This is a genomic window from Pseudomonas sp. NFIX10, assembly GCF_900111955.1.
Lineage (GTDB): Bacteria > Pseudomonadota > Gammaproteobacteria > Pseudomonadales > Pseudomonadaceae > Aquipseudomonas > Aquipseudomonas fluorescens_AA.
This window is the reverse complement of sequence record NZ_FOKH01000002.1, coordinates 227,562-325,502: the sequence shown is the minus strand read 5'-3', so window position 1 is coordinate 325,502 and position 97,941 is coordinate 227,562. Positions and strand designations below refer to the sequence as shown.

Annotated in this window: 100 protein-coding genes, 2 tRNA genes, 1 rRNA gene, 2 pseudogenes and 1 riboswitch (1 of these 106 cut by a window edge); of the genes and pseudogenes, 40 read left to right on the top strand and 65 right to left on the bottom strand. The window is 60.5% G+C overall.

The genetic code is table 11. The annotated features are described in order from the left end of the window. The first annotated feature begins 170 nt into the window (after nucleotides 1-170). The 4 genes from rrf (at nucleotide 171) to BM321_RS03420 (ending at nucleotide 3,999) form a co-directional block, all read left to right on the top strand. Nucleotides 171-286: ribosomal RNA gene (rrf, locus tag BM321_RS03435) — 5S ribosomal RNA — on the top strand. A gap of 147 nt (nucleotides 287-433) precedes the next feature. Further along, a complete protein-coding gene (locus tag BM321_RS03430; RefSeq protein ID WP_092441514.1) occupies nucleotides 434-1,093 on the top strand; it encodes a paraquat-inducible protein A in 660 nt (219 codons plus the stop codon). Then, nucleotides 1,080-1,703, top strand: a complete 624-nt coding sequence (locus tag BM321_RS03425) for a paraquat-inducible protein A (RefSeq protein WP_092441513.1) — start codon at nucleotides 1,080-1,082, stop codon at nucleotides 1,701-1,703. Before BM321_RS03430 ends, BM321_RS03425 begins: the two co-directional genes overlap by 14 nt. Next, nucleotides 1,696-3,999: a PqiB family protein gene (locus BM321_RS03420; RefSeq protein ID WP_092441512.1), complete on the top strand. Its 2,304-nt coding sequence runs from the start codon at nucleotides 1,696-1,698 to the stop codon at nucleotides 3,997-3,999. Before BM321_RS03425 ends, BM321_RS03420 begins: the two co-directional genes overlap by 8 nt. A gap of 187 nt (nucleotides 4,000-4,186) precedes the next feature. On the opposite strand, the gene mksF is transcribed toward BM321_RS03420, so the two are convergent. The 3 genes from mksF to mksB are packed head-to-tail and all read right to left on the bottom strand — an operon-like array spanning nucleotide 4,187 to nucleotide 8,995. Then, nucleotides 4,187-7,027: an Mks condensin complex protein MksF gene (gene mksF, locus BM321_RS03415; RefSeq protein WP_092329279.1), complete on the bottom strand. Its 2,841-nt coding sequence runs from the start codon at nucleotides 7,025-7,027 to the stop codon at nucleotides 4,187-4,189. Then, a complete protein-coding gene (gene mksE / locus BM321_RS03410; protein ID WP_092329281.1) occupies nucleotides 7,024-7,725 on the bottom strand; it encodes an Mks condensin complex protein MksE in 702 nt (233 codons plus the stop codon). Before mksE ends, mksF begins: the two co-directional genes overlap by 4 nt. After that, the gene (mksB, locus tag BM321_RS03405; RefSeq protein ID WP_060743131.1) at nucleotides 7,715-8,995 is read right to left on the bottom strand and encodes an Mks condensin complex protein MksB; all 1,281 of its coding nucleotides are present in this window, start codon (nucleotides 8,993-8,995) and stop codon (nucleotides 7,715-7,717) included. The genes mksE and mksB overlap by 11 nt, the downstream gene beginning before the upstream one ends. A gap of 181 nt (nucleotides 8,996-9,176) precedes the next feature. On the opposite strand from mksB, the gene BM321_RS03400 reads away from it, so the two are divergent. Beyond that, nucleotides 9,177-9,956: an energy transducer TonB gene (locus tag BM321_RS03400; protein ID WP_092441511.1), complete on the top strand. Its 780-nt coding sequence runs from the start codon at nucleotides 9,177-9,179 to the stop codon at nucleotides 9,954-9,956. Beyond that, nucleotides 9,949-10,401, top strand: a complete 453-nt coding sequence (gene rimI, locus BM321_RS03395; RefSeq protein WP_047229376.1) for a ribosomal protein S18-alanine N-acetyltransferase — start codon at nucleotides 9,949-9,951, stop codon at nucleotides 10,399-10,401. Before BM321_RS03400 ends, rimI begins: the two co-directional genes overlap by 8 nt. A 186-nt stretch (nucleotides 10,402-10,587) precedes the next feature. Here rimI and BM321_RS03390 read toward each other — a convergent pair whose 3' ends face one another. Beyond that, entirely contained in the window at nucleotides 10,588-10,992 is a 405-nt protein-coding gene (locus BM321_RS03390; protein ID WP_092441510.1) for a serine kinase/phosphatase, read from the bottom strand. Between the two features lie 132 nt (nucleotides 10,993-11,124). Here BM321_RS03390 and can point away from each other — a divergent pair, with 132 nt between their 5' ends. Then, nucleotides 11,125-11,769, top strand: coding sequence for a carbonate dehydratase (can, locus tag BM321_RS03385; RefSeq protein WP_003185433.1), 645 nt, complete (start codon nucleotides 11,125-11,127; stop codon nucleotides 11,767-11,769). A gap of 98 nt (nucleotides 11,770-11,867) precedes the next feature. Here the strand turns inward: can and BM321_RS03380 are convergent, their stop codons facing one another. Together BM321_RS03380 and BM321_RS03375 are read right to left on the bottom strand one after the other, a co-directional pair. Continuing rightward, a complete protein-coding gene (locus BM321_RS03380) occupies nucleotides 11,868-13,037 on the bottom strand; it encodes a hypothetical protein (protein WP_092329291.1) in 1,170 nt (389 codons plus the stop codon). Between the two features lie 113 nt (nucleotides 13,038-13,150). Then, nucleotides 13,151-14,569, bottom strand: a complete 1,419-nt coding sequence (locus tag BM321_RS03375; protein WP_092329294.1) for a short-chain fatty acid transporter — start codon at nucleotides 14,567-14,569, stop codon at nucleotides 13,151-13,153. A gap of 87 nt (nucleotides 14,570-14,656) precedes the next feature. Here BM321_RS03375 and BM321_RS31165 point away from each other — a divergent pair. From BM321_RS31165 to BM321_RS03360, 4 genes and pseudogenes are all read left to right on the top strand, one after another. Continuing rightward, a pseudogene (locus BM321_RS31165) lies at nucleotides 14,657-15,565 on the top strand (PAS domain-containing protein); the annotation flags it as partial. A gap of 108 nt (nucleotides 15,566-15,673) precedes the next feature. Beyond that, nucleotides 15,674-16,105 (top strand): methyl-accepting chemotaxis protein, encoded by a 432-nt coding sequence (locus BM321_RS31160; protein ID WP_371856606.1) that lies wholly within the window; start codon nucleotides 15,674-15,676, stop codon nucleotides 16,103-16,105. An 89-nt stretch (nucleotides 16,106-16,194) separates the two neighbouring features. Beyond that, nucleotides 16,195-16,749, top strand: coding sequence for a DUF2975 domain-containing protein (locus BM321_RS03365; RefSeq protein ID WP_092441508.1), 555 nt, complete (start codon nucleotides 16,195-16,197; stop codon nucleotides 16,747-16,749). A 7-nt stretch (nucleotides 16,750-16,756) separates the two neighbouring features. After that, a complete protein-coding gene (locus tag BM321_RS03360; protein ID WP_092441507.1) occupies nucleotides 16,757-16,990 on the top strand; it encodes a helix-turn-helix domain-containing protein in 234 nt (77 codons plus the stop codon). On the opposite strand, the gene ggt is transcribed toward BM321_RS03360, so the two are convergent. Continuing rightward, entirely contained in the window at nucleotides 16,972-18,813 is a 1,842-nt protein-coding gene (gene ggt, locus BM321_RS03355) for a gamma-glutamyltransferase (RefSeq protein WP_092441506.1), read from the bottom strand. The two genes, BM321_RS03360 and ggt, sit on opposite strands and share 19 nt — an antisense overlap. A gap of 1,201 nt (nucleotides 18,814-20,014) precedes the next feature. On the opposite strand from ggt, the gene BM321_RS30740 reads away from it, so the two are divergent. Beyond that, nucleotides 20,015-20,719 carry a hypothetical protein gene (locus tag BM321_RS30740; protein ID WP_256573360.1) on the top strand — a complete coding sequence of 235 codons (705 nt, stop codon included), beginning with the start codon at nucleotides 20,015-20,017 and terminating at the stop codon, nucleotides 20,717-20,719. A gap of 84 nt (nucleotides 20,720-20,803) precedes the next feature. Here BM321_RS30740 and BM321_RS03345 read toward each other — a convergent pair whose 3' ends face one another. The 29 genes from BM321_RS03345 to BM321_RS03215 form a co-directional block, all read right to left on the bottom strand. After that, a complete protein-coding gene (locus BM321_RS03345) occupies nucleotides 20,804-21,004 on the bottom strand; it encodes a hypothetical protein (RefSeq protein ID WP_092441504.1) in 201 nt (66 codons plus the stop codon). 546 nt (nucleotides 21,005-21,550) lie between these two features. Continuing rightward, entirely contained in the window at nucleotides 21,551-21,778 is a 228-nt protein-coding gene (locus BM321_RS03340) for a hypothetical protein (RefSeq protein WP_092441503.1), read from the bottom strand. Between the two features lie 188 nt (nucleotides 21,779-21,966). Then, nucleotides 21,967-22,404, bottom strand: a complete 438-nt coding sequence (locus BM321_RS03335; RefSeq protein WP_092441502.1) for a hypothetical protein — start codon at nucleotides 22,402-22,404, stop codon at nucleotides 21,967-21,969. Further along, nucleotides 22,397-22,927, bottom strand: a complete 531-nt coding sequence (locus BM321_RS29415) for a hypothetical protein (RefSeq protein ID WP_139230444.1) — start codon at nucleotides 22,925-22,927, stop codon at nucleotides 22,397-22,399. Before BM321_RS29415 ends, BM321_RS03335 begins: the two co-directional genes overlap by 8 nt. Nucleotide 22,928: 1 nt before the next feature. Next, nucleotides 22,929-23,738, bottom strand: a complete 810-nt coding sequence (locus BM321_RS03330) for a TIGR04255 family protein (protein ID WP_092441501.1) — start codon at nucleotides 23,736-23,738, stop codon at nucleotides 22,929-22,931. Between the two features lie 877 nt (nucleotides 23,739-24,615). Continuing rightward, nucleotides 24,616-25,326, bottom strand: coding sequence for a hypothetical protein (locus BM321_RS03325; protein WP_092441500.1), 711 nt, complete (start codon nucleotides 25,324-25,326; stop codon nucleotides 24,616-24,618). A 1,081-nt stretch (nucleotides 25,327-26,407) separates the two neighbouring features. Beyond that, nucleotides 26,408-26,761: a hypothetical protein gene (locus BM321_RS03320; protein WP_139230443.1), complete on the bottom strand. Its 354-nt coding sequence runs from the start codon at nucleotides 26,759-26,761 to the stop codon at nucleotides 26,408-26,410. A gap of 39 nt (nucleotides 26,762-26,800) precedes the next feature. After that, nucleotides 26,801-27,409, bottom strand: a complete 609-nt coding sequence (locus BM321_RS03315; protein ID WP_092441498.1) for a tail assembly protein — start codon at nucleotides 27,407-27,409, stop codon at nucleotides 26,801-26,803. After that, complete coding sequence (locus BM321_RS03310) at nucleotides 27,406-28,026, bottom strand: tail assembly protein (protein WP_092202439.1); 621 nt, start codon at nucleotides 28,024-28,026, stop codon at nucleotides 27,406-27,408. Before BM321_RS03310 ends, BM321_RS03315 begins: the two co-directional genes overlap by 4 nt. Nucleotides 28,027-28,029: 3 nt before the next feature. Continuing rightward, the gene (locus BM321_RS03305; protein ID WP_092441497.1) at nucleotides 28,030-28,380 is read right to left on the bottom strand and encodes a hypothetical protein; all 351 of its coding nucleotides are present in this window, start codon (nucleotides 28,378-28,380) and stop codon (nucleotides 28,030-28,032) included. Nucleotides 28,381-28,489: 109 nt separating this feature from the next. Further along, nucleotides 28,490-29,095: a hypothetical protein gene (locus tag BM321_RS03300; protein WP_092441496.1), complete on the bottom strand. Its 606-nt coding sequence runs from the start codon at nucleotides 29,093-29,095 to the stop codon at nucleotides 28,490-28,492. Next, the gene (locus BM321_RS03295; RefSeq protein WP_092441495.1) at nucleotides 29,092-29,403 is read right to left on the bottom strand and encodes a hypothetical protein; all 312 of its coding nucleotides are present in this window, start codon (nucleotides 29,401-29,403) and stop codon (nucleotides 29,092-29,094) included. The genes BM321_RS03300 and BM321_RS03295 overlap by 4 nt, the downstream gene beginning before the upstream one ends. Nucleotides 29,404-29,742: 339 nt before the next feature. Next, nucleotides 29,743-31,545, bottom strand: a complete 1,803-nt coding sequence (locus tag BM321_RS03290; protein ID WP_092441494.1) for a DUF927 domain-containing protein — start codon at nucleotides 31,543-31,545, stop codon at nucleotides 29,743-29,745. Then, nucleotides 31,532-32,413, bottom strand: a complete 882-nt coding sequence (locus tag BM321_RS03285) for a toprim domain-containing protein (RefSeq protein ID WP_092441493.1) — start codon at nucleotides 32,411-32,413, stop codon at nucleotides 31,532-31,534. The genes BM321_RS03290 and BM321_RS03285 overlap by 14 nt, the downstream gene beginning before the upstream one ends. Then, a complete protein-coding gene (locus tag BM321_RS03280; protein WP_092441492.1) occupies nucleotides 32,410-32,637 on the bottom strand; it encodes a hypothetical protein in 228 nt (75 codons plus the stop codon). Before BM321_RS03280 ends, BM321_RS03285 begins: the two co-directional genes overlap by 4 nt. Next, on the bottom strand, nucleotides 32,630-32,917 hold the full coding sequence (locus BM321_RS03275) for a hypothetical protein (protein WP_092441491.1): 288 nt from the start codon (nucleotides 32,915-32,917) through the stop codon (nucleotides 32,630-32,632). The genes BM321_RS03280 and BM321_RS03275 overlap by 8 nt, the downstream gene beginning before the upstream one ends. 4 nt (nucleotides 32,918-32,921) lie before the next feature. Next, the gene (locus tag BM321_RS03270) at nucleotides 32,922-33,410 is read right to left on the bottom strand and encodes a hypothetical protein (protein ID WP_092441490.1); all 489 of its coding nucleotides are present in this window, start codon (nucleotides 33,408-33,410) and stop codon (nucleotides 32,922-32,924) included. After that, nucleotides 33,407-33,622, bottom strand: a complete 216-nt coding sequence (locus BM321_RS03265) for a hypothetical protein (protein WP_092441489.1) — start codon at nucleotides 33,620-33,622, stop codon at nucleotides 33,407-33,409. Before BM321_RS03265 ends, BM321_RS03270 begins: the two co-directional genes overlap by 4 nt. After that, nucleotides 33,619-33,879, bottom strand: a complete 261-nt coding sequence (locus tag BM321_RS03260; RefSeq protein ID WP_092441488.1) for a hypothetical protein — start codon at nucleotides 33,877-33,879, stop codon at nucleotides 33,619-33,621. The genes BM321_RS03265 and BM321_RS03260 overlap by 4 nt, the downstream gene beginning before the upstream one ends. Beyond that, a complete protein-coding gene (locus BM321_RS03255) occupies nucleotides 33,876-34,190 on the bottom strand; it encodes a hypothetical protein (RefSeq protein ID WP_092441487.1) in 315 nt (104 codons plus the stop codon). The genes BM321_RS03260 and BM321_RS03255 overlap by 4 nt, the downstream gene beginning before the upstream one ends. Continuing rightward, complete coding sequence (locus BM321_RS03250; RefSeq protein ID WP_092441486.1) at nucleotides 34,187-34,477, bottom strand: DUF3077 domain-containing protein; 291 nt, start codon at nucleotides 34,475-34,477, stop codon at nucleotides 34,187-34,189. Before BM321_RS03250 ends, BM321_RS03255 begins: the two co-directional genes overlap by 4 nt. After that, nucleotides 34,474-34,635, bottom strand: a complete 162-nt coding sequence (locus tag BM321_RS30385; RefSeq protein WP_175534888.1) for a hypothetical protein — start codon at nucleotides 34,633-34,635, stop codon at nucleotides 34,474-34,476. Before BM321_RS30385 ends, BM321_RS03250 begins: the two co-directional genes overlap by 4 nt. 317 nt (nucleotides 34,636-34,952) lie before the next feature. Next, on the bottom strand, nucleotides 34,953-35,633 hold the full coding sequence (locus tag BM321_RS03245) for a KilA-N domain-containing protein (RefSeq protein ID WP_092441485.1): 681 nt from the start codon (nucleotides 35,631-35,633) through the stop codon (nucleotides 34,953-34,955). Continuing rightward, on the bottom strand, nucleotides 35,630-35,929 hold the full coding sequence (locus tag BM321_RS03240; RefSeq protein ID WP_092202467.1) for a helix-turn-helix domain-containing protein: 300 nt from the start codon (nucleotides 35,927-35,929) through the stop codon (nucleotides 35,630-35,632). Before BM321_RS03240 ends, BM321_RS03245 begins: the two co-directional genes overlap by 4 nt. Continuing rightward, complete coding sequence (locus tag BM321_RS03235; protein ID WP_092441484.1) at nucleotides 35,929-36,198, bottom strand: helix-turn-helix transcriptional regulator; 270 nt, start codon at nucleotides 36,196-36,198, stop codon at nucleotides 35,929-35,931. The genes BM321_RS03240 and BM321_RS03235 overlap by 1 nt, the downstream gene beginning before the upstream one ends. 131 nt (nucleotides 36,199-36,329) lie before the next feature. Continuing rightward, nucleotides 36,330-37,211, bottom strand: coding sequence for a hypothetical protein (locus tag BM321_RS03230; protein WP_092441483.1), 882 nt, complete (start codon nucleotides 37,209-37,211; stop codon nucleotides 36,330-36,332). 174 nt (nucleotides 37,212-37,385) lie between these two features. After that, a complete protein-coding gene (locus BM321_RS03225) occupies nucleotides 37,386-38,627 on the bottom strand; it encodes a tyrosine-type recombinase/integrase (RefSeq protein WP_092441482.1) in 1,242 nt (413 codons plus the stop codon). 170 nt (nucleotides 38,628-38,797) lie between these two features. Beyond that, nucleotides 38,798-38,874: transfer RNA gene (locus BM321_RS03220), tRNA-Met, on the bottom strand. A gap of 103 nt (nucleotides 38,875-38,977) precedes the next feature. Further along, the gene (locus tag BM321_RS03215) at nucleotides 38,978-41,035 is read right to left on the bottom strand and encodes a methyl-accepting chemotaxis protein (protein ID WP_092441481.1); all 2,058 of its coding nucleotides are present in this window, start codon (nucleotides 41,033-41,035) and stop codon (nucleotides 38,978-38,980) included. A 331-nt stretch (nucleotides 41,036-41,366) separates the two neighbouring features. Here BM321_RS03215 and BM321_RS03210 point away from each other — a divergent pair, with 331 nt between their 5' ends. The 5 genes and pseudogenes from BM321_RS03210 (at nucleotide 41,367) to BM321_RS03195 (ending at nucleotide 48,675) form a co-directional block, all read left to right on the top strand. Next, entirely contained in the window at nucleotides 41,367-42,584 is a 1,218-nt protein-coding gene (locus BM321_RS03210; protein WP_092441480.1) for an MFS transporter, read from the top strand. A 79-nt stretch (nucleotides 42,585-42,663) separates the two neighbouring features. Further along, a complete protein-coding gene (locus BM321_RS03205; RefSeq protein ID WP_092441522.1) occupies nucleotides 42,664-43,725 on the top strand; it encodes an ankyrin repeat domain-containing protein in 1,062 nt (353 codons plus the stop codon). Nucleotides 43,726-44,211: 486 nt separating this feature from the next. Then, a pseudogene (locus tag BM321_RS31155) lies at nucleotides 44,212-45,474 on the top strand (HAMP domain-containing protein); the annotation flags it as partial. After that, nucleotides 45,469-46,398 carry a methyl-accepting chemotaxis protein gene (locus BM321_RS31150; RefSeq protein WP_371856605.1) on the top strand — a complete coding sequence of 310 codons (930 nt, stop codon included), beginning with the start codon at nucleotides 45,469-45,471 and terminating at the stop codon, nucleotides 46,396-46,398. The pseudogene BM321_RS31155 and the gene BM321_RS31150, both read left to right, overlap by 6 nt. Before the next feature lie 51 nt (nucleotides 46,399-46,449). Further along, on the top strand, nucleotides 46,450-48,675 hold the full coding sequence (locus BM321_RS03195; protein ID WP_092441478.1) for an OsmC domain/YcaO domain-containing protein: 2,226 nt from the start codon (nucleotides 46,450-46,452) through the stop codon (nucleotides 48,673-48,675). A 49-nt stretch (nucleotides 48,676-48,724) separates the two neighbouring features. Here the strand turns inward: BM321_RS03195 and BM321_RS03190 are convergent, their stop codons facing one another. Genes BM321_RS03190 through BM321_RS03180 form a run of 3 tightly spaced genes read right to left on the bottom strand, consistent with a single transcriptional unit; the run spans nucleotide 48,725 to nucleotide 51,539 of the window. Continuing rightward, on the bottom strand, nucleotides 48,725-49,516 hold the full coding sequence (locus tag BM321_RS03190) for an ABC transporter ATP-binding protein (protein ID WP_092441477.1): 792 nt from the start codon (nucleotides 49,514-49,516) through the stop codon (nucleotides 48,725-48,727). Beyond that, nucleotides 49,513-50,529, bottom strand: coding sequence for a FecCD family ABC transporter permease (locus tag BM321_RS03185; protein ID WP_092441476.1), 1,017 nt, complete (start codon nucleotides 50,527-50,529; stop codon nucleotides 49,513-49,515). The genes BM321_RS03190 and BM321_RS03185 overlap by 4 nt, the downstream gene beginning before the upstream one ends. After that, complete coding sequence (locus BM321_RS03180; protein ID WP_092441475.1) at nucleotides 50,526-51,539, bottom strand: ABC transporter substrate-binding protein; 1,014 nt, start codon at nucleotides 51,537-51,539, stop codon at nucleotides 50,526-50,528. The genes BM321_RS03185 and BM321_RS03180 overlap by 4 nt, the downstream gene beginning before the upstream one ends. Nucleotides 51,540-51,679: 140 nt before the next feature. Continuing rightward, nucleotides 51,680-51,875: riboswitch (cobalamin riboswitch) on the bottom strand. 145 nt (nucleotides 51,876-52,020) lie between these two features. Between BM321_RS03180 and BM321_RS03175 the strand changes: the two genes are divergently transcribed. Together BM321_RS03175 and BM321_RS03170 are read left to right on the top strand one after the other, a co-directional pair. Then, nucleotides 52,021-52,464 carry a DUF3592 domain-containing protein gene (locus tag BM321_RS03175; protein ID WP_092441474.1) on the top strand — a complete coding sequence of 148 codons (444 nt, stop codon included), beginning with the start codon at nucleotides 52,021-52,023 and terminating at the stop codon, nucleotides 52,462-52,464. 3 nt (nucleotides 52,465-52,467) lie between these two features. Continuing rightward, on the top strand, nucleotides 52,468-53,055 hold the full coding sequence (locus BM321_RS03170; RefSeq protein ID WP_092441473.1) for a hypothetical protein: 588 nt from the start codon (nucleotides 52,468-52,470) through the stop codon (nucleotides 53,053-53,055). A gap of 409 nt (nucleotides 53,056-53,464) precedes the next feature. Here BM321_RS03170 and BM321_RS03165 read toward each other — a convergent pair whose 3' ends face one another. From BM321_RS03165 to BM321_RS03125, 9 genes are all read right to left on the bottom strand, one after another. Continuing rightward, the gene (locus tag BM321_RS03165) at nucleotides 53,465-54,673 is read right to left on the bottom strand and encodes an MFS transporter (protein ID WP_092441472.1); all 1,209 of its coding nucleotides are present in this window, start codon (nucleotides 54,671-54,673) and stop codon (nucleotides 53,465-53,467) included. A gap of 281 nt (nucleotides 54,674-54,954) precedes the next feature. Next, nucleotides 54,955-56,055, bottom strand: a complete 1,101-nt coding sequence (gene ychF / locus BM321_RS03160; RefSeq protein ID WP_060740647.1) for a redox-regulated ATPase YchF — start codon at nucleotides 56,053-56,055, stop codon at nucleotides 54,955-54,957. A gap of 22 nt (nucleotides 56,056-56,077) precedes the next feature. Next, complete coding sequence (gene pth / locus BM321_RS03155) at nucleotides 56,078-56,662, bottom strand: aminoacyl-tRNA hydrolase (RefSeq protein ID WP_003185374.1); 585 nt, start codon at nucleotides 56,660-56,662, stop codon at nucleotides 56,078-56,080. Between the two features lie 166 nt (nucleotides 56,663-56,828). Continuing rightward, on the bottom strand, nucleotides 56,829-57,431 hold the full coding sequence (locus BM321_RS03150; protein WP_092329337.1) for a 50S ribosomal protein L25/general stress protein Ctc: 603 nt from the start codon (nucleotides 57,429-57,431) through the stop codon (nucleotides 56,829-56,831). Between the two features lie 142 nt (nucleotides 57,432-57,573). Further along, nucleotides 57,574-58,515 carry a ribose-phosphate pyrophosphokinase gene (locus BM321_RS03145; protein ID WP_003171603.1) on the bottom strand — a complete coding sequence of 314 codons (942 nt, stop codon included), beginning with the start codon at nucleotides 58,513-58,515 and terminating at the stop codon, nucleotides 57,574-57,576. A 47-nt stretch (nucleotides 58,516-58,562) separates the two neighbouring features. Next, nucleotides 58,563-58,637: transfer RNA gene (locus BM321_RS03140), tRNA-Gln, on the bottom strand. A 37-nt stretch (nucleotides 58,638-58,674) separates the two neighbouring features. Then, nucleotides 58,675-59,526: a 4-(cytidine 5'-diphospho)-2-C-methyl-D-erythritol kinase gene (ispE, locus tag BM321_RS03135; RefSeq protein WP_092441471.1), complete on the bottom strand. Its 852-nt coding sequence runs from the start codon at nucleotides 59,524-59,526 to the stop codon at nucleotides 58,675-58,677. Between the two features lies 1 nt (nucleotide 59,527). Beyond that, nucleotides 59,528-60,145, bottom strand: coding sequence for a lipoprotein insertase outer membrane protein LolB (lolB, locus tag BM321_RS03130; RefSeq protein ID WP_092202497.1), 618 nt, complete (start codon nucleotides 60,143-60,145; stop codon nucleotides 59,528-59,530). Between the two features lie 4 nt (nucleotides 60,146-60,149). Continuing rightward, complete coding sequence (locus tag BM321_RS03125; protein WP_092441470.1) at nucleotides 60,150-61,874, bottom strand: tetratricopeptide repeat protein; 1,725 nt, start codon at nucleotides 61,872-61,874, stop codon at nucleotides 60,150-60,152. 172 nt (nucleotides 61,875-62,046) lie between these two features. Here BM321_RS03125 and hemA point away from each other — a divergent pair, with 172 nt between their 5' ends. From hemA to BM321_RS03095, 6 genes are all read left to right on the top strand, one after another. After that, nucleotides 62,047-63,336, top strand: coding sequence for a glutamyl-tRNA reductase (gene hemA / locus BM321_RS03120; RefSeq protein ID WP_092441469.1), 1,290 nt, complete (start codon nucleotides 62,047-62,049; stop codon nucleotides 63,334-63,336). Beyond that, complete coding sequence (gene prfA, locus BM321_RS03115) at nucleotides 63,333-64,415, top strand: peptide chain release factor 1 (RefSeq protein WP_092202503.1); 1,083 nt, start codon at nucleotides 63,333-63,335, stop codon at nucleotides 64,413-64,415. Before hemA ends, prfA begins: the two co-directional genes overlap by 4 nt. Nucleotides 64,416-64,429: 14 nt before the next feature. Next, a complete protein-coding gene (prmC, locus tag BM321_RS03110) occupies nucleotides 64,430-65,260 on the top strand; it encodes a peptide chain release factor N(5)-glutamine methyltransferase (RefSeq protein WP_092441468.1) in 831 nt (276 codons plus the stop codon). Next, nucleotides 65,254-66,009, top strand: coding sequence for a molybdopterin-synthase adenylyltransferase MoeB (locus BM321_RS03105; RefSeq protein ID WP_092441521.1), 756 nt, complete (start codon nucleotides 65,254-65,256; stop codon nucleotides 66,007-66,009). The genes prmC and BM321_RS03105 overlap by 7 nt, the downstream gene beginning before the upstream one ends. Then, nucleotides 66,002-66,793 (top strand): glutamate racemase, encoded by a 792-nt coding sequence (gene murI / locus BM321_RS03100; protein WP_092441467.1) that lies wholly within the window; start codon nucleotides 66,002-66,004, stop codon nucleotides 66,791-66,793. The genes BM321_RS03105 and murI overlap by 8 nt, the downstream gene beginning before the upstream one ends. A 112-nt stretch (nucleotides 66,794-66,905) precedes the next feature. Continuing rightward, a complete protein-coding gene (locus BM321_RS03095) occupies nucleotides 66,906-67,424 on the top strand; it encodes an acyloxyacyl hydrolase (RefSeq protein WP_092329351.1) in 519 nt (172 codons plus the stop codon). Between the two features lie 112 nt (nucleotides 67,425-67,536). Here the strand turns inward: BM321_RS03095 and BM321_RS03090 are convergent, their stop codons facing one another. From BM321_RS03090 to BM321_RS03065, 6 genes are all read right to left on the bottom strand, one after another. Continuing rightward, the gene (locus tag BM321_RS03090; RefSeq protein ID WP_092441466.1) at nucleotides 67,537-67,842 is read right to left on the bottom strand and encodes a YkgJ family cysteine cluster protein; all 306 of its coding nucleotides are present in this window, start codon (nucleotides 67,840-67,842) and stop codon (nucleotides 67,537-67,539) included. A gap of 27 nt (nucleotides 67,843-67,869) precedes the next feature. Next, a complete protein-coding gene (locus tag BM321_RS03085) occupies nucleotides 67,870-68,643 on the bottom strand; it encodes an SDR family NAD(P)-dependent oxidoreductase (RefSeq protein ID WP_092441465.1) in 774 nt (257 codons plus the stop codon). A 122-nt stretch (nucleotides 68,644-68,765) separates the two neighbouring features. Beyond that, on the bottom strand, nucleotides 68,766-70,217 hold the full coding sequence (phrB, locus tag BM321_RS03080) for a deoxyribodipyrimidine photo-lyase (protein ID WP_092441520.1): 1,452 nt from the start codon (nucleotides 70,215-70,217) through the stop codon (nucleotides 68,766-68,768). A 12-nt stretch (nucleotides 70,218-70,229) separates the two neighbouring features. Next, on the bottom strand, nucleotides 70,230-71,177 hold the full coding sequence (locus BM321_RS03075; RefSeq protein WP_092441464.1) for a MerR family transcriptional regulator: 948 nt from the start codon (nucleotides 71,175-71,177) through the stop codon (nucleotides 70,230-70,232). Next, nucleotides 71,177-72,139, bottom strand: a complete 963-nt coding sequence (locus BM321_RS03070) for a YbgA family protein (protein ID WP_092441463.1) — start codon at nucleotides 72,137-72,139, stop codon at nucleotides 71,177-71,179. Before BM321_RS03070 ends, BM321_RS03075 begins: the two co-directional genes overlap by 1 nt. Before the next feature lie 182 nt (nucleotides 72,140-72,321). Beyond that, nucleotides 72,322-73,308 (bottom strand): NAD(P)/FAD-dependent oxidoreductase, encoded by a 987-nt coding sequence (locus BM321_RS03065; protein WP_092441462.1) that lies wholly within the window; start codon nucleotides 73,306-73,308, stop codon nucleotides 72,322-72,324. Nucleotides 73,309-73,504: 196 nt separating this feature from the next. On the opposite strand from BM321_RS03065, the gene BM321_RS03060 reads away from it, so the two are divergent. Next, a complete protein-coding gene (locus BM321_RS03060; protein ID WP_092441461.1) occupies nucleotides 73,505-74,404 on the top strand; it encodes a TIGR01777 family oxidoreductase in 900 nt (299 codons plus the stop codon). Nucleotides 74,405-74,417: 13 nt separating this feature from the next. After that, entirely contained in the window at nucleotides 74,418-75,443 is a 1,026-nt protein-coding gene (hemH, locus tag BM321_RS03055; protein ID WP_092441460.1) for a ferrochelatase, read from the top strand. A gap of 142 nt (nucleotides 75,444-75,585) precedes the next feature. Here the strand turns inward: hemH and BM321_RS03050 are convergent, their stop codons facing one another. Beyond that, nucleotides 75,586-76,857, bottom strand: coding sequence for a uracil-xanthine permease family protein (locus BM321_RS03050; protein WP_092441459.1), 1,272 nt, complete (start codon nucleotides 76,855-76,857; stop codon nucleotides 75,586-75,588). 2 nt (nucleotides 76,858-76,859) lie between these two features. Next, nucleotides 76,860-77,498, bottom strand: coding sequence for a uracil phosphoribosyltransferase (upp, locus tag BM321_RS03045; RefSeq protein WP_003185330.1), 639 nt, complete (start codon nucleotides 77,496-77,498; stop codon nucleotides 76,860-76,862). A 164-nt stretch (nucleotides 77,499-77,662) separates the two neighbouring features. Between upp and BM321_RS03040 the strand changes: the two genes are divergently transcribed. Both BM321_RS03040 and BM321_RS03035 read left to right on the top strand, forming a co-directional pair. Further along, on the top strand, nucleotides 77,663-78,220 hold the full coding sequence (locus tag BM321_RS03040; protein ID WP_053125250.1) for a hypoxanthine-guanine phosphoribosyltransferase: 558 nt from the start codon (nucleotides 77,663-77,665) through the stop codon (nucleotides 78,218-78,220). Between the two features lie 3 nt (nucleotides 78,221-78,223). Continuing rightward, entirely contained in the window at nucleotides 78,224-78,697 is a 474-nt protein-coding gene (locus tag BM321_RS03035; RefSeq protein ID WP_092441458.1) for a WbuC family cupin fold metalloprotein, read from the top strand. Nucleotides 78,698-78,791: 94 nt separating this feature from the next. On the opposite strand, the gene dauA is transcribed toward BM321_RS03035, so the two are convergent. Further along, a complete protein-coding gene (gene dauA, locus BM321_RS03030; RefSeq protein WP_092441457.1) occupies nucleotides 78,792-80,534 on the bottom strand; it encodes a C4-dicarboxylic acid transporter DauA in 1,743 nt (580 codons plus the stop codon). A gap of 265 nt (nucleotides 80,535-80,799) precedes the next feature. On the opposite strand from dauA, the gene BM321_RS03025 reads away from it, so the two are divergent. From BM321_RS03025 to BM321_RS03015, 3 genes are all read left to right on the top strand, one after another. Next, nucleotides 80,800-81,285 carry a hypothetical protein gene (locus BM321_RS03025; RefSeq protein ID WP_092441456.1) on the top strand — a complete coding sequence of 162 codons (486 nt, stop codon included), beginning with the start codon at nucleotides 80,800-80,802 and terminating at the stop codon, nucleotides 81,283-81,285. Nucleotides 81,286-81,346: 61 nt separating this feature from the next. Beyond that, nucleotides 81,347-81,634: a PA4642 family protein gene (locus tag BM321_RS03020; RefSeq protein WP_060740669.1), complete on the top strand. Its 288-nt coding sequence runs from the start codon at nucleotides 81,347-81,349 to the stop codon at nucleotides 81,632-81,634. A gap of 188 nt (nucleotides 81,635-81,822) precedes the next feature. Further along, on the top strand, nucleotides 81,823-82,284 hold the full coding sequence (locus tag BM321_RS03015) for a hypothetical protein (protein ID WP_092441455.1): 462 nt from the start codon (nucleotides 81,823-81,825) through the stop codon (nucleotides 82,282-82,284). A gap of 63 nt (nucleotides 82,285-82,347) precedes the next feature. Here the strand turns inward: BM321_RS03015 and mqo are convergent, their stop codons facing one another. Further along, the gene (gene mqo, locus BM321_RS03010; RefSeq protein WP_092441454.1) at nucleotides 82,348-83,853 is read right to left on the bottom strand and encodes a malate dehydrogenase (quinone); all 1,506 of its coding nucleotides are present in this window, start codon (nucleotides 83,851-83,853) and stop codon (nucleotides 82,348-82,350) included. A 737-nt stretch (nucleotides 83,854-84,590) separates the two neighbouring features. Continuing rightward, nucleotides 84,591-84,824: a hypothetical protein gene (locus BM321_RS03005; RefSeq protein WP_014340171.1), complete on the bottom strand. Its 234-nt coding sequence runs from the start codon at nucleotides 84,822-84,824 to the stop codon at nucleotides 84,591-84,593. Nucleotides 84,825-85,029: 205 nt separating this feature from the next. Here BM321_RS03005 and BM321_RS03000 point away from each other — a divergent pair, with 205 nt between their 5' ends. Continuing rightward, on the top strand, nucleotides 85,030-85,614 hold the full coding sequence (locus tag BM321_RS03000; protein ID WP_003205489.1) for a YajG family lipoprotein: 585 nt from the start codon (nucleotides 85,030-85,032) through the stop codon (nucleotides 85,612-85,614). A gap of 114 nt (nucleotides 85,615-85,728) precedes the next feature. On the opposite strand, the gene BM321_RS02995 is transcribed toward BM321_RS03000, so the two are convergent. Beyond that, the gene (locus BM321_RS02995; protein ID WP_046063543.1) at nucleotides 85,729-85,935 is read right to left on the bottom strand and encodes a hypothetical protein; all 207 of its coding nucleotides are present in this window, start codon (nucleotides 85,933-85,935) and stop codon (nucleotides 85,729-85,731) included. A 356-nt stretch (nucleotides 85,936-86,291) separates the two neighbouring features. On the opposite strand from BM321_RS02995, the gene BM321_RS02990 reads away from it, so the two are divergent. Then, the gene (locus BM321_RS02990) at nucleotides 86,292-86,573 is read left to right on the top strand and encodes a hypothetical protein (protein WP_092441453.1); all 282 of its coding nucleotides are present in this window, start codon (nucleotides 86,292-86,294) and stop codon (nucleotides 86,571-86,573) included. A gap of 202 nt (nucleotides 86,574-86,775) precedes the next feature. Here the strand turns inward: BM321_RS02990 and BM321_RS02985 are convergent, their stop codons facing one another. Further along, nucleotides 86,776-87,942 (bottom strand): 1-acyl-sn-glycerol-3-phosphate acyltransferase, encoded by a 1,167-nt coding sequence (locus BM321_RS02985; protein WP_092441452.1) that lies wholly within the window; start codon nucleotides 87,940-87,942, stop codon nucleotides 86,776-86,778. A gap of 139 nt (nucleotides 87,943-88,081) precedes the next feature. Between BM321_RS02985 and BM321_RS02980 the strand changes: the two genes are divergently transcribed. From BM321_RS02980 to BM321_RS02970, 3 genes are read left to right on the top strand one after another with little or no spacing between them, the layout of a single operon-like run. Beyond that, nucleotides 88,082-88,264, top strand: coding sequence for a CPXCG motif-containing cysteine-rich protein (locus BM321_RS02980; RefSeq protein WP_072409377.1), 183 nt, complete (start codon nucleotides 88,082-88,084; stop codon nucleotides 88,262-88,264). A 10-nt stretch (nucleotides 88,265-88,274) separates the two neighbouring features. Beyond that, complete coding sequence (locus tag BM321_RS02975) at nucleotides 88,275-88,535, top strand: putative signal transducing protein (protein ID WP_092441451.1); 261 nt, start codon at nucleotides 88,275-88,277, stop codon at nucleotides 88,533-88,535. A 39-nt stretch (nucleotides 88,536-88,574) separates the two neighbouring features. Next, nucleotides 88,575-89,198: an SOS response-associated peptidase gene (locus BM321_RS02970; RefSeq protein WP_092441450.1), complete on the top strand. Its 624-nt coding sequence runs from the start codon at nucleotides 88,575-88,577 to the stop codon at nucleotides 89,196-89,198. 132 nt (nucleotides 89,199-89,330) lie between these two features. Here the strand turns inward: BM321_RS02970 and BM321_RS02965 are convergent, their stop codons facing one another. From BM321_RS02965 to algW, 3 genes are all read right to left on the bottom strand, one after another. Then, nucleotides 89,331-90,050 carry a DUF4198 domain-containing protein gene (locus tag BM321_RS02965; RefSeq protein WP_092329393.1) on the bottom strand — a complete coding sequence of 240 codons (720 nt, stop codon included), beginning with the start codon at nucleotides 90,048-90,050 and terminating at the stop codon, nucleotides 89,331-89,333. A 13-nt stretch (nucleotides 90,051-90,063) separates the two neighbouring features. Continuing rightward, nucleotides 90,064-92,169, bottom strand: a complete 2,106-nt coding sequence (locus BM321_RS02960) for a TonB-dependent siderophore receptor (protein WP_092441449.1) — start codon at nucleotides 92,167-92,169, stop codon at nucleotides 90,064-90,066. A gap of 298 nt (nucleotides 92,170-92,467) precedes the next feature. After that, the gene (gene algW, locus BM321_RS02955) at nucleotides 92,468-93,628 is read right to left on the bottom strand and encodes a Do family serine endopeptidase AlgW (RefSeq protein ID WP_092202547.1); all 1,161 of its coding nucleotides are present in this window, start codon (nucleotides 93,626-93,628) and stop codon (nucleotides 92,468-92,470) included. A 103-nt stretch (nucleotides 93,629-93,731) separates the two neighbouring features. On the opposite strand from algW, the gene BM321_RS02950 reads away from it, so the two are divergent. From BM321_RS02950 to cysN, 3 genes are all read left to right on the top strand, one after another. Then, a complete protein-coding gene (locus BM321_RS02950) occupies nucleotides 93,732-94,490 on the top strand; it encodes a Nif3-like dinuclear metal center hexameric protein (RefSeq protein ID WP_092202549.1) in 759 nt (252 codons plus the stop codon). 252 nt (nucleotides 94,491-94,742) lie between these two features. Further along, the gene (cysD, locus tag BM321_RS02945) at nucleotides 94,743-95,660 is read left to right on the top strand and encodes a sulfate adenylyltransferase subunit CysD (RefSeq protein WP_092441448.1); all 918 of its coding nucleotides are present in this window, start codon (nucleotides 94,743-94,745) and stop codon (nucleotides 95,658-95,660) included. Between the two features lie 9 nt (nucleotides 95,661-95,669). Continuing rightward, a complete protein-coding gene (gene cysN / locus BM321_RS02940) occupies nucleotides 95,670-97,568 on the top strand; it encodes a sulfate adenylyltransferase subunit CysN (protein WP_092441447.1) in 1,899 nt (632 codons plus the stop codon). Between the two features lie 175 nt (nucleotides 97,569-97,743). Here the strand turns inward: cysN and BM321_RS02935 are convergent, their stop codons facing one another. Continuing rightward, nucleotides 97,744-97,941, bottom strand: the 3' portion of a protein-coding gene (locus BM321_RS02935; protein WP_092329403.1) for an acyltransferase. Its footprint extends 711 nt past the window's final position; only the last 198 of its 909 coding nucleotides appear in the window; the start codon falls outside the window, past its right edge; the stop codon is at nucleotides 97,744-97,746.

The following is a 97,941-nucleotide window of genomic DNA, read 5'->3' as shown; positions in this document are numbered from 1 at the left end:
TAACACCCAAGCAATTTGAATGCTCCAAGCCTAAGGGCGAGCGAGAACCAGATTGCGGTGTGTGAAGACGAAACGAACCGAAAGTTCGAGACGCTCGACTGCAACGCACAAACTATCGCATACCCATTCGCTGGAACGTGACCGCAAGGCACGCGCTGGCTACCGAATTTCTTGACGACCATAGAGCATTGGAACCACCTGATCCCATCCCGAACTCAGAAGTGAAACGATGCATCGCCGATGGTAGTGTGGGGTTTCCCCATGTGAGAGTAGGTCATCGTCAAGATTAAATTCCGAAACCCCTATCTGCTGATGCAGGTAGGGGTTTTGTTTTGCCCGCAGGAAAGTCTGAGAGCGCTCGTAATAAATTTGCACAGTTATTTTCGAGCTGGAGCACTAGAATAGCCCCACCTTCGCTGAGCCAGAGCTGTTTATGCCCGATCCGTCAGACACTGATAGGTTGCCAGATCTACCCCTGGGCGATTTGGTTGCGTGTCATGAGTGCGACTTGTTGATGCGCAAGCCCCAACTGGCCCATGGCGAAAAAGCCGAGTGCCCCCGCTGCGGTTATGAGCTTTATGCTCACCGGCACAATGTAGTCGAATGCAGTCTTGCGTTGGTGATCGCCGCCCTGCTGTTATATGTGCCGGCCAACTTCTTACCCATCATGCAACTCAATCTGCTTGGGCAGTCCTCCCAGGACACCGTCTGGAGTGGGGTAGTGGCACTGTTCGATACCGGCATGCAAGGCGTCTCGGTAGTCGTGTTCCTGTGCAGCATGGGCATTCCATTACTCAAGTTGCTTTGTCAGTTGGCTGTGCTGCTGACCATTCGCCTGGACGTTGGCCGTAGCTACGGTTTGTTGCTGTACCGCATTTATCACCATCTCCGCGATTGGGGAATGCTCGAGGTTTACCTCATGGGCGTGCTGGTGGCCATCGTCAAGTTGGCAGACATGGCAGCTATCACCGTAGGCCTTGGCTTGGTGTGTTTCATCAGTTTGTTGCTGGTCCAGGTCTGGCTGGAGGTGGTGATGTCACCGCATCAGATCTGGCAGGCGTTATCAGGAGAAGATGCCCATGCGGGCGATTGATGCCGGCATTCTGGTTTGTACGGAATGCCATGAATTGAATCGGCAGGACACTGAAGCCGACAAACAAACCTGTACTCGCTGCGGCGCGCTGATCCATCCCCGTCGCCCGAACAGCTTGATGCGAACCTGGGCACTGCTGATCACGGCCGCAATTCTTTATATCCCGGCCAATATGCTGCCGATCATGACCATCAACTCGCTGGGCCAAGACGCCCCGAGCACCATCATGGCCGGCGTCATCGAGTTGGTTCACCACGGTATGATTCCTATCGCCGCCGTGGTGTTCATCGCCAGTATCCTTGTGCCGACCTTCAAGCTGGTGGGTATCGCGTTGTTATTGTTTTCCGTGCAGCGGCACCAGCCCATGTCGGCACGACAACGCATTCTTATGTACCGTTTCATCGAGTTCATTGGTCGTTGGTCGATGCTGGATATTTTCGTGATCGCCATTCTGGTGGCGGTGGTGAATTTTGGGCGACTTGCCAGTGTCGAAGCCGGTCTTGGCGCGATTGCTTTCGCCAGCGTAGTGATTTTGACAATGATTGCCGCAGTAACCTTCGATCCCCGACTGATTTGGGATAACACGGAGTCGGATAACGACCATGACTGATTTGCCTACCGCTAAAACCCGACCGGCTTCGAACTGGTCAGCCATCTGGGTCTTGCCGCTGATCGCATTGATCATCGGTGGCTGGCTCGGCTGGCGGGCTTATAACGAGACCGGAATCGAGATCACTGTGCGCTTTGAGAGTGGCGAAGGCATCCAGGTCAACAAAACCGAAGTCGTCTACAAAGGGATGACGGTCGGTAAAGTGACGGCGCTCAAACTCGATGACGAAGGCAGTTCCAAGGGCGTGGTCGCGACGGTCGAGATGAACAAGGACGTCGAGCAGTATCTCAAGACCGGCACACGTTTCTGGCTGGTCAAACCGAGCGTGAGCCTGGCCGGGATCACAGGCCTGGAGACCCTGGTTTCGGGTAACTACGTGGCGATCAGTCCGGGTGACGGCGAGTCGGCGCGCAAGTTCAAGGCCCTGGCCGAAGAGCCGCCGCTGTCGGACGCCAAGCCGGGTTTGCACCTGACTCTCAAGGCTGACCGGCTGGGGTCGCTGAACCGCGGCAGCCCGGTGTTCTATAAACAGATCCAGGTCGGCCAGGTGAAAAGTTACCTGCTGTCCGAGGATCAGAGCAAAGTCGAGGTCAAAGTCTTCATCGAGCCGACCTATGCCAGCCTGGTTCGTAAACACACGCGTTTCTGGAACGCCAGCGGCATCAGCATCGATGCCAACCTGTCGGGTGTGAAAGTGCGCAGCGAGTCCCTGGCGAGCATCGTGGCCGGCGGTATTGCATTCGCCACACCGGAAAGCCGCAAGGACAGTCCTCCAACGGATCCGAGCCTGCCGTTTCGTCTCTACGAAGACTTTGATGCGGCCGCTGCGGGAATCCGGGTGAAAGTCAAACTCAGCGACTTCGAGGGATTGCAGGCCGGGCGTACGCCGGTGATGTACAAAGGCATCCAGGTCGGCAGCCTGAAGAACCTCAAGGTCGATCCGGACCTGGCCAGCGCGACGGCTGAACTGACCCTGGACCCCTTGGCCGAAGATTACCTAGTCACCGGCACACAGTTCTGGGTCGTCAAGCCATCGATCTCCCTGGCAGGTATCACCGGCCTGGAAGCGCTGGTCAAGGGTAATTACATTGCCATACGTCCAGGCGATAAAGGCGGAGCGCCGCAGCGCGAGTTCGAAGCCAGGGCGAAGGCGCCGCCGTTGGACCTGCGTTCACCGGGACTGCATTTGGTCCTGTTGACGGAGAACCTCGGATCGCTGGAGGTCGGTAGCCCGATTCTCTATAAGCAGGTCAAGGTCGGATCGGTGCAGAGCTACCAGTTTTCCCGCAAGAAAAAACAACTGATCATCGGCGTGCATATCGAGAAGGAATATGAAGGCCTGGTCAACGGTTCGACGCGATTCTGGAACGCCAGCGGCGTTACCCTCACGGGCGGCTTGACCGGCGGGATACAGGTCAAGAGCGAGTCCCTGCAAAGCCTGATGGCCGGCGGGATCGCCTTCGAAACGCCGGAACCGAACGTGCCGTTGAAAAGGCGCATCCCGCGTTTTCGTTTGCATGCAGATCGCGAAGCCGCACAGCAGAAGGGCACGGTCGTGACGATCAAGGTCGACCGCGCCGATGGCTTGCGCAGCGGTACGCCGATCCGTTTCAAAGGGCTGGATGTGGGCAAGATCGAAGAGGTCGACCTCAGCGCCGACATGCAATCGGTGTTGCTCACTGCGCGTATTACCGAGGTGCCGGAGCGTATCGCCCGGGTCGGGTCTCAGTTCTGGGTGGTCAAGCCTGAGTTGGGGTTGATAAAGACCTCCAACCTGGAGACGCTGGTCACAGGCCAATACATTGAAGTGCAGCCTTCGGCGAAAAACCTCGGGCCACAAAAAAGCTTCGTGGCCTTGGCCAATCCACCGGAAAGCGCTGTACCCGAAGCGGGTCTGAGCCTGGTGCTGAGTGCGGCCCGCCGTGGTTCGCTGAAGATCGGCGTGCCGGTCACCTATCGCGAGATCACGGTAGGCAAGGTCACCGGTTATGAACTGGGCCAGACGGCGGACCGGGTGTTGATCCATATCCTGATCGAGCCCAAATATGCGCCACTGGTGCGCAGCGGCACACGCTTCTGGAACAGCAGTGGCTTCGGTTTGGACTTCGGTCTGTTCAAGGGCGCGACGGTGCGAACCGAGTCGCTTGAAACGCTGCTCCAGGGCGGTATTGCGTTCGCAACGCCGGACGGTGAACGAATGGGCAATCCGGCCCGAGCGGAGCAGACCTTCCCGTTGTTCGATAAGTTTGAAGACGAATGGCTGACCTGGGCGCCGAAGATCAGTCTTGGCAAGTAGTTGTGGCGCTATCGCGAGCAAGCTCGCGCCCACAGGGATGCAGGATGGTTCATCCAGAAGCAGTCCAATGTGGGAGCGAGCTTGCTCGCGATGAGGCCATCCGTTGCACTGAAGACTCAAAACCGGCGCAATGAAAAAGGCCGCGGTCCATTTGGATCGCGGCCTTTTTCATGCCCGGCTATTCACTTCACACCGGATCCAGCTCCGGCTCATCGGCCTGCACATTCATCGTGGCTTTCACCGCATCGTGACGACGGATGTATTTCCAGTCCGCTTCGTCGATGTAGATGCCGTTCGGACCGCTGCCGCCTTCCAGGTCGATGGCGACACTGGCGCAGACTTGCGGTTTCACACTGGCGAGGATCGGCACGAAGCCCAGTTGCAGGCTGGTTTCCAGCAGTGCCGCCTGGTTTTTCTCGTCGATGTCCGCCGCTTCGTCCAGGTAGTAAGGCAGGCGCACGCGACCGGCCTGTTCGCGGTCCATCAGGTGCAGCAACAAGTACATGTTGGTCAGCGCCTTGATGGTCATGGTGGTGCCGTTGGATGCCGCGCCGTCGATGTCGGTGTGGATCACGGGCTGGCCGTTGACCTTGGTGATCTCGAACGCCAGTTCGAACAGGTCCTTGAGGCCGAGCTGGTTGTGATTCGCCGCCACCAGCCGCGCCAGGTATTCCTTGGCTTCTTCGTTCTTGTTGTCCTGCTCGGCGCTCTGGCTGAGGTCGAACACCGACAGCGTCTCGCCTTCCTCGTACTGACCGGCGCTGTGGATGATCTGGTCGATGTGCTTGAGCGCTTCCTTGTTCGGCGCCAGGACGATGCGGAAGCTCTGCAGGTTGGACACCTGACGCTTGTTGATCTCGCGGTTGAACAGCGCCAGTTGGTGCTCGAGGCTGTCGTAGTCGCTGCGGATGTTGCGCAGGGTCCGGGCGATGTCGGTCACGGCGGCACGGCGCGCCTTGCCCAGGGTCAGGGCTTCGTCGGTGCGGTGGGCATAGGCGTTGATGAGCAGTTGCAGGCGCCGCTCCATGTCATCTTCGCTGTCGAACTTGGCCACGCCCTTGAGGCGCACCTGGGCATACAACGCTTCGATCTGGCCATCGACGCGCAACAGGCCTTGCCAGCTGTCCTGGTAGTCGTTGAGCAGCGGCAGCAGGTTGTCCATGGAATCGTCGACCGGGTCCATGAACGGCGTGCCGAACGGCAGGTCCGCCGGCAGCAATTGACGACGGCGCAGGGCGTCGTCGAGGGTGCGTTGCTTGGCTTCCATGTCGGCGATCTGCCGGCCCACCAGTTGCAACTTGGCGGACAATTGCTGGACGCGTTCGGTGAAGGCATCGCTGGAGCGCTTGAGTTCGTCCTGGGCGGCTTCCATCTGCGCCAGTTGCTCGAGCTTCTCGCCTTCCTCGGCGCTCAGGGTCTGGCTGCGGCGGAAGTCTTCCAGGGCTTTTTGCGCATCCAGTACCTGCTGGTACAGGGCCTCGGTCTGGGTCTTGCTCGCGGCGCGGTCGGCGGCCACGGCTTGTTGGGTCTTGAGCTGCTTGAGTTCTTTTTCCAGGCGCTCTTTCTGGTCCCGCAGCGCGGCACGGTCGGCCAGGGCTTGCAGGGCGGGCGGCTCGATGTGGGACAGGTCGATGGACAGCCCCGGCACTTCGAAACGCTCACCCTTGAAGCCGTCGAGGATCAGCTCCATGGATTTGACCCACTCGCCGTTCTCGTCCAGCGCGATGCCGTGTTCGCCCAGGGGCAGGCTGAACAGGGCGCTGTTGAACAAGCGCATCAGGCGTTCGACATCCTGTTGCGAGAATTCTTCCCGCAGGCGGGCGTAGCTGTTGTTGTCGGCGTGATCGAGTTGCTGCTTGACCGACTTCAGACGTTTTTCCAGGTCCCGCAGGCGCTCTTCCAGGTCTTCGGCGCTGAACTGCCGGGACTGGGCCAGGGCGCCGGCCAGTTCGTCGTGGGCGTCCTTGGCCGCGAGTAGTTGCTGTTCCAGGACCTTGACGTCATCCACCAGGGCAAAGCGATGCTTGAGCACCGACAGCTCGCCGAGCCAGCGCTGGATGCCGCTGATTTCCCGCTCCAGGCGCATCAGCTCCTGGGTGCCACCGCGCTGGTCGTTCTGCAGCGAGTCCTGCTCGTTGCGGTAGTGTTCGGCCTGGATGGTCAGCTCTTCCTTGCGCGCACTGGCGTAGTCCGACCAGGTGCCCAGCAACGAGTCGAGCAGTGGCGAGAGGCGATGCAGTTTGCCGCGCAGGATATCGCGCTGCTTCACGCCATTGGCCAGGGCCTCCACCAACGGGCCGGCCGCCACCAGGGAGTTGTAGTCCTGCTCCATGCGGCGTACGTCGCGGAAGGCTTCTTCGCATGCGGCGATGTAGTCCACGCTGCCGGAACGCAGGCTGTGCTCGAACGCATCGAGGAACAATTGCTTGAGCTTGGCCGCGGTGATTTCACGCATGTGCAGCAGGTTGATGAACAGTGCGCGGAAGGTCTTGAGGCTTTGCTCGCTGGTGGAACGCAGCGGGATCAGCGTCAGGTCCAGCGGGATCGAGGTGTGACCACCCACCAGCAGGCGTCGCAGTTCATCCGGCTTGAGTTCGTAGGCTTTGAGGCCTTCGCGCTCCAGGTTGGTGAACAGCTCTTTCTGCCGCAGGCAGGTGTCATTTTTCTGATAGTGGGCCAGGTCCAGTTTGCCGGCGTAGGCAAAGAACTGGTGTCCGAAACCGCCGCCGGGGCCGCGACCGACCACGCCAATCACGTGCGGGCCGTGGGGCAGGGCGACTTCCACCAGGATGTAGCTGGTGTCCGAGGCAAAGTAGAAGCGCCGGGATTGCTCCAGGCTGTACTTGCCGAAGCTCATGTCCGACATGCGGGCCAGGATCGGGAACTGCAAGGCGTTGATCGAGGCGGATTTACCCAGGTTGTTCGCGCCGTACACCGACAGCGGTTCTTCCAGCGGGAACAAGCCAAGGCTGTAGCCAGCGGTGTTCAAAAGGGCAAAGCGGCGGATGCCGTAGCGTTCCTTGCTCATGCGTCGGTCTCCTGTTCTTCGGCAATGGCGCGGGCCAGGGCCTCTTCTTCGCTTTCACCTTCGAATTCGCTGAGGTCCAGCGGATCATCGGTCTGCAGCAGTTTTTCGTCGCTGTCTTCGTCGATCAGCACCGGTGCCGGCAGCGGCAGCACGCTGTGCAGGCTGGCGGCCAGGTCGCGGTCCTGCTGGACCGACAGGCAGACGTCGAGGAAGCGGTGCATCGGCGGCAGGAAGCGATACACGCCGTTTTCTTCGCTGGCAAAACCCAGTTGAGTCATGCGACGCATGATTTTTTCTTCCAGCTCTTCCTGGGTCTGCACTTCGGCCTGGATGAACAGGTCGCGGTATTTCTCCAGCAGCGAAGGCAGCTCGTCGCGACCCAGGCTGCCGCCATCGAGCACGGCGATCGGGTCGCGGCCCTGGTCGGCCAGGTGCTCGACCAGGATGAAGGTGAACAGGGCCAGGCGCTGGGCGGTCTTGTTCACCGCCGCGGCGGCCAGGTCCGGCACGAAGTAGTAGAAGCCACGGGTGTCGCACACCAGTTCGAAGCCCAGGGCCTTGAACAGCGTGCGGTACTGGTCCTGGAAGTTCGACAGTTGGGCGTACAGCTCCGGGTCGCGGCGGCTGACGTGGTAACCCTTGAACAGCTCGCGGAAGATCGGCGCCAGCTGGGACAGTTCGGATAGATCAAGATGCATGGGGGATGCTCGCAGAATCCTCGGCGGCGGTGTCGCCGGCCGAGAGCAGGGCGAAGGAGCGCAGGCTGACCTGATGCTCGTGAGTGTGGTAGTCGCGGCGCTCCAGGCGCTCGCGCTTGAAGCGTTTTTCCCGCGACAGGCGCGAGAACCAGTACAGCAATTCGTCGGTGGCGCCGTCCGGTTCCTGTTCCAGCAGCCAGGTCATCAGGTCCGGCATCGGCAGGGCGTCTTCGCAACGCTCGACCATCTCGCGCACGGTGCGTGGGGCGCGCGGTGCTTCGCCACCCTTGTGGGTCTTGTGGGACTTGGGGAAACGCGCCGGTTTCGGTTCGAAACGGGCCAGGGCATAGACATAGGCTTCGACCTGGCTGGCACTGCCCAGGAAGGTGCTTTGCGGCCGGGTGAACAACGGCATGGCGGCTTGCGGCACGGCGTCGATGCCTTTGCGGCGAATGGCGGCCAGGGCCAGTGCGGCGCCACGGGTCACGGCGTTGTGGCGGCGGGCTTCTTCGCGCAATGGCAGGAGCAGCTCGCGGGCATGGCGCAGGGTCAACTGGGCGCTGGTCTGCATCTCGAGGATGCGCGCGTGGGTGCGCAGCAGCATGTCGTCGTCCACCAGATGCCCGAGGCGCTGCTGTTCGGTGAGCATGCGCAACAGCACGTTCTCGACCTTGCGCACGCCTTGCTCGAAGGCGCCGTCGGCATTCACCAATTGGATCATCGGCTCGACGTATTCGTCCCAGGTCGCCAACACTTCGGCGTAGCGTTGACGCAGCGGGATCTGCCGATCGCTGGTCTTGGCCCGTTCGGCCACGGCCACCAGGGCCTGTTCGTCGTTGGCGAGTTTCTTGAGGACGTCGCGCACGCGCATGTCCAGCAGGCGCAACTGGCGGGCCAGGTCGTTGCCGTCGCGAATGTCGAAGGCGTCCTGGATGTAACCGGCCAGGCGCTCAAGGTGGCGCAGGTAGGCTTCGATTTCCAGGCATAGGCCCAGGCGGTGTTCGCGGCGCAGGTAGGCGAGAAAATCATGGATCTGGGCGTTGAGCTCGAAACGGTTCGGGCTTTTCGCCACCGGTACGAGGATGTCCAGGCGGATCCACACGTCCAGCAGGTTGGTGATGTCCTGGGGCGTGCTGTCCAATTGTTGGGCGGCCAGCTGTGAACGCAATTCGTTGAGGCTCAGGGTGCCCTGGTCGAAGTGCTCGCACAAAGGTTCCAGCAATGCCCAGTGTTCAGCGAGGGCGCGCAAGACGCGCTTGGGTTCGATCATCGCAATGGCCGTCGGGTTGGCAATTAAAAGCGGCGATTGTACTGCATCGAGCCGGTTGCGATTCACCCCTTGGACGGACTGTCGTTCTCGATCGATCAACAATTGCTCCAACAGGGAAGCGATCCGCGTCGAAGGGCGGTAGAATCGCTCCCACTTTCAGTTATCCACAAGTGGCCGACCCTTGCTTATCGAGTCCCGTCGCCGCGCCTATCTGACCGCCATGCAGGTGGTCAACTGGCTGCCGCGTACCGAATTGCCGTTCGCCGCCCCGTCGCGGCCCGAGCTGTTGGAAGCGCCCGAGCCTGAGTACATCGCGCCGGCCGTGACGGCGCCTGTGGCCAAGACGGTCGCCGAGCCGCCAGCGCCGGCTCCCGAGCGGCCAAAAATCGAAGTGCCGCGCCCGAGCCTGGCCTCGACCCGCACCAATGCCAAGCCGGTGGAGGAGGTGGTCGAGGCGCCGCCCAAGGCTGCCTACGTCGCCCCGCCGCGTTTCGCCCTGCAACTGCTGCGGGCAGGGCGTTGCCTGCTGTTGGTGGAGTTGCCCACGGGCGAGCCGTTCCAAAGCCGCGATCCGGCCTACTTGCTGCTCAAGGACATGCTGCGCGCCGCCGGTCTGCCGGACAGCCCGCAAATCATCGGCGAGCCGGTGCGTTGGCCGTTGTTGTCACGCGGCACCCTGGACCAGGGGCCGGAAGCGGCACGGGATTTCGTCCAGGGCTTCGTTTCGGCGCGGCTCGAAGACGAGCCCTGCGTGTGCCTGTGGTTGATCGGCCTGCCGGCGGTGAAATTTGCCGGCGAGGCGGATGCCGAAGCGTTCAATCGCGAACTGCAGGTCGAAGGCCTGGGCTCGGCCTGGGCGTTGCCCGGGCTGGAACTGTTAATGGAAACGCCACAGCGCAAGGCTGATGTCTGGCAAGCCATGCGCCGGCTGATGGCGCGCTGGAAAGAATCGAATGAGTGACGCTGTATCGTTCCGCCCGATGACCGAGGCGGACCTCGACGCTGTACTGAAAATCGAATACGCGGCCTACAGCCACCCCTGGACCCGCGGGATATTTCTCGACGGGCTGGGCAAATACCAGATCTGGCTGATGTTCGAAGGCCAGCAGCAAGTGGGCCATGGCGTGGTGCAGATCATCCTGGATGAGGCGCACCTGCTCAACATTACCGTCAAGCCGGAAAACCAGGGCCGTGGCCTGGGGTTGCGCCTGTTGGAACACCTGATGTCGATTGCCTACAAGGCCGAGGCCCGGGAATGCTTCCTGGAAGTGCGCGACAGCAACCGCACGGCGTTCCGCTTGTATGAGCGCTATGGCTTCAACGAAGTGGGCCGACGCCGGGATTACTACCCGGCGGTGGGTGGGCGCGAGGATGCGGTGGTCATGGCGTGTACCTTGGTGGACTGAAGCGCCGTGACCCCCTGTGGGAGCGAGCTTGCTCGCGAAGACGGCGGTACATTCGACATCGATGCAAACTGATCCACCGCTATCGCGAGCAAGCTCGCTCCCACAGGGGCTTGGCGGTATGCATCAAGTTTGTGATCAACACAAAACCATGTGGGAGCGAGCTTGCTCGCGATGGCGATTGCCGGGTCAACGCTTGCCATCCAACGGATCGATATCGGCCATCTCCGCTTCGTCCAGCCCGTCGCCGCCACCAATGTCATTTTCGTTCACGATGCTCAGGTCCCAATCGGCCTGTTCGTCGTCGCCGGTCTCAAAGGCATCCCGGGCGCCGTCTTCGTGAATGAGGGTTTCCGGGCTCATGTCGTCGTCGGTCGGTTGGTGATCATCCGTCGAGGCGCCTGTCATGCCTGCTTCACGCACGCGTTCACGAGGCATCAGCTGTTCGCGTTCGTCTTGCGGCAATTCGTCGCCGATTTTCGCGCTGGGCTGCTCGTCGTCGAACTCCAACTCATGCATCGAGCCCATGCGATCTTCATTGTCGTCGATGGGTTCCGGTTGCGTCGCATCGAAAGGGCGTCGTGAATCATTCATGGCAATTCCTCCTACTGTGGGCCTTACTGGTGTCGACCGACAGCGCAGCCAGGAATTCCAATGCATCGCCGACGTGACCTCGACCGGCGGTCGTCTGTCACAGTTGCGCACTCTCTATCGAGGCTAGACAGCATGAACGAATTACAAGATCTGATTGATAACAACGCGCGCTGGGCCGATGCGATCAAGCAGGAGGATCCTGACTTTTTCGCCAAGCTGGCTCGTCAGCAGACCCCGGAGTATCTGTGGATCGGTTGTTCCGATGCGCGGGTGCCGGCCAACGAGATCGTCGGCATGCTGCCGGGCGATCTGTTCGTGCACCGCAACGTGGCCAACGTGGTGCTGCACACCGACCTCAACTGCCTGTCGGTGATCCAGTACGCGGTGGACGTGCTCAAGGTCAAGCACATCCTGGTCACTGGCCATTATGGCTGTGGCGGCGTGCGTGCCTCGATGCAGGACCGCCAACTGGGCTTGATCGACGGCTGGCTGCGCTCGATTCGCGACCTGTATTACGAGCATCGCGAGGCGTTGGGCCAGTTGCCGACCGAAGAAGAACGGGTCGACCGCCTGTGCGAACTCAACGTGATCCAGCAGGTGGCCAACGTCGGCCATACCAGTATCGTGCAGAACGCCTGGCACCGTGGGCAGAAACTGTCGATTCATGGCTGCATCTACGGCATCAAGGACGGACGCTGGAAGAGCCTGGACACCACGATCAGCGGCTTCGAGCAATTGCCGCCGCAGTATCGGCTGCGTCCGGTGGGCGCGCCCTGACGCCAGTGCCGTAGAAATGTATCGACTGTCGAGTCTGACAGGAGCCAAAGGCGCTTTCCCGTGTCAGCGCAAGCTTACGCGGGAAGGCGCCTCAAGGTTTACACCGCCTCGGCAGGCAGCGGCATGGGCACTTTAAGTTGCGGAAGTTGCGACTTGATCGCGGGCGTTTCGCATTTTTTCGCTGCATCTGCCTCGCTCAGTTTACGCACCGAGGTATAGAACAACTCGCAGGTCTTTTCCTTTTGCGTGACCTGCCAGGTCTGCGTGCACTGGTTCAGCTGGGTGCTCGGGTCGGTGCCCGGCTTGCTGCCCATGCCGGCTTGCCAGCAGGCGGCGCTCAGGTCCTGGCCCATGACTTTCAAGCCGGCGGCATCGGCCTTGGCTTCGTCACCGTCGTAGTTTTCCTTGTCAGCGGCATACCAGATATAGCTCGGGTGGTTGGAGCCCAGGACCGGGACCTTGACCCCCGCGGTCGGCGTGATGGTCGCCAGGCCGAGCACGCCCACAGTCTGGCCGTACTGAGTCTTGATCCAGTTCCGAACGGGCGCTCCGAAGGCCACCATCGGCAATGCGGAGCCGCTGGCGGTTTGGGTGATCTGTGTGACCATGGTGGTCTGGTAATCGTTGAAGTAGCTGTAGAGCCCCTCCAATGTGCTGCCAGCATTGGACGGCGCTGCGATGGGCGCGATGTCGATGATGGTCTGGTAGGCCGGTGTCTGTTCAGCGGCAATGCCGTTGACAGTCAGCAGCGTGGCCCAGCGATCAGTGGTCGCCGACTCCAGGTAATCCTGGGCCTGGGTCAGGGAGTAGTCCGGCGGGAAGTGCAGCAATTCGACACTCTTGCGGTTTTCCAGGGCCATGCCCAGCGGCAGGAACAGGTACCAGTTGTAGGACCATTTCTTGTCGCTGTTGAGTTTCGAGGCACCGTTGTACGCCAGGTCCCCGGCGTCGAGCAGCGCCTTCAGCGGTTGGCCGTAGCTCTTGGGCACGCCGTCGATGCTGGCATAGACCTTATCGTTGTCGATGTTGACCTGGACCTTGGCGGTGTCGTAGCCGTCGCGCTGCACACTTTGGGTCAGGTAATGCTCGACGGTCTGCTCCAGGGTCCAGTCGCGAAAACAAATGACGTTGCAGTTGTTGGGGTAGGCGAAGAGGCGGGTGACGCGCTCGGTGCTGCCTAGCTGTACGTCGATCTTGGTAACGTCGGCGGCGTGGACGGTGGCGCTCAGGGTAAGGGCGGCAAGAGGAAGTGCTGCGAGTTTGAACATGCTCAGATCCTTTTCAGCGTGAGGGACCCTCAAAAGCAGGGCGTATCCATACTGAAACAGACCGAGCCGAAGAAGAAGTGGGCCGATGGAAATATCGGCCCTTTTTTATGGCTTTATGGCATCACTGGCGGCAAATAACTCAATGTCGTCCCCAGCGCCCACAGCAGCGCCAGCACCAGGGGTGTATGCACCAGCAACTGCACGAAGGAAAAGCCGATCAAGTCCCTCGCCTTCAGCCCCAACACCCCCAACAACGGCAGCATGTAGAACGGGTTGATGAGGTTGGGCAGCGCTTCGGCGGCGTTGTAGATCTGCACGGCCCAGCCCAGGTGATAGTTCAGGTCGTTGGCCACTTGCATGACGTAGGGCGCTTCGATGATCCACTTGCCGCCGCCGGAAGGAATGAAAAAGCCCAGCACCGCCGAATAGACGCCCATCAGCAAGGCGTAGGTGTCATGGGAGGCGATCTGGACGAAAAAGGTCGAGATATGGTGGGCCAGGGTCTGGGTATCGCTGCCCTTGACCGTGGTCAACAGCGCGGCGATCGAGCCGTACAACGGGAACTGGATCAACACGCCCGTGGTGGTCGGCACCGCGCGGGCCACGGCGTCGAGGAAGCTGCGCGGCCGCCAGTGCAGCAAGGCGCCCAGCATGATGAACAGGAAGTTGTAAGTGTTGAGGCCGGAAATGGCACTGATCGCAGGCTTGGTCGAAAACTCATGGAACAGCCAGCCGGCGGCCAGCAGTACCAGGGCGATGGTCAGCAGCGGACTGTGCTCCAGCCATTCTCCCGGCCGGGTACGGGGCTGCAACGCTGGCATGCTGAAACTCGGGTCGATCCCGCAAGCGGCGGCGTCACGGGCGCTGTTGGGGCCGGGAGCGGTGGCGTAGGCGACCATCAATGAGATCACGATCAGCGCCAGCAACATCACGCCCGACTGCCAGAGGAAAATCGTCTGGGTGAACGGAATGACGCCGGTAATCGACAGGATCGAAGGCGGCAGGCTGGCCGGGTTGGCCTGCAGCTGCGCCGCCGACGAAGACAAGCCCAGCGCCCACACCGCGCCCAGGCCCAGGTAGGCGGCGGCACCGGCGGCGCGGTAATCCATCTTCAGGTCGGTGCGGCGGGCGAGGGCGCGCACCAGCAAGCCGCCAAACACCAACGACAGGCCCCAGTTGAGCAACGACGCGACCATGGAAATCAGTGCCACCCACGCCACCGCGGAGCGGCCGTTGGTCGGAATACGCGCCAGGCGATCGATCAACTTGACGGCGGGCGGCGAGCTGGCGACCACGTAACCGCCAATTACCACGAAGGCCATTTGCATCGTAAACGGAATCAGGCTCCAGAAGCCGTCGCCAAATGCCATGGCCGCCGCCGTGGGCGTGGCGCCGATGAATTGCGTCGCCACGGCGACCACCAGCACCGCCAGTGCGGCGAAGACCCAGGAGTCGGGGAACCAGCGCTCGGCGAAACTGGAACAGCGCAAGGCGAAGCGGGCGGAACGGCTGTCTTCGATATCAGTGGTCACGGACAATTACCTCGTTTTTATGGTTATGGGTTATTGATGGCGGCAAGGCTTCAAAGGTCAGGGCAACAGTAGAACAATCCAGTGACCATGGGAGGTTTATCGGGTTCGAGGTCACCGGGGAATATTTTCAATGGGCTTGCGGCGCTCTTTAGAAAAAAAATGCCGGGCCGATGGCAAGGGAACAGCCTATTAATTCTTCTGCTGTTCCTGGAGCTGCCCATGTTCAACAACCGCCTGAAGCAGGAGCTACTGGCTCTTCGCCAAGAACTGTCCAGCCTTGTGCAAGTCAAGGAAAGCCTGGACCGTGAAATGCTTGGTCTCACCCTGGATGCCGATGGAAGGATTCAATCGGTCAATCAGAATTTCCTCGACGAGATGCGCTACAAGGGCCAGGACCTGATCGGCCGGCCTGTGGATGAGTTGGTGCCCGCGTATTTGAAATCCAATGAATTCCAGATTCGCTTCAAGTCGGCGCTGACCCGCGGCGAACACTTCTCCGGTGCCGTGCGCCTGCTGCGGGGCAATGGCCAGGAAGCCTGGCTGCGTTCGATCCTCCAGCCTGTCCGGAATGCCGACGGGCGGATCCGCTTTTTTTCGATGTATGCCAATGACCTGACCCGCACCATCGAGGGTTCCCGTGAGCATGAAAACCTCATCGGTGCGCTGGTGCGTTCGACGGCGGTGATCGAGTTCGATCTGGGCGGTCACGTGCTGACGGCCAACGATCGCTTCCTCAATGCCATGGGCTATAACCTGGCGCAGATCAAGGGCAAGCATCACCGCATATTTTGTGAACCCGAAGAGTACAACAGCGCGGACTACCAACAATTCTGGAAGCGCCTGAACAGTGGCGAGTTCGTGGCCGGGCGCTTCAAACGCATCGACAGCAACGGCCGCGAGGTCTGGCTGGAAGCCTCCTACAATCCGGTGCTCGATGCCAACGAGCGACTGTACAAAGTGGTCAAGTTCGCCACTAACATCACGGACCAGGTCAACCAGGAAAAAGCCGTCGCCGAAGCGGCCAGCATTGCTTACAGCACCTCGTTGCAGACCGACAACAGCGCCCAGCGCGGCACGACTGTGGTGACCCAGGCCGTGGACGTGATGCGCGACCTGGCCCGGCACATGCAAACCGCTGGCGAAGGCATCGAGGCGTTGAACGAGCAATCCCAGGTGATCGGGACCATCGTCAAGACCATCAGCGGCATCGCCGAACAGACCAACCTGCTGGCGCTCAACGCCGCCATCGAAGCGGCCCGGGCCGGCGAGCAAGGACGGGGCTTTGCGGTGGTGGCCGATGAGGTGCGCCAACTGGCATCGCGTACCAGCCAGGCGACCGAGGAAATCGTCGGCGTGGTCCGCCAGAACCAGGACATGGCCCGCAACGCGGTGGCGCTGATGACCGACGGCCAGCACCAGGCCGAACATGGCCTGGCCCTGGCCGCCGAGGCGGGGACGGTGATCGTCGAGATCCAGGACGGGGCGAAGAAGGTGGTCGATGCCGTGAGCCAGTTTGCCAATCAGCTGTCCACGTAGAGATTATTATTGTTTTTTACATATTAATTATTGTTTTGCGATAATTTCATGGCTATGTTTTGGGCTCCCTTATTCTATTGGAGCCTCACATGCACTCGAATCGTCTTGCCCTGTACAGCCAGCGGATGGCAGCCGTCACCCTTGTTTTCATGGTCGCGATGATGGTCGTCAACGCCGTGGCCTGGCTGTACCCTGAAGCGGCCTCCCGATACGGCCTGGGCTTTGCCCTGACCGAGCGGCAGCTGTCGAGCTTGCCTGAAGAGGCGATGCGCTTGACGGGGTGGCAACGCCTGGGTGGGGGACTGTTGACGAGCATTCCCTTGCTGGCCCTGGCGGTCGGGCTCACCCACTTGCGCAGGCTCTTCAAGCACTACGCCCAAGGGCAATACTTTTCCACCGCGGCAGCGGTTTACCTGGGCAATGCGGGGCGCGCGGTGGCGTTGTGGGTGCTGCTGGACTTCATCTGCGAGCCGTTTCTCAGCCTGCTGGTGACGATCAATGCGCCGGTCGGCCAGCGATTGCTGACCTTCAGTATTACCGCGCCGTCTTTCGTCGCTTTATTTCTTGCCGCCTGTATTGCGATCATTGCCCGGATACTGTCCCAGGCCAGTGAAGTCGATTCAGAAAACAGAACATTCGTTTGAGATTCCCATGCCCATCGTTATCCAACTCGATGTGATGCTGGCCCTGCGCAAGGTCAAATCCAAGGACCTCGCTGCTGCAATCGGCATTACTGAAGCCAACCTTTCCTTGTTGAAGCAAGGAAAGGTCAAGGGCATACGCCTGGCGACCCTCGAAGCCATTTGCAGCTATCTGCACTGTCAGCCTGCGGATCTGCTGGTCTATCAACCCCAGGGCGAGCACGATCAATCGCCCAGTGCTTGACCCTCGCGCCTTGGGTCCGCACCGCCGGCCAACGAGGTTTTTCCTTGGGCATCGCGTACCCGGACAATGGCCTGGGTGCCGCTGTTCATGTCGATCTCGCTCACCTCATGGCCTTTGTCTTTCAGCGCCTGGATCAGTGCCGGGCTGAATTGGCCCTGCTCCAGTTCGGTAGGGCCGTTGCGGCTGCCGAAGTTGGGGAGGTTGATGGCGGTTTGCGGGTCGAGGTCCCAATCCAACAGGCCAATCATTGACTTGGCGACGTATTCGATGATCTGAGAGCCGCCGGGGGAGCCGACAGCGGCCACCAACTCCCCCCGACGATCGAAGATCAGCGTCGGAGCCATGGACGAGCGTGGGCGCTTGCCCGGTTCGACGCGGTTGGCGACTTTTTGCCCATTTTCTTCGGGGATGAACGAGAAATCGGTCATCTGGTTATTGAGCATGAAGCCCTGGACCATCAAGTGTGAGCCGAACGCCGACTCCACGGTCGTGGTCATGGACACGGCGCCCCCCTGGTCATCCACGGCCACCACTTGCGAGGTGGAAATACGCAGGGGTGAACGGTCCGGGGCGTAGGCCACCTGGATGCCCGGTGGTGTGCCGGGCTTGGCGACGCCCATGCTACGAGGGCCGATCAGGCTGGCGCGGCTGGCCAGGTACCCGGCATCGACCAGGCCTTTGAGCGGCACGGCGACAAAATTCGGGTCGGCAATGTATTGGGCGCGGTCAGCATAGGCCAGGCGCTCGGCTTCGGCGATCAGGTGCACCGCTTCGGGGGTGGGTTCAATGCCGGCGGGCTTGGCGGTCTTGACCGGTTTCAAGGGTGCGAGGGCTGTGTGGCTGTCGCGCTGTTCCAGGGCCTGCAACGTCCCGAGGATCTGCGCCACGGCAACCCCGCCCGAAGACGGTGGTGGCATGCCGCAGACTTGCCAGCGCTTGTAGTCGGTGCACAACGCTGGCCGCTCCCGTGCGGTGTAGCCTTGGAGATCATTGAGGGAAAGACTGCCGGGGTTGGCGTGGTTTTGTACCTTGGCGACGATTTCCTCGGCGATCGGGCCTTTGTACAGCGCATCGGGGCCTTCGTTGGCGATGCGCTTGAGCACGCCGGCCAAGGCTGGATTCTTCAGCACCGTGCCAACCGCCTTCGGGCTGCCATCGGCGTTGAGAAAGTAGGCGGCCATGTCTGGCGAGCCCGGCAAGGACGGATCGGTAGCGATCAACGTGTGCAGGCGGGGTGAAATCGCAAAGCCTTGTTCCGCCAGCGTGATGGCTGGCTCGAACAGCGTCGCCCATTTGAGACGGCCATGTGTGCGATGGGCCAATTCCAGCCCGCGCAATACCCCCGGTGTCCCCACGGAGCGACCGCCGATTTGCGCCGCCGTGAAGGACATGGGTTTGCCGTCGGCTTGCAGGAAAAGTCTTTCGGTGGCACCCGCCGGTGCCGTTTCGCGGCCGTCATAGGTGCGCACGGCCTTGCCATCCCACAGCACAATGAACGCACCGCCACCGATGCCCGAGGATTGCGGCTCCACCAGGGTCAGCACTGCTTGCATCGCGATGGCCGCGTCGATGGCCGAGCCGCCGCGCCGCAACATCTCCCGCCCGGCCTCGGCCGCCAAAGGATTGGCCGCAGCGGCCATGTGCTTGTCGGCGTAGCGGGTCTGCAGATCGGTACGGAAACCGGAGGCGACCTCCGGTGGGGCGGGCAAGGCCGGTGTCTCTGTGGAGGAGGGGGGCGCCTTACAGGCCGCGAGTGTTAGAGCGACAGCCAGCAACGAAAAGGCTGACAGGCGATGGAGGTTCGGTTTCATATCTGTAAGCATGTGTCGCTCCATCCGTGGGCTCGGGGTATGGAGATCGACTGTAGCGATGCGAGGCGTGTGGTGCAAATCCACCATGGGCTCGGCACAAAAGGGGAAATCCCTGAAGGCGCTGGTATGGCAGCTGCTTTTCCCGAGGCATAAAAAACGGCCTATCTTTCGATAGGCCGTTTTTAGTACTTGGTGGTACACAGACAATTGAACCGGCGTCGTAACATGCTGTATCTATAGAGGAAAGTTAGTTGTTGTTTTTTTAGGGATACACGCTGGGATACAAGGTGCGTGCTGCTGTCTTCATTTTGCCGTCCAATTCATCAGCTCAAGACTGTAGGAAACGCTCAGTTTTCTCAGCGCTGAATCGACGAACGGTGTCGCCTGAAACCGGAATTATTCAAACCTTCGCCGCCGATCCGCCAGCCTGAGGCAATATCTTGGGGAGGCAACGGCCAGCCTGGCGCAGCGAGCGCCATGGTCAATGGATACCAGGCCGGCCGGCCGGACACTAGGTCGCGGCTGTAAAACTTTAGCGCAGGGCCGAGCCGGGCACGGGCCGAAGTGATAAAAGGCGGTGTCACAATCGCGTCTTGGTGACCGCTTTGACGATTTCGGGAAAACTGTCAGCGTGACCAATTTAACCTCCAAGCCAATTCAGAGGTAGGAGATGGATCAGGATCGCGTCCAAAGGGAGACCCTTTACTCCGAGGTATGGGCAACGCCTATGCTTTCCCTGGCTCCAAAATATGGAGTTTCCTCGGTATTCCTGGCTCGGGTTTGTGCCCGCCTGAACATACCCCGTCCACCGCGAGGCTATTGGGCCAGAAAGCAATCGGGGCAGAAACCGAAAATTCCGCCCTTGCCCAAGCCCCAACCGGGTGATCCTACCGAATGGAGAAAGGGCGATCAGTTGCCGCGTAGAGCGGAGGTTGAACTGACTGAAGCTGCTCCGAAGAAAGCCAGTGCCCGGGGCACGATGGTGATGGGCTCTTTGGCCTCATTCACGAGTGGCCGAGTCGCTGGCGACGGGTACCTTAAACCCGCAAAGCGAAATCTACCCGACCTGGTAGTTACTGAGCCCACACTTCAGAGGGCGGCGTCAGTTCTGCTGAAGCTCGCTACTTGTTTCCGTGACATTAACCATCGAGTGTCGATCGCATGCGGCGAAATCAGGTTCACCCGTAAGGCGCTCGGGGATGAGGAGGGGCGGATGAAACGATCGGTTTTCGAGACCAACATGTGGGCGCCTGCTCGGCCAACATTGGTCTTCATCGACGAGGTAGCGATAGGACTGACTGTCTACGAGGCTACGATCGAAAAAGAGATGGTCTACATAGATGGCCAGTATGTGCCCGTTAAAGAGGCCAAAGTGCTCAAGCCTAGTCTGTGGGACAGGAAGACGAAGACATTTTACCGGCGGAGTGCTCAGCGCGTCGCTTCCAAGCGACTATGCCTCAGGGCATACAGTCCCTATGGACGGGTGGACTGGGCTCATACTTGGACAGAGGACAAAGTTAGCCTCCTGAAGCAACTCGACAAGATCGTATTGGCTTTAGTCGATAGGGCGAAAACCTTGGCGCCCCAGATCGCTGAGGCTGATCGCCAAGCGGCTGAAGAGCGAAAGAGGTGGGAGGCTGAACGCGCAATAGCAATAGCGGAATACGAACGCTCCCTGATCATCCGGGCCCGGGAAGACTCGCTAAACCACCTCTTGAAGATCATCGACAAGTGGAGTTCCGATAGGAAGCTCCAGGATTTTTTTGACGACATCGCCAGCCGTTCTGTTGATATGAATGGCGATGCTCGATCAGAGCTTTTAGCAAAGGTTCAGGAGGCGAAGAGTCTGCTAGCTAGCTCTGACAGCATCGATGCGTTGATGTCATGGGGGCCGCCACCACCGAAACCGCCCGAGTGAATAACGCTACTGCTCGCCTGGGCTCCCATTTCGGTAGGTCAGGTGCTGGAAACTGCTACGCAAATAGCAGTTTGATCGACCCTACTAAAGCCGCATTTCCCGGATGAGCTTTCGCGGGGCTGTGCCTCGCCTTAGTGCTCGCTGCGCGTCCCTGGTCAGTTGGTCGAGCGCCTGCTCCTCGAATGTAGCTGCCATGGCGCTGGCCTTTCTGATGATCAGCAGCGCCAGCTCGGCGGGTATCTTCACTTTTTCGGTTGGCAGGTAGTCGCAATCGATTACAGACACGGCGCTGTCCTCTGGCTCGCGGGATGCGGGTGCTGGAGCGGGATCGGCGCCAGCGGTGATCTGTAGATGCTATCAGCGTGCAATCGAAACTACCCAAAATCCAGGTAGTTTCCTGCCACCGGCTCCGGCCCGCTGTCAGGCGCAAGGAACCCATAAAATATTAGACGGGGCATCGGCCGATCGGCACCCTATTTTCGCTGAAGGCCAAACGCCACAAGGCCGCCAGACTACTGAACGGCATTCCTCCAACTGGAATCCGTCTAGTGCCTGTCTAGAATTGGTTGGTGCGCTAAGGAGTTATCTGGCCCGGCATTTCACCACTCGATTCCTTCAGCTTGGACCGGGATATTGATCGAGCAGTTGCCTTGACAGCCACCTCTGGGATTCTTGACGAGGCTGGTGGTGGCCAAGCTGCGCGAATGCCCGGAAAGCTTTGTTCTGTGTGGCTTCCAGGATGTCTGGTGGCAATGGCAAGCAGTGAATCCGTCAAGACCTGTCAAAAGTTTCGTCAAGGCCCCGTCAAGGGTGGTCAAGGATTGGGGGTGGTCACTCTTGGCCCAGGCTGCCGGCGACGGTCAGCTCAGCAATGCCCTGGCGAATGAACACCACATTGTCGTCGTCGAGCGTTTCGAGTGCGGCCCGCACATTGGCAGCGATGTCTTCAGATCCGCGTTGCTCCACCCAGTTGGAAAGCTCCTCCACCGCGGCGCCCAAGGCGAGCTGGTTCTGATTGAGGCGGTCAAATAGGCTGGCTATCAGATTGGTGTCCGTCATACTGGTCCTCCATGTCTAGAAACAGCGTGGCGCTGGGGAGCGGATGATTGCCCCCATCACTGTTTCCTGAATCAACCTCAGGCTCCGTTCCTGACAGAGTGGCTGCGCGTATAAACAGGGAAACGGGGACCTATTGATAGAGGTCATGAATCAAGCCTGCCGACGAAAGGCCTGTCAGCAGGGATAGGTCAGGCGAGAGCAGGACCAGTCCATTTCTCAATATCTGGATCTGGATCAATGCGAAGTCGCGCTGTCTTGGCCAACGCTTTGCATCGTGCGTTCAGAGCCTTGTTAAGCTCCGGAGATAGGGGATTGCTTGAGGGCACCGGGGGGTCAATATGATCAATGTGCAGATGACCCTCAAAATCTTCCGGCGCATCTACCACATCTGCCTCGAGGGCACGTATTTCCCCCGCCCTGATCGCAGCCATGCCGACATAATCTGCCTTGCAAATATGTTTGGATTTGGCTTTGCAGAAATCGTCTCCCATGAGCCCGGATAGAACCGAAACAACCGTGACTTCTGGTGGGGGGCGAAACGCTCCGTACAGGAGTTCGCCTTTCTTCACCCATCCCTTTCTCACGCCTCTAACAATCAGTTCCTCATCCGTGATGGCTCTAGGCATATGCCAGCGCCATCGAACAATGCTCATCCGAGTAGCTTACTGGTCGTGTGCGCTGTACTGGCGCAGCGGGTGCGAAAAAGTGAGAAACCATTTCTGCAATCTCTAGCGCGGGAATCATTCTGCTTGATCCAGACAGGGGGAGAAATGCCCCTTCTAAATCCAGATAAAACGAAAAATCGTCTGCACCAATTTCAAGATTTGCTGAGCCCGAGTCGGCTTCCCAGTCAAAAGCTATGGTTCCATTGGGCATAGCTGAAATGTCTGGAAACAGAGCAAGAAATCCAGGCGCGGATGCAACAGCCTTTGCGATCTCCAAAATATTCCGATTCGGGGCCAAGGAGCCTGGCCCGGCCCAGCCGTCTTCTAGATCGGAAAGCTCATCAATAAGACTCAGTGCGTGCTGAGTCTCAAAATATCCTTGCGCTGACGTCGAATTCGAGTGACGTGCAATGTTGGTGGCAGCCACCACAAACGATGACAATGAAATGGCTGACTGAACTAGCCTTCCTGAGCTTTCAAACATTTCATACCTCCCTGGGTTTCATCTGTTGGTGGATCGGAGCGGTCATGTCCATGAATATCTTCTCAATTAAGTCATGAGAAGCGTTGATCACCTTCCGCAACTCCTCTTGCGATGAGTCAACATTTTCATATGTCGAGCCAAGCTCTACAACCTGGATAGGCATTCCATCCTTCGCGCCCTCACCGAGACTCACTTGTAGTTTGGCACCGGTTTGCAGGCTCGTCACATAATTCATGTTGAAAAACGTGGTCTGGTCTTCCTTGGAGACTTTTTCGAGCTCGTTAGGAACCTGGAGCACGAAACCCAAGCTTCGAAGGAATGCCATTCTGGATGTACCTTCGAAATACTCAGTACCGAAACCATTAATGAATCGGATGTTAACGGAAAGAAATTTCGATTTTTGTTCCGCCGCAGGGCGGGATGCCAACAAAGCATCAATTCCAGAGGCTACGAGCGTTTCAAAGCTCGGCCACCCTTTATATGGCGGTAACGCGTTGACCGTAAATACACCAGGACCGATCTGCAGCAGGTTCTGATTAGAGCGGTCGTTGGACCTGAATCGGTAAACAACCTGCCCAGGGAGAACTGGGAAACCATGAGGGACGATCCGTTCAGCCCTCTGCAACCCCCGAGAACCGCATTCCGTACCGAAGTTCATGAAGAACTCCTCGTGCTGAGATGTCTCAAGATTCACGTGGAATTGCTGGCCAGGTGCCCCGGACAAGCCTTGCTGAGGGAACGAAAAACCGGCACCCCATCGCAACTCGACGATGACCTCAATCAGCGGAGCGTTTTCAAAGGTAATTGCCATAGGCTCACATGAGAATGCTGTTGCATTGGAAATGCTTGTTGAAAAACTCGGGTAACGCTCGAAGCCCTCGCTTCAGTATTGGACACGCCAATGCAAACGAATGCTTCGCAGCTGTTGCAGATACGTATTCAGCATTGCGTACTGGCTCATGGCGGCTTCCTACCTGATATGGGCGCTGGGTTCGGGATTGCAATCACGTTTCGGGAAGGTCTCAAGCGATTGCTGAATCACCGTGCCTACGTGCGTCATTACTGAATGCGCATAGCAGGCGTTAACAGCAGACTACATCTGGTGGGGGCCCAATGCAATCGGCCCGGCGACCCGCCTATAAGCAGTTACGACCGTAGGGAGCTTTACCTTTGCGGCCCAGGTTGTCCAAAGCGCTCAGCTGCCGCGTTGTCAGTAGATTTCTCTTCATTCGCAGGCCAGGCCGCTACAAAGCGATAGCTGCGCTGGCATTTAAATACCGCCAATTCGATATCGCGCAGCTGCCGATGCGATCTACACCTATGCTGGTCGAGATGGCGCATGCATCGGGCTAAGTCAGCAGATTAGTGCCCGAAGCTGTCGATAGTCCGCCTTGGGTTTGTCGGTCTGTGAGACAGACACAGATTCTACTTTACGCCCGTCGTGTGGAATACGCCTCGGACGGCCACCCCGGGTGGATTCCGTCTCATACCTGTCTCACATTTCCCGGCGATTCGGTAAAGGCCGGGTAAAAGTAGGCGGGCCGAAAGCGCCGAATCCGTCAGGGGCCTGTCAGGGGTATCAGCGGCCACGGTGCGCTTGTTTGACGGGCTGGCCACGCGATAAGCCTTAGACGCCCACCCGGCGTGGATTTGGTCTGATGCCTGTATCGCATTCCGTCAAAGCGTGGTCAAAGAGACGCAGGCTCCATCCAGTCCGTATATGGAACAGGGAGCGCGACCTTTGCCGAGAGCACGGGCTCCTTACCGTCCAGAAGCGACTGAATCAATGCGCTTTTTGATACGCGTCGAAGGCAAAACAGTTTATCGACACCGTAATGGCATGCTGCCCACATGGTTTCGCCTCCGAAGTCGAATATCACCAAGCGTTTTGCCCTTTTCCAGACCTCGCGTGGCTTGAGCCAAATACAGAGATGATGGCCTATATAATTTTTCACCACCATGTCGCCCAGGCTCGAACCGGAGTGAAGCTGATAGGTCGGTGAGCCATCGGACATAATGTCGGACCTGCGGAAAAACATTAGGCTGCGTCCGTCCCCGCGGATGATCACGTTATTCGTTCTAGGGCCAGGGATGGGTTGGACGAATATCAGGTCCGCGACGAAGTCCGCCTCGGGATTTGGTAGAGCTTCGTGGATTGTTATTTGGCTGCGAAATTTCTCAGCATTTACGATCCACACCATCCGCTCGCCGTAAAAGACCTCCCTGCTTTCCATCTCATCAATGCTCATCGGCGAGTTCTGCAGTTCTATCACCGTTCCGTCTGGCCGCCTCACGTCCGCAATATGTTTCTCGCCCGTGGAGTCATGGGCGACGACCTCCTGCCACTCGAATGGAAACAGTGATTTCCAGGCGCGATGCCATGGGCCTTCATTCTCCATCCATGGGTCGCAATGCCGCCGGCCAGCATGAGCCCAGTGCCAGCGTATAATCGGGCCACATTTCGCCTGTGCGGGCTTCCCGCATAGCGGACACTCGCCTTTGAGGCCTGGCGCCGGCGCAGCGCGCGCTCCACCCACAAGCGCTACTTCCATTGATGGCATACCCGTATCCCTCCACATGATGCAAATCAATGTAGCTGAATATGAGAACCCTTCCTCAGTCATGGGGTGTTTCCCCAGTGGGGGAGAGCGATCGCGCCGTCCCGAAGGGCAATATGCCGATCGATGTGCCGGTTTCCAGCAAAAAACGCTGTTTATGGTGGAAACCTCAGTGGAAACCCTTGCCAGCCATAACTCTTGATAGCGGGGATAGCTGGGTTCCCGCCCGGGTTTTACGATTTTGTCGCGAAAGGTCGGCATGGGGACGACGGTTCGCGCGCAATGGTGGTTGCGAACCAGGTGCGAACCACCCGTGCGAACTTGCTGGCGGCTTCCAGTGCCAGGTGCGTATCTGGCTGCGTACCAGTGTTGGGAATCTCGCTCCCACAGGGATTTCGCGCGCCTTTGGGGGGCGTGAGGATCGTGCGTGAAGGCGTGCGCGAAGGCTCATTCATGGGGTTGGTTTTCACAATCAGCGTTGAATGCGCCGGTGACCGGTGGGAGTGGTCACTACTGATGGTCACCGCGAATGGTCACTGGCTGGATGCGTGGCGCGAACTTGCCCTGTGGCTGATGCCGCGCCGACTAACTTTTGCTAACAAATGGTGGATACCAAAGTGGATACCGGACGACTCGAGAACCTAACAAAACCCAACATCGATTTGAGTGCGGGGCATGGTTCGATGTTGACAAATGTTGACATGGAACCGCGTCTGTTTCCGAGATGACCCCAAATCTGGGGAGATGAGTGTGGCCTGGGGCCAGCGTCACCCTGTTAACAATTGTCAAGGTTGGCCAGGCCGGCGAGGTGCTGCGGGGATGGTTACCAATGGTGGTTACCCCGCTTGGTTACCACTACCACCGAACCAGACCATATGACCTCATTGGGACCGTATGGCCTGTCGCTCATTTGGTCCGCCAGTTACAAACAGGTCTTTATGCTCGCCACCCGCCGGTCAGATATCCAACCCATGCTGCCGCTGGAATAGAACTGGACTTTGGTCGACCCGTTGCCGCCGACTACATCAGCCATTTCTCTGTTGCCAGCGTTCACCACGGACTTGCCACCGCCCGGCCGAGGCTGAAGGCTCACCGCATAGTGAACCCCTGCCAATGATTCGTTTTGCCAGGCATACAGGATGCATTCTGCTACCTGCTGCTCAGGCTTTCGGGTTGTGAACGATTGCTCTGGTCCCTCCGCCCGCATGTCCTGGAGTGATGTGGTACAGCCGCCCAGAGCAACAACACAACAAACTGCTGCGGTAATCCTTTGCATCGACTTCCCTCCGAAATTGGGGACTGTACCACTGGATCGCTACATCTGGTCTTCGGCGTAGATCGCGGCGCTGATTACTGCTCCGCCCCACCGCCGGCGGCCCGCGCATAGCGGCGCTGGGTTACCGGAGGCAGTCGTGTTTCGGGCGCTGCCGAAGGCGTAGCCGGGTGTGTTCTCGGGCGCTGCGCTGGTCTTAAGCCCGGCGGCTTGAGGGCTCAGCATTTGAATCACGCCGCCGATGGACATCGAAACGCCTGCCGCACCAACGGCGCCCCAGGCCCCTCCAGCGGCAAACCCGCCGAAGCCCCCAGTGGCGATTGTGGCAATAACAATCAGTGCGGCGCCGATGATCGTTTGCATCAACCCGGCGCGCTTACTTCCCTCGATCACCGGAGCAATGATGATATCCCCGACCCCCTGATACTGGAGTTCGGCTTCACCAATGTTCTTCTTGCCAAGAAAGACGGCGAACACAAGGCCCCGTGATTTTGCGTTTGAGATGAACCGCTCGAAGCCTGGAATCTGTACGCATAGCGCCTTGATTGCCTCTGCTGGGGTGCGCACAGCCAGCGGATAGGACTTCCCAAACTGCCGTAGCTGCCCATAGAGCTTTACGGTTCTGATCGGCTGGTAATCAATGGCGCTCATGCTTTGTCCTCTGCGTAGATCGATGCGGAAATGATCATCCCGCCCCACCGGCGCTCGCCGATGCAGATCGGAACCGGATTGCCGCTGGCGGTGGTGTTTCGTGCTGATCCAAACGCATAACTCGGTGCGTTTTCGGGAGATGAACTGGAGCTGAGCCTGCCTTGCTGGGGGCTGATCATTTGAATTACACCGCCTATGGCCATCGAAGCACCAGCTGCGCCAACGGCCCCCCACGCGCCGCCCGCCGCAAATCCCCCGAATCCCCCAGTCGCAATCGTCGCCACTGCGATGAGCGCGACGCCGATAATGGTTTGTAGAGTTCCCGCCCGCTTGCCGCCAGCGATCACGGGAACGATGCGGATTTCCCGCGCGCCACCCAGGCCAAGCTCATTTTCTCCTATGTTGCGGCGGTTCCGGAAAACCGCGAATTCCATGCCGCGCGCCTTTGAGTCGGCAAGGTATTTTGCGAATCCCGGATGGTTTACATCAACGGCCTTCACTGCTTCGCGAACGTCCCCAGTGGAAAGCTTGTACAGATGCTTTCGTCCGAACATCTTGCCGGCGAGCCCGCCCAGCAGAATAAGCGTTTTGTTGCCGTAGTCCGTTGCCATTGCCATGTCTTACTCCTGGGCGCCTTGGGCGCTGTGTTTGGGGGTTTCCATGCCGAGCTGGCCGGCAAGTATCATTCGAGAGGCTATCGCGTCGTTTCGAATCGCGATCTCGCGTTTCACGTCGGGATTCCAGGCGGAACAGTGAGTCGACTGATAAGCCCGGGCTCCGCGGTACTCGATGCGCATCAGTTCGGCGGATATCCTGGCTTCCTCCTCGGTGAAGAAAGGCCCCTCGATTTCAACTCGCTGGCCGTCGCGCACATGCTGTACGGTCCAGACGATGTATCCGCCGATGGTGCCGGGGTCAGTTGTGAAGTCTGTGGCCTTGCACGCTTCGGCGAAGCGTATGTGGTGTGACATGTGTTCCTCCTGCGACGCCTGGGCGCCATTGATGGGCTGATGCCCGGTTGTGTTGCTCCGTGTCGCGACACGATTTAGTAATTCGCAAATCGTGTCGCGGAATGGGTTGCTACTTGCCAACGATGCTCAGGGTGGGCGGGAGCTTCGGTCCGAACGGTGCGCCAGGCGCGAACGGATCGGGGAGCAGGTGCTCGGGGCACTCCCTGATGAAATTGTTGAATGCGACCTGACAGGCGTTGAACAAAGGCGCGTCGTTCCATTCCTGTCCTCGACGTGCGGCGCTGTCCTCCAGGGAATGGGCGAACACCAGCTCCGCCAGACCGTTCACGCCGTCCTTCCTCGCCGCCTCACGCTCCACGGTGTTCACCGCCAGCAGATCGCACACCCGGTCGAATCCCAGGCCATCCATCAGGCCTTCGGTGTCCAGCATCAGCGATCTGCCAAAGGCGCCGAGCACCTTGCGTAAGTCGTCCCACTCGGCCCGCCGATGCTCCGCGGCCTGCTGCTGGAGTTCGTCGATCCTGCTGGTGGTGAAGGGTAGGAAGGCGCGAAGTTTCCCGGCCTCCCGCCGGATATCCCGGCGCTCACTTCGGATGGTGTCCGCCCTCTGTCCGAAGATTCGGCAGATCCGGCGGGTGGTGATCAGACTCGTACTCATGCTGGCGTCTGGCTTCTGTGCAATATCCAGCAGGGCGATAACGACATTGGTCTTCATGGCTGTATCTCCATGGGCGTGCGGTCATAGCTGGCGCGCAGGCCGGCGCCGACGCTGCAATAGCGGGCGGTGGGCGCGTAGCAGGACCGGCAGGCCATAATGTGGTTGAGGTATGCGTCGCGGGCCAGCAGCCACTCGGGCGTCGCTGTGGCGGCGCTTGCATGAGGCGCAGTCACAAACTGCGGCCGGCGCTCTGCTTGGGTGGCCAGCGCCAGCGATGGACGAGGCGCAGGTCGGCGGGAGCTCTCCGCGTTAATGCCAGCGATGATCGGCGCTATGTGATCGAGCAGGCCGGAAAGGAGGCTCATTGCATCACCTCGCCCGAATTGCACCACTGCCCAAATGTGTCTGTGAAAAAAAAACGGGGGAACGGGGGAACAGTGGGAACACCCAATGATTCCGGGGCTTTCAGAGGGGGATTCTGTACCCCACGTTTTTTTGTGGGGAGCAGTGATAACCAAACGTCAGGAAAACGGCATTCGCTTATATTCAAAAACATGTTTGTGTTCCCCCTGTTCCCCAACCACTCAATAAGGGGGAACGGCTACGAGCCGCGTATTTACTGGCTGTTCCCCCGTTCCCCCTGTTCCCCACGTTTGTAGGTTCCTGTGAACTCGGGCAATCATTTCTGTTGGTGGTAGTGGTGGTCATGCGGCACCGCCTTCGCTGTCCAGGGCTTCCGGGTCGATGACGTACAGCCGCGCCGATCCGCCGGCGGGGATGCGGTACTTTTTGGTTTTCCGGCTTTCTCGGTCGGTGTCGCGCTTGGCCAGGGCTCCGCCAACCTCCAGCGCCTTGATGACGCGGGTGAGACCGAACCCATGGGCGGCTTCGATGAGGGCGGACTTGTTGAACAGGAACAGTCGCTTGTTGGCGACCACCTCCCAGTACCCGGCGCGGTTGAACACCTTGGCGTCCGCCTCGGGTGCGTCCACGTCCGAGAAACGGCTGCTGCCGTGCTTGTCGATAAAGTCGATGATGCCGGCCAGGATCTGGCGGTCTTCGGCATTCCCTCCGCCGACACGGGAGAGCCATTCGCCATAGAGCAGACGGCAGTCGGCGAGGGCGGTACCGGGTTCCCACGGGAGCAGTCCGTAGGCGATAGCCATCTCGCCCGCCAGCGCAATCACGGCGAACCGGTCAGCCACACGGCCGGCCTGGGCGTTATCCTCGACGAACTGAGCGCGGATGCCGTCGAAGTCACTGAGCAAGCCGGGCTTGTCGTCGGCCGCGACCAGGCGTTCGACAAAGGCCGGTCCCAGGTGGCCGTGGTGGGCGCCTACCGCGACGGTAAGCTGCCGGTGAAAGTCCGCACCTTCCAGGCCGTGCAATTCGTCAAAGGCCCGATGAGTGCGGGTACCGGCGTTCACATCGACCATGCGGAGTTCGGCGCCAGCGTGGGCGGCGTTACCGGATATGGCGGCGTGCTCGGAGAGGGAGCGCTCGCCGCTGGAGAGCGTGAGAAGACGCCAGCTCAGCTTGCCCCGGGCCTCGCGCTCGCGAGTCATGGTGCCTTTGCCCTGGCCGTTGGCGAGGGAGTAGGCCATTTCCTGTACCCGCTTGGGGTCGGCGCGTTTGATTTCGTCCAGCGGCAGGATGGTGTCGTTACGGCTCGACGCCTCGATCTCAAGGCCGCCCTTGGTCATGTCCCAACTGGCGGCGAACACTCCAGGATCGCCCCACACTGACGAGCCGATCAGTTGCGCCAGTGACTTGCCGCTCGAGCTGTCGCCCACCAGGTGGACACCGCCGCCCAGCACGCCGACCAGACTCAGCAGTGGCCCGGCGAGGGAACAGCCGATCGCTAACGTCAGCACCGGATTACCCGCGCACTTGGCTGCCACCTCGGCCTGCCACCGCGCCAGCTCGCCGCGCTGACTGAACAGGACTTGCGCCTTGTTGCTGGCTTGATACCGCACGTTGGCCGCGCCGATCGTTCGCCCGGGCAGCACGAACGCTCCCGACTCATGCCAGCCCGGCCGGCTGGTGGTGGCGAATACCTCGGCGGGGTGCTGGTCGAGCAGATACTCCATGAACGTGCCGCGCTTCTTGAGCGCGATGATGACGCCCATGCCAAACAGTGCCCGCCGGGCATCTTCACCGCTGCCACCGAACACCTCCATGGCGATGATCCACTCCTTGATGCCACCCTCGGTGACCAGGCGGAGCAGCCGCCCCTCGCTGCCGTCGTCGCTGTTGGTGGTGCGTGCTACGACCGTCACTGGGCTGGAGATCCATTCGTCGGTGATTGGACGGTCGGCGGCATCGTTCTCCGCGTCGTCCTGATCGGCTGCGGTGCGCTTGAAGCTGTGCCAGTACACGCCCGGGCGCAGCTTTCGACCGTTCTCGTTGGTAACCCAATGCTCGTACACCGCCCAGCATGGCCGGGCGGGGGTGATGGTCGCGGCTTCTGGCCGAAGTTCGATCACGTTGGTGTCAGGCTTGGCCATGGGCGAGTTTCCAGTTGGCAAGGTCGTTGAAGTCGGTGAGGTCGTTGGGCGCGCCTTCTGGCCAGTCAGGGAAAGCCACCTGGCCACCTACTGCCGCCGCGGCTGCGTTCGCCGCTGCGCGCCCCGGGTTGCCGTCGGTGAGCCGATCGTCGTCACCGGCGATGACGATTGGCTGGCCCGGGTAGCGAGCGCGAAGGGCCATCGCCGCGGGGATCAAGTTGCCCGCGTTCATGGCTGCCGCAACGACATAGCCGCCATGCTGGTGGAGGCTGGCGGCCGTCGCCCATCCTTCGCAGATGCACAGCACGGAGCCGGGCTCGATGATGCCCAGCGGCGAATACGTGCCCTTCACGCGGCCACCGGGTAGGAAGCGCTTGGCCCCGTCCGGGCCGATTCTCTGCAGGTTGACCAGGCGACCATCGAGATAGAGGGGGACGAGCAGATCAGCGCCACGCTGACGCAAGCTGTGGGAGCGAACGCCCTTGGCTGTGAGGTAGGGATGATCAGGCGCGGCGCGGCGCGCATTGCGCCACCAACGGTTGGCCTGCTCGGCCGCCTGCTGCTGGCGTTTGAGCTGCTCGGCCTCGCGCTGGCGCCGGGCGTGGTCGACGCGCTCACGGATCTGCGCAGCTTCGCGGGCGTCCACCGGTTCACGGCTACACCAGGTGTTGGCACCGCCGGCCTTCCAACTGCCGAACGCTCCGGACGCGATGCCATCCAGATACAGCACATACCAGCCGTTGAGGGTGCCGGGTTTGTCCTCCGGCACGCGGAACCGGTGGATGTAGCCATCGGCTTCTGGCATCCAATCGAGCGAGCCATAGACGGCTTGGAGCGCGTCACGGAAAAGGACCGTAGCGTCATTCATGCGGCCCCCTTCGGCGGGGTAAACCGCTTGGCCAAGTTATCCAAGTTCTGAGTCAGGCGCTCCAGCTCATCGCAGTGGCGGCCTTGGTCGCCTTCCGAGATGCGCAGTTCTAGGAAGCCGACCAGTGTTTCCACCAGCAGCACATAGCTGGTGCTGTCGATATGAGCTCCAGCAGCGGGTGGGCCGCCACTGCTCTTGCGATTGATTGGGGTCACGTCACCCATGGTTGACCTCCCGTCGATCAGCGCCAGCAAAGGCCCGGCAAGCTTGACCATTGTTCACCGCGTGCCAGTGCGTGAAGTCGTCGATGGAATCGACCAGGCAGGCCGTGACCTGGGCGTCGGCGCTACGCATTACTACGCGCCCACACTCGGCATCGGCTTCGCTCAGGAACTGGCCAAGCAGCGCTTTGGGCGCCTTCGGATGGGTGACGTAAAACAGCTCGTTGGCTTTCTTCGGGCAAGCCGATCCCGTCGACGCGAATGCGCCGTTTTGAAATTCCATGGTCTTATCCCTTCAGCGGATAAATAGTTTCGGTCGGCGCCGGTGTTGCCGAGTGGCGAACCCTGCGCCTGCCGAATAGCGCCAGATTCGTTTCGGCGGCCTTTTCGGTCCACCTGTCGTGATCCGGACCATTACCCAACGATTGCGCCGACACCCATCCGGGCAACTGCTTGCGGGCTCGCATTTCGTTCAGAAGCGTCCACCAATCCAGATATCGCTCTCGTTCTACCTCGAACAGGTCCACAAGGCTTGATTGGTCTGGGGAGCTGGGAAAGGCGCCGTCGCCCGCTTGCAAATCATCTGTACCAAACAGCGCCTGGTTAACGGCTCGGCGCTCGATCATCGACTGATCATGGTCAGCACCGCTTCCAGCACCTTTTGCCCGCACCCATTCCGGCATCTCTCCGCCTATGCGCATGTGATTGAGAACCCCCCACCATAGCGAGGCGTGTTCACGCTCATCGAGGATCAGATCGACCACTTCAGCGCTCACAGACCACCCCCATGCGCGGCAATCGCGTCGTCCAGAAGTTCGACCCAGGCCATGGCGGTGTGCTGTGCGAGCACCGCTGTCACACGGGCCACAAGAGTGTGGGTAGAGGGCGAGGCGATCAGCGCCAGCGACATCGCCAGCAACACCAGGATCTCTTGCGCGTCGCGCAGATCGTCGACGATGCCTGTATTACTCAGCAGTGCGTCAGTCATGCCGCACCTCCCAGGCTCGACAGGTTGCCATTAATCATTTCCAACGCTTGCTCTGCATCCGCAAAGTGCGTTTCCGCAAGATAGACGCCGAGGGCTGCCAGGCCAGCCGCGTTGAGCCCGCCGCAATGCTTGTGGTCGTCACGGATGGCCGTCATCAGCGAAAACATCCAACTGCCGAACTCTTTTCCGCACTCCAGTTGGAACACGGCCTCGTCGGCGATTTCTTTGTAATTTGAGGCTTGTGGCTTGGTGTTCATCGCGCGTCCCCTTCGCCCATTTCGGCGCGATTACCCACAACGCCGTGCGAGGCGCCAAGGTGCCGATGGCGCCAGCAAAAGTTGCCGCTGAAAATTCGGATCAGCTCAAGGTGGCGAGCGATATCGCTGGCCGGCCCGGTCTCCTGTTTGCACAGCAGCGGCTCGATCAGCGGCCACAGAACCCGCTCAAGCTTGTCGAACTCCTCGCGAGCGAAGTTCATAGAGCACATATCCCTGGCATTGATAACTGCCTCGCCCAGGATTTGCCCCTCGATTGCATCGGCGTCGATGACGCGAAGGCCGCGGCTCATTGCTCACCCCCATCCTGACCAATCTGGATCGTGGCCCATAGGGCATCAATGATTGCCTTTGCGCTTTCGGTTGCGTGAAGCGTCAGCCAGGCGTGATGGCCTTCCAGCTTGGTTTGCCCCATTGCTGCGTCGTCGAGAATGCAGAGGATGGATTCCAACAGGTTCGACGCCTTCTCTAGTGCGTCCCCGGCGCTGATGCCTTCGGACACATGGAACATATTCAGTTCGTCGGAAGCGAGCCCCACAGGGGAGAACGCGGTAACTGATGTGATCAATTGGGCAGTCATTGCGCACCCCCTGCGGCTTCCAGGGTGCGGACGATTGCCATGTGGGCGTTGTAACGGGCGAGGCGAACGGAAAGGGACGATTTTGCGCGAAGGGCGCTCAACGCCATGCGGCGGTGAGCAAATGCGCGAATTACGGACGGATTGAGGGCGTGCTTCATGGGTGTAGCTCCTTTTGCTGAGGAACCACCACGGTCTGCCGCCAAGCAGGAAAGGGTGGCGAATTGCACAGGATTGGCGGATCGGGGCAAAAGGAACCCGACGCACCCGAGGGTGCTCCTGCGCAACCCGCCATAACACGAGATTGCGGGCACAAAAAAAGCGCCTGCAATCGTAATGGGGGCGCTGTTGCGCCTTTTGCTGATCGACCCGCCAAGGTCGGCCACTGAATTTGCAGTGACGGGCAAACCATACCGGCGGGCGTGACTGCTGGCAAGAAGACTTATCGACCGTTCATCGCTGAACATGAGGGTGGCTGTCATGCGGCGTCACTCCGAAGGTGCTTGGCCGTCAGGCTTTGGACGTAGCGGAGTAGGGACGCCTTCCGGGCTGTGAAGTCTTTGCCCTGACCGATCAGCAACACGTCGCGGATCTCGATCAGCGTGACCAACAACAACTCATGCGCGTTGAGTTCATCACGATTGCGGCCGGCAAACTGACCAGTGATTACTTGGTTGATTAGCTTGGCTTCGTTGATGAAGTGGTGGCGCTGAGGAGCCGTGCCGCGCTCCTCGTGGGCGATCGCCAGCGCTTCACACAAGCCGCGGTAGCCGATAGCCGATTGGTGACGGGCCTGCTGCCAGTCCTGGCTCCCGTGAATGAGCGCCTCGATCTGCATGTCACACCAGACAGAGAATTTCGCATCACACCAACGGGCAAACGTTACTGCCAATTTAGGATGGAGCCAGGTGCCCCCAGCGTTACCGCGGCGGGATTTCAAATACCCGGATTTCCGGGTATTCACGATTTTGGATGGCCCCGCTGTGGGATGCTGAATCTCATCCAGCGCGCGGATGTACTCGAGGGTCTCTGCGTTATCGAGCCAATGGTCCAGTCGCTTGCCGAAGCGTTCGGCGATCACTGTGGCGTGGAGCCAACCTTCGGCATTAAAGCTGACAACCTGGCCCTGGTAGTCGAAGGGGATGATGCGGGCGCTCATGCCTTCACCTCCGCTGGTGGGTTGGTGCTGAGGTAGTAGAGCGCCATGCCTTGGTGAGTGCGGCCTTGATCGTCGGTCAAGGTAAGGCGATGGGTAAGGATCTTATGGCCCAGGCTGCGCAGTTCATTGATGCGGGCGCCAGGGCGGACGATGTTCAGTTCGCGGATCGCGGTGAAGGTATCAATCGGGCCAGCGTGCAGGCGCTCCAAAAGGCGAGCGCGTTGTGCCGTTCCGCTGGTATTCTCGACGCGAGTATTTTCGTGGCTGGCCTGTTGGTCGGCCTTTTTTTTGTTCATTAGGCGGCCACCTCGCGAAGGGCGATGCGCTGACGAACCCAGGCATGTACCTCAGCCAAAACAAAGCCAACCGGCGAACCACGCGACTTGCTGTTGCTCAGCGGCACGGGGCGCGGAAAGGTCGGATCGTCTTTGAGGCGTTTGTACACAGTGGGGCGGGCAAGGCCGGTGATGGCTTCGAGATCCGGCATACGGATCAGAGTGATCGCCGGATCAAAATTTTGCGACGTGCCTGACGAAAGTTGGTGTGAAGTATGGATAGTGTGCATTTTGCGTTTCCCGATACTGATGTAGACGGGAAACAGGATGATTGCGCAACGGTGCTCTCAACAGACCAGCATGCGCGGAGACTGTACCGTTAGCGCGTATACCGTACTGTATGCGCGCAGATGGTAGTCAGTCAGGCCTTTGAACGCACGTGTGCCGTGACCCATCCATAAAGCGTTCTCTCGGTAACTCCGTATTCTCTGTGTTTATTCCGAGCGAAGGCTGTGCGGCTGCTGAAGTTTGACCCGGTATTATCCCAACACAGCAGAGCTGCTGACCTACTCTCGCTTGTTTCTTTATGTCGAGCATTGGCTGCGAGACTGGCTGCAAGCGAAACCTTTTTCCTCACCAGATCCTCTACCTGCTCGGGGATTCTTTTTTCATTGTCGTGCAAGAAAGCCTCGATTCTTTTGCGCATTTCGTATTCGTCCTGACGCTGCTCTGCTCTACAAATAACCTCCATGATGTCTACCGCGTTGTTGGCAATGGAGCGAAGGCACACCATAGGTAGGTCTGCTTTCAGGACGGGTGGCCACCACTCATCTTCCTGGTATGAAAGGATCGCTTCCCCAATGAGCACCAATGCTAAAACTGCGAAGTATTCATAGGGTTTTGCGTCAGGGAAATTCTCATCATCAAGGTCGACTCCTTTTAAACTATCCTCCAGTGCCTCTAGGCGGGTAGTGTTCTCTTCATTCGGAAAATCGAACTCGTCAGAAATGGTGTCAGGGTTTTGATCGACCAGCGTTCCCAGTCCATATTCCGTCCGGTCCTCCTCGGGGAGATGACGGAGTATCGAGCCATTGGTTTTCACTTGGTGGGTGATCCAAGATTCTTTCTCTTTTTCAAAATATTCGTTGGTGAGCCACTCGATAGTTGAGGCGGCTACTCTGATCTCATGTTCTGATCGGTTCGCAAGTACCAGCCTGGCGCGTGCTTGCATGGCGGGCAGCCGATATATGGGATCGAACGGCACTTCATCCGTAAAGGCATCAAACTCTTTATCAGTGTCCAAGATCTACGCCTCCTACGGCACCCTGTAATGAGGAGTCGGCCAGCCGAGCGGATGGGTGTCCGCTTTTCAGCTCGTCGACCTAGGCTCACAAAAATATTGTCTATACGAATACTGGTTATCCGAACAGCTACTGCTTTCAGTCTATATCTGTCTACGCAGTAGATGGAAGCGGAGTCAGGCGCGCTTGCCGAAATGACCCTGAATCACAATGCCGCCGGCCAGCCCGTCCAGGTAGTTCGCATACCATTGCATCATCGCCGTGCGCTGCGGCATGTACTTCGCCTTGTTGTACACGCCAGCGACGCCAGGTTTCTTGTGCGATAGCTGGGCCTCAATGTGGTTCTCGTCGAACCCATTTTCGTTGAGCACCGTCGACGCGATGTGTCGGAATCCATGCCCGGTTTGGCGCCCCTCATACCCCATCCGGCGCAGCGCCATCAGAAATACGGTGTCGCTACGTGGCTTCGTGCGGTCACTGCGCCCAGGGAAGAGCAGGGGATTGCCACCGGTGTACTGGCGCAACTCTTCCAGCGCCTGGATCGCCTGAGTGGAGAGGGGCACCAGGTGTTCCAGCCCTTTTTTCCGGCCCTTGCGATCAACCGGCACCGTCCAGATTTTCTTATCGAAGTCGAACTCTGACCACTGGGCCTCGCGCAGCTCACTGGGGCGCACGGCGAACAGGCTCAGCAGGCGCAGGCCGAGGCGAACATCGTGGGCGTGAGGGTATGTCGCGATGGCGCGGATCAGGCCGGGGAGTTCTTCCTGGGAGACATGGGCATAGTTCTCTGCCTTTCCTGACTTGAGATACTTTTGCAGGCCTTCCAGCGGATTGTGCGTCGCCCGGCCGGTAACCCGGGCCAAGTCGTACACGTCGCGGCAGTAGGAGCGCACCCGGCTCATCTGCTCGAGGATTCCCTGCTGCTCCATGCTGCGGAGGAACTCCATCCATTCAAGTGGAGTGATGTCGACGAACTGGCGCTTGCCGAACACCGGGAAAACATGACGCTCCAGGGCGCCGATGATCCGTTTCGCTGTGCCTGCGTCCCAGTTGGCCAGGCGTGACGCGTACCACTCCCGGGCCAACGGTTCGAATGTCTCTCCGGCGATGTCCCGCTCCGCCTTCTTGCGCGCCTGCTTCGTCACGATCGGATTTTTGCCATCGGCCGCATCGTTTCGCAGTTCGGCGGCTTTTTGCCTGGCCATTGATCCGCTGACTTCGGGGTAGCCACCAAGTCCAAGCCAGGACCATTTGCCGTCCGGCTTCTTGTAGCGGTACTGCCACGACTTTTGGCCATCAGGCTTCACGCGGAAATAAAGGCCGCTTCCATCCAGTTCGCGATACTCCTTGGCATCAGGCTCAAGGCCGGCCAATGCGGTATCGGAAAGAGGGCGGCGCTTTATCTCGGATCGCTTCATTTGGGCTTGTATCCCCTCGGTTCAATTATTTGTCGAGGATACACAGCGGGATACACGAAGGGAAGGTATAGGGGGATACAAAGAGATATAGCCAGAAACAAGAAAGCCCGCACTAGGCGGGCTTCTTGAGGTTGTTTAGAGACTCATGGAGACATCTGTAAACAGGTACTTGGTGGCTACACAGGGACTTGAACCCCGGACCCCAGCATTATGAATGCTATGCTCTAACCAACTGAGCTATGTAGCCAAGTGGCGCGCATTATTCGCCGGTAACGAAGATGTGTCAAGCGTAAATCTGAAATATTTCTCTGCGCTTTCAACCGCTTAACAATCCCCGCCGCAAATCCCTGTCAACCGAGCTGAAATCTCCCTGTGTTGGCACTCAAGGCCTTGCTTCCCTGGCTCAGGGTGTCCGCCGCCACGTTCACGGCCCGTGCGCCTTCGAGCAAGCGCATGGCTGCCTGGTCGACCTGCTGGATGTTGCCGCTGACCTCGTCGGCGGTGCTGGCTTGTTCATCCACGGCGGTGGCGATTTGCGCCAGGGTGTCGGTGACGCTTTGCACGGCGCTGGCAATTTCGCCCAGCCGTTCGCCCAGGCCGGTGACGGCTTCGGCATCGGTCTGGGCCTGGCCGCAGGCGGCTTCCATCAGGCTGACGGCTTCGTTGACCGTGGCACGCAGGCTGTCGACGGTGCCGGCAATCTGTTGCGTGGAGGACTGGGTGCGTTGCGACAGGCTGCGCACTTCATCGGCCACCACGGCGAAACCACGTCCCTGTTCCCCGGCGCGAGCCGCTTCGATGGCGGCATTGAGGGCCAGAAGATTAGTCTGCTCGGCCACGCCACGAATGGTATCGACCACCAGTTGGATCTGCTGCCCTTGTTCGCTGACTCGCCCCAGTGCGGCGGCGGTTTCGTTGAGTCGCTGGTTGAGCTGCTGGATGCTCGCCGTGGTGCGCTGGCTGTCACGGCTGCTGTCGGTGGCGATGCGGCGGGTCTGCTGGGCACTGTCGGAAGCCTGTTCACAACTCTTGGCCACGCCTTGGGAGGTGGCGGCCAGTTGCGTCGCGGCGGCGGCGATCTGGCTGATCTGCATCTGCTGGGCCTCGACTTCTCCCAGGGCGCCGCTGGAGTGGGTATTGAGGGTGCGCACGGCATTGCTCAACTGCAACGTTTCGTGGTCCACCCCCAGCAGGCTGTTGCGCAACTGCACCACGGCGACGTTGAGGGCGGTGCTGATGGCCGCCAGTTCATCGCGCCCTTGCACCGGCACTTGCAGGCTGAGATTGCCGTCGCGCAGGGCCTCGGCCAGCAGGGTGATGCCGCTGGCGCTACGCCGGATCGACGCTTGCAGGCACACAAAAAGATAGAGCGCCGCCAGCAGCAGGCAGCCCAGCACCGTCGCTACCAGGGTGAACTGGCGAATCGCCGAACCTTGGTAGTGATCCAGCCGCGTATCCAATGCCACCAGTGATTCTTGCCGCAGGGTCGCCAGGTCGGTGAGGAGGGCGTCCATGTGTTTTTCGAAGTCTTCCGGCTTCAAGTTGATGGAGCCGCCGAACACGCCGTCATCCAGCACTTTCAGGCCGGTGTCCAAGTGTTTGAGGCTGCCTTGGAATTGTCCGGCCCAGGTTTGCAAATCACCGGGCAGGCGGGTTTCCAGCAATGATCCGGTCTTGACCAGTTGATCCCGGGCGTCACCGATACGGCTGCGCAGGTCCCGCAGTTGCAGGCGGCTCTGCAGCGTGAACTGGCCCGACACCACGGAGGCCTGGCCAACGCTGGCCAGGCGGCCGACCCGTTCGATCAGGTCCGGTGTCTGCTGGGTCGAAATCTGGGTCAGCAGGTAGGTTTCCAGCCAGGAGGCGAGGGTCAGACGGTTATCCATGACCATTTGTTCGCGCAAGGCTTGCAGGGCGCTGAGGGCCGCGGTGAAACGGTCGTAGCCGTCCGGCCACCAACCCACGCTGCCCAGGCTCTTGGAGTCCAGACCGTTGAGGCTGGTTTGCAGGGCCTGATAGCGGGCAAGCGTGTCGGCTTCGGCACCTTCGCTTTGCAAGGTGGTGCCCAGGTCACTGGCGGCCTGGTTGAGGGCCGGCTGCACTGCATCGAAGGCCGCCATGGCGGCGATGGTCGCCGGGGTCGGTTGGCGATTGGTTTCCGTGGCGCGCCAGCGGGCGGCGCGGTTGCGCTGGGCGGTGAGCAGGTTGTCGAGATTATCCAGGGCCAGCAATTGGCGAACCCCGGCGCGTTCTCCAGAAATCAGGCTGAGCTTGTCGCGATAGTCCTGGCCGATGAGCCACAGGCTGCCCATGAGCGGCAGGATAAAAAGCAGGAACAGCAATTGGAATTTGCGGGCGAAGCCGAAATGCCCCAATAACCTGATTCCTGGTGAAAGAAACGCCTGCATGCCCATACTCCCCTGAACACCCATGCACTGTTTTTGTGCGCTTTTACACAGTGCAAAAACGGGTGCCCTTTTAAAAAGCCTCGAAAGTTCGTCCAAATCGGCTTGGTAGGCCAGCTTTGTAGCGAAACTTCCCATTCTCGGTCTCCTTTGTAAGGAGCCGCGTTGTAGCTCATTAACAAGGCAAGATTCAGACCATGGCGTTGAGCTATCACCTTGGAATGGGACAATTTTTTCAAGGTCGATAGCAAGCTAAGGGGATAGCCTTGTTGCACCGAAAAATGGCACATTGACGCACCTGCCCATGTGCACCCTCTGTCCTATGGAAACTCCCATGGCTATCGGCAATACCCAAGCTGCCACCCCATCCGTTGCCGCCCCGGCGCAAAGCAGCCCGTTGGTCATGCGCATCATCGGCGCCGTGGCGCTGGCGCACCTGATCAACGATTTGATCCAGGCCGTGCTGCCCTCGATCTACCCGATGCTCAAGGACAGCTATGGCCTGACCTTCACCCAGGTTGGCCTGATCACCCTGACGTTCCAGTTGACCGCATCTTTGTTACAGCCCTGGGTCGGCTATCACACGGATCGCCATCCCAAGCCCTGGCTGCTGCCGGCCGGGACGGTGTGCACGTTGATCGGCATTGTGATGATGTCCATGGTCGGCAGTTTTGCCTTGATCCTATTGGCGGCGGCATTGATCGGTATCGGCTCGTCGACCTTCCACCCGGAAGCATCGCGGGTGGCACGACTGGCTTCGGGTGGGCGCTACGGGCTGGCGCAATCGACGTTCCAGGTGGGCGGTAACGCCGGCTCGGCCTTCGGCCCGCTGCTGGCGGCGGCGATCATCATTCCCTATGGGCAGGGCAATGTGGCCTGGTTCGGGTTGTTCGCCCTGTTTGCGCTGTTCGTGCTGTACCGCATCAGCCGCTGGTACGCCAACCACTTGAACCTGTTCAAGCTCAAGCAAGGCCAGGCGGCCACCCATGGCCTATCCAAGGGCCGGGTCTTGAGTGCGCTGGTGGTGCTGGGGCTGCTGGTGTTTTCCAAGTACTTCTACATGGCCAGTTTTACCAGCTACTTCACGTTCTATCTGATCGAGAAGTTCGACCTGTCGGTGGCCTCTTCGCAGTTGTACCTGTTCCTGTTCCTCGGCGCAGTGGCGGCGGGGACCTTTTTTGGCGGACCGATTGGCGACAGGATCGGGCGCAAGGCGGTGATCTGGTTCTCGATCCTCGGCGTGGCACCGTTCACCCTGATTCTGCCTCACGTCGATCTGCTGTGGACCAGCATTCTCAGCGTGGTCATCGGCTTCATCCTCGCTTCGGCGTTCTCGGCCATCGTCGTGTACGCCCAGGAGCTGGTGCCGGGCAATGTCGGGATGATCGCCGGCGTGTTCTTCGGGCTGATGTTCGGCTTCGGCGGGATTGGCGCCGCGCTGCTGGGGCACCTGGCGGACATTCGTGGCATTGAGTACGTGTATTGGTTGTGCTCGTTCTTGCCGTTGCTCGGGGTGCTGGCGATTTTCTTGCCGAGGACTAAAAAAGTCTGATCCGCCTCCAGATGGCCGTTACCAATGAATATCGAGTTTTATGCTGAAAAATCTTTTGATCAGAACGGTGACCGCCGCCATGGCTAAGCGTAAACGCAAGACACTGCCGAAGGATTTCGGTCAGTTGCTGGAGCAGGCCTCGTTTGCCGAGCTGGTCGCCGTGTTCGATGCGTGCGAGCTTGAAGCCACTGGCGGTTACAGCAAGAGCACCGCGCTGGGTTTCTACAACTGTCCCGACGAACTGGCCCGCTGGCTGGTGGAGCAGGGCGCCGATATCAATGCCCGTGACACTTACCAGCGAACGCCCCTGCATCATCGCAGTTCGAGTTGGATCGGGGGTATCGATCTGCTGCTGGATTTGGGCGCCGATATCGAGGCGCAGGATTACCAGGGCTACACGCCGTTGCATGCCGCGGCCAACAGCCACAAAGCCGAGGCCATCGCGGCCCTGATCCGCCGTGGCGCCAATGTCGATGCCAAGAGCCGGCAGGGGCACGGTGTCCTGCATATTGCCTTGGCCACTACCCGCAACGCCGATATCGAGGCCACCGCGAAAATCGCCCAGACCCTGTTGGCGGCAGGGCTGCAGCGCGACGAGGGCATGCTCGTTGAAGTGCAACGCATCGGCCGTGAATTCGAATTTCACCGGGCCTCTTTCAACCCGGACTACCTCGAGGCAACGGACGCGGCCCTGACCCGTCTTTATCGCCTTTTCGACGTCGTGCCCGTTGCCTCTCGCAAGGTTCACGACGGTCAGGCCGCCATCGTCGTGACGGCCAGTGGCTGGCCAGACCAGCATCAGCAATTGTGGGAGCTGCTGGTGCCATCCTCGGGTGCCGCAGCGACGGCGCAGGGGGAGGTGATCCGCATCAGTGGCCGTATCTCCCGAGAGATTCACCACAACGGATCGGCCAACTGGGACGCCGATTTCAAAGCGATGTTGGTGGCTCTGGTCGATCATCTGGGCAGCGCCGTGCCCTTGCCTGAGGCCGACCTCGCTGAAGCGAGGGCACTGGCTGCCGTTCTACGGGGTGGCAACGATAACGGCGAGCAGACTGATCGTCTCTGTGAATTGGCGGTGCGTTGGGTCATCGCCAACCCGCAGCCGGTGCCATTGGCGGCGCCTTCCTACGGTAGGTGACGCCCACCTCTTCAGGATCGAATAGCCCGGCGCGACACTTCGTGCGTCGGTGTTGGATTACGACCAAAGTACTGTTTTGTATAACGCCTAAGTCCGATTTTGTATAAAAGTCGACCGTGTTAATTTGCCGTTGTGGTTATTGGTCTGAATGGATTCTGCGAGATTATTCAAGAGTGACCCCAGGGTTACTGGAAAAGCAGGGATCGCGCATTCTTTCCACCTATCGCCCTTATTTGCCCTGGCACCTAAGGCCTTCGGTTCTTGATTGAATACCTCTAGCTGCTTTATCAGGCGGATAGAGCGGATTTACGCCCCAACCTGCCACGTTTCAAATATTTAAAAGCGCTGTATCGCCGTGCCCTTTCAAGGCGATTGCCTTGTGGGCAGCGTAAACAGCCGTGATTGATTGTTATTTGCCGCGTCGTGCACAAGTTAGAGACCGTCGTCTCTAGCGTTGGCAATAAATAGAATCAGGCAGGGGATGATATGAAGTTCAAGTCATTGCAGGCGCGCATTTGTGTCACGGCAGGCATTTGCCTGTTTGTTTCATCCATCAGCCTGGTGGTCTACGGGCTCTTTACCGCTCGAACCAATGAGCAATACGTCGCTTCCGAAGTCTCGGCGCTGGTTGAAACGTCAACGATCCGGGAAATCCAGAACCTGGCCGAGTCCCGTGCCAATGCCATCCAGGCCAAGCTGCAGAATGCCCTGGATGCCGCTCGCACCATGGCCAATACCTTTGCCGCCAGCAAGGCCGCGCAAAGTCCCTTGGCGTTAGGACGTGAGCAGATCAACAGCGTATTGCTCAGCATCCTCAAGGATAATCCGGACTTCAACGGCACCTACTCCTGCTGGGAACCCAATGCGTTGGACGGCCAGGATCCGGCGTTCCGTAATGCTACCGATGGCAATAATCCCTTGACGGGACGCTTCACGCCTTACTGGACTCGCAGCGCCGACGGTCATGTCGCGGTGCAGCCATTGGTCGAGTATGACTCCCCGGATCGTCATCCCAACGGCGTGCCCAAGGGCGGCTGGTACAGCGGCCCGCGCGACACCCTGAAGGAGAGCGTGCTCGATCCCATTCCCTATGTGGTCCAGGGCAAGAACGTCTGGCTGACCACCCTGTCGGTGCCGATCGTGGCCAACGGCAAGTTCTACGGTGTGGTCGGGGCTGACTTCGATATCGCCTTTATCCAGAAACTCAGTGAGCAGATGTCTGCCGAGCTCTACGGCGGCAAAGGCACGGTTTCGATCCTGAGTAACCAGGGCCTGGTGGTCGCGGACAGCCAGCGCACCGACCTGATCGGGCAATCCATCAAGGCTTTGTTGCCTGAGTCTTGGGAAAAAGTGCTCAGCGATATCCAGGGCGGTCGGGGTGACGGCTTGCTCAATCCGCAAACCCAGAATATCGAAGTGTTGATGCCCATTGCCCTCGGTCGCACGGGCAAGCCCTGGGCGGTGCTGATTCGCTTGCCCAAGGCCGTGGTCATGGCCCAGGCCATCACCCTGGAGCAGGAGTTGCAAGCGCGCAGTATCAGCAACAGCATCTGGCAAGTGTCGGTAGGGCTGGGCATTTCCCTGTTGGCGTTGGTTGCCCTCTGGTTCGCCACGGCGAAAATCGTCGGGCCGATCCGCGAGGCCGCGGCGTTGGCCGCCAACATCAGCCTGGGCGACTTCTCGCGCCGCCTGGTGCAGCAATCCGAGGATGAAGTCGGGCAACTGTCTGCCGCACTCAATGACATGTCCGAAAGCCTGCAACGGCAGGTCAGGGTGGCCGAGCGTATTTCCGAAGGGGATCTGGACCTGGAGGTCCGCTTGTCGTCGCCCCACGATACCCTCGGCAAGTCGCTGGAGAAGATGGTCAGCAACCTGAACCAGCTGATTTCCGAGGTGCAGACCAGCGCCACCCAGATTACCGGCAGCTCGGCGCAGGTCACCGATCTGAGCCAGTCGTTGTCCGATGGTGCGTCCAACTCCGCGTCGTCCATTACCGAAATCAGTGCGGTGATGACGCAAATGGCTGCGCAGACCCGGGACAACGCCGCCAACGCCAAGAAAGCCGATGAGCAATCCCAGGCCTCGCGCGCCGATGCGGGGGAGAGCGATAAATTGATGAGCGAGTTGATTGCCGCGATGGCTGAAATCGACAACTCGGGCAAGGACATCACCGCGATCATCACCACCATCGACAACATTGCCGCCCAAACCAATCTGCTCGCCCTGAACGCGGCCATCGAAGCGGCCCGGGCGGGTGAGCTTGGGCGTGGTTTTGCCGTCGTCGCCGACGAAGTCCGCAGCCTGGCCGCCCGCAGCGCCGAGGCCGCCCAGCAGACGGCGGCATTGATCGCCGATTCATCGAGCAAGACCCAGCGCGGCATGATCATCGCCGGCCGGACCGCCGAATCGCTGAAAAACATCGTCACCGGCACCAGCGCGGTTTCCAACCTGGTTTCGCTGATCTACCAGGCCTCCAGCGAGCAGGCTTCGGGCTTGCAGCAGGCCAGCATCGGCTTGGAGCAGATCGATGAGGTGACGCAGAAAAACCAGTCCAACTCCCAAGAGTGCGCGGTGGCGGCCAAGGACCTTTCGGAGCGGGCCTCGCTGATGCAAGGTGTGTTGGGACGTTTCAAGGTCAAAAGGGGTGGGCTAAAGCACAAGACTTCCGATTGAAAAAGCGGATAATGGCCGCCTATTTTTTGCTCGTTATGCTGGTAATCCCGTATGGAAATCAAGGTCAACTTTCTCGACAACCTTCGACTTGAAGCCAAGTTTGATGACTTTACGGTGGTGGCCGATCAACCTATCCGTTACAAGGGCGATGGCTCGGCCCCCGGGCCGTTCGATTATTTTCTGGCTTCGTCGGCGTTGTGCGCGGCTTACTTTGTGAAGCTGTACTGCCAAACGCGCAATATTCCCACCGATAACATTCGTCTGTCGCAGAACAATATTGTCGATCCGGAAAATCGCTACAACCAGATCTTCAAGATCCAGGTCGAGCTCCCGGCGGATATCAGCGACAAGGACCGCCAAGGTATTTTGCGTTCCATCGACCGTTGCACGGTGAAGAAGGTCGTGCAAGCCGGGCCTGAGTTTGTCATTGAAGAGGTGGACAACCTCGACGCCGATGCCCGGGCGTTGCTGATGCCCAATTCGGTTTCCCACGCGGGCACCTACATCGCCGGCAAGGACCTGCCGCTGGAGCAGACCATCGCCAATATGTCGGGTATTTTGGCGGCCCTGGGCATGAAGATCGAGATCGCTTCGTGGCGCAATATCGTGCCCAATGTGTGGTCGCTGCATATTCGCGATGCTCACTCGCCGATGTGTTTTACCAATGGCAAGGGCGCGACCAAAGAGGCCGCCCTGGCGTCGGCGTTGGGCGAGTTCATCGAGCGACTGAACTGCAATTTTTTCTACAACGATCAGTTCTGGGGTGAAGACATCGCCAACGCGGCGTTTGTGCATTACCCGGACGAGCGCTGGTTCAAGCCTGGCCGTAAAGATGCGCTGCCAGCGGAAATCCTCGACGAGTATTGCCTGAACATCTACAACCGCGACGGCGAGCTGCGTGGCTCCCACCTGATCGACACCAACTCGGGTAATGAAGAACGCGGCATCTGCGCGCTGCCGTACGTGCGCCAGTCGGACGGCGAGGTGGTGTATTTTCCGTCCAACCTGATTGAAAACCTGTTCCTGAGCAACGGCATGAGCGCCGGTAACACCCTGGCCGAAGCTCAGGTGCAGTGCCTGTCGGAGATTTTCGAGCGCGCGGTCAAACGCGAGATCATCGAAGGTGAATTCGCACTGCCGGATGTACCGGCCAACGTGCTGGCGAAGTACCCGGGCATCATGGCCGGTATCCAGGCGTTGGAAGAGCAGGGGTTCCCCGTCCTGGTGAAGGATGCTTCCCTGGGGGGCGAATTCCCGGTGATGTGCGTCACGTTGATGAACCCGCGCACCGGCGGTGTGTTTGCCTCGTTCGGTGCACATCCGAGCCTGGAAGTGGCGCTGGAACGCAGCCTGACCGAATTGTTGCAGGGCCGCAGTTTCGAAGGCCTCAACGACTTGCCCCAACCGACGTTCGAGGGGCATGCGGTGACCGAGCCGAATAACTTCGTCGAGCACTTCATCGACTCCAGCGGCGTGGTGTCGTGGCGCTTTTTCAGTGCCAAGTCAGATTACGAATTCGTGGAGTGGGATTTCTCCGGCCAGGGTGAAAACTCGAATGCCGAGGAGGCCGCGACCTTGTTCGGCATTCTCGAAGGCATGGGCAAGCAAGTGTACATGGCGGTCTACGAGCATATCGGCGCGAAAGCGTGCCGTATCCTGGTGCCGGGCTATTCGGAAATCTATCCCGTGGATGATCTGATCTGGGATAACACCAACAAAGCGCTGTTTTTCCGCGCCGACATCCTGAACCTGCATCGCCTGGACGAAGACGAACTGCAAGCGCTGGTCGAGCGTCTGGTGGAAAGCGAGCTGGACGACTACACCGACATCACTACCTTGATCGGCATCGAGTTCGATGACAACACGGCTTGGGGCCAGTTGACGATCCTGGAGTTGAAGCTGCTGATCTATCTGGCCTTGCAGCAGTTCGAAGAGGCGAAGGAAGCGGTGGAAACCTTCTTGCAGTACAACGACAACACGGTTGAGCGCGGGTTGTTCTACCAGGCCGTGAATGTGGTGCTGGAGATGAAGCTGGACGAAGACCTGGAACTGGAAGACTACGAGGCCAATTTCCGTCGGATGTTTGGCAACGAGCGAATGGATGCGGCGATCGGCTCGGTGGACGGCAGCGTGCGCTTCCATGGCTTGACGCCGACCAGCATGAAACTGGAGGGCCTCGACAGGCACCTGCGCCTGATCGACAGCTACAAAAAACTGCACGCGGCGCGGGCCAATGCGTCGGTTTTATCTTCCGGGCTCGCCCCGTCGCTTGGCTGAATCCCGGCACTTGCATGGGGTTCGGTTTTTTCCGAACCCCATGGCTCAGTCAAACGGAACGAAATCGCAGGATCTGCGCGCCGTCGAAGGGGTCGATCAGGTAGTGGGCGTGCACGCCGAACGTAGCCTGCAAGCGTTGCGGGGTCAGCACCTCCAGAGGTTTGCCTAGCGCCACCAGCCGGCCCCGCTCCAGTACCGCCAGGCGATCACAGGTTAACGCCTGGTTCAGGTCGTGCAGGGCGATGACCGTCGTGACAGGTAGCGCTTGCACCACTTTCAGGATGGCGAGCTGATGCTGGATATCCAAGTGATTGGTGGGTTCGTCCAGCAATAGAATCTGTGGGCGTTGGGCCAGGGCCCGAGCGATGTGAACACGTTGACGTTCACCACCGGACAGACTGTGCCAGGTGCGGTTTCTCAAATGCGTCGCATCGACGTCCCACAGCGCCTGCTGGACGATTGCAGCGTCCTCGTTTGACCACGGACTCAAGGCCGATAACCAGGGCGTTCGGCCCAGGGCAACGGCGTCGAACACGCTGATCGCGTCCAGTGTGTCGGCCTGTTGCTCAACCACGGCCAGGGTCTGCGCGACGGTGCGCCGTGCCAGCTCCTTGAGGGGCTGGTGGTTGAGCTGAATGTCGCCCCGGCTGGGGGCGCGCACGCCCGCCAGCAGTTTGAGCAGTGTGGATTTTCCCGAACCGTTGGGCCCGACGAGGCCCAGGGTTTCGCCCCGATGGATGTCCAGGTGGATATCGTGCAACAACTCGGCGTCCCGCACATGGAACCCGAGGCCGGAACAACTCAGCACGGATTCGCCGATGACAGCGGTGACGGCATTCATCGGGCATTTCTCCGACCGATCAGGATCAACGCGAACACCGGAGCGCCCACCAGTGCAGTGATGACGCCGACCGGGATGACTTGGCCTTTGATCAGCGTTCGAGAGAAGACATCGGCGGCGATCAGGAACACCGCGCCACCCAACGCGCTTGCCGGCAACAGGCGCGCATGCCGGGTGCCCAGCAACAAACGCACGGCATGGGGAATGACCAGCCCGACGAAACCGATGGAGCCCACGATCGACACCATCACCGCTGTCACCAGTGCCGCGCAGTTGATCAGCAGAAATTGCACCTGGCGTACCGGAATGCCAAGGGAGGCGGCCGAATCGGCGCCAAAGGTAAAGGCGTCCAGCGCCCGCCGGTGCCACAGGCACACCGCGAGACCGATCAATGCCACGGGCACCGACAGCCACACCGACGGCCAACGGACCCCACTGAGATTTCCCAGCAACCAGAACATGATGCCGCGAGCTTGTTCGGAACTGGCGGACTTGGTAATCAGAAACGCGGTGAGGGCATTGAACAACTGCGAGCCGGCAATGCCGGCCAGGATAATCTGCCCGGTGCCAGAGGGTGAGCGGCTGGCGCGGGCCAGCAAAACGACCACGGCGAACGCCGCAACGGCCCCGGTGAAGGCCCCGGCCGACAACGAAACCAGCCCCGCCCCAATGCCCAGCAGCGCCACCAGTACCGCGCCTGTCGAGGCGCCGGCGGAGATGCCGAGCAGGTAAGGATCGGCCAACGGGTTGCGCAACAGCGATTGCAAGATCACCCCGCAGGTCGCCAGGCCCGCACCGCAGGCCGCCGCCACCAGCGCCCGGGTCAGCCGGTAGTTCCAGACGATGCCTTCGTCTATCGGGTCGAGGACATAACCTGCGGCCCACAGTTTGTTGGCCAGCACCTGGAACACCACACTCGGCTCGATACTCGTTTCACCGATGGCCACACCGGCAATCACTGCCAGGAGCAGCGTCACCAACGCCAGCAACGTTCGAATCAGCGTCGGAATCATTTCGGCAGGTCGTAGCCGCTGATGGCCGTCGCCAGGGTTTCCAGGCCGTCGAACATTCTGATGCTCGCTTGCATGGCCATCGCATCGAGAATGATGATGCGGTTGTTTTTCACCGCGTCCATATTGCGGGTCACCGGGTCACTGCGCAGGAATTGCAGCTTCTTTTCATGGTCATCCGCCGGAAAACGTCGGCGATCCATGCGGGCAATGACCAGGAAGGTCGGGTTGGCCTTGGCGATGGTTTCCCAGCCGACGGTTGGCCATTCCTCATCGGATTCAACCACGTTGCGCACGCCCAGGGTACTGAGCATGAAGTCAGGAATGCCCTTGTGCCCGGCCACATAGGGGTCGATGTCCAGACTGGCGCTGGAGAACCAGAACAGCGCACTCGTCTGCTTCAGATCCTTGGCCTGCACCGTGGCGATAGACTTCGCCAGACTGGCCTTGAGTTGGGCGTTCAACTGTTGGCCACGCTCCTGTACGTCGAAGATTTCAGCCAACTGGCTGATGCTCTTGTAGATACTGTCGATGCGAAACGCCTCCAGCCGCGTGCCATCCGCACCGACCAGATTATCCTTGGCCTCGCAATCGGAGGGCATCAGGTAGGTGGGGATCTTCAGTTCGTGAAACTGCTGGCGGGTACCGACCACGCCTTGCGGTCCGACCATCCATTCCAGCTCCACCGCCACCAGTTGCGGACGTTTGCCGATCACCGCCTCGAAGCTCGGCTCGTTATCGGCCAGGCGTTCGATCTTGTCGTTCTGCGCCTTGTACTTCATCTGCACATCGTTGAACCAGAGCGAAGTACCGACCACTTTGTCGCTCAACCCCATGGCATACAGCATTTCAGTGCCGGCCTGGCCGATGGTCACGACGCGACTGGGTGGTTGCTCAAAGGTCAGCGTGCTGCCGCAGTTTTCCAGGGTCAGGGGATATTGAGTCGGGGCCGCGTGGGCGAGGCTCGGCAGACCCAGGGCTATAACGAGGGGGACAAGGCGGGGCAGCAGCATGATGCAAACTCCAGTTGACCGTACACGGAGCAGGGGACGGACTGGAAAACACATCATCGAACGCTGCCGCTAAAGCACTGAAGTGCCGATCGGCCCAGTGACGCGCAACGCAAGGATGCTCTTCCCGGACACCCCGCCGGTTAGTGATTGACTTGGCCGGCAGGTCTCCTGACTGATGCGTCATCGCCTGGCTCCAGCCTTCCCGGGGCGATCCCAGTGGCCATTGAGGAGCAGGCTCAGCACCTACAGTTGCGGGGGCAGTTCCGTTTGATGCCGTGCGAGGCATCTCGGATTCCCTATTAGTCCCGTGGGGGAACCGGCGACCGGCATGGTAGTCGATCGGGGTGTTTATCACCACTCACCACGGAGAGGCGTTCTCCTGGCATCGTACGATTGCGGGAATGATTTTCGGGAGGTGCGGCATCGCGCCGCTTCTTGCTATTCTGGTGGCCCTCTTCATGGACGAACATTGAGACAAGCCATGGTTAACCACACCCCGTCACACATCGGGAAGATATTGCTGGGCCTGCTGTTTGCCCTGATTGGTATCGGTTTGTTGAGCATTGCCATCAATCTCACGCTTGAGCGACGCGAGTTTCTCGACCGTGCACAGGCCGCCGATGGCATCGTCAGCCACTTGAATGCCGGTGGTTCGCATCCTGAGATCGCCTTCACCACGAGCAGCGGTGAAAACATCTCCTACCCCCAGGGCGGCTTCATCTTCGGCTATCAGCAGGGTCAGCCGGTGCGGGTGTATTACCTGCCCGAGCAGCCGGCCAACAGCGCCATCGTCGATGACTCGGCCGCGCTGTGGGGCACTCCCGGGGTCCTGGGTCTTATCGGTCTGGTGTTCACGCTTGTCGGTCTGGCAAAAGCTATCCGTCAGCGCGGTCGCGGTACGGTTCATTCACATAAAGGACTTTAACGTATGAGCTACAACATCCCGATCCCGGTCAATGAAAGTCGCTGGCAGTATCAGACCGCCAGCGGTGGCGGCCTGACCGTGGTCATGGTGGCGGGCAGTGGCGGTTCGATCATCCTGCGTTCGCCCGAGGGCGAGGACGTCAGCTACCGCTACGGCGGCGTCGGAGTAGGTGCCGGATTTGGCGCGCGGCTGCCGCGTTTCGGCAAGATCAATATCCAGATCAAGGGCAAGGGCGTGTCGGCAGCGGGGGCGGCGGAAGCCTTTCCCAGCACCGGCAAGGTGTTTGTCAGCGATGCCTTGGTCGCTCGCGACCTGACCAGTGACGACATCACCGGGCCTTGCATGTACACCGAAGTCGGGGTGGGCCTGGGAATCGGCGGTTCGGCCACGGCGCTGTTGTTCGGGCTCGATCCCAAGTTGCTGGCGTTGTCGGTGGCCCTGAGCTCCAACCCGGCGACCTCGCTCATTGCATCTGCCACGGTCAGCCGACAATTGGCGCGGTCGGCCAAGGGGGCGCTGGTCATGGCCGGCATAAACGCTGGCCTGCAGGCCGGTGGTGGTGGCGCGATTTACATAGGTTATCTGTTCTAGTCGGATTGTGGAGTAATGCCACGGCTATCCCGATATCCATGCCGGGATCGGGATGCCCATTCCACAATGCCTGCGTTCGGCCAGCGTGATTAACGGGGCGCCCCAGATCAAAAACCAAAGCGAGGTGGCCCTGGCTTAGAGCGAACGCGTTCCTTCTGTGGGAGCTCGCGATCGCGGAGGATCAGTTTGCGGTGATGTTGGTTGTGCTGACGTCATCGCGAGCAAGCTCGCTCCCACAAGGTTTTTGTGTCGTATACAGATGCTGTGGACACCCGCGAGTCCATGTGGGAGCGAGCTTGCTCGCGATGACGGTGGTTCAGTTACATAAATGCCGGAGCGAGGCACCGAGTGGTGGCCACACTGAGTGGATTCTGGAAATCGAGGCATGCAGCAAGTCCAGCAATGCACATCACTGGAAGGTGATTTCGTGACCCGTTGCGGACGAAGTGCGCAGTATACGCAGCCCTGAAAGCACTATCAGCACCATGGCCAGGCCCGCGACAATCGCGACGCCGAACCCTGCCTGCGCGCCACAGGCGTCGATGACCAAGCCCGCCAATACGCCGCCGAGCGCGACGCCGATGCTGACGCCAGTCGACATCCACGTAAACCCTTCGGTGATCCTGGAAGGCGGAACAATCATCGTGCCGAGATTCATGATGATGACCATCGTTGGCGCAAACGACATGCCTGCCAAAAATAACATTGCGGAAAGGACATAGACGTTCGGTGAAAGAATGGGCAACACAGCAGTGACTGCCGTTACCAGCGACCCGATTAAAAACTGCCGGTCAATCGGTATGGAAGCCCTCAAGGCGCCGAACGTCAGGCCTGCGATCAGTGAACCGAGGGCATAGGTTGCCAGGATGAAGCTGGCAGACGCCGGCCAGCCCTGTGCGTTGGCGAAGGCGACAACCGCCACGTCAACGGATCCTCCAATGACGCCCATCGCCAACAGTGCGAGCACGATGGTAGGAACGCCGGGGATAAGCAAGGTCGAGCCTGTGCTCCTCGCTGTGCCCACGACCACCTTCGGTTCCGTCTGCCGCTGCATGAGAAACGCCGTCACACCGACCATCAACAACAAGACCGCAGCAAGGGGCCCGGCTTGGGCGAAAACACTGATGCTCAAACCAATGGCAAGTGGTGGGCCGATGACAAAGGCCAGTTCAGTTATAACGGTATCCAGGGAAAAGGCTGTGTGTAGCTGTGGCTTGCCACGGAAAAGTTGTATCCAGCGTGCCCTTATCATGGCGGGCATGCTTGGCATCGTGCCCGCCAATGCCGCGAGGATAAACAGTAGTGGGGCCGGAGCGCTCATGTACACGGCAATGATCAGCGCGAGCAGCATGCTGGTGCTGAAGGCCGCCAGAGGGGGCAGAACCCGGCGTTGCCCCCGCCGGTCGACAAGTTTCGATACTTGCGGACCGATAAGCGCAGTCGCCAGGGTATAAGTCCCGGCGACCGCGCCTGCCAGCCAATAAAGTCCTGTCTGTTGCACCAACATGGTGATGAGGCCAATGCCGATCATTGCCTGTGGCAGACGGGCAATGGCGCTCGTCATCACTAGCCCGATGGCGCCCGGGGTGGAGAACAGTTCGCGGTAGGGGTTGGCCATGATGCTTCCTTTATCATGTGACACGGATGAATAACCCGCTGCCTGTGACACAAACTGATGGGACGGCAAACCGGTGGCTGGTCATTTGAGCACGCCTGCGAATGGGCCGTTACACGTTATTTGGGCAGGACAGCTATTCAAGCAAACGAAGGCCAGGGGAGGCGGGCGATGGATTGATATCGGACGGTTCCGGGTTGCAATGAGATGTTCCAACGCAAAAGCCCCGCATCGCGGGGCGATAACGGGGCTTTTCGAATGCTGCGTGGAAGCGGCGTGGCGGGTCAGACGTTAAAGCGGAAGTGCATCACGTCGCCATCCTTGACGATGTATTCCTTGCCTTCCAGACGCCATTTACCCGCTTCCTTGGCGCCCGCTTCGCCCTTGTACTGGATGAAATCCGAGTAGGCGATGACTTCGGCACGGATAAAGCCTTTTTCGAAGTCAGTGTGGATCACACCGGCGGCTTGCGGTGCGGTGGCACCCACGCGGACGGTCCAGGCGCGCACTTCTTCGACACCGGCGGTGAAGTAGGTCTGCAGGTGGAGCATCTCGTAGCCGGCGCGGATCACGCGGTTCAGGCCAGGCTCTTCCAGGCCCAGGGCCTCGAGGAACATGTCTTTCTCTTCACCGTCGTCCAGCTCGGCGATTTCCGCTTCGATCTTGTTGCAGACCGGAACGACCATGGCGCCTTCTTCCTCGGCAATGGCCTTGACCACGTCCAGGTGCGGGTTGTTCTCGAAACCGTCTTCAGCGACGTTGGCGATGTACATGACCGGTTTGGTGGTCAACAGGTGGAAGCCCTTGATCACCAGCTTCTCGTCGGTGCTCATGTTCTTCATCAGGCTGCGTGCTGGCTTGCCTTCGGTGAAGTGGGCGATCAACTGCTCCAGCAGGCCCTTCTGCACAACCGCGTCCTTGTCACCGCCCTTGGCGTTGCGGGCAACTTTCTGCAGTTGTTTTTCGCAGCTGTCGAGGTCGGCGAAAATCAGTTCCAGGTCGATGATTTCGATGTCGCGCTTGGGGTCGACGCTGTTGGAGACGTGAATCACGTTCTCGTCTTCGAAGCAGCGCACCACGTGGGCGATGGCGTCGGTTTCACGGATGTTGGCCAGGAACTTGTTGCCCAGGCCTTCGCCTTTCGACGCGCCAGCCACCAGGCCTGCGATGTCGACGAATTCCATGGTGGTCGGCAGGATGCGCTTGGGGTTGACGATAGCCGCCAAGGCTTCCAGGCGCGGATCGGGCATCGGCACGATGCCGCTGTTCGGCTCGATGGTGCAGAAGGGGAAGTTCTCGGCCGCGATACCGGATTTGGTCAGGGCGTTGAACAGGGTGGACTTGCCGACGTTAGGCAGGCCGACGATGCCGCAATTGAATCCCATGGTGTTTCCCCTCGGATAAGTGTCAGGCCTTCTGGCTGTGCAGGTTTTTCATCGCGCGGTTCCATTCACCGGCGAGAATATCCGGCAGCACGCCGAGGGCAAAGTCGATGCTGGCATCGAGTTTTTCCTGTTCGGCGCGAGGCGCACGACCCAGGACAAAGTTAGAAACCATACTGGCAACGCCCGGGTGGCCGATGCCGAGCCGCAGGCGGTGAAAGGTATTCTGATTACCCAGTTGCGCGATGATGTCGCGCAACCCGTTGTGACCGCCATGGCCGCCGCCTTGCTTGAGCTTGGCAACGCCCGGAGGCAGGTCGAGTTCGTCGTGGGCCACCAGGATTTCTTCAGGCTTGATGCGAAAGAAACCGGCCAATGCCGCCACGGCCTGGCCGCTGCGGTTCATGTAGGTGGTGGGAATCAACAGGCGAACATCCTGACCCTGATGCGAGAAGCGCCCGGTCAGGCCGAAATACTTGCGATCGGCCGCCAGGCTGACGCCTTGTGCGTGCGCGATGCGCTCAACAAAAAGGGCCCCTGCGTTATGCCGGGTCTGTTCGTATTCAGCGCCTGGATTTCCCAGGCCAACGATCAGTTTTATGGCAGTCACGATAGGGGCCCTTCCTGGAGTGTGGATAACGATGTCGCAATCAGGCGGTGTTGCGACAGTGGACGAAAATGGCGGATTTACCGTTGAGTAAACTTCGCGTTCTCGCCCGCTGTCTCGCTACGTTCCAGTCCGCGATGTTTCCGGTCACTCCGGCGACAGAGTGAAATTACTCTGCAGCGCCTTCTTCAGTGGCTTCTGGAGCAACACGTGGAGCGTGGACGTTGGCAACAGCCTTGTCATCGCCGTGTGCCAGAGCAACAAACTCAACGCCTTTAGGAGCCTTGAGGTCGGACAGGTGAATGATCGTGCCGACTTCGGCGTCAGCCAGGTCGACTTCGATGAATTCAGGCAGGTCTTTCGGCAGGCAAGTCACTTCGATTTCCGAAACAACGTGGGAAACTTCGCCGCCTTTCTTGATCGGAGCAGCTTCGCCAACGAAGTGTACAGGCACGATAGCGGTCAGTTTCTGGCCGGCGACTACGCGTACGAAGTCAGCGTGCATCACGTGGCCTTTGGCCGGGTGACGCTGCAGGGCTTTGATCACGACGTTTTGCTTGGTGCCGCCAACGTTCAGCTCGATGATGTGGCTGTAGGCCGCTTCGTTTTCGAGCAGTTTGGCAACTTCTTTGGCCAGCATGCTGATGGACTCAGGGGCTTTGTCGCCACCGTAGACTACAGCTGGAACCAGGCTTGCGAGACGACGCAGGCGGCGGCTCGCACCTTTCCCCAGGTCGGAACGCACTTCAGCATTCAGAGTAAAATCGTTCATGTTGTATCTCCAAAATAGCCATGACCGAGTGACGTTTGCGACCAGCGTCAGGCACGGTATGGGCAAAAAAGCCCCGCCCCGACAGGTGATGTCGGGGCGGGGCGCTTTTCGTCAACGAGGTGTCCTGGAAAGGGCAGGGCCCTTAGCGGAACATCGCGCTGATCGATTCTTCATTGCTGATGCGGCGAACCGCTTCGGCAACCACCGGTGCGATATCCAGTTGACGGATACGCGCACAGGCTTGTGCTGCAGCGGACAGCGGAATGGTGTTGGTCACCACCAGCTCGTCCAGCACGGAATTTTCAATGTTCTCGATTGCCCGACCGGACAGCACAGGGTGTGTGCAGTAGGCAAAGACCTTGGCCGCGCCATGCTCTTTCAGGGCCTTGGCCGCGTGGCACAGGGTGCCGGCGGTATCGACCATGTCATCGACCAGGATACAGGTACGCCCTTCGACGTCGCCGATGATATGCATCACTTCGGAGTGATTGGCTTTCTCACGGCGTTTGTCGATGATACCCAGATCCACGCCCAAGGATTTGGCAACAGCCCGTGCACGCACGACGCCGCCAATGTCCGGGGACACGATCATCAGGTTTTCGAAGCGCTGATCTTCGATATCATCCACCAGGACGGGGGAGCCGTAGATGTTATCCACGGGAATATCGAAGAAACCCTGAATCTGGTCGGCATGCAGATCAACCGTGAGGACACGGTCGATGCCGACTACGGTGAGCATATCAGCCACGACTTTCGCGCTGATGGCCACGCGTGCGGAACGCGGACGGCGATCCTGACGGGCATAACCAAAGTAAGGAATAACAGCAGTGATACGAGTAGCCGAGGAACGGCGGAAGGCATCAGCCATCACGACGAGTTCCATCAGGTTATCGTTGGTCGGAGCGCAAGTCGGCTGAATAATGAAGACGTCTTTACCGCGAACGTTTTCATTGATCTCGGCAGTGATTTCGCCGTCGGAAAATTTACCGACAGAAATGTCACCGAGAGGGATATGCAGCTGACGTACGACACGTCGAGCCAGATCGGGGTTGGCGTTCCCCGTAAAGACCATCATCTTGGACACGCGCAGTACCTGAAGGCTGAGGGTATACCTGGATGAGTATAGGAAAATGGCAGGGGCGGCTGGATTCGAACCAACGCATGGCAGGATCAAAACCTGCTGCCTTACCGCTTGGCGACGCCCCTGTATCTGTTGCTGCGAGTGCCCAGCACTCGATTCCTTTTAGAGCAGGTCTTGCAGCTTGCGATGCAACATCGAAACGTTGCTTCCTTTTGCTACAAACCCTGTAAGGGTCTCTGTCAGAAGGGCCGAGACTTTATCAGCTTCAGCTTTGCTTGGGAAGCCCCCAAACACACAACTTCCAGTTCCGGTGAGTTTTGCTTCGGTAAATTTACCTAACAAATTCAGAGCGTTACGAACATCTGGATAACGCCTCGCTACCACCGGTAAGCAGTCATTTCGACTGTTTCCCTTGGGAACGGGGCGCACTTTAATGGGAGGAGAGTTACGTGTCAACAGTGGATCTGAAAAAATTTCTGCTGTACTTACAGATACTTGCGGCACCAGCACCAAGTACCAGGGTTCCTCGGGTTCCACTGGGGTGAGTTTTTCCCCGACGCCCTCGGCGAAAGCGGCGTGGCCACGCACGAAAACCGGCACGTCGGCGCCCAGCGTCAGGCCCAGGGCAGCCAGGCGATCGATCTCCCAGCCAAGCTGCCACAAATGGTTGAGGCCCAATAAAGTCGTCGCCGCATTCGAGCTGCCGCCGCCGATGCCGCCGCCCATGGGCAGGATTTTTTCGATCCAGATATCGATGCCCAGCCTACTACCGGATTGCAACTGGAGTTGTTTCGCGGCCTTGACGATCAGGTTGCTGTCGTGGGGCACGCCTTCGAACTCGGTGTGCAGATGAATCACGCCGTCGTCGCGCACGGCGAAGGTGATCTCGTCGCCGTAGTCCAGGAACTGGAAGATCGTCTGCAACTCGTGGTAGCCGTCCGGACGACGGCCGAGGATGTGCAGCATCAGGTTGAGCTTGGCCGGGGAGGGCAGGGTCAGGCGTGCAGCGGTCATGTCACTGCCCCAGCTTGCGCGGCTGCCATTGCTTGATCACCAGCGTGACGTCGAGGTCGCTGCCATGCAACTTGATGCGTTCGGGCAGCCAGTAGCCGTTCTGCTGGGCATAGCTGAGGTACTCGATCTGCCAGTCATCCTGTTCCAGGTTGGACAGGCGGCTGTCGGCGTCGAGGGTCAGGCGACTTTTACTGTCCGGTGCCGGCAGCCCGCGAACCCACCAGGTCAGGTGGGAGACCGGCAGTTTCCAGCCCAGCTGTTCTTCCAGCAGCGCTTCGGGGGTGGGGGCCTCGTAGCGCCCCTGATTGGCGACTTCCAGGGAAACCTGGCCCGGCCGGCCAGTCAGGCGGGCCGCGCCGCGACCCAGTGGGCCCGACAGGCGGATGTCGTAGTAGTCCTGGCGTTGCAGCCAGAACAGCGTGCCGCTGCCCGAGTCTTTCGGGGCGCGGATGCCGATCTTGCCGTCGATCTGCCAGCCGTCGAGGCCGCTCAGTTGTTGTTTGTGCTCGCGCCACTGGGCCTGGTTGCCCTGGCCCTGGACGGATTCACGTGCGCCGAAGCCCGCGCAACCGGCGAGCAAGGCAATGAAGCTGAAAACGATGAAATGGCGCAAAAACATAATCTTAAAGAGTCTCGGATCCGGTCAGGCGTTTGATGGTGCTGCGCAAGATAGGGCTGTCAGGCTGATCCTTGAGGAATCGGCTCCAGATCTGCCGGGCTTCGCGTTGTTTGCCGTTGGCCCAAAGGACCTCGCCCAGGTGAGCGGCGACTTCCTGGTCGGGAAAGCGCTCCAGGGCTTGGCGCAACAGGCGTTCGGCTTCGTCGAGATTGCCCAGGCGGAAATTCACCCAGCCAAGGCTGTCGAGTACCGCCGGGTCTTCCGGATTGATCTGGTGGGCCTGTTCGATCAGCACCTTGGCTTCGTCATAGCGGGTGGTGCGATCCGACAAGGTGTAGCCCAGGGCATTGAGGGCCATGGCGTTGTCCGGGTCACGCTGGATGATCAGGCGCAGGTCTTTTTCCATCTGGGCCAGGTCATTGCGTTTTTCCGCCAGCATGGCGCGGGTATACAACAGGTTCAGATCGTCCGGGTACTGCTTCAAGGCTTGCTGCAGTACGTTCCAGGCCTTGTCGCCCTGATTGTTGGCCGACAGGGTTTCGGCTTCGATCAGGTACAACTGGATGCCGTAGTCCGGCTGGGAGTCGCGCTGTACGGCGAGGCGGCTCTGGGCATCGGCGGTCTTGCCATTGCTGATCAGGATATCGGCCTGGCGCAACTGCGCCGGCAGATAGTCGTTGCCCGGGCCGACCTGGGCGTACTCGATCAGTGCGTTCTCGGGATCGTTGCGTTCCTCGGCGATGCGACCCAGGTTCAAATGGGCCGAGTCGACATGGCTTCCCCGGGCGATCAGGTCTTCCAGATAACCCTTGGCCTCTTCCCAGGCCTTGGCTTCCAGGCAGACCAGCGCCAGGGAATAGCGCAGCTCGTCGTCTTCCGGGTATTGCTGGACCAGGCTGGAGAACTCCACCTTGGCGTCGTCCATGCGGTTGTTTTCCACCAGCATGCGGGCGTAGGTGAGGCGCAGGCGTTTGTCGTCCGGGTATTTCTTGATGCTTTTTTCCAGCAGCGGCAAGGCTTCGTCGCCGCGGTTCAAGCCTTGCAGCAAGCGGGCACGCAGCAGGATCGGCGCTACTTCGCCGGCTTCCGGCGGGTTGTCTTCCAGCAGGGTGAGGGCACCCTGGGTGTCGCCATCCTGTTGCAGCAGCAGGGCCTTGCCGAAAATCAGCTGGCCGTTATTCGGGTGGCGCTGCAACAGGCGATCGAAGCTTTTCATCAGGCCGTTGCGGGTTTCCTGGTCGGTATCGGCGGCGGACAGCGCCAGGAAGTCGAAATGGGTGTCGCCCTTGCCCAGCAGGACTTTCTCCATATAGACCATGGAGTCATCGTAGCGCCCGGCCCGGGCCAGTTGCACGGCGGCGGCGCGCTGCGCTTCCAGGTCATCGGGGGCATTCCTGGCCCAGATCAGCGCGGTGTCCAGCGCGGGCTGGTCGGCGCCCAGGTATTCGGCAATGCGAAATGCCCGTTCGGAGATGCCCGGGTCCTGGGTATTGATGGCCTGGGTCACGTAGTTGTCCAGCGCAATGTCGAAGCGATTGCGCTGGCCTGCCAGTTCGGCGCTCAACAGGCTGAAGATGGTTTCTTCGCTGAACGAGCCATAGACCTTGGGTTTTTCAGGGGCCTGCACGCTGTCTTCGACTGGCGGCGTACCGTCCGTCGAAACGGGGGCCATGGACTGGCAGCCGCTGAGCAAGGCAAGGGCGAGGAGCAACGCGGAAGATCTATTCATATAGGAAGAGGACGACTAACCTGCGGTCGGATCATCATGACACAAGCCTTGGGTCAAACATAACCGCCCCGTCGATTTACAACCCAGGGCAGGGCGATAGAGATCGAGTGGTTGTTCTGAATCTGACGAAGTAGGACAATTACCGGCTTCACGTCACCATCAGCGACCTTGAATGGCCTTCCTTGCACTCGGTATTAACCACAAGACTGCTTCAGTAGACGTCCGCGAGCGCGTGGCCTTTACGCCTGAGCAGCTGGTTGAGGCCCTGCAGCAGCTCTGCCGGCTCACCGACAGCCGCGAAGCTGCGATCCTCTCCACCTGCAATCGCAGTGAGCTTTATATAGAACAGGATCACGTTTCGGCCGATTCGGTGCTGCGCTGGCTGGCCGAATATCACAACCTGAGCCTTGAAGAGCTGCGCGCCAGTGCCTATGTGCATGAAGACGATGCGGCCGTTCGTCACATGATGCGCGTCGCCTCGGGGCTCGACTCGCTGGTGCTGGGCGAGCCGCAGATTCTCGGCCAGATGAAGTCGGCCTACGCCGTGGCCCGCGAGGCCGGCACCATCGGCCCGCTGCTGGGGCGCTTGTTCCAGGCCACCTTCAATGCCGCCAAGCAGGTGCGCACCGACACCGCCATCGGCGAGAACCCGGTGTCCGTGGCGTTCGCCGCCGTCAGCCTGGCGAAACAGATTTTCAGTGATTTGCAACGCAGCCAGGCGCTGCTGATCGGTGCCGGCGAGACCATCACCCTGGTCGCTCGCCATCTCCACGACCTGGGGGTCAAACGCATTGTCGTCGCCAACCGGACCCTGGAGCGGGCCAGCACCCTGGCCGAACAGTTTGGTGCCCATGCGGTGCTGCTGTCGGACATTCCCGCCGAACTGGTGCACAGCGACATCGTCATCAGTTCCACCGCCAGCCAGTTGCCGATCCTCGGCAAGGGCGCCGTGGAAAGTGCCCTGAAGCTGCGCAAGCACAAGCCGATTTTCATGGTGGACATCGCCGTTCCCCGGGACATCGAGCCGGAAGTCGGCGAGCTGGACGATGTTTACCTCTATAGCGTCGACGACCTGCACGAGGTGGTGGCCGAGAACCTCAAGAGTCGGCAGGGCGCGGCCCAGGCGGCGGAAGAGATGGTCAGCGTCGGCGCCGAGGACTTCATGGTGCGCCTGCGCGAGCTGGCGGCGGTGGATGTGCTCAAGGCGTATCGTCAACAGAGCGAACGTCTGCGCGACGAGGAACTGCAAAAGGCCCAGCGCCTGCTGGCCAATGGTGGCAGTGCCGAGGAGGTGCTGGTGCAACTGGCCCGCGGCCTGACCAACAAGTTGCTCCACGCTCCCAGTGTCCAGCTCAAGAAACTGACTGCCGAGGGCCGCCTCGATGCGCTGGCCATGGCCCAGGAACTCTTTGCCCTCGGTGAGGGCTCACCGGATAGCTTTTCGGATAAAAAACCGCAATGAAAGCGTCGCTGCTCAACAAACTGGACATCCTCCAGGACCGTTTCGAAGAATTGACCGCCTTGCTGGGCGATGGCGAAGTCATTGCCGACCAGAACAAATTCCGCACCTATTCCAAGGAATACGCGGAAGTCGAGCCGATTGTCGCCACCTATAAACAGCTGCTTAAAGTGCAGGGCGACCTCGAAGGCGCCCAGGCGCTGCTCAAGGACAGCGACCCGGACATGCGCGAAATGGCCGTGGAGGAAGTGCGCGAAGCCAAGGAACAATTGCTCGAACTGGAAAGCAACCTGCAACGCATGCTGCTGCCCAAGGACCCGAATGATGGGCGCAACGTGTTCCTCGAGATCCGTGCCGGCACCGGCGGCGACGAGGCGGCGATTTTTTCCGGCGACCTGTTCCGCATGTATTCGCGTTATGCCGAGCGTCGCGGTTGGCGCGTGGAGATCCTGTCGGAGAACGAAGGCGAGCACGGCGGCTATAAAGAAGTCATCGCCCGGGTCGAAGGCGACAATGTCTACGGCAAGCTCAAGTTCGAATCCGGCGCCCACCGCGTGCAGCGCGTGCCGGCCACCGAATCCCAGGGACGCATCCACACCTCGGCCTGCACCGTGGCGGTATTGCCCGAGCCGGACGAGCAGGAAGCCATCGAGATCAACCCGGCGGACCTGCGGATCGACACCTACCGTTCCTCCGGGGCGGGCGGCCAGCACGTCAACAAGACCGACTCGGCGATCCGCATCACCCACTTGCCCTCGGGCATCGTGGTCGAGTGCCAGGAAGAACGTTCCCAGCACAAGAACCGTGCGCGGGCCATGGCCTGGTTGTCGGCCAAGCTCAACGACCAGCAGACCAGCGCCGCTGCCAATGCCATCGCCAGCGAACGCAAATTGCTGGTGGGCTCGGGCGATCGTTCCGAACGGATCCGTACCTACAACTTCGCCCAGGGCCGGGTCACCGACCATCGTGTCAACCTGACCTTGTATTCCCTGGACGAGATCTTGGCCGGCGGTGTCGATGCGGTCATCGAGCCGTTGCTGGCCGAATACCAGGCCGACCAGTTGGCGGCGATTGGCGAGTAAGCACAGGTGAATAAATGACCATCATCGCCAGTCTGTTACGCGCCGCCGAGCTGCCGGATTCGCCCACGCCACGGCTGGATGTCGAGTTGTTGCTGGCCGCTGCCCTGGGCAAGTCCCGCAGCTTCCTGCACACCTGGCCCGAGCGGATCGTGCCCAGCGAGGCGGCGCTGCTGTTCTCCGAATACCTGCGTCGCCGTCGCTCCGGCGAGCCGGTGGCCTACATCCTTGGGCAACAGGGTTTCTGGAAACTCGACTTGGAAGTCGCGCCCCATACGCTGATCCCGCGTCCCGACACCGAACTGCTGGTGGAAACCGCACTGGCCTTGCTGCCCGCGACACCGGCCCGGGTCCTGGACCTGGGCACCGGCAGCGGCGCGATTGCCCTGGCATTGGCCAGTGAGCGTCCGGCCTGGAACGTCACGGCGGTCGACCGGGTGCTGGAGGCCGTGGCCCTGGCCGAACGCAATCGCCAGCGCCTGGCCCTGCGCAATGTCACGGTGTTGAGCAGCCACTGGTTCAGCGCCTTGGAGGGCGAGCGTTTCCAGTTGATCATCAGCAACCCGCCGTACATCGCGGCCAGCGATCCGCACCTGGCCGAGGGCGACGTGCGTTTCGAGCCGGCCAGTGCCTTGGTGGCCGGGCCGGACGGGCTCGATGATCTGCGCCAGATCGTGGCCCAGGCGCCAGCGCACCTCGAACCGGGGGGCTGGCTGATGCTCGAGCATGGTTACGACCAGGCCGAGGCGGTGCGCGATTTGCTGGGTGCCCAGGGGTTTGTCGAGGTCCACAGCCGCAAGGACCTGGGGGACCATGAGCGCATCAGCCTGGGGTGCCTGCCGTGCTGAACGATCAGGAGCTGTTGCGCTACAGCCGACAGATTCTGTTGCAGCATGTCGACATCGATGGCCAATTGCGTCTCAAGCAAAGCCGCGTGTTGATCATCGGCCTCGGCGGGCTCGGCGCCCCGGTGGCGTTGTACCTGGCCGCCGCTGGCGTGGGTGAGATGCACCTGGCGGATTTCGACAGCGTCGACCTGACCAACCTGCAACGCCAGGTCATTCACGACACCGACAGCGTCGGCCTGAGCAAGGTCGATTCGGCGATGCGGCGCTTGGGGGCGGTCAACCCCGAGGTTCGGTTGGTGCCTCACCGGGTCGCCATGGATGAAGACAGCCTGGCCGCTGCGGTCGCGGCGGTGGATGTGGTGCTCGACTGCTCGGACAATTTCTCGACCCGCGAAGCGGTGAACGCGGCCTGTGTCGCGGCGGGTAAGCCGCTGGTCAGCGGCGCGGCGATTCGCCTGGAAGGGCAGTTGTCGGTGTTCGACCCGCGTCGCCCCGAAAGCCCTTGCTACCACTGCCTCTACGGCCATGGCAGCGAAGCCGAGCTAACCTGTAGCGAAGCCGGTGTGATCGGGCCGCTGGTGGGGTTGGTGGGCAGTCTACAAGCCCTTGAAGCCTTGAAGCTGCTGGTCGGTTTCGGCGAGCCGCTGGTGGGACGGCTATTGCTGATCGACGCCCTGGGCACGCGTTTCCGCGAATTGCGGGTCAAGCGCGACCCGGGGTGCAGTGTTTGTGGTGGCTCGCATGAATGACGCACCGGTGGGAGTGCTGGACTCGGGCGTCGGCGGGCTGTCGGTGCTGGGGGAGATCCGTCAGTTGCTGCCCGATGAGTCGCTGCTGTACGTAGCTGACTGTGGGCACATTCCCTACGGCGAGAAGAGCCCGGAATACATCCGACAACGTTGCGCGATCATTGCCGACTTTCTCTTCAGTCAGGGCGCCAAGGCGTTGGTGGTCGCCTGCAACACCGCTACGGTGGCCGCGGTCGCCGATCTACGGCGCGATTTTCCCCGCTGGCCGATCGTCGGCATGGAACCGGCGGTCAAACCGGCAGCCGCCGCAACCCGCAGCGGTATCGTCGGGGTGCTGGCGACCACCGGCACCTTGCAGAGCGCCAAATTCGCCGCCTTGCTCGACCGTTTCGCCACCGATGTGCGCGTCATCACCCAGCCGTGCCCGGGCCTGGTCGAGTTGATCGAAGCGGGGGACTTGCACAGCCAGGCCCTGCATCAACTGCTGCACCACTACGTAGAGCCGTTGCTTGCAGCCGGCTGCGATACGCTGATCCTGGGCTGCACCCACTATCCATTCCTCAAGCCTTTGCTCAAGGACATGATCCCAAGGTACATCAGCCTGATCGACACCGGCGCCGCCGTGGCCCGGCAACTTCAACGCCTGTTGGCCGAACGTGGGTGGCTGGCAGAGGGGGCGCCCCATGAAACGCAATTCTGGACCAGCGCAGACCCGATACATTTGAGAAAAATCCTACCGCTGCTATGGCATTCGTCTGGCGTTGTGCGAAGCTTCGAACTGTAAGAAAAACGTGAAAATTGTGTGAAACGGGCTGAACTTCTGTTTTACCGCGGATTTCTATAGCTTTGTCTGTTTGTAACTAAACTAACTAAGTCTGTTCGCAAAGGATGTTCTAATGAAGCGCTTATTCTGCTTTGCCGCGTTTGCGGCTGCATTGCTGGGGCACACTTACACCGCTCAGGCGGCGGGTGTGGAGTTTGGGGTTGGCCAAACTAGCGACTCGACCATGACCTATCGCCTGGGCATGCAGTTCGACTGGGACAAGAGTTGGTGGCAGAGCGATGTCGGGCGCCTGACTGGCTACTGGAGCGGTGCCTATACCTACTGGGAAGGGGACGAGACGTCCAGCAACCATAGCCTGTCGTTCTCGCCGGTCTTTGTGTATGAGTTTTCCGGCCAGAACGTGAAGCCTTACATCGAGGCGGGGGTAGGTGTTGCGCTGTTTGCCAACACCGAGGTGGAAACCAACAAGTTGGGCACGGCCTTCCAGTTCGAGGATCGCATCGGGTTCGGCCTGCGCTTCAATGGCGGACATGAAGTGGGCATTCGCGCCACTCACTACTCCAACGCAGGTATCAAGTCGACCAACGACGGTGTGGAAAGCTACGCGCTGCACTACACGATGCCGCTGTAACACCTGAACAATTGTGGGAGCGAGCTTGCTCGCGATAGCGATAGACCAGCCACCCTGAAGTTGTCTGACCTACCGCTATCGCGAGCAAGCTCGCTCCCACAGGTTTTTTCGCCTACCGATACGCCGTCGCAATGCCCTGGCGCTCTTCCAGGCATTCCGGCGCGCCCATCTCGAACTCGCGGCAGATCAGCGGGCGCTTTTCGTAGATGGTGCACATCATGCTGTCGCGATCCAGGGCCGCGCACCAGCCGTCGTCGAGCCGCAGCATCACTTCCCCACCCCAGTCGTCCGTGTCGATAAAACGCTCCGGGACCCCAGTGTCGGTGATCAGCATCACTTCCAGCTGGCAGCAGCACGCCGCGCATGTCGAGCATGTGACGGTCGGTGCCGGGATTTCATGGAGGGGGATGGTTTTCATGGCGCGCAGTGTAAGGCAATCGGCGGCTCAGGGTCGTCCCTTGATCGGATAGTCGTTTTTTGCCTGGCATGAGTCGATGTCGGCCGGCAGGGTTTCGGTGGATGAAGGCAAGGGCCACAGGGCGCTCATGGACGCGATGGGAAGCGCAACTTCCCGGGGGCGTTCCACCAAGTGCTTCAGCACATGCCGCGCCGCCTCTTCTGGCGACCAGTGGGTCGGGAATGGGAAACAGTCGTCGGGCCCTAGCGATGGATCATCGTAGCCTGGGTGCACCCAGGTCACATCAACGCCCGCAGACGCCAGCTCTGCTCGAGTCGATTCGAACAGATGGCGCATCCCGCCTCCACCCGCTTCGCTGTTCGAGGGCGGCAGATAAGTCACCGGGCTGGCGATACCCACCAGATGAGGTTGGATCCCGGCGCGCAACAAGGGCATGGCCACTTCGATGCAGAAACTGGCGGCCAGCAGGTTACTGCGCACGATATGCTCGATCAATGTGTGGTCAGTATGCTGTTGGTCAACGTACTCAGTCGTTCCAGCATTGAGGATCACCTGATCCAGGGCGCCCCATTGTCGGGTGATCTGTTCAGCGATCTCGTGCACGGTCTGGCTGTCGGTCAAATTCCCGGGCACGATCAGCACTTGTCCTGGATAACGTACCGAAAGGGTTTCGCACGAGCGGGGCGAGTGTGAACTGACGGCCAGGTATGCACCTGTCTCAAGTATCGCTTCAGCCAACGAAGCGCCGATTCCATTGCCGGCCCCGGTGAGCCAATAACGCCGGGGCAGTCTTAAACCCATTCCGCTCTCCTTTCGATTGCCTGACTGCTGATACACGACTTTCAGTAGCGTTCGTACGTTTAGTACGACTATATGTTATCGGGTAAATATTGCATCCCGCGGCCTGGCAATTTTTATGTTCGCTAATCGCCCACCCCTTCAACGACTGCGTCCTGTCGCGCCGGCAGGTTTCTGAACGCCGCCAGCGCACGGGCCCTGGACTCGCGCAAATCGACGATCGGTGCCGGATAATCCACTGCGCCAAACAAGCCGCCCTGGGTGTTTGGGCTATGGACCTGTTGTCTGTCCAGATCGTTCAGTTCAGGTAACCAGTACTTGATGAACAGGCCCTCGCGGTCAAATTTTTCCGACTGGCTCAAAGGGTTGAAGATGCGGAACCAAGGCGCCGAGTCGGTACCGGTGGAGGCGCTCCACTGCCAGCCGCCGTTATTGGCGGCCAGGTCGCCGTCGATCAGGTGCTGCATGAAAAAACGCTCGCCTTCACGCCAATCGATCAACAGGTTCTTGGTCAGGAACATGGCGACCACCATCCGCAAACGGTTGTGCATCCAGCCGGTTTCCAGCAATTGGCGCATGGCCGCATCGATAATCGGCAGGCCGGTGCGTGCCTGTTTCCATGCCTCCAGTTCGGTGGGGGCCTTGCGCCATGCCAGCGCTTCGGTTTCCGGGCGGAACGCGCGGTGGCGCGACACGCGTGGATAACCCACGAGAATGTGTTTATAGAACTCGCGCCAGAGCAATTCATTTATCCAGGTCACGGCGCCGGTGCTTCCACTCTCGAATTCACCCCGGTTGGCTTGCAGCGCGGCATGCAGGCACTGACGTGGCGACACCACCCCGGCTACCAGGTAGGCCGAGAGCTGGCTGGTGCCGGGCCGGGCCGGGAAGTCCCGCTCGTGCTGGTAATCGTCGAGGTGCTGGTCGACAAAACTGTCCAGGCGCCGTCGGGCTTCGGTTTCACCGGCGGGCCAGAGGGCACGCAGTGCTTCGCTGGGCGGGGCGAATCCAGCGACATGGGTCGGCACCGGATCGCGGGCAATGCCGGTGCGGGCCTGTTGGCGCGGTGTGGCGACCAGGCTCGGCAGCGAAACATGCAGACGGTTGTAGCAGACCTTGCGGAACTGACTGAACACCTGGAAATAATTGCCGGTCTTGGTCAGTACGCTGCCAGGCCTGAACAGCAGTTGATCGAGGTGACGGTGAAACTCGATGCCCTGATCATTCAACACACGGGCGACTTCGCTGTCGCGTTGCGTTTCATTCAGGCCGTACTCTTCGTTGACATGCACGGCGCCAACGTTCAGTTCGCGACATAGCTTGAGCAGCACGTGCGGCGCCTGGTGCCAATGCATTGCCTCGCGAATCAAGAGCGGGATGTTCAATTCATCCAGGGCCGCGCTCAATACGCCGAGGTTGCGCAGCCAGAAATCGATCTTGCACGCTGCGTCGTCATGGGCACGCCATTGTTCGGGGCTGGTCAGGTACACCGCCACGCAGGGCCCTTGGGCTGCGGCCGCCGCGAGGGCGGTATTGTCGTGCAGGCGCAAGTCGCTGCGCAGCCAGATCAGTTGCAGGCTGTTTTCCATCTAAAGGAGTTCTCTGCGGCTCAGTTCGCGGTGAGCCGATAGCGGGTCTTCGGCCCAGGACAGGTCAATCATCGAAACGCCTGTGGATAACCGGGCGTGGTGGATCGACGCGGCCGGGCCGGCAATGATGATCGGGCAATCGATTCCACCCAGCAGCCTGGGCAGTTGGGACAGATTGATGGCGTGACTGGAATACAACAGGACGCCGCGAGCCTTGAGGCGTTCGACCGCCAGGGCCAGTTCGCCTGCCGGTAGCGGGCTGTCGAACACCTCCACCGGGCAATCGGCGCTGCTGGCCAGCCAGGCGGTGAGCCACAGGTGCGGTTCCTGGGGCAAGTCCGAATGATTGACCAGCAACAGTGGCGCACCGCGCAACTGACGGTTGTTGTGGTAGATCCGGCTGCCAAACTTGCTGCGCAGCCACGAGTACAGGAAGACCCGTTCCAGCTGCGCGCCAAACTGGCCTTGCCAGCGCGAGTGCAGCTCGGCCAGCAACGGCAAGAGCAATTGCTCGCACACGGTCCAGGGCGGATACAGCGCCATCGCTTGGTTGATCAGGTCATCGATCTGACGCTCGGCCAGTTGCGTCACCGCCAGCGCCAGGGCGTCGCGCTGACGCTGCCAATCGTTTTCCGGTGACGGCGTGGGTGCTGTAGACAGCGTCGGTGTGTCCAGCAACGGCTTGATCTTGCTCACCGCGACGCCACGATCAATCCAAGTGAGGATGCTGCGGATCCGTTGCACGTGGTCGGCATTGAACAGTCGATGTCCCTTGGGCGTGCGGTGCGGCACGATCAGGCCGTACCGGCGCTCCCAGGCCCGCAACGTGACGGCGTTGACACCGGTCTGCCGGGCGACTTCGCGTATGGGCAGCCAGCCTTGCGCCAAGGCCTTGGCAAAGTCGGCCCCCAGGTCTTCGCGGGCGCTGGAATCGGGATCGTTGTTCATCAAATGGCGTTTCGCAAACTGAGGTTTTCCGGGTGCGGTTGCAGGTAGACCTGCTGCGCCAGGTAAGGGTCGGGGTGCTGGCGCAGGTGATGCTTGAGCAACGTCAGCGGCACCACCAAGGGTACGATGCCTAGGCGGTACTGCCCGATGAGGTGCTGTACCTCCTGCTTGTCGTCGGCGTCGATGGCGCGCTTGAGGTAACCGCTCAGGTGTTGCAGCACATTGGTGTGGGTGCGGCGGGTGGCGCATTTCTTCAAAGCGGCCATCAATGCACTGAAATAGCGTGGACCCAGTTCATTGGGATCGGCCTTGCCCATGTCGCCCAGCAATTTGCCTAGGGCCTTGTACTGCTCGGGGTTGTGAGCCATGAGCAGGTATTTGTAGCGCGAGTGGAATTCGATCAGGTTGCGCCGGGTCAGGCCCTGGCGGCGCAAGGATTGCCAGGCGGCATAGGCAAACACCCGCGTCAGGAAGTTCTCCCGCAGCACCGGGTCGTTGAGGCGACCGTCTTCCTCCACCGGCAGATCGGGGTGGCGTTCGCAAAAGGCCTGGGCATAGATACCGCGCCCGCCGCCCTCCTGGGGAACACCGTTGTGGTCATAGACCTTGACCCGCTCCAGTCCGCAGGATGGCGATTTCTGCATGAAGATGTAGCCGCAGAGGTCATCCAGTTCCCCGGCCATCTGCTGCCCATAGTCGGCCAATGGCCGGGTCACGTTGAGATCGCGATTCACCGTCCCGAGCGCCTCGGGGTGTTCAGGATTGCCCACCAGGCGAATCGGCTCCCGGGGAATGCCCAGGCCGATGGCGACTTCGGGGCACACCGGCACGAAATCGAAGTAATCGATGAGGGTGCGGCTGCACAACAGCGATTGTTTGTGCCCGCCGTTGAAGCGAACTTCGTCACCCATCAGGCAGGCACTGATGGCGATTCTGGGTTTGGCGATGGCTGCGCTGGGCATGGGCGACCTCTGATGGCTAATCTTGTACAAATTTATATTTATGTACAATATTTTCATCATAGGCCCCTATGTACACAAGTCAACCGGATTCATAGAGGGGCTGGGCGATGTCAGTGGGTACCGCGGGCAGGCTGCTGTCTCTTTCGACAGCAGCGAAGAGCGATGGAGTGGGGTGACGCGATCTACTGCAGGCTTGCGTGCAGGCGGCGTGCAGCCTCCTGGCCGCTGAGCCATGCGCCTTCGACCCGGCCGGACAGGCACCAGTCACCACACACGTACAGCCCCAGGTCGGCATCGGCCAGGGCGCCCCATTCATGGCTGCCGGCGGGGCGGGCATAGAGCCAACGATGGGCCACGCTGAAGCTTGGTGCGGGCATCGCGCTGTGCAGCAGTTCGGCGAACGCACCGTGCAGGTGTTCGATCACCGCTTCCTTGGACAGGTCGATGTGCTGCCGGCTCCAGTCGCTGGTGGCGTGCAGTACCCAGGTGTCGAGCTTGCTGTCGCGTCCCGGTTTGCTGCGGTTGCGCGCCAGCCAGTCCAGGGGGCTGTCCTGTACGAAGCAGCCTTCCATGGGCGTATCCAGCGGTGCTTCGAAGGCCAGGGCCACAGCCCAGGTCGGGTCCATCTTCACGCCGGCGGCCACGGCGGCCAGCTTCGGTACGGCCGCCAGCAATGCGGTGGCCTGGGGCGCGGGCGTGGCGATCACCACGTGGCCGAAGGGGCCGTGGGTGAAACCTTCCGCGTCCTGCAGATGCCAATGCTCCTGGCCGCGGTACACCTCGGTGATCCGGCAGGAAAACTGCACCTGCAGTTTGTCGAGCAAGGCGCGGGTGATGGCGCTCATGCGCGGGGTGCCGACCCAGCGGGTCTGTTCGTCCGGCGATGGGCTCAGTTGCCCGTTCTGGAAGTTGTAGAGCTGCGGGTTCCATTCCGCGGCCCAGCCGTTGACTTGCCAGCGCTGGACCTCTGTGACAAAGCGGCGATCGCGGGCAGTGAAATACTGCGCGCCCATGTCCAGTGCGCCGGCGTCGCTGCGCTTGCTTGACATGCGTCCGCCACTGCCGTGGCTTTTATCGAAGAGTTGAACGATATGCCCGGCCTCCGTCAGGGCCTGGGCGGCTGAAAGTCCGGCGATGCCGGTGCCGATGATCGCGATAGGTACAGTCATGAGGGCCTCGTTTACCTTTCTGTACAGACTATGCCGTCGTTTAAATCTGTACAAATTGGGTTTTTGGTATAAGTTTTACCGTTCGCGTTTGGACAGCTTGTCCTATTGTTAAACACAGACCCTGTCCGATACGAAAAATCCCTGCCTATAAAAATAGACTAATGGGCCGGGTAAAACGCGATGCGAGGAACATCTCATGCACATATTGCTGACCGGCGGTACTGGTTTGATCGGACGTCAGCTCTGCCGCCTCTGGTTGCAGCAGGGGCATCGCCTGACGGTATGGAGTCGCCGACCCGAAGAAGTGGCGAAAATCTGCGGGACATCGGTGCGTGGCGTGGCCAGGCTCGACGAAATCCATGAGCCGGTGGATGCGGTGGTCAACCTCGCCGGCGCCCCCATCGCCGACCGCCCTTGGAGCCACAAACGCAAGATGTTGTTGTGGAGCAGTCGTGTCACGTTGACGGAAGTCTTGCTGGCGTGGCTGGAGCGTTGCGAGCAGAAACCGCAGGTGCTGATTTCCGGTTCCGCGGTGGGCTGGTACGGCGACGGTGGCGAGCGTGAATTGACCGAGGAATCGGGACCGGTGAGTGAAGATTTCGCCAGCCAGTTGTGCATCGCCTGGGAAGAAACCGCGCAACGGGCCGAGGCCTTGGGCCTGCGCGTGGTGCTGGTGCGTACCGGTCTGGTCCTGTCCGCCGAGGGCGGCTTTTTGTCGCGGCTGTTGTTGCCATTCAAGCTCGCCCTGGGCGGGCGTATCGGCAATGGTCGGCAGTGGATGCCGTGGGTTCACATCGACGATCAAATCGCCCTGATTGATTTTCTTCTGCACCGCACCGATGCCAGCGGTCCTTATAATGCGTGCGCGCCGAACCCGGTGCGCAACCGCGATTTTGCCAAGGCCCTGGGGCGTGTATTGCATCGGCCGGCCGTGGTGCCAATGCCGGAGCCTGCGCTGAAGGTCGCGCTGGGGGAATTGTCCTTGCTGTTGCTCGGCGGCCAGCGCGCCACGCCGGCCCGATTGCAGGCGGCGGGTTACACATTCCGGTTCACTGATTTGCCTGCGGCCCTGGAAGACTTGTCCAGCCGCCTTTGAAATAGGACGTTGCATGACCGATCACGCGTTGCTTCTGGTGAATCTGGGTTCGCCTGCCTCCACCTCGGTGGCCGATGTGCGCCGCTACCTCAATCAATTCCTGATGGACCCGTATGTCATCGACCTGCCATGGCCGGTGCGGCGCTTGCTGGTGTCGCTGATCCTGATCAAGCGCCCCGAGCAGTCGGCCCACGCCTACGCCTCGATCTGGTGGGAAGAGGGATCGCCGTTGGTGGTACTCAGTCGCCGGCTGCAACAGGCCATGACCGCACAATGGGCCCAGGGCCCGGTGGAACTGGCGATGCGTTATGGCGAGCCGTCCATTGAGTCGACGCTGGTGCGGCTGGCGAGTCAGGGTCACAAGAAGATCACGTTGGCGCCGTTGTATCCGCAGTTCGCCGACAGCACCGTGACCACGGTGATCGAGGAGGCCAAGCGGGTCGTGCGGGAAAAGAAACTCAATGTGCAGTTTTCGATCCTCCAACCGTTCTACGATCAGCCCGAATACCTCGACGCCCTGGTGACCAGCGCCAAGCCGTACCTGATGCAGGAACACGATCATCTGTTGTTGAGTTTCCACGGCTTGCCGGAACGGCACCTGACCAAGCTCGACCCGACGGGATTTCATTGCTTCAAGGATGCCGACTGCTGCAAGAATGCGCCGCCGGAGGTCATGGCGACCTGTTACCGCGCGCAATGCATCCGCACTGCCGAACTGTTTGCCCAACGCATGGGGCTGGCAGATGGCAAATGGTCGGTGTCGTTCCAGTCGCGCTTGGGGCGTGCCAAGTGGATCGAACCCTACACCGAGGCACGCCTGGAGGAGCTGGCCAAAAGCGGCGTGAAGAAAGTGCTGGTGATGTGCCCGGCGTTCGTGGCCGACTGCATTGAAACCCTGGAGGAAATCGGCGATCGCGGGCGCGAGCAATTCCGCGCGGCAGGGGGGGAGGAGTTGGTGCTGGTGCCTTGCCTCAATGATGAACCGCAGTGGGCACAGGCGTTGAGTACTCTCTGCGAACGGGCTCCGATCGCGTTGTGAGGTTCAAGGGCCTCATCGCGAGCAAGCTCGCTCCCACATTGAATCTGCGTGTACACAAATGTTGTGACCACTCAAGATCCACTGTGGGAGCGAGCTTGCTCGCGATGGCTATCAGGCTGACAACAAAGCCTTCAAGCTTGAGTCAGATCAGCGGCTCATCCGCCTTCTTCTGCTTCCAACCGTCATTGCCCAGCAGCAGGTTCAGCGCGATCGCCACCACCGCGCACAACGCGATACCTTTGAGGCCGAAGTCGTCCGGGCCGGTGCCGGTGCCCACCAGCACGCCGCCGATTCCGAACACCAGCGTCACCGAAACGATCACCAGGTTGCGCGCCTCGCCCAGGTCGATCTTGTGGCGGATCAGCGTGTTCATGCCCACCGCCGCAATCGAACCGAACAACAGGCACAGGATCCCGCCCATCACCGGCACGGGGATGCTTTGCAGCAGCGCGCCGAACTTGCCGATGAACGCCAGGCTGATGGCAAAGATCGCCGCCCAGGTCATGATCTTCGGGTTGTAGTTCTTGGTCAGCATCACCGCGCCAGTCACTTCGGCGTAGGTGGTGTTGGGCGGGCCACCGAACAGGCCGGCGGCGGTGGTGGCAATGCCGTCACCGAGCAGGGTGCGGTGCAGGCCGGGTTTCTTCAGGTAGTCGCGTCCGGTCACGCTGCCCACGGCAATCACGCCGCCGATGTGCTCGATGGCCGGCGCCAGGGCGACCGGCACGATGAACAGGATCGCCTGCCAATTGAACTCCGGTGCGGTGAAGGCTGGCAGGGCGAACCAGGGGGCGGCGGCGATTTTCGCGGTGTCCACGACCCCGAAGAAAAACGCCATGGCAAAGCCCACCAGCACGCCGGAAATGATCGGCACCAGGCGGAAAATGCCCTTGCCGAACACCGCCACGATCAGGGTGGTGAGCAGGGCCGGCATCGAGATCATCATCGCGGTCTGATAATGAATCAGTTCGGTGCCGTCGCCGGCCTTGCCCATTGCCATGTTGGCAGCAATCGGCGCCATGGCCAGGCCGATGGAAATGATCACCGGACCGATGACCACTGGCGGCAGCAGTCGGTCGATGAACCCGGTGCCCTTGATCTTCACCGCCAGGCCCAGGAAGGTGTAGACGAAACCCGCCGCCATCACCCCACCCATGGTCGCGGCCAGGCCGAACTGGCCCTTGGCGAGGATGATCGGGGTGATGAAGGCAAAGCTCGAGGCCAGGAACACCGGTACCTGGCGCCCGGTGACGAGCTGGAACAGGATCGTTCCCAGGCCGGCGGTGAACAGCGCCACGTTAGGGTCCAGCCCGGTGATCAGCGGCATCAATACCAGCGCGCCGAAGGCCACGAACAGCATCTGCGCGCCGGACAGGACCTGGCGCCAGAGCGGATCGTTGAACTCATCCCGCATGCTCAAGCGTCCTTCTGCTTGGTGCCGAAGATCTTGTCGCCGGCATCGCCCAGGCCCGGGATGATGTAGCCATGCTCGTTGAGTTTCTGGTCGATGGACGCGGTGTAGATGGTCACATCCGGGTGGGCGTCCTGCACGGCCTTGATGCCTTCGGGAGCGGCGACCAGCACCATGGCGCGGATGTCCCGGCAACCGGCTTTTTTCAACAGGTCGATGGTGGCGACCATGGAGCTGCCGGTGGCGAGCATCGGGTCGATGATCATCGCCAGGCGCTCGTCGATTTCCGGCACCAGTTTTTCCAGGTAGGTGTGGGCTTGCAGGGTCTGCTCGTTGCGAGCCACGCCCACGGCGCTGACCTTGGCCCCCGGGATCAGGCTCAGTACGCCTTCGAGCATGCCGATGCCGGCGCGCAGGATCGGCACCACGGTGATTTTCTTGCCGGCGATTTTCTCGACCTGGACCGTACCGGCCCAGCCATCGATTTCGTAGGACTCCAGCGGCAGGTCCTTGGTGGCTTCGTAGGTGAGCAGGGCACCGACTTCCTGGGCCAGTTCACGGAAGTTCTTCGTGCTGATATCGGCGCGGCGCATCAGGCCGAGTTTGTGTCTGATCAGCGGATGGCGGATCTCGAGGATGGGCATGGGGAAGGCTCCGGCGGCGGGCAAAAAAACCGGCCTAGATTAATCTATCCGAGGGTGTTGTCCTATAGACAATACAGAACGTTAGTCCACAAACGCTTGATCTGGCCGGGCGGGATGCGTACCTTTGCCGGCTTTTCCGAACCCTGCCACCCCTGGAGAGCGCCATGTCCGCTGATCTCGAGCATATCCGTCAAATCATGCGAGAGGCTGACTGCCTGTACACCGAAGCCGAAGTCGAAGCGGCCATCGCCCGTGTCGGTGCGCAAATCAATGAGCAACTGGCCGATGCCAATCCGGTGGTGTTCTGCGTCATGAACGGCGGGCTGATTTTCTCCGGCAAGCTGCTGACCTATCTGAACTTCCCCCTGGAAGCGTCCTACCTGCACGCGACGCGTTATCGCAACGAAACCAGCGGTGGCGACCTGTTCTGGAAAGCCAAGCCGGAAGTCTCGTTCATCGACCGCGACGTGCTGATCATCGACGACATCCTCGACGAAGGTCACACCCTGGGCGCGATCATCGACTTCTGCAAACACGCTGGCGCCCGCGCCGTGCACACCGCCGTGCTGATCGACAAGGACCACGACCGCAAGGCGCGGCCGGACTTGAAAGCCGATTTCGTCGGCCTGCCGTGTATCGACCGCTACATCTTCGGCTACGGCATGGACTACAAAGGTTACTGGCGCAACGCCAATGGCATTTTCGCCGTCAAGGGGATGTAATCGATGACTCGGCCAAGTTTTCTGGAACACGCGTTGTTCGATGAATTGGCCGAGAAAGCCGCGGCCAGTCCTCGCGGACGCCAGCACCATAACTTTCATGAGATGGATGAGCCGTGCCACCGCATGGCGGTTGGCTTGCAGCCTTGCACCTACATACCGCCGCACCGTCACCTGAGCGCCGATAAGGCGGAAACCCTGCTGGTGCTCAAGGGGCGGCTGGGTGTGTTGATTTTCGACGAGGCCGGTGCGGTGGTGGACAAGCGCATCCTGCAGGCCGGTGGCGATTGCCTCGGTGTCGACCTGCCCTCTGGTGTGTATCACGGGTTGGTGGTGCTGGAAGCCGACAGCCTGATGTTCGAATGCAAGGCCGGTCCCTACCGGCCCGTGGGCGAGGGCGAACTGGCTCGCTGGGCACCCCGCGAAGGCGAGGCGGGCGTGGCTGAATATCAAGCCTGGATGCGTGCTCAGTTCGACTGAGCACCGAATCAGTCGCCGGCACGGAGCTTTTGTGGCGAGGGGATAAATCCCCTCGCCACATGAGTCTGCTGTGCACCAGCGATCTCACTATGAATCAAGCAAGTCTTGGATGAACGGTGCTGCCGCCGGCCAACCATTGCTCGCTCTTGACCCGCGCCTGCTCCAGGGTCTGCACATACGCCAATTGCCGCTGTTCGCGATGAATGCCGGCGCGGCGCAGTTTCAGGCGCACCCTGGGCGCGGTCGCCACCAGGATCAGGCCGATGCCGTGCTTGCGGTAATCCTTCAGGATATTTTCAAACGCAGCCAGCGCCGTCATGTCCAGCATGGGCACGGCACTCATTTCCACGACCACCACCCGAACGCCCGGGTCGAACCGGCGCAACACATCCAGGGCTTTTTCCGCCGCGCCAAAGAACAACGGTCCACGAATGGCGTAGCAGCGAACATGCTCGGGCATGTCCAGCAGGGCCTGGTGGAAATGGCGCGGCAACTCGGCGCTGTCGGTCAATTCGCTCATGCGCTTGATGAACAGCCCGGCGGCCAGCAGCAGGCCGACGGCGACGGCCAGGACCATGTCGAACAGCACCGTCAGGCCCAGGCAGGTCAGCAGCACCAGCACGTCGCTGCGCGGGGCGATGCGCAGGGTGTGCAGTACATGCCCGGCTTCGCTCATGTTCCAGGCGACCATCACCAGTAGCGCGGCCAGTGCGGCCATGGGCAAGTAACTGAACAGCGGCGCCAGCAGCACAATCGCCACCAGCACCACGAGGCTGTGGATGATCGCGGCCAGCGGTGAAAAGGCACCACTGCGCACATTGGTGGCGCTGCGGGCAATGGCGGCGGTGGCGGTGATGCCACCGAACAGCGGCGCCACCAGGTTGCCCAGGCCCTGGCCCATCAGCTCGGCATTGGGATCGTGCTTGCTGCCGGTCATGCCGTCCGCCACCACCGCGCACAACAGTGATTCGATGGCACCGAGCATGGCGATGGCAAAGGCGGGCGCCAGCAATTGGCGGATCAGGTCATAGGACAGGATCAACGGATGACCCTGGCTGTCCGGCAGGTTCCAGGGCCAGTCGAAGCTGGGGAGGAAGGGCGGGATGCCCGGGTGAGCGATGCCATCGACGACGTAGCTGAAACGTTCGCCCAGCGTCGCGATCGGCCATCCGCCATGCTCCATCGCCAGCCCCAGCAACGTGCCCACCAGCAACGCCACCAGATGCCCGGGCACCCGTGGCACCCAGCGCGGCCAGGCAATCAGCACCGCCAGGCACACGGCGCCGATGACCCCATCGCCGAGACGGGCGCCGGGCAGCGCCACGATCAATTCGCCCAGCTGTTCGATGTAGTGTTTGGCTTGGCCTGCGGTGGTCAGCCCCAGCAGATCCTTCAGTTGCAACGTGGCGATGACCACGCCGATGCCCGCGGTGAAGCCGAGGATGACCGGATAGGGAATGTACTGGATCAAGCGGCCGGCGCGTAGCAGGCCCAGGGCGATCAGGATCAGGCCGGCGAGCATGGTGCACAGCAGCAGGCCGCCCAGGCCGTATTGTTGGGTGATGGGCAGCAGGATCACCACGAACGCCGCTGTCGGCCCGCTCACGTTGAAGCGCGAGCCGCCGGTGAGGGCGATCAGCGGTGCCGCCACCAACACCGTGTACAGGCCGTTCTGCGGCGGCACGCCGACGGCAATCGCCAGGGCCATGGCCAGGGGGATGGCGATAATGCCGACGGTCAGCCCGGCCACCAGATCGCCGCGCAGGCGTTCCAGGGTGTAGCCGGCACGCCAGGACTGGCGCCAGGCGGCGAATAACGGTGGGGCGGAGAAAGCCATGAATACTCCTCGCAAGGGGGGCTGGCACTGGCCGTGGCGAGGGAGCTTGCTCCCGCTCGAGTGCGTAGCGCTCGCAATATCCTGGGGCGGCTGCGCCACCCAGCGGGAGCAAGCTCCCTCGCCACAAAGGCAGGCGCCAGTGAGATCGACGCTGATGGCCTCTTTGAGTATGCCGCGCCCGCTGACCGAATGTATTGATCCGGATCGCTTATTTTTACTGTCCGTGCTCATGCTAGAGTGCCCGGTCAAGATTCTGGAGGTTGTCATGCGTGTATCGATCCGCCGCTGCGCCACTTCACTGCTGATCGCCAGCCTGCCCTTGACGGCCGTGGCCGCGCCGATGCACAGCCAGTTCCTGCCGCCGGATGACCTGGTGGTGCGCCAGGAACAGCCCGAACAGCAGCAGTTGCTGCAAGTGACCGAGTATTCGGTGGTGCTGGGGAACCAGCGCCAGTCCAACCAGCAACCGATCCCGGTCACTTCGCCCTTGCTGGTCCGTCTCAAGGGCAAGCCCTTGAACAAGGGGGCGACCATCAGCCAGGTGATCCTCAACTTCGACGGCGAAAGCAAAAGCTTGAAGAAACCGGTCTTCGACGAGGCGAGCAAGACCCTGACTCTGTCTTATCCACAGGCCCAGTACCGGGTGGTTATCGATCTGTTGCGCAACAACACGGTCTACGTGCAGTTCCTCACCTACGCCAACGGTCATATCTGGGCCGACCTGCACACCGGCATCGAACGCCCGCGTTGAGCCCCGAGGCCTGCCGGGGGTAAACTGCCCGCCCCGTGAATTGTGCGAGTTGGAGCCGGCAATGCGTAAAGACAAGAAACAAGTGATTGGCGACGAGATTGGCGACGAGCAGATCAAGCTGTTCCTCAATTTCGAACCGGTCGACGCCACTTCGCCGTCGTTGCACAAACTGATCAAGGCCTACCGTGGCCTGCGGGTCGATGATTTCGAGCGTTTCCTGACGTTCTTCGTCGAGGCCGGCCATGACCTCGACGGCAAGGATGAGCACGGCAACGATTTCGTTGCGCTGATCCAGGACCAGCGCAATGCCGAGGAATACATCGAATTGATCAACAAGGCGCGCCGCTGAATTGAACCCCTGTCAACGCTCTTCGGAGCGTTGAATCGTTCGGGTCGATGCAACTAATTCTTCTTCTGCAAGTTGCTCCGAAAGGTTATGTCACTATTCGGGCTGTTTTGTTTTGTTTGAATTTCCATTACTTTTGCGTCGAAGCCAAGTGGCTTTGATGTCATCGTTTAAATGGAGTTGTATTCATCATGGAAGATCAAAAGAAGTGCATCGCCGGGGTGTTGTTGTCCCTGGCGGCGTGTCTGGCAAGTTCAGCTTCCAGTGCGCGGGATGAAATTGTCAATGTCGAAGTCTATAACGCAACCGCCGCCGTCATTGTTCCCGGCAGCGATTTTACCTGGACGCAGAATCCGGCCAATGCCGGCCACAGCTTTGCGATAAACCCGGGCGAGAGCCAGGAATTAACCTACTACCTGCCCCAGTCGCGCGCCGAGCGAGAGGCCTTCAGCTATAGGCAAGGCAGCCGAACCTGTCATTTCAGCTTTGGACATGTCCCAAGGGCACCGGGCAATGATAAAGAGGCAATGCCTTATCATCGTTGGGTCAAGGCGGAGCCGGCGGGTTTCTGTGTCGCGGAATTGTTTTATGTTGAAGATGATGACGACTATGTCAGTCACGGTGGAACACGCATCAAATTCAGCATGAACTAACACCGAGGAAATAAAAAAGCCTCCCGTCTGCACGGGAGGCTTTTTTATATGAGTGGCAAGGCGTCAGGCGTAACTTTGAGCCTTGCTGTCTTCAACCAACTCCAGCGCAATGTTGTTCTGCGCGTTGATCTTGCGATACAGCGCCGCGTCGGTTTCCAACACTTTTTCCCGGGCCGGGAATATCTCTGCGAGCTTGCCAGCCCACTCGCCCTTGGCCTTGTCCGGGAAGCAGCGCTCGATCAGTTCCAGCATGATCGATACGGTCACCGAAGCACCCGGCGATGCGCCAAGCAGGGCGGCGAGGGTGCCGTCCTTGGCCGCCACCAGTTCGGTACCGAACTGCAGGACGCCACCTTTCTTCGGGTCTTTCTTGATGATCTGCACCCGCTGGCCGGCCACTTCCAGGCGCCAGTCTTCGGCTTTCGCCTCGGGGTAGAAGCGACGCAGGGATTCCAGGCGCTGCTCCATGGACTGCATGACTTCGCTGATCAGGTACTTGGTCAGGTCCATGTTGTCCCGGGCCACAGCCAGCATCGGGCCGATGTTGCCGGCGCGTACCGACAGCGGCAGGTCCATGAGCGAACCGTGCTTGAGGAACTTGGTGGTGAAACCGGCGTATGGCCCGAACAGCAGGGATTTCTTGCCGTCGACCACGCGGGTGTCCAGGTGTGGCACCGACATCGGCGGCGAGCCCACGGCGGCCTGGCTGTAGACCTTGGCCTGATGGTGCTTGACCACTTCCGGGTTGTCGCAACGCAGCCACTGGCCGCTGACCGGGAAGCCACCGAAGCCCTTGCTTTCCTCGATGCCCGAGGCTTGCAGCAGCGGCAAGGCCGCGCCGCCGGCACCGAGGAACACGAACTTGGCGTCGACTTCGCGGGTGCTGCCGGAATTGACGTCCTTGATGCTCACGGTCCAGCCGCTGCCGTTGCGCTTGAGACCGGTGACGCGCTTGCAGTATTTGACCTGGGTGTCCGGGGCGCTGGTCAGGTGCTTGAGCAACTGATTGGTCAGGGCGCCGAAGTTGACGTCGGTCCCGTTCATGACGCGGGTGGCGGCGATGACTTCATCGTCCGGCCGGCCAGGCATCATCAACGGCATCCACTCGGCCATCTGGCCTTTGTCTTCGGTGTATTCCATGTCGGCGAAGGCGTGATGCTGGCGCATCAGCTCGAAGCGCTTCTTCAGGAACGCCACGCCTTTCTCACCCTGTACGAAACTCAGGTGTGGCACCGGGGCGATGAAGGACTTGGAGGAGCCGAACGTGCCTTTGCGGGTCAGGTACGTCCAGAACTGCTTCGACACTTCGAACTGGGTGTTGATGTGCACGGCTTTTTTGATGTCGACCGTGCCGTCGGCCGCCTGGGGTGTGTAGTTGAGCTCACACAGCCCGGCGTGACCGGTACCGGCGTTGTTCCACGGGTTGGAACTCTCCGCGGCACCGGAGTCCATCAGCTCGACGACTTCCAGCGAGATCGCGGGGTCGAGCTCCTTGAGCAGCACGGCCAGGGTGGCACTCATGATGCCGGCCCCTACCAGAACTACATCGACTGCTTCGTTATGCGCCATTTAACGCGTCTCCAAAATCTGCAGCACCAAATTGTCGGCATAGCGGCCAGGAGTGGCGGGGCAGGTCAGTTGAGCCCCAGTTATCCATGGCCAGGATCGCCATGTCCGAATCTTCGCAATTTTTCGCACCTACTGCGGATGCATGCAGCCTGGCCTCAGGAGTCACATGAACTCATTTAAGCGCCGGGCGGGCAATTCGACTTATGGCCGAGACATCCGTTCGTGCAACCAAATCCGTAGCGGACAGGCTTCAGGCGCCAGTTCTTGAGCGATATCCGGTCCTGTGTCGTTGGGCTGTTCCAGACGCTAATGGTGCTTGTTCAGACGCAAAACTCTTCATTTGCTCGCCACACTCTCGTGAAGTTGTGAAAACCCGTTTTTTCACGCTCTTTTGAAGACGTGAACCTCAAAAAAGGGCTGTCCCAGCCTGGCACCGTGCCCGGTTTGGTTGCCCCCATGGAGTACATGACAGGCAAAACAGGCAGACAGCTCAGTGACCGAGCGTAATGACAGCTCTGCAGATTCGCGAAAAGCGGTGATTTGCCTGGGGAACAGCAAGTGCGCCAGCTTCACTCGATCTGTGTGGGCGGCTCTCTGTGGGCGGTGCGGGGTGCCAATACCAGCGCATCAGCGGTGTTGCGAGGCCCGATCAGGAGACGTCCTTATAATCGGGGGGAGATTGTATCGAAGAAACGCAGGGAAATGGTCGTGTTTAATGACTTTTATTAGCCGTCCGGTCAGATGGTCAACAGTTGCCGGTTGCGTGCGCGGGCACGAAGCGGTTGCACGCGGGCGCTGGCGGGCAATGGCTGGTGCAACCAGTTGAGGCGGATTTCGTCGATTTCCACCCAGCCCTCGCCCATGGGTTGCAGGCTGCACTGCTTGAAGGCCTGGCAACGACCGTTGCGATCGAGCAGGGCGAAGCTGCGGTGATGGGGACGCGGGGTGAACAGGGAAATGAGGAAGCGCATGAGCGGATACCGGGTCAGGGAGCTTGGAGCAAGCCTGACAGTGGGCCATGACATGCCGGTGTAAGGACCGTGACAATGGGGTGACAGGAACCGGCAATCACGGCCTGTGTCAGACATTTCAGTATTCATCGCAAGGCGCTAGTTCACGGCGATGGCGCACCGCTATACTGCCGGCCTGTTTGTGCCCGATTCTGGAGAGAAGAGCATGTTGCAACGCCTGTTGTTCGGTTTGATCGCCGTGACCAGTCTGACCCTCGTCGGCTGCGCCCACAGCCCGCAACAACTTAACCCGGAGCCCAAGCTCAATGCCCAACTGGCGCCCGTGGGGCGTGGCCAGCCGGTGGTGGTGCGGGTCGTGGACGGTCGTCCGTCGCCGACGCTCGGCACCCGTGGCGGGCTGTACCCGGAAACCAGCGTGATCACGGTGCAGGGTGCGCAGATCCTGCCCAAGCTGCAGGCCCAGGCTGAAGCGGCGGTGCGTTTGCTGGGCTTCACGCCGACCGCCAACGCCTTGAATGCACCGCAACTGACCGTGACCCTGGCCGAGCTCAAGTACCAGTCGCCCAAGGAAGGCATGTACGTGACCGAAGCCACCATCGGCGCGACCTTCCGCTCCGACGTGCAGAACGCCAACCGCCGCTACAGTGGGCGTTACGGAGCGTCCCTGGACCAGCGTTTCGGCATGGCGCCTAACCAGGACACCAACACCAAGCTGGTCAGCGACGTGTTGAGCGATGCCCTGACCCGGCTGTTCAAGGACCCGACCATTGGCCAGGTGCTGGCTGAGTAAGCATCAAGTCCTGTAACCCTGTGGGAGCGAGCTTGCTCGCGATAGCGGTGGATCAGCCAACATCGAGACGGCTGACACTCAGCCATCGCGAGTAAGCTCGCTCCCACAGTTTTTTCAGGCGGCCTGGGAATAGAATTCCAGCACGCTGATCCCGGTCAGCAGGTCTGTCTCTGGCAGGTCGGCATGTTGATGGCCGCCGAGGGCGCAGTACACCAGCCAATGGCGGTCCTGCACATTGAAGGACAGGCTGCCGACGAGGTTCTGTTGTTCGTCGCTTGGGCTGATGAGATAGAGGCGATCCTGGTTTTCGGCGTGCAGCATGACGGGTTCCGTGCGGGTTTGAAGGGCGACAGAGTGGCCTAATCAGATGACGAAACCGTGACGCAAGAAATTACGATGGTTTGAGGTCTTTCTCCTGTGGCGAGGGGATTTATCCCCGCTGGGCTGCGAAGCAGCCCCGAGCTTTCTGCAGCGCCCAAGAGCTTGCGAGTGCTACGCACTCGAACGGGGATAAATCCCCTCGCCACAAAGTCACTACGCCAGCATCCGAAGGCGCCGAACAAGATCGTTACTGGTCGGAAAAAACGGTGCAGGGCGGCAGGCTTTCGGTAGAATCCGCGCCCTGTTCGTAGGCCATGATCGTGTCTGCCCTGTCCGTTTTTCGCTTGAGGTTCGTGATGTCGCTGTATCTGTTTTCGCTGTTCGCTGCCCACCCCTCCAAACTGATCAACCTGCTCGCGTTGCTGTTTGCCTGCCCGGGCGGCTGGGTACTGCACGCGACGCGTCGCCGTGAACAACGGGCGCGAGCCTGCCTGCAAGCACGCAATGGCAATGGCGAGGAGCGCTTCGAAGCATTGCTGGACCTGGCCACCCAGCGCATGAACCGGTTTTTCTATCGGTTCGGCTTTGGCTGCCTGGCGCTGGCCTTGCTGGTGTCGTGGATCAGTACGCAGTTCTGATGAGATAACCGTTTTGATCGGGGCATGGTGGCCTGTGGCGAGGGGATTTATCCCCGCTGGGCTGCGCAGCAGCCCCAAACCCTGACAGCTCGGTAAGTCTGGTCGATCACATCAACCTGACCAGGGCTGCTACGCAGCCCAACGGGGATAAATCCCCTCGCCACAGCAAGCTCCCTCGCCACAGGAAACCCGTGTCCATCGCTTAAAGCGCCAACCCCGCCTTGACCCGATACTGATTACGCACCGGCGTCGCATATTGCAGCACCAGGAACGGCCGGTGTTCCGGCGGGCAAGCATCCAGCCGGCGCTGCCATTCTTCCTGGGCCTTGGCCAGTTCATCGGCACCAAACACCTCGGTCGCCGTCGGCACCTGCAACTGCGGGTCGGCGTCGGCCCATTGGGCGTAAGCCAGGTAATGCACCGGGAACAGGCGATAGCCGCCGAGAATCTGCCGGTCCATTTCCAGGGCCAATTGCTTGGTGTCCTCGAACAGCTCGGTGATGGGCGCGGCGAAGTTCACGTGGACCCGGCCCTTGTAGCCGGTGATGCCCTTGGCGATGCTCACGTCGTCCTCGCCCGGTGCCTTGGTGTAGGTGCCGGTGGTGGCGCGGATGTATAACTCGCGGGCCTTGGCCTGGTCGCAGGGGTCGTATTCGTAGCTGATCGACACCGGCGTGAGGTTCAGCGACTGGATCACCTCGCCGAACGGCTCGTCCTTGCGGCTCATGTGGAACATCTTGAGGATCGCCGATTCGGTCCGGTCGTCGCCGTCCTTGGCCCGCCCTTCGGCCTGGGCGATCCAGATCGAGGCGCAGTCGTTGCGGATCGAGTGGTTGATGTACGCCGACAACAACTGGTACGCCGCCATTTTTTCCCGCCGTCCGGTGATGGAGCGGTGCACGATGAAGCTCTTGTTCAGGCGCATCAGGTCGCTGACAAAAGGCTTTTGCAGCAGGTTGTCGCCAATGGCGATGCGCGGCGTCGGCAGGCCGGCGTGGTACACGGCGTAGTTGACGAAGGCCGGGTCCATCACGATATCGCGGTGGTTGGCGATGAACAGGTACGCGCTGCCGGACTTGAATTGCTCCACACCGGTGTAGGTCACGCCATCGGTGGCGCGCTCGATGGTGTGGTCGACGTAGAACTCCACCTTGTCCTGCAAAGTGGCGACCGACGTCACACCGGCGAACTCACGGCGCAATCTTTGCGCTATAAGGGGTTTGAGCATCCAGCCGAAGGCGCCGGCCAGGCGTGGGAAGCGGAAGTGGGTGAGGATATCTAGAAACGCCTTGTCGCCGAGCAGCCGTGCCAGCACCGCTGGGACTTCGCTGTCGTCGTAAGGTCGGATGGCATCGAATTCGCCCATCATGCTCTCTTGTTGGAAACGGCTAGGGTAAGTAAAGGTTCGATCGAAAAAACGACGGGGCACGGCCTGGAAGATAAGCCAGACGAAAATAGCCCTGCAAATAGACCGGCGATTATACGCACAAGTCACTTGGGAGACCGCGATGCTGGAGCAGGCTCATTATGATTGTCCCTATTGCGGGGAGAATGTGGAGACAACCGTGGACTTGTCCGGCGGCGACCAGACCTACATCGAGGACTGTCAGGTGTGCTGTCGACCAATCACCTTTGTGCTGCAGGTCCATGGCGAGGAATGGCATCTCGAAGTCTTCAGCGAAAACGAATGATGGGGCGCCCATGCAGCGAATCTACGAACTGGAAAACCTGATGGAAGGCGAGTTGTTGCAAGGGATGCTTGCGAGCGAAGGCATCACGGCGCATCTGGTGGGGCGCGATTTGCTGGGCGGCGTGGGGGAGTTGCCCATGCAGGGCCTGCTGGGGCTGGCGGTGGAGGACGAGCAGGCGCAATACGCCCGTGAGTTGATCGCCGCGTACAATGCCGCGCTGCCGCTGCCCGGCGATGAACCGGACAGCTACCCCGGCACGCTGGTCTGTTAGGCTGGCGGTCGTTCGTTCGATCAAGAGTCGTGTTGCCCCATGTGTGGACGTTATGCCCTGTTTCGCTGGAACCCCACCTTTGCGGCCCTGCCCGGCTTTCCCGCCGATCAGAAGGCCCAGTGGAATATTTCGCCCAACGATTCGGTGCTGATACTGCGGGCCGGCGCCGAGGGCCAGCGCGAGCTGGCTCGGGCGCGCTGGGGCCTGACGCCGCCGTGGCTGACCGACCTGTCCCGCACCCCGGCCCATGCCCGGGCTGAAACCGTGGCCGAGCAGCCGATGTTTCGCGAGGCCTTGCGCCTGCGTCGCTGCCTGCTGCCGGCCAACGGCTTTTATGAATGGCGCGGCGGTACGCGCAAGCGTCCGTACTGGCTTACGCCAGGGGAGGGGTCGTCGCTGTTTTTTGCCGCGATCTGGGAAGCGTATCCGGTGCAGGAACAGGTATGGCTGAGCACGGCGGTCATCACTCAACCGGCGGCGGGCCAGCGCCGGCCGTTGATTCTGGACGAAGAAGGCCAGCGCCTGTGGCTCGACCCGCAGACACCGATGCATGCCTTGCAAGGGTTGCTGGCAAGCGAGCCGGCGCCACTGCGTGAGCGGGTATTGGCCAATATGGTCAATGATCCGAAGCTCAATGGGCCGGAGTGCTTGACGCCTGCTTGAGTTTTGCGGTGATTGTGCCGGCCTCATCGCGAGCAAGCTCGCTCCCACAGTGGTGGGGTATTTACAAAAATGTGTTCACCGCCTATCCCCTGTGGGAGCGAGCTTGCTCGCGATGGCGTCGTGTCAATCAACCTACTCGTGATGCGGTTCGCCCAGGAAGGTCAGCGAGGTGAACACGCCGCGGGTGGCCACGTCCTTGTTGTCCTTGAGCGCAATTTCCATCTGCGCCGCGATCACATTCAAGCCTTCGTTGCGCACCAGCACCTTGGCCCGGCCTTCTGCGTCGGTTTCAGTCGAGACGGTGTTCGGCGCGCTGCGGTAGTCGCCCACCAGTTTCACACCGGCCGCCGGTTTGCCATCCAGCAGCACCCGTACCGGCAATGACTGGCCCGGGCCAACGGTCAGCGGGTCGACTTCCGGCAGGATCACGAACTTGATCGGTGCAAGCGTCGGCAGTTTCGCCCCCGGTTCATAGATCGCCAGGCTGTATTTGAACGTATGGGTCGATTCGATCGCCCCGGGCACTTTGCTGCGGCCTTCGTTGATCCACTTCTTGTCGGCCGTCTGGGACCACATGCCGTTGTCCAGCGCCACCGCCAGCACGGCCGGTGGCTTGAGCGGTTGCAGGCGGGCGTGGTCCGGCAGGCGCTCTACGGTGACCGGAATCATCTTGCCGCCCAGGTCATAGGCCCAGGCACCGCTGATTTTCTGCGCCTTGAAGGCATTGTCTTCGGCGCCGTGGCCGTAGATCACTTCGATGTTGCCGCGACGCTGTTCGGTCCACAGGCCATGGGCCGAGGCCTGTGTGGCCAGGAGCAGGCCGAGCAAGGCGAAGGTCTTGGGGTGTTTCATGGCGTTTTTCCTTTTACAGAGCGAGGGTGAGGCTGACGGTGAAGTTGCGCGGCTCGCCGGGGGTGACCCAGTAGTTGCTGTAGGCGCGTTCGTAGTACTTTTCGTCGAAGATGTTGTTCAGGTTCAGGCCCACAGTGACGTCGTTGCTGGCCTTGTAATGGGCCAGCAGGTCCACGGTGTGGTAGGCCGGCAATTCGAAATCCTTGCCGGCTTCGCCCGAGCGATCGCCGACATACGTGAACGCCGCGCCGAGGTCCGAACCGCGCAGGTGCCCGTCCTGGAATTCGTAGACCCCCAGCACGCTGCTGCTGTGTTTGGCGACGCCGAGGATCCGGCTGCCGCTGGGATTTTCCCGGTCACCCTGGGTCACTTCGGCATCGATGTAGGCATAGGCGCCGATCACGCGCACGGCGTCGGTCACCTGCCCAGTCACTTGCAGGTCGATGCCCTGGCTGCGGGCCTTGCCGATGGCGCGGCTGAAGTCGGTCCCGGCGACCGGGCTCAGGACGTTTTCCTTCTCTATATGGAAGGCCGCCAGGGTGGTGCTCAGGCGATCGTCGAACCACTCGCTCTTGAGCCCCGCTTCATAGCCCACCCCTTCCTCGGGATCGAAAGTCTTGCCGCTGGCATCCAGGCCGTTGTTGGGCTTGAACGAGGTGGAGGCGTTGGCGAACAGCCCGACTTCGGGCGTCAGTTGATACAGCAGACCGGCCCGCTGCGTCAGGGTGTCGTGGCGCTGGCGGCTGGTGTCGCTGCGGGTGTGGTCGTCGATGCTCTGTTCGAAATGCTCATAACGCACGCCGAGCATGCCCCGCAGCTTGTCGGTGAAGATGATCTGGTCCTGCAGGTTCAGTGCGCGGCTTTGCACATGTTCGAAGAAGTCTGTGCCGGTCCGGGCACCATTGGGTTTCGGCTGGCCGTAGATCGGCTGATAGAGGTCGATGGGGTAGGGGCTGCCACCGATGGTGGTCACGCGCTCGTGCTTGCGGTAGTCCTCGTATTCGCTGCCGACCAGCAGTTCGTGCTGCCACGGGCCGAGGTCGAACAGGCCGCGCAATTCCAGCTGGGTGATGCTGTCGTGCCAATTGTTGTCGCGCTCGCGATAGCGGCGATTCACCGTGTGGCCGTCGGCGTTCAGCGGGCGCGCTTCGGAGGCGAAGCCCCAGAGTTCACCTTGTTTGTAATGGCTGGCCAGGCGCAATTGCCAGGTGTCGTTGAGCTGATGTTCGAGGGCGGCCTGGAGCATGTTGTTGTGATTGTCGATGTCGCCGTCGTTGGGTTCGCCCAAAAAGGTCGAACGGGAAACGCCGCTCCAGCGATTGTTTGGGGCGACGATGCCACGGTCGAACGTCGAGCTGTGGCGCACGATTTCGCTTTCCACCCGCAACCGTGTGTCAGGGTTCAACTGCCAACTGATGGAAGGCGCGACGAAAACGCGCTTGCTGTCGACGTGATCGCGAAAGCTGTGGTTGTCCTCGACCGCCAGGTTGACCCGCGATAACAGGTTGCCTTCGGTGTCCAGTGGCGTGTTGACGTCCAGCGCGGTGCGGTAGCGATCCCAGTTGCCGGCGCTGGTCTGCAGGGTGGTGAAGGCTTCGGGCTGGGGTTTCTTGGTGACAATGTTTACCGTACCGCCGGGATCGCCCCGGCCATACAGGCTGGCGGCCGGGCCCTTGAGCACTTCGATGCGTTCGATGTTCGCGGTGTCCGGCGTGCTCGGATAACCGCGATTGGCGCTGAAGCCGTCCTTATAGAACTCCGAAGTGGTGAAGCCGCGCACACTGTATTCGTAGAGCGTCAGGCCGCCGAAGTTGTTCTGCTTCGACACGCCGCCGGCATATTCCAAGGCCCGCTCGACGCTGGTGCTGCCCAGGTCCTTGAGCACGCTGGCGGGAATCACGCTGATCGATTGCGGGATGTCGCGCAGGGCGGTGTCGGTTTTGGTGGCGCTGGCCGAGCGGGTGGCGCGGTAACCCGTGACAGGTCCGGTGGCGGATTCGTAGTCGGACGTCACGGTGATGGCGTCCAGTTCCAGGGGCTGGATTTCCTCGGCGTAGGCCGGATCGCCCAGTAGGCCGAGGGCGAGGCTGGCCGCTGAAATCCGTTTTAGGGATGACATGTTATGTTGTTCCAATTTCTATTATTGAAACAATATAACACTACCAATGAGAATTTATGCTATCTGTATTTTCAAGTGGAATCTGGATAGGTTTGCCAGGGGGGATCACATTGGAGTTGCAGGTAGGAGTCTTTGTGGCGAGGGGATTTATCCCCGTTCGGCTGCGCAGCAGCCGTAGACCAGTTGGTGCGGTTCATCCGATGGACCGCAGTGTCTGATTTTGGGGTTGCTGCGCAACCCAGCGGGGATAAATCCCCTCGCCACAGGGTTTTGCCAGGCCACAGGATATGCTCCGCAGCTACTGCTCTTCCTTGAGCACCATTGGCGCTGGCGGTGGGCGCAGGCCGATTTCAGCGGTGAGCTTGAGCTCCTTGCCGTTGCGCATGACCTGGATCGTCACCTTGTCGGTGGGCTTGATCCGCGCCACCTGGTTCATCGAGCGGCGGCCATCGCCGGCCGGTTCGCCATCGATGCTCAGGATCACATCGCCCAGTTGCAGGCCGGCCTTCTGCGCCGGACCGTCGCGGAAAATCCCCGCCACCACGATGCCGGGCCGCCCGGACAAGCCGAAGGACTCCGCCAGTTCCTGGGTCAGCGGCTGGACTTCAATGCCCAGCCAGCCACGGATCACTTGGCCGTGTTCGATGATCGACTTCATCACCTCCATCGCCAGCTTCACCGGAATGGCGAAACCGATGCCCTGGCTGCCGCCGGACTTGGAAAAGATCGCCGTGTTGATCCCGGTGAGGTTGCCGTTGGCATCCACCAGCGCGCCGCCGGAGTTGCCGGGGTTGATCGCGGCGTCGGTCTGGATGAAATCCTCGTAGTTGTTCAGGCCCAACTGATTGCGCCCGGTGGCGCTGATGATGCCCATGGTCACGGTCTGGCCGACGCCGAACGGGTTGCCGATGGCCAGGGCGACGTCACCGATGCGGATGCTGTCGGAGCGACCGATGGTGATGGCCGGCAGGTTCTTGAGGTCGATCTTCAGCACCGCGAGGTCGGTTTCCGGGTCGCTGCCGATCACCCGGGCCAAGGTTTCACGGCCGTCCTTGAGGGCCACCACGATCTGGTCGGCACCGCTGGTGACATGGTTGTTGGTCAGGATGTAGCCTTCCGGGCTCATGATCACGCCCGACCCCAGGCTCGACTCCATGCGTTTCTGCTTGGGCGAGTTGTCGCCGAAGAAGCGCCGGAATTGCGGGTCTTCGAACAGCGGATGGCTGGGTTTGTTGATGACCTTGGTGGTGTACAGGTTCACCACGGCCGGCGCGGCGATGGTCACGGCGTCGGCATAGGACACCGGCCCCTGCTGCACCGCCTTGGTTTGCGGCGCCTGCTGCAGGTTGACGTCGAGGCTCGGCAGGCCGACCCATTCCGGGTAGCGCTGGATAATCAGTAGAGCGACAAGCACGCCGGCCAACAGCGGCCAGCCGGAAAAACGCAGCGCCTTGAGCATTAAGCACGTCCTACAAAGGTTGCAGGCGGTATGAGACCGCCCATAATGTCGCGCATTATACGAGGCCGCGCGCGCCTCTGAACGGGATATTTAGGAGTCTTTTATGGCCGTAGCCCTGAACACCCTGGTTGAAGAAGCGGACCGTTACCTGGCCAGCAGCCGGATTGCCGATTATTGCCCCAACGGCCTGCAGGTCGAAGGCGCGCCCCAGGTGATGCGCATCGTCAGCGGTGTCACCGCCAGCCAGGCGCTGCTCGATGCCGCCGTCGAGGCCGAGGCCGACCTGGTGCTGGTGCATCACGGTTATTTCTGGAAGGGCGAGAACCCTTGCATCACCGGCATGAAACAGCGTCGCCTCAAGACATTGCTCAAGCATGACATCAGCCTGCTGGCCTATCACTTGCCCCTGGACCTGCACCCCGAGGTGGGCAATAACGTGCAACTGGCCCGCCAGTTGGACATCACCGTCGAGGGCCCACTGGACCCGGATAACCCCAAGATTGTCGGTCTGGTCGGTTCCCTGTCCGAACCAATGACGGCGCGGGATTTCGCACGCAAGGTCCAGGATGCCCTGGGGCGCGAGCCCTTGCTGATCGAGGGCGGGCAGATGATCCGCCGGGTCGGCTGGTGCACCGGTGGCGGCCAGGGTTATATCGATCAGGCGGTGCTGGCCGGGGTCGACCTGTACCTCAGTGGCGAGGCGTCGGAACAGACCTTCCACAGCGCGCGGGAAAACGGCATCAGCTTCATCGCCGCCGGGCATCATGCGACCGAACGCTACGGTGTCCAGGCACTGGGTGACTACCTGGCGCGACGGTTTGCCCTGGAGCACATCTTCATCGATTGCCCGAATCCCATCTGACTGCTTATAACCATTGTGGGAGCGAGCTTGCTCGCGATGGCGGTGGGTCAGTCAACCTCAGTGCTGACTGATACACTGCCATCGCGAGCAAGCTCGCTCCCACAAAAAGCGGTTGCAGTGCCCGAACCCCCAGGCATATCCATATGCTGTTTCGATCTAGTTGGCGCCCTGATTAGAAGAGGTCGCTGTGCTAGGATTCCCCGCTCGAACACGGCCCGCTGGCCGTTCATAAGAAAGTTTTCGTGAGTAGCCATGGTCGACAAACTGACGCATCTGAAAGAGCTGGAGGCGGAGAGCATCCACATCATCCGCGAGGTGGCCGCCGAGTTCGATAATCCGGTGATGCTGTACTCCATCGGTAAAGACTCCGCCGTGATGCTGCACCTGGCACGCAAGGCGTTCTTCCCGGGCAAGCTGCCGTTTCCGGTGATGCACGTCGACACCCGCTGGAAATTCCAGGAAATGTACAAGTTCCGCGACCGCATGGTCGAGGAACTGGGCCTGGACCTGATCACCCATGTGAACCCGGACGGCGTGGCGCAGGGCATCAACCCGTTCACCCACGGCAGTGCCAAGCACACCGACATCATGAAGACCGAAGGCCTCAAGCAGGCCTTGGACAAATATGGTTTCGACGCCGCGTTCGGCGGTGCCCGTCGCGATGAAGAGAAATCCCGCGCCAAGGAGCGCGTGTACTCGTTCCGTGACAGCAAGCACCGCTGGGACCCGAAGAACCAGCGTCCGGAACTGTGGAACGTCTACAACGGCAAGGTCAACAAAGGCGAGTCGATCCGCGTATTCCCGCTGTCGAACTGGACCGAGCTGGACATCTGGCAGTACATCTACCTCGAAGGTATCCCGATCGTGCCGCTGTACTTCGCCGCCGAGCGCGAGGTGATCGAGAAGAACGGCACGCTGATCATGATCGACGACGAGCGCATCCTCGAGCACCTGTCCGACGAAGAGAAAGCCCGTATCGTCAAGAAGAAAGTGCGTTTCCGTACCCTTGGCTGCTACCCGTTGACGGGCGCGGTGGAGTCCGAGGCCGAGAGCCTGACGGACATCATTCAGGAAATGCTCCTGACGCGAACTTCCGAGCGCCAGGGCCGGGTCATCGACCACGATGGCGCAGGCTCGATGGAAGATAAGAAACGTCAGGGTTATTTCTAAGGGGTTGTCATGTCGCACCAATCTGATTTGATCAGCGAGGACATCCTCGCCTACCTGGGCCAGCACGAGCGTAAAGAGCTGCTGCGCTTCCTGACCTGCGGTAACGTCGACGACGGCAAGAGCACCCTGATCGGGCGCTTGCTGCACGACTCCAAGATGATCTACGAAGATCACCTGGAAGCCATCACCCGCGATTCGAAGAAAGTCGGCACCACCGGGGACGATATCGACCTGGCGTTGCTGGTCGACGGCCTGCAGGCCGAGCGCGAGCAGGGCATCACCATCGATGTCGCCTACCGCTACTTCTCCACCGCCAAGCGCAAGTTCATCATCGCCGATACCCCCGGCCATGAGCAGTACACCCGCAACATGGCCACCGGTGCCTCCACCTGTGACCTGGCGATCATCCTGGTGGACGCCCGCTACGGCGTGCAGACCCAGACCCGTCGCCACAGCTTCATCGCCTCGTTGCTGGGCATCAAGCACATCGTCGTGGCCATCAACAAGATGGACCTCAAGGACTTCGACCAGGGCGTGTTCGAGTCGATCAAGGCCGACTACCTGAAGTTCGCCGAAGGCTTGAAGATGAAGCCCACCAGTATGCACTTCGTGCCGATGTCCGCCCTCAAGGGCGACAACGTGGTGAACAAGTCCGAGCGTTCGCCGTGGTACACCGGTCAGTCGCTGATGGAAATCCTCGAGACCGTGGAAGTGGCGGGCGACCGCAACTTCACCGACCTGCGTTTCCCGGTGCAGTACGTCAACCGTCCGAACCTGAACTTCCGCGGTTTCGCCGGCACCCTCGCCAGCGGCATCGTGCACAAGGGCGACGAAGTGGTGGTGCTGCCGTCGGGCAAGAGCAGCCGCGTGAAATCCATCGTCACCTTCGAAGGCGAGCTGGAGCATGCCGGTCCAGGCCAGGCGGTCACGCTGACCATGGAAGACGAGATCGACATCTCCCGTGGCGACCTGTTGGTGCATGCCGACAACGTCCCGCCGGTCACCGACAGCTTCGAAGCGATGCTGGTGTGGATGGCTGAAGAGCCGATGCTGCCGGGCAAGAAATACGACATCAAGCGCGCCACCAGCTACGTGCCGGGCTCCATTGCCAGCATCGTCAACAAGGTGGATGTGAACACCCTTGAAGAGGGCCCGGCCAGCGCGCTGCAGCTCAACGAAATCGGCAAGGTGAAGATCGCCCTGGATGCGCCGATCGCCCTGGACGGTTACGAAAGCAACCGCACCACCGGCGCCTTCATCGTCATCGATCGCCTGACCAACGGCACGGTCGGCGCCGGTATGATCGTCGCCCAGCCGCTGACCCACGGCAGCAGCACGCACCACGGCAAACAGGCCCATGTGTCGGTGGAAGAACGCGCCCAGCGCTTCGGCCAGCAACCGGCCACGGTCTTGTTCAGTGGCTTGTCGGGCGCAGGTAAAAGTACGCTGGCCTATGCGGTCGAGCGCAAGTTGTTCGACTCGGGGCGTGCGGTCTTTGTCCTCGATGGCCAGAACCTGCGCCATGACCTGAACAAGGGCCTGCCCCAGGATCGTGCCGGGCGGACCGAGAACTGGCGCCGTGCGGCGCATGTCGCTCGTCAGTTCAACGAAGCTGGCCTGCTGACCCTCGCCGCGTTCGTTGCGCCGAGTGCCGAAGGGCGTGAGCAGGCCAAGGACCTGATCGGGCGTGAGCGTCTGCTGACGGTCTACGTCCAGGCCTCGCCAACGGTGTGTGCCCAGCGTGATCCGCAAGGGCTGTATGCCGCTGCCAGCGACAACATCCCGGGCGAGTCCTTCCCGTATGACGTGCCGCTGGATGCCGACCTGGTCATCGACACCCAGGCGCTGACCCTGGAAGAGAGCGTCAAGCAGGTGCTGGATCTGCTGCGCAAGCGTGGGGCGATCTAAGGAGCGCCGCTGTAAATAAAAAGCCCGCGGATGAGTGATCATCCGCGGGCTTTTTCATTTCCTCAGGGTAATTCGATCAACTGTGGGAGCGGGCTTGCCCGCAAAGACGGTGGAACATCCAACATCTCCATGGGCTGATCCACCGCTTTCGCGGGCAAGCCCGCTCCCACAGGGATTAACGGTGGTCTGGGTATTCGCGGTGCATCTGCTCCAGCAACGCATCCTTGTCCTGCCACAGCTGGTTGATCCAGCCTTGGAACTCCAGGCGATACACGCCGTCCTGGTCGTAGTTCCTGCCGATGAACTGCGGCGGGATCTTCAGTTCCTGGAAATGCACCACCACCTCCCCAACGTTGCCGCAGAGCAAGTCCCA

Coding starts and splice junctions, on each gene's coding strand:
- BM321_RS03015 (WP_092441455.1), top strand. CDS start 81,823: ATGGAAGATCAAAAGAAGTGCATCGCCGGGGTGTTGTTGTCCCTGGCG.
- prfA (WP_092202503.1), top strand. CDS start 63,333: ATGAAAGCGTCGCTGCTCAACAAACTGGACATCCTCCAGGACCGTTTC.
- BM321_RS02970 (WP_092441450.1), top strand. CDS start 88,575: ATGTGTGGACGTTATGCCCTGTTTCGCTGGAACCCCACCTTTGCGGCC.
- BM321_RS02990 (WP_092441453.1), top strand. CDS start 86,292: ATGTCGCTGTATCTGTTTTCGCTGTTCGCTGCCCACCCCTCCAAACTG.
- BM321_RS03190 (WP_092441477.1), bottom strand. CDS start 49,516: ATGAATGCCGTCACCGCTGTCATCGGCGAATCCGTGCTGAGTTGTTCC.
- BM321_RS03150 (WP_092329337.1), bottom strand. CDS start 57,431: ATGAACGATTTTACTCTGAATGCTGAAGTGCGTTCCGACCTGGGGAAA.
- BM321_RS03305 (WP_092441497.1), bottom strand. CDS start 28,380: ATGTCACACCACATACGCTTCGCCGAAGCGTGCAAGGCCACAGACTTC.
- BM321_RS31160 (WP_371856606.1), top strand. CDS start 15,674: ATGCGCGACCTGGCCCGGCACATGCAAACCGCTGGCGAAGGCATCGAG.
- mqo (WP_092441454.1), bottom strand. CDS start 83,853: ATGGCGCATAACGAAGCAGTCGATGTAGTTCTGGTAGGGGCCGGCATC.
- upp (WP_003185330.1), bottom strand. CDS start 77,498: ATGCCCATCCTCGAGATCCGCCATCCGCTGATCAGACACAAACTCGGC.
- BM321_RS31150 (WP_371856605.1), top strand. CDS start 45,469: ATGTCCGAAAGCCTGCAACGGCAGGTCAGGGTGGCCGAGCGTATTTCC.
- ispE (WP_092441471.1), bottom strand. CDS start 59,526: ATGACCGCTGCACGCCTGACCCTGCCCTCCCCGGCCAAGCTCAACCTG.
- BM321_RS03035 (WP_092441458.1), top strand. CDS start 78,224: ATGACTCGGCCAAGTTTTCTGGAACACGCGTTGTTCGATGAATTGGCC.
- BM321_RS03255 (WP_092441487.1), bottom strand. CDS start 34,190: ATGAGCCGCGGCCTTCGCGTCATCGACGCCGATGCAATCGAGGGGCAA.
- BM321_RS03265 (WP_092441489.1), bottom strand. CDS start 33,622: ATGACTGACGCACTGCTGAGTAATACAGGCATCGTCGACGATCTGCGC.
- mksE (WP_092329281.1), bottom strand. CDS start 7,725: ATGCATCTTGATCTATCCGAACTGTCCCAGCTGGCGCCGATCTTCCGC.
- BM321_RS03170 (WP_092441473.1), top strand. CDS start 52,468: ATGAGCTACAACATCCCGATCCCGGTCAATGAAAGTCGCTGGCAGTAT.
- BM321_RS02975 (WP_092441451.1), top strand. CDS start 88,275: ATGCAGCGAATCTACGAACTGGAAAACCTGATGGAAGGCGAGTTGTTG.
- BM321_RS02965 (WP_092329393.1), bottom strand. CDS start 90,050: ATGAAACACCCCAAGACCTTCGCCTTGCTCGGCCTGCTCCTGGCCACA.
- BM321_RS02995 (WP_046063543.1), bottom strand. CDS start 85,935: ATGCTGCACGCCGAAAACCAGGATCGCCTCTATCTCATCAGCCCAAGC.
- BM321_RS03365 (WP_092441508.1), top strand. CDS start 16,195: ATGCACTCGAATCGTCTTGCCCTGTACAGCCAGCGGATGGCAGCCGTC.
- BM321_RS03275 (WP_092441491.1), bottom strand. CDS start 32,917: ATGGAATTTCAAAACGGCGCATTCGCGTCGACGGGATCGGCTTGCCCG.
- BM321_RS03070 (WP_092441463.1), bottom strand. CDS start 72,139: ATGCCCAGCGCAGCCATCGCCAAACCCAGAATCGCCATCAGTGCCTGC.
- BM321_RS03245 (WP_092441485.1), bottom strand. CDS start 35,633: ATGAGCGCCCGCATCATCCCCTTCGACTACCAGGGCCAGGTTGTCAGC.
- BM321_RS03250 (WP_092441486.1), bottom strand. CDS start 34,477: ATGACTGCCCAATTGATCACATCAGTTACCGCGTTCTCCCCTGTGGGG.
- hemH (WP_092441460.1), top strand. CDS start 74,418: ATGACCGATCACGCGTTGCTTCTGGTGAATCTGGGTTCGCCTGCCTCC.
- mksB (WP_060743131.1), bottom strand. CDS start 8,995: ATGATCGAACCCAAGCGCGTCTTGCGCGCCCTCGCTGAACACTGGGCA.
- BM321_RS03260 (WP_092441488.1), bottom strand. CDS start 33,879: ATGAACACCAAGCCACAAGCCTCAAATTACAAAGAAATCGCCGACGAG.
- BM321_RS03235 (WP_092441484.1), bottom strand. CDS start 36,198: ATGCACACTATCCATACTTCACACCAACTTTCGTCAGGCACGTCGCAA.
- cysN (WP_092441447.1), top strand. CDS start 95,670: ATGTCGCACCAATCTGATTTGATCAGCGAGGACATCCTCGCCTACCTG.
- BM321_RS03095 (WP_092329351.1), top strand. CDS start 66,906: ATGAAGCGCTTATTCTGCTTTGCCGCGTTTGCGGCTGCATTGCTGGGG.
- BM321_RS03065 (WP_092441462.1), bottom strand. CDS start 73,308: ATGACTGTACCTATCGCGATCATCGGCACCGGCATCGCCGGACTTTCA.
- BM321_RS03315 (WP_092441498.1), bottom strand. CDS start 27,409: ATGAGCGCCATTGATTACCAGCCGATCAGAACCGTAAAGCTCTATGGG.
- BM321_RS03240 (WP_092202467.1), bottom strand. CDS start 35,929: ATGAACAAAAAAAAGGCCGACCAACAGGCCAGCCACGAAAATACTCGC.
- BM321_RS02985 (WP_092441452.1), bottom strand. CDS start 87,942: ATGATGGGCGAATTCGATGCCATCCGACCTTACGACGACAGCGAAGTC.
- BM321_RS03360 (WP_092441507.1), top strand. CDS start 16,757: ATGCCCATCGTTATCCAACTCGATGTGATGCTGGCCCTGCGCAAGGTC.
- rimI (WP_047229376.1), top strand. CDS start 9,949: ATGAGTGACGCTGTATCGTTCCGCCCGATGACCGAGGCGGACCTCGAC.
- BM321_RS03380 (WP_092329291.1), bottom strand. CDS start 13,037: ATGTTCAAACTCGCAGCACTTCCTCTTGCCGCCCTTACCCTGAGCGCC.
- BM321_RS03300 (WP_092441496.1), bottom strand. CDS start 29,095: ATGAAGACCAATGTCGTTATCGCCCTGCTGGATATTGCACAGAAGCCA.
- BM321_RS03205 (WP_092441522.1), top strand. CDS start 42,664: ATGGCTAAGCGTAAACGCAAGACACTGCCGAAGGATTTCGGTCAGTTG.
- BM321_RS03090 (WP_092441466.1), bottom strand. CDS start 67,842: ATGAAAACCATCCCCCTCCATGAAATCCCGGCACCGACCGTCACATGC.
- BM321_RS02950 (WP_092202549.1), top strand. CDS start 93,732: ATGGCCGTAGCCCTGAACACCCTGGTTGAAGAAGCGGACCGTTACCTG.
- BM321_RS03165 (WP_092441472.1), bottom strand. CDS start 54,673: ATGGCCAACCCCTACCGCGAACTGTTCTCCACCCCGGGCGCCATCGGG.
- BM321_RS03330 (WP_092441501.1), bottom strand. CDS start 23,738: ATGGCAATTACCTTTGAAAACGCTCCGCTGATTGAGGTCATCGTCGAG.
- BM321_RS03060 (WP_092441461.1), top strand. CDS start 73,505: ATGCACATATTGCTGACCGGCGGTACTGGTTTGATCGGACGTCAGCTC.
- hemA (WP_092441469.1), top strand. CDS start 62,047: ATGGCCTTCCTTGCACTCGGTATTAACCACAAGACTGCTTCAGTAGAC.
- BM321_RS03335 (WP_092441502.1), bottom strand. CDS start 22,404: ATGCCTAGAGCCATCACGGATGAGGAACTGATTGTTAGAGGCGTGAGA.
- ychF (WP_060740647.1), bottom strand. CDS start 56,055: ATGGGATTCAATTGCGGCATCGTCGGCCTGCCTAACGTCGGCAAGTCC.
- BM321_RS03210 (WP_092441480.1), top strand. CDS start 41,367: ATGGCTATCGGCAATACCCAAGCTGCCACCCCATCCGTTGCCGCCCCG.
- BM321_RS03185 (WP_092441476.1), bottom strand. CDS start 50,529: ATGATTCCGACGCTGATTCGAACGTTGCTGGCGTTGGTGACGCTGCTC.
- BM321_RS03425 (WP_092441513.1), top strand. CDS start 1,080: ATGCGGGCGATTGATGCCGGCATTCTGGTTTGTACGGAATGCCATGAA.
- prmC (WP_092441468.1), top strand. CDS start 64,430: ATGACCATCATCGCCAGTCTGTTACGCGCCGCCGAGCTGCCGGATTCG.
- lolB (WP_092202497.1), bottom strand. CDS start 60,145: ATGTTTTTGCGCCATTTCATCGTTTTCAGCTTCATTGCCTTGCTCGCC.
- BM321_RS03295 (WP_092441495.1), bottom strand. CDS start 29,403: ATGAGCCTCCTTTCCGGCCTGCTCGATCACATAGCGCCGATCATCGCT.
- murI (WP_092441467.1), top strand. CDS start 66,002: ATGAATGACGCACCGGTGGGAGTGCTGGACTCGGGCGTCGGCGGGCTG.
- BM321_RS03320 (WP_139230443.1), bottom strand. CDS start 26,761: ATGCAAAGGATTACCGCAGCAGTTTGTTGTGTTGTTGCTCTGGGCGGC.
- BM321_RS03000 (WP_003205489.1), top strand. CDS start 85,030: ATGTTGCAACGCCTGTTGTTCGGTTTGATCGCCGTGACCAGTCTGACC.
- BM321_RS03195 (WP_092441478.1), top strand. CDS start 46,450: ATGGAAATCAAGGTCAACTTTCTCGACAACCTTCGACTTGAAGCCAAG.
- BM321_RS03215 (WP_092441481.1), bottom strand. CDS start 41,035: ATGCAGGCGTTTCTTTCACCAGGAATCAGGTTATTGGGGCATTTCGGC.
- BM321_RS03050 (WP_092441459.1), bottom strand. CDS start 76,857: ATGCGGGATGAGTTCAACGATCCGCTCTGGCGCCAGGTCCTGTCCGGC.
- BM321_RS02960 (WP_092441449.1), bottom strand. CDS start 92,169: ATGTCATCCCTAAAACGGATTTCAGCGGCCAGCCTCGCCCTCGGCCTA.
- algW (WP_092202547.1), bottom strand. CDS start 93,628: ATGCTCAAGGCGCTGCGTTTTTCCGGCTGGCCGCTGTTGGCCGGCGTG.
- BM321_RS03180 (WP_092441475.1), bottom strand. CDS start 51,539: ATGCTGCTGCCCCGCCTTGTCCCCCTCGTTATAGCCCTGGGTCTGCCG.
- BM321_RS03020 (WP_060740669.1), top strand. CDS start 81,347: ATGCGTAAAGACAAGAAACAAGTGATTGGCGACGAGATTGGCGACGAG.
- BM321_RS03040 (WP_053125250.1), top strand. CDS start 77,663: ATGTCCGCTGATCTCGAGCATATCCGTCAAATCATGCGAGAGGCTGAC.
- BM321_RS03340 (WP_092441503.1), bottom strand. CDS start 21,778: ATGACGGACACCAATCTGATAGCCAGCCTATTTGACCGCCTCAATCAG.
- BM321_RS02980 (WP_072409377.1), top strand. CDS start 88,082: ATGCTGGAGCAGGCTCATTATGATTGTCCCTATTGCGGGGAGAATGTG.
- ggt (WP_092441506.1), bottom strand. CDS start 18,813: ATGCTTACAGATATGAAACCGAACCTCCATCGCCTGTCAGCCTTTTCG.
- BM321_RS29415 (WP_139230444.1), bottom strand. CDS start 22,927: ATGTTTGAAAGCTCAGGAAGGCTAGTTCAGTCAGCCATTTCATTGTCA.
- BM321_RS03290 (WP_092441494.1), bottom strand. CDS start 31,545: ATGGCCAAGCCTGACACCAACGTGATCGAACTTCGGCCAGAAGCCGCG.
- BM321_RS03430 (WP_092441514.1), top strand. CDS start 434: ATGCCCGATCCGTCAGACACTGATAGGTTGCCAGATCTACCCCTGGGC.
- BM321_RS03325 (WP_092441500.1), bottom strand. CDS start 25,326: ATGGAGAATGAAGGCCCATGGCATCGCGCCTGGAAATCACTGTTTCCA.
- BM321_RS03390 (WP_092441510.1), bottom strand. CDS start 10,992: ATGAATGATTCACGACGCCCTTTCGATGCGACGCAACCGGAACCCATC.
- mksF (WP_092329279.1), bottom strand. CDS start 7,027: ATGAGCAAGGAACGCTACGGCATCCGCCGCTTTGCCCTTTTGAACACC.
- BM321_RS03075 (WP_092441464.1), bottom strand. CDS start 71,177: ATGAACAACGATCCCGATTCCAGCGCCCGCGAAGACCTGGGGGCCGAC.
- BM321_RS03280 (WP_092441492.1), bottom strand. CDS start 32,637: ATGGGTGACGTGACCCCAATCAATCGCAAGAGCAGTGGCGGCCCACCC.
- BM321_RS03310 (WP_092202439.1), bottom strand. CDS start 28,026: ATGGCAATGGCAACGGACTACGGCAACAAAACGCTTATTCTGCTGGGC.
- BM321_RS30740 (WP_256573360.1), top strand. CDS start 20,015: ATGAAACGATCGGTTTTCGAGACCAACATGTGGGCGCCTGCTCGGCCA.
- BM321_RS03125 (WP_092441470.1), bottom strand. CDS start 61,874: ATGAATAGATCTTCCGCGTTGCTCCTCGCCCTTGCCTTGCTCAGCGGC.
- BM321_RS03420 (WP_092441512.1), top strand. CDS start 1,696: ATGACTGATTTGCCTACCGCTAAAACCCGACCGGCTTCGAACTGGTCA.
- BM321_RS03285 (WP_092441493.1), bottom strand. CDS start 32,413: ATGAATGACGCTACGGTCCTTTTCCGTGACGCGCTCCAAGCCGTCTAT.
- BM321_RS03025 (WP_092441456.1), top strand. CDS start 80,800: ATGCGTGTATCGATCCGCCGCTGCGCCACTTCACTGCTGATCGCCAGC.
- BM321_RS03085 (WP_092441465.1), bottom strand. CDS start 68,643: ATGGGTTTAAGACTGCCCCGGCGTTATTGGCTCACCGGGGCCGGCAAT.
- can (WP_003185433.1), top strand. CDS start 11,125: ATGAACGAATTACAAGATCTGATTGATAACAACGCGCGCTGGGCCGAT.
- BM321_RS03225 (WP_092441482.1), bottom strand. CDS start 38,627: ATGAAGCGATCCGAGATAAAGCGCCGCCCTCTTTCCGATACCGCATTG.
- BM321_RS03005 (WP_014340171.1), bottom strand. CDS start 84,824: ATGCGCTTCCTCATTTCCCTGTTCACCCCGCGTCCCCATCACCGCAGC.
- dauA (WP_092441457.1), bottom strand. CDS start 80,534: ATGGCTTTCTCCGCCCCACCGTTATTCGCCGCCTGGCGCCAGTCCTGG.
- BM321_RS30385 (WP_175534888.1), bottom strand. CDS start 34,635: ATGAAGCACGCCCTCAATCCGTCCGTAATTCGCGCATTTGCTCACCGC.
- BM321_RS03175 (WP_092441474.1), top strand. CDS start 52,021: ATGGTTAACCACACCCCGTCACACATCGGGAAGATATTGCTGGGCCTG.
- cysD (WP_092441448.1), top strand. CDS start 94,743: ATGGTCGACAAACTGACGCATCTGAAAGAGCTGGAGGCGGAGAGCATC.